This is a genomic window from Paenibacillus sp. FSL W8-0426, assembly GCF_037969725.1.
Taxonomy (GTDB): Bacteria; Bacillota; Bacilli; order Paenibacillales; family Paenibacillaceae; genus Paenibacillus; species Paenibacillus hubeiensis.
In genome coordinates, this window is the sequence record NZ_CP150203.1 from 2,907,305 (window position 1) to 3,022,647 (window position 115,343).

Consider the following 115,343-nt stretch of genomic DNA (forward strand, 5'->3'; position numbering starts at 1 on the left):
GACAACAACAACGATCCCCAGTTGGTTGCGGAACGTTTGCAGGCGAAAGAACTGTGTTATGACTATAATCATCTCCGTCCAGGCATGTTGGAGGAGCGGGAAAGCATAATTCGCCGGCTTTTTGCCAAGACCGGGGACAAATTTTTGATCGAGCAGCCCTTCGTATGCGATCAAGGATACAACATCGAAATCGGCGAAAACTTCTATTGCAACCATAATGCCGTCATGCTTGACGCAGGTAAAATCACATTTGGCGACAATGTGTTCGTTGCACCGAACTGCGGTTTTTACACGGCAGGACACCCGATTGACGTCGAGCAGCGCAATCGAGGACTTGAAATCGCTTTGCCCATTGCCATAGGAAACAACGTGTGGATCGGCGGTGGCGTTTCCATTCTGCCTGGCGTCACCATCGGCGACAACACCGTGATCGGAGCGGGAAGCGTGGTCACCAAAAATATTCCTTCAGGGGTTATCGCCGCAGGTAATCCGTGCCGGGTCATCCGGGAAATTACGGAAGAGGACAAACATAAATACCCGAAAAGGTAAAGCAACGAAAATCGCATCGTTCATACGACTGCATATCGCAGGAAGCCGCCGCCGCCGTAAGGCGGCTTTCTTTTTTTCTGCGTTCCTTAGACCCAAAAAGGTGGGCGATATTCCGTCATTGGAATTGGCGAGCGAATGTTTAGAAAATGTTTATTCCCCATCGTTATACTTAAAGAATCATCGTGATCTCGGGATGGGCAACATGCTCCATGCTGTACACGATTCACAGAAGTATGGACGTTTTGGAGGTACTTACGGATGAAGACAGCAATCATATAGGATGAGAAAGGGGAAATACTCTTTTCGATTGGAAGACAGATCATATCAGGCAATAGTTTACTTCACTTAGTACAACTCAAATTATAAATGCGGCATGAGCAGATAATGGGGGCATCGGAAAAATGGATATGGAAGAATACATGAGTCGTCGACTGAAAAAACAAAAACAATTGTTTGAGCAGCTGGGCATAAGCATGGACGCCCAACAAGTTCACGAAATAAAATTCAAATACACGGTCCGCGGATATGATCCGAAAACCGTCGACCAATTCCTTGATCAGGTTGTCAAAGATTACGAGCGTTTTTATGCGCATATCGTGGACATGATGGAACAGCAGCACGACTACGAACATCAGATTCGTCGCTTGAAGGAACACGCAGAACCGGAATGGAACCGGAATTTCACCCAGCGCAAACATCTGGAAGGCGTCATTAAACAACTCGAATACAGCGTTCGCGAATTGAACAGGATACATCATTCGTGATTTCGGGGCACCCTTGAAAGGGTGTTTTTTTAATTTCTGTCTACGCGCTTCGCTTCTCGAGATTGCTGCTGCCTCTCCGTTAACGTGTGCATCTTTTTTCCGGTTTATATAGTTCAACTTAAATAAGGGGTTCTCGGGTTATTGTAAACCTGATATTAAATTAATGGTTTACAAATATAATCGACCAAACTATAATTCAATGCATTAGACGTCGACGCTAAAATTTGGTTCATATGGTGGAGGTACTGCATTTGAAAACGAAAGAACTGGTATACGCCGCATTATTCGCTGCGTTCATTGCCGTATTGGGCTTGATCCCGCCCATCCCGCTTGGATTCATCCCCGTGCCGATTACCGCCCAGACGCTTGGCGTCATGTTGGCAGGCTGCTTTTTGGGGAAACGTATGGCAGCCATCAGCCTGATGTTGTTTATTCTGCTGATTGCGATCGGCCTGCCGGTGCTCCCGAGCGGACGCGGCGGAATGGCGATGCTGGTCGGCCCTTCCGCAGGATTCATTTTCAGTTGGCCCATTGCTGCGTTCTGCATTGGCTGGGCATCCGAGAAGGTCTGGCCGAAACTGAAAACATGGAAACTCGTGGTCATCAATATTATATTCGGCGTCATCCTGGTCAGCCTGATCGGTGCGCCTGTCATGGCTCTTATTACCAATACGCCCGTTTGGGCTGGAATCGTGAGTTCGGCTTCGTATCTTCCGGGGGATCTGATCAAGGCGGTCATTGCTTCTGTCATCGTCGTGCAGCTTAAAGCGATCAGCCCGATCGAAGAGAAGATCCACCATTCCTGACATGGAGCCATACTGCGGTTCTAGGATCGAGCGACCAGTATGAATGAAAGGGGATACGAAATGAATCTGGCGGAGCCCATTCTGAATCGCGCAACCCGGTATCCCGATCGTATAGCCATTCGCCACGGAAGCGGACAACTTACCTATTCGCAACTTGCCGAGCGAGTCGGAAGAATTGCTGCCGGATTGGGGCAACACTGCACCCCGCAAGACATGATTGCCATCCTGTCCGCCAATCGGGTAGAATTTGCGGAAGTGTTCCTCGGCGCAGTGCAGGCAGGATGTGTGCCGGTTCTGCTGGATACCGGTTGGACGACGAATCAACTGGAGGGCGTCATTGCAAGCTGCAAGCCCAAGGTCATTTTTGGCGAGGGAGCGAGGTTGGAAGAATTCCGGGCTCGGCATGACGGCATTCTCTGCTTGACGTTCGAAGACAAGGAACAAACAGGCACTTATGAACCGTGGCTAGCTTCGCATCCTCCTACGTCATGTGTGGACGCGTCCAACGAGTTGTTGTTCGTGGGCTTCACCTCAGGCACAACGGGAGTGCCTAAAGGGTACATGCGTACGCACCTTTCTTGGCTGCGCAGTTTCGATGCCACGGAAGAAGCCTTTCGGCTTGAGTCGATGGAGCATGTGCTGGCCCCGGGACCGTTCGTGCATTCCTTGTCCCTGTTTGCATTGGTGCAGTCTTTGTACAGCGGTGCGACCTTTTATGTCATGGAGAGATTTGTCGCGCAAAACGTCATGGAGCTCTGTTCCGACGTACGTGGCATGGTCTTGTTTGTCGTGCCTGCCATGATCGATGCTTTGTTGCAGCATGCTTCCGCAGTTGAGCATTCCGGCTCGATTCAGGCGCTGATCAGTTCGGGCGGTCAATGGCTGGAAGGGTCGAAGGAGCGGTGCCGGGAAGTGTTTGCCGGTACGGCTTTATACGAGTATTACGGTTCTTCGGAAGCGAGTTATATCAGTTACATGGATGTCCTTCGGGAGATGCGCCCCGGATCGCTGGGGAGACCGTTCAAGGGCGTAGAAATCTCGATCCGGAACGATCGTTTTCTGGAAGTGCCCGCGGGCACCGCGGGCGAACTTTTCCTCCGAAGCCCGATGACGTTCAAAGCCTATCATCAGCTGCCGGAAGAAACGGCAGGGGCGTTCAGGGAAGGCTGGCTCAGAACGGGGGATTACATGTATGTCGATCAGGACGGTTATCTTTATTTGGCAGGACGGGTGCAGAACATGATCAAAACCGGCGGATTGAAGGTGTTTCCGGAGGAAGTGGAGGCCGTCCTGCAGCGGATTCCTTCCATTCGGGAGGTGATGGTCTTCGGCAAACCGGACGAGCGTTGGGGAGAGCGGGTTACGGCGATGATCCAGTGGCATGCAGAGGTGCCGGAATGGAGTTTGGACGAAATAAAGCAGGTTTGCAAGCAATACGGCCTGGCAGCATACAAAATCCCGAAAGCGCTGGTGACGGTGAGAAGGTTTGCCTATACGAGCAGTGGCAAGATTGCCCGCCAGCTTATGAAAGAACAAGCGTGTTCGAATAAGGGATAGACTCAGATTAAGGATGAAAGAAAGGAGACGATGCCGTTTATGCTGACCTTGGATCAGGTTCATTTTTATTATCGCAAAGGACAGGACGTTCTGCACGATATCAGCCTGTCTGTCCCCAAAGGCGAATTCGCCGCCATCATCGGTGGAAACGGTTCGGGCAAGTCAACCCTCGCCAAGTTGATGAAGGGGCTGCTGCAGCCGAAGAAAGGCGAGATCCGATTTGATGATTGGTGTACTTCCAAGCCGGAAGAGGCGGCAAAGATCCATCAACATATCGGCATGGTCTTCCAGAATCCGGATGATCAATTCGTTACGACGACGGTAACGGACGAGATTGTGTTCGGCATGGAAAACATTCGCCTGTCCCGGGCTGAGATGCATGTCCGCTTACATCAGGTGTTGAAAGAGGTCGGACTCGAGCGGGAAGCGGAGATGAGCCCGCATCAATTGTCGGGCGGGCAGAAGCAGCGCGTGGCCATTGCGGCCATACTGGCTATGCAGCCGGACGTCATCGTTCTGGATGAAGCGACATCGATGCTTGATCCGGAAGGAAGACGGCAGATTATGTGCATTTTGCAAGAGCTGCATCTTCGCGGCGTCACCGTCATTCATATCACGCATCATATGGATGAAGTGCTCTATGCGGAGCGCGTGATATGGTTGAATGCCGGACGGATGGCATTCGATGGAACGCCTGCGGCGTTCTTTGAAACGCAGCCGTTGAACGAATACGGATTGGAGCAGCCGTTCGCAGCCAGACTGCGAATGGCGTTGGCAGGTTCCGTCGGGGACAAGCCGCTTACGCCGGACTGGAAGGAGTGGATTCGGGAACGATGGCATACGAGCTAAACCGGGTTAGCGTCCATTTTGCGGAGCGGACGGCATTGCGCAACGTGACGTGCACTTTGCGGGAAGGACGCTGGATCTCGATCGTCGGCCGCAGCGGCGCGGGTAAATCGACGTTTGCCCATGTATTGAAAGGACTCGTCATCCCCGATGAAGGAGAGTATCGCATCGATGAGCGGCAGATTTTCGGAGACGGCAAAGGAAGGGATGGCGTGATTCATGATGTGGGCATCGTTTTTCAGGTGCCTGAACATCAGTTGTTCGAAACTACCGTCGCCAGAGAGCTGGCTTTTGCGCCGCGAATGCAAGGATGGGGCTCACAGCGGATCGCGGAGGCCATCGACCGCGTTTTGCCGCAAGTCGGACTGTCTAAAGAACTGTTGGATCTTGCGCCATTCCAGCTAAGCGGCGGCCAGAGAAGGCGTGTGGCACTGGCTTCCGTGCTGCTGATGGACCCGGCACTGCTTATTCTCGACGAACCGACGTCGGGACTGGATCCGGCAGCGCGTATGGAAGTGCTGCATATGCTGCGTGAATGGCAGCGGGCGGGGCAGCGCACGGTCGTATTTATTTCGCATCGGATGGAAGACGTTGCGGAGTATTCGGATGAGGTCATGGTATTTCATGACGGCCAAATGTTGGAGCATTGCGACGTACATACGTTGTTTTTGCAAAAAGGCGCTGTGATGGATCAGGCTGGCCTGCCGCTGCCGGAAGCCGTGCAGCTGCTGCATCTCGTCGAGGAGTTGTCCGGCCGGTCCGTAGATACGGGCAGCTGCAGGGAAACCGACATTCTGGAACAAGTGTCGGCGGTATGGCAAGCGAGGAGCCTGTGATGCAAAATAATATTCTGTTCGGACAGTTCATGGCCAAAGAATCGCTGTTGCACAGGCTTGATCCGCGCACGAAGCTGGTTAGTCTTATGATGATCATGTTCGGTTTGCTTAGGCTCGCGACATTATTGGGATTTGCTCTCGCTACCGTTTTGGTGCTGGTTTGCGTCCTCTTGTCGCGCATTCCGCTGTCGGTATATGTGAAGACGTTGAAGCCGGTCTGGTTTATATTAACATTTACGCTTTTATATAATGCCTTCTTCACCCAAGGAGATCATGTCATCTGGTCCTGGTCGGTCATTACGTTAACCGTGGATGGCATCGAAGCGGGAATAACCGTTGTGTGGCGCATTGCGTTGATGATTATGCTGGCATCCGTCTTAACGTTAACGACCAAACCGCTATCCCTTGCCCAAGGCTTGGAAAAGCTGATGTCGCCGCTTTCGCGTTTGCGCGTGCCCGTGGAGCAGGTTTCGCTGATGATTACCATCGCGATTCGTTTTATCCCGACGATTCTGGAGGAGATGGACCGCATCTTGCTTGCCCAGAAGGCCAGGGGTTACGATATCGCCGCCATGCCCCTGCCGAGACGGTTGTTTGCTTATATTCCAGTCGTGGTCCCGCTGTTCATGACGACGATTCAACGGGCGGAACAACTCACGTTGGCCATTGAGGCCAGAGCTTATGGGGATGGCAGGGGGAGAAGTTCTTATCGGCAATTAAAGCTGGCCAAGGCCGATTATTGGATCGGCGGAAGCGCAATGGCCATTGCGTTATGGATGATATGGGGAGGTTAGCGACGGATGGATTGGAATACGCGTATCACGGACATGCTTCGCATCCGGTATCCGATCATTCAAGGCGGGCTTGCCTACTTGGGGTACTCCGAGCTTGCCGCGGCCGTATCAAACGCGGGCGGGTTGGGGCAAATTACAGCCATGAGCCTGCCGGATGCCGAGACGCTTCGCCGCGAAATTCGCCGGGCGCGGACGTTGACGGAACCCTTGTGCTGGTGTCCTCCCGCAGACAAGCGCAAAAGGCGGAACAGCTCGGCGCATCGGCGGTCATGGCGGTTGGTCACGAAGGCGGCGGCCATCTTGGGCGCGACGGCGTGGGAACGATGGTCTTGGTTCCCAGCATCGCGGATACGATACGGATTCCCGTCATTGCCGCAGGCGGAATCGGTGATGGGCGCGGCTGGATGGCTGCGCTGGCTCTTGGTGCCGAAGGGATCGTCATGGGCACGAGGTTTGTGGCGACGAAGGAATGCGCGGCTGCATCGGCCTCTTACAAGCAGGCTTTAGTGAACCGTTCGGAGGCGGACACGACCGTGATCAAAGCATCCATCGGTCAGCCGGGAAGGGTGCTGCGAAACGCTGCCGCCGAGAGAATCCTTGCCGCAGAACAGAGAGGGGACGGCATCGAGCAGCTTATGCCGCTCATTAGCGGTGACGTTAACAGGCGCTGGATTCATGACGGATCGGAAGGAGAGGGCTTCGGCTGGTCCGGCCAAGTGGCAGGTCTCATTCAGGATGTGCCTTCCGTATCCGAACTGATGGAGCGTATGGTTCACGAAGCGGAGTGCATTCGGAATAAGTGGGGCGGTAGGCGCGAACATTGACATTCAAGGACATCCATTATACTGTATGGGAGCCAGCTTTCTTTTCTCTATGAAGGTGAATATTGATTTTTGGAGGCATAACCATGAACCAGCGTTTTCGGATCACGCGCACGATGCAGGAAAACCATAATGACCCGGCGATTTCGCTTGAAGAATGCAAAGGATATTTTGAATCCAAAGCCGATTTTGCCTATTCTTCGACTCTTGTCGTCAAAGGGCCTGAAAGCACGATGACCATTGAAGGGGACTTCTTCATGTGGAACCTAGGGGAGGCGGAAATTCCATTCCGTCTTTATGATGGAGACCTGTATGTTGCGGTCAGCAGCGAAGCCGTCGTTCCCAAAATGATCGAAATTGCAACCGATTTGCAAGCAGACATCGTTGAAGGATAAGTACGTATAACGTAGGAAGTCGCCAGATGTGGCGGCTTTTTTTGTTGTTTTTTTCGAGTTCGCTTCTGAACGAGTTGTGGAATACGTCGCTCTTGAAATTAGCAAACCGTGGTCATTTATGGGCACCGTTCCAGAAATGGGTCGGCCGGTAATTACCGGTTGGCCTTTTTTGCGTGGTGAGACGAGGAGGGGGACGTGAGAGCGTCTTTCATCAAATATTAGTTGACAACGTCCACAAAACGATCTACATTATTTGTTGACATAGTCCACAAAAAAGGGGATTGACGATGTATCCGACTGATCCGATCGTTGCGGATATCCGCAAATTCAACCGTTTCTATACAAGCATTCTTGGGCTGCTGGACAAACATATATTGACTTCCAAGTACTCTTTTACTGAAGCGCGAGTCATTCTGGAGATCGGTTTTATGGGACAAAGCATTGCGAACAGTCTGGTCGAGAAGCTGGATATTGATCGCAGCTATATGAGCAGAATTATTGCCAAACTGGGCAAGGAAGGACTCATCAGGAAAGAAAATTCGGAGTCGGACAGCAGAACAAGCCTGATTTCGTTGACAGATAAGGGTCTTGAGGTGTTTTCCCAATTGGATCAAAAATCGGATGAGCAAATCCACCGTTTATTCAAAAACTTGTCGGAAAAGGATATTCGAGAGATCCATGCGTCCATGGTGTTGATTCAACAAAAATTAGAAACTTCGGAAGGTGCAGGCAATGATACGTTTTGACAATGATTATGCGGAGGGTGCGCATGGGCGGATTCTGGAGCGCATCGTTCAAACCAATGAAGAGCAGACTCCGGGATACAGCACGGATATCTATTGCGAAAGGGCAAGAGGCCTGATCCGAAAAGCATGTCATGCAGAGCAGGCAGACGTGCACTTTTTGGTTGGCGGAACGCAGACGAACACGACGGTGATTTCTTCGATATTGCGCCCCCATCAAGGGGCAGTGGCCGCTGTGTCCGGGCATATCGCAACATTGGAAACCGGGGCAATCGAGGCGACAGGCCATAAGGTGCTTACCCTTCCCAGCGACGATGGAAAACTGAGAGCCGAGCAAATCCGGGAATTACATATGACCCACTGGAACAGCGGCAACCGGGAGCACATGGTTCAACCTGGTTTGGTTTATATATCGCACCCGACCGAGTATGGCACAACGTACAGCCTGAGCGAATTGGAAGCACTGAGCCGTGCGTGCAGGGAATGCGGACTTCCCCTCTTTATGGATGGTGCCAGATTGGGGTATGGACTGGTTTCCGAAGGCAGTGATCTTGAGTTGGCGGATATTGCCCGACTGTGTGACGTCTTTTATATCGGAGGAACGAAACTAGGGGCGTTGTTCGGGGAAGCTGTCGTGATCGTCAACGATGGCCTCAAGCAGGGATTCAGATATCAGATCAAGCAGCGTGGAGGACTGCTGGCCAAAGGCAGACTGCTTGGCATTCAGTTCGAAACGATGTTTGAGGACGGGCTCTATTATGACGTATCCCGCCATGCGGTACGGATGGCAACGGACATTCGAAACGCATTTGTGTTGAACGGATTCGGGATGCGCTATAACTCCGGAACGAATCAACTATTTCCGATTTTGCCGAACGACGTATTTGAAACGTTAAGCCAAACCTATTCTTTCTCCGTCTGGGAAAAACTTGGCGACACGCACACGGTCGTCCGGATCTGTACAAGCTGGGCAACCAAAAAGGAACATGTGGACATGCTGACCGATGACATTCACAGAATACAGCTTGCATCCGCCCATCTTAGCTATACATCAGCGTGAGATTGCAGCTGTGAGTGAGTTGCGAATAGTTTGCTTCAGACTATATATGATTCTGCAAGAGCCGCCTTTGGGCGGCTTTTATCGTATTTATGGGAATGAAAAGCAGGTATACTCCATTTAATTCATACTAATTTGGTCAGAATGATTGATATTATAGAGGTTTACCGTTATACTTCATGTAATACGTTAATCATCAGTGAGTAACAATAAAAAAGAAAACCTACATACAAGGGGGGAAACATGTGGCTCCAGAGTTATACGAATTGGAATTGGAGTACGAGCTCTTGAAACAACTTCGGGATGCGATTGCTCCTGTCGGTGCAAGCACGCTCGTGCATACGTTGGGAAAAAGATACGGCCTGAGCCAGGCTACCATCGGAAGACGGCTTATGGAAATGGATGTCGAGGGGTACACGGTGCTTGAAGGGCGAAAAGGCCGTGTATTGACCGAAGCGGGCCTGGAACGACTGAAGACGACGGAACGGGAATTGCAGCAGAAAAACGTGAACTCGCGCCTGATTCAGACGCTGAACCATTCGGGCGAAAAAGCGCTGCTCGACATTCTCGTCGCCCGAAGGGCGCTGGAACGGGAGATTGCTTCGCTGGCTGCGGAACGTGCCACGAAAGAGTACATCCATCTGCTCGAACAATCCATCGAGGCACAGAACCGGCAATTGGCGCAGAACGTTATTCCTTATGAGGAAGATCGGGAATTCCACCGGCTGCTGGCTTATGCGGCCCAGAACCAGTTCTTGCTCCATGCCGTCGAATTGGTATGGGACACGAGCAGGGACTTTCTGGAGACCGCGTATATCCGGCGTACGGTCGGGAGCGAATTAGTGGTCGATCACCGTCAGATTCTGGATGCCATTATATCGCGTTCTCCGGAAGATGCCGAAGCCGCGATGGTCAATCACATCAACCAGATGATTGAGGACGTCAAACGTTATTTTTCCATGAAAAACCAGTCGCTTAGCATCGAGAAAGCGCGTTGAAAAGGAGATGAACTTGTGACCACAAACTATCGCTTGGGTATCGACATCGGGGGCACGTTCACGGACGCGCTGGTGACGGATCGGCAAGGCAGGATGATCGCTGCGCTGAAGACGCCATCCATCGCCGAAGCGCCTGAACGGGCCATCTTTAACGCATTGGATCAGCTTCAGGCACAAGGCGTGAACATTGGCGATATCGACCTGTTCGTCCACGGCACGACGCTTGGCGTCAACACATTGATCGAACGCAACGGAGCGGTTACAGGGCTGCTTGTTACAAAGGGTTTCCGCGACATTCTTGAAATCCGGAGACTTCGCTTGGAGGATACGACGAACCTGTACGGCGATAAGACGGAGGCGCTTGTACCGAGATATCTCGTCAAAGAAATCGACGAACGGGCGCTTGCAAGCGGGGACGTGCTGCAGCCGCTAAACAGTGATCAGCTTGTTCAAGCAGTTGACGAACTGGTGGAGGAAGGCATTACGGCGCTGGCGATCAGCTTTATGCACTCTTACGCCAACCCTGCTCATGAGAAGGAAGCGGAAGAAATCATCCGGGAACGTCATCCGCAATTGTTCATTTGCCGAAGCAGCGCCATTTGGCCGCAGCAGCGCGAATTCGAGCGTACGCTGGCCACCGCCATGAATGCATATGTGGGAGAACGCATGGGCTCTTACTTTGTACGGCTTCAGGAGGGTATTCATGAATATGGGTTAAAAGCAAACCTGCTCTCCACGATGTCCAATGGCGGCATCATGACAGCGGCAAGTGCGGCTAGCGAGCCTGTTCGCACCTTGCTTTCGGGACCTGCCTCAGGCGTCATTGCAGCGACGCATATTGCCCGGAAGGCAGGCATCGATCAAGTCATTACGTTCGACATGGGTGGCACAAGTGTGGATGTGGCTTTGATCGACAAAGAGCCGGCGTATTCCACCGAGAACAAAGTCGGTGATTTTCCGGTCATCTTGCCTGCCGTGGACGTTACGGCCATCGGGGCTGGAGGCGGATCGGTTGCATGGCTGGACACGGTCGGCGTCCTTAAGGTTGGCCCACGCAGCGCCGGGGCTTATCCAGGTCCTGCGTGTTACGGCCGGGGCGGTGAGGAGCCCACAACGACAGACGCATACTTGCAGCTCGGCATCCTGCAGGCGGATCGTTTTCTCGGCGGCCAGATGCATCTCTATCCTGAGCTTGCGGAACGTGCACTGAACGCTGTGGGCCATAGGCTGGGCCTTGATGCAACGCAAACGGCACAGGCGATTCTCGATGTCGCCACAGCCAACATGTATGCCCAATTTTCGCCGCTCATGGCTCGCAAGGGCATTGATCCGCGCGATTTCACACTGCTGGCTTATGGGGGAGCCGGCCCCATGCATGCATTTCTGATGGCGCGGGAAGTCGGCATCCGCCGAGTGCTTGTTCCGCCTGCTCCTGGAACGTTATGTGCGATGGGCTGCACGGTGGCCAATCTCCGAAACGACTTTGTCTTTTCGCTTCACAAGAGCAGCCAAGCTTTAGCAGGCGGAGAGTTGGCTTCCTTTTATGCGGATCTGGAACGGCAGGGACGAAGCTGGGTAGAGGTAGAGGCACGGGGCGGCGTGGAACTGGAGAGCGTCTACTGTCTCTATAGCGCCGATATGCGATATGAAGGGCAGGCCTTTGATTTGGAAATTGCATTGACGCAGGAAGAAATTGACCATCCCGAAAAGGCAAAATCAAAGTTCCATACATTCTATCAAAATGTGTTCGGAATCAGCCAGCCGGAATCGGAAGTGATGTTCATCAGCCTGCGGGCGACGATTGTCGGCATCGTGCCGAGCCATGGGAGCGTGGATTCGTTTGCCCAGGTCAACCACGCAAGTGGAGCAGAGGAACGAAACATAACGTTCGATCATGCGCCGAGAATTGCGAAAGTGTTGACAAGGGAACAGATTCCGCTGGATGCGGGCATCCCGGGTCCGGTTATCGTGGAGGAGTATGATACGACGATTTTTGTACCTCCAGGTTTTAACGTACGCAGGGACGCGCATGGCAATCTGATCGGGGAGGCGACGTAATGATCGCGGACAAGGTGTTTCTGGAAATTTTCAACAATCGGATCCAAGCAGCGGTCGAGGAAATGGCGAACGTCGTTCTGCGAACAGGGTTTACCGCTTTTGTCAAAGAGACCGGCGATTTCGGCACATATCTGTTGTCTCCTTCAGGGGAGACGTTTGGTTCACCGCTGGAAACAGGTTATAACCTCTCGCTCGGTATTCCTGCAGAAGCGACGATACGTAGTATCGAGGATTGGCAGGAAGGGGATTTGGTTATCTGCAATGATCCTTATGCCACGAAAGGCATGGTGACCCACCTTCCCGACATTCATCTGATCAAACCCTACTTCCACGAGGGGCGCGTCATTGCTTACGGCATGTGTTTCGTGCACTCATCCGATGTTGGCGGCAAGGTGCCGGGGAGCGTATCTCCCAGCGCGTACGATATTCACATGGAAGGCATTCGCATCGCTCCGGTCAAGTTATATGAAGCTGGCGTGTTGAACGAGCATGTCATGCGATTGTTTCTGGATAACAGCCGGATTCCGGAGCAAAACCTTGGCGACCTCAAAGCGCTGATGGCTGCCCTGAACCGGGGTGAACAGCGCCTTGCCGAACTGGTCGCTCGTTATGGCGTGGAACGGATTGAGCAAGGCATCGAGCAATTGCTCGAATATGCCGAAATGAAGGCACGTGCCATCGTTCGGGATATTCCGGACGGAGCTTACGATTTCTGGGATTATCTCGAGAAGGGACCCGGAGGATACCCCATCCGCTTGCGCTGCAAGATGACGATCGAGGATAGCGACATTCATCTCGATTTTAGCGGCACCGATCCTCAGGTTCGGGCTTCGTTCAATATCCCGACGCATAATCAGCAAGGGCATTACATGCTTGTACCGGCGTTGATTCGCTATTTCCGCACGCTGGACCCGACGATCCCATGGAACTCCGGCATGATTCGAATGGTGCGCAATTACGCGCCGCCGGCCTCGGTGCTCAATCCGGAACCGATGGCTGCCGTCGGGGCACGGGCGGCAACGTTCATCCGTCTGATGGACGTGATCACGGGCGCTCTTGGCAAAGCCGAGGCGAGCAAAGTACCCGCAGCCGGCGCGGGGCAAGCGTGCATCGTCATGATGGCGATGACGGACGCAGCGGACGGAAAGAAAAAGGTCGGGGTCATTCAACCGATTTGCGGCGGTTCAGGAGCAAGGCCGATGAAAGACGGTATTGACGGAATGGATTTTGCCGTTGGACACCTGCGCAACATTCCGGCCGAAACGGTCGAGTCCGAAATGCCGGTGCTGATCGAGCATTACGGGCTCCGTGAAGATTCGGCGGGCGCCGGCGAATATCGCGGTGGAAGCGGGATCGCATTGCGCGTCAGAATCGTAACACCGGATACGATCATGACAGCACGGAATATGGAACGCATGGAGTTTCAGCCATGGGGCAGGCTGGGCGGCGATGTCGGCACGCATGGAGAGGCCATCCTTAACGCGGGACTTCCGGAAGAGAAAAATCTTGGCCGGATTGACGAACTGCTGCTGCAACCCGGGGATACCGTAACCTTCCTGTCCCAAGGCGGGGGAGGATACGGCAACCCGTTAAACCGGCATGCACAGTCGGTGCTGGCAGACGTTCGAAGCGGTTTGCTTTCCCTGGAAAAAGCGCGGGAGCTTTACGGCGTCGTAGTGAAGGGCACGGATGTCGACGAGTCTGGGACACACGCACTGCGGTCTGCCAAGCAGCAGCATGCGCAAGAATTCAGCTATGGTCCGACCAGGGAACAATTTGAAGCAATCTGGAGCGATGAGATGCAGTTGACGCTGGGACAGGCACTAAAGGAATATCCACTCGCCCTCCGGGATTATTTGAAACGCCGGACGATGGATATCGTGGAACAAAGACATGCCGCTGGTTCATCCGTGACGCCACAGGAAATAGCCGCCATCGTGAACGGGTTGAGGAAAAACATCGGACTACAGGGAATCGGTCATCAGTAAGCCTGAACATGTAAACTTGTAATCGTATTAACCAACTAATCTTATGGGGGAATTCGTATGTTTAAATCAAACCGCAAACGTTTTTTCAGCCTGGCTTCGTTGACGCTGACCGCTTCGCTTGTACTTTCGGCCTGCGGCGGGGCAAGCAACTCGGGTACAGCTTCCGAGAGTGGGGGTGCTTCGGACAGCAGCGGCGAAAAAATCAAGCTGACCATGTTTATCTGGGCAGGCTCCAACCAGGATATCGTGCCTAAAGAAGTGGTTGCCGAATATGTCAAGGAACATCCGAACGTTGAAGTTACTTTCGAGGAATCCTCCAATGCAATCATGTATCCCAAAATGGTAGCAGGCAAACAGGCCGACCCGGATAACCCTGTCGTCAACTTCGGTTACTTTAACGCGGATGCCACGGCCAAAGGTGTGAACGATGACATGTGGGAGCCGCTGGATACCAGCATCGTGACGAACATCAAGGACATTCCCGAGCAGTTCCACCAGCCTGACAACAAAGGCGTCGTGTGGGGCGTATCGAGCTTTGCCCTCGTTTACAACAAGGATCTGGTAACCACGCCGCCGACGAGCTGGAACGACCTGTGGGAGAACGAGCAATTCAAAGGCAAGACGGCATTGTGGGATTACATGTTCTATTCCTATATTTCGCCGCTGATCGCGACCAAAGGACAGGAGATCGGCGCATCGTATGACAATCCCGAACCTGCATTCCAATATTGGGCTGACCATAGCGACCAAATCGGGACCCTCGTTACATCCAATGACCAGTTGAAAGCACTGCTCGAATCCGGCGATGCCCTGATTGCGCCATTCAGCGCACAGGTCGCCCAAACCTGGATCGACGGCGGTTCGCCGCTTGCCGTAGCCTACCCGAAAGAAGGAGCGATTTCGTTCCCGTATTCGCTCCAAGTCGTCAAAGGTTCGACGCCTGAACAAACACGCGTGGCCAATGAAATCATCAATGAGCTGCTGAGTGCCGACGCGCTGACACGTTACGCCGAAGCAACCGGCACGCCGGTGACCAGCACTGCCGCTGCCGTGCCGGATAAATACAAGGATGATCCTTCGTTCTCGGTAGAAACGCAAAGCAATGGCATCAATCCCGATTGGGACGTGCTCGCCCGGGACAGCTCTGCATGGAAGGAACTGTGGGATCGCCTCGTCAAAACCAATCTTCAATAATATAGTCGCCTGGAACATAGACGAATTTATCCCCAGGCAGGGATAGGAGGACCCGAGATGAGCAATGGGCAGGAATCCGTCTCGATCGAGGCAAAGCGCGTTACGAAAATTTATGGGGGACGGGCTGCCGTCGATCAAGTTACGCTTCAGGTCAACAAGGGAGAGTTTGTCTCCCTTCTGGGCCCGAGCGGCTGCGGCAAAACGACGCTGCTCCGAATGCTGGGCGGGCTCGAACAGCCCGATGACGGAATCATCATGCTCGGCGGGCAGGATGTCACGGGCGTTCCGGCATACGGCCGCAGCAGCAATATGATTTTCCAGCAGCTGGCGCTGTTTCCGCACATGGATGTATTCAACAACATCGCTTACGGACTCAAGGTGAAAAAGACGCCTAAAGCCGAGATCAAACGCCAGGTCCATGAGATGCTGGAACTTGTGCAGCTTGGGGATTACGGCAGACGGGCCGTATCGCAGCTGTCCGGCGGACAGGCACAGCGCGTAGCGATTGCGAGAGCGCTGATCAACAAACCCGAAGTGCTGCTGCTGGACGAACCGCTCTCCGCGCTCGATATGCAGCTGCGCCTCGACATGCAGCGGGAACTGAAGCGCATCCAGCGCGAATTCGGCGGCACCTTTATCTTCGTCACGCATGACCAAAGCGAGGCGATGAACATGTCCGACCGCATCGGCGTTATGCGTGCAGGCCAATTGCTTCAATACGCGACGCCGGACGAAATTTATGAGAAACCTGCCAACAGCTTTGTGGCCAAGTTTATTGGGGATACGAATCTACTGGACGTGTCCGTGGACGAGCCCGCTTCAAATGGGATCCGCGTGAGCATTCAGGGGCATTCGCTGCTTGCGGGAACAAACGAAGAACCTGACGCATTCCGGCAAGGTGCGAAGCATTCGTTATCGATTCGCTACGAGTATATTCGTCTTGGAGACGAGGCGGCCAACTGCACCAACCAATTGCAAGGCCGTGTTATCGAAAGTGTGTACGGCGGAGCAAGTATCCGTTATGTCATCGAAACGCTGGGTAACCTGCGCATCCAAGCAAGTGTTCCGCATCAGCGCGGAGGATTGCGCTATGCGCCGGGCGAAGCCGTGCAGCTCGGTTTTGATCCGGAAGATGCCTTGCTGCTCGCTGACTCCGGTGCGGGTGCGGCATCATGAGCCGGATTACCGAAAAGGTCGTAAACATGTATTCGTCCGGCAACCGCAAATGGACGACCCAATTGCTGCTCCTTTTGCCGGCATTGCTGCTAATGGGCATTGTGTATCTCGGCGGATTGCTGATTTTCGGAAGATACAGCTTCGACATGTACGACAACGGCAAGCTGGTTCGAGGTTGGGACTTAAGCACGTACCGCGCGTTTCTATCGGATCCATATTATTGGAAACTGATCGGAAACACGTTCCGCATCGCGTTTAAGGTTACAGCGTGGAGCCTGTTGCTTGCATATCCGCTCGCGTATTGCATCGCTGGTTTGAAGAAACCGGGATGGAAGCAGTTTTTGCTGCTGCTTACGTTTCTGCCGCTGCTCGTGAGTGCAGTGGTTCGTTCCTATGGCTGGCAGTTGCTTCTGTCCAAACAAGGTTTCATGAACTGGCTGTTCATTCATCTGGGCATGACCGAGGAAGGGTTCAATATGATGAATAACGAGACGGGCGTTGTCATTGCCCTTGTGCACATCTTTCTGCCGTTTATGGTCTTTCCAATCTTGAACGTGCTGTCGCAGAGCGATGCTTCGCTCAAAGCGGCGGCGCAGGATCTCGGAGCCGGCAGCTGGCGAACCTTTTTTACCATTACGCTGCCATTGTCGGCCAGAGGTATTGCAAGCGGCATCCAGATCGTGTTTACGCTGTGCCTGACTGCATTTACGACCCCTCAGCTGATCGGCGGGGGCAGGGTGATGACGCTGCCGGTCTTCATCTACCAGCGAACACTGGACACAAACTGGCCGATGGCGGCAGTGGCAAGCCTGTTCCTGCTGGTGTCATCCGTCGTGGTGTCGCTGCTGGTCAACAAAGGTGCGGAATGGCTTATGTTCCGTCGTTCCAGGGAAGGAGGACGTGCACATGGTTAAGTCGGGACGCGTAACCAAATGGCTTCTCGCGGTGTTCGTTGGGGCGGTCGCCGTATACTTGTTGCTCCCACTATTAATGATTGCATTCACGTCCGTAGGTTCCGGATCGGCAAGCAAATTTCCGCCCCAAGGCTTCACCTTGGAATGGTATGCCAATCTGCGGGAGCAAACCCAGTTTCTTGATGCTTTCAAAAACAGCCTGATCGCATCGGCGGGAGCCGTATTGCTGGCATTGGTAACGGGGACGCTCGCTGCAGTAGCCATCGTGCAGCATCCTTTCCCGGGTGCGGGATTGCTGCGGGCTTTCTTTGTATCGCCCATGGTCATGCCGAAAATTACGCTGGGAATCGCCTATCTGATTCTGTTCTCCAAAATGCACATCGCTGGCGGACTGTTCGGACTTGTATTGGGAGAAGCCGTCATCGTGCTGCCATTTATATTGACCATTGTGGGCAGTGCGTTGGCGAACCTGAAGCCGGTCCATCGGGAGGCTGCGGCCGATCTCGGGGCAAGCCCGTGGCGGATCTTTTTCACCATTACGCTGCCGCAGCTCAAATTCGCCATGTTGTTGTCCGGGTCGATCGCATTTGTATTTACGTTTGACCAGGTCGAAGCTGCGCTGCTGCTGCTGCGCCAGGACAGCTATACGCTGCCGATCCAGCTTTTCCTCTACATGGAGAAGTGGCAGGACCCCACGATCGCGGCCGTGTCGGTTGTACTGATCGTCGGTGCCTCGGCACTATTCATGGCGATCAAGCTGGTGCTTCGCTCCATTCCGGGACTCGAAGGATGGTTTGGCAGCAGAAAAAAATAAAAGGGAGGACTCGAAACTATGAATCCACAGCAACCATCCGAAGGTTCAAGCTTGAACAGGGACCGTGCGGATGAAGTCATGAAAGCGCAGGGACTCCAAGCGCTGGTTGCCACAACGCCGGAAAATATCCATTATGTCATTGGATCGCAATTGCGAGCCAGCAATTGGACGATGCAGATCTATGCCATACTGCCCGCCGACCGTTCGGCAAGGCCGTGCATCGTCATTCCGACGAATCGTCTGGGGGTCGTCGCCCAGTTCGGCATCACAAACGTTGACATTTTTGCTTATAGCGATTTCTTTGTTGAGGGAACAATCGAAGGCAAACCTTCCACCGCTGACATTGATCTGTTCTATTCCTTGCTGCAAACGACGGTGATTCACAAAGGAGCGGCAGATGCCTTGTTTGCTGCGTTGAAGCACCTTGGCATTGAAAATCAGCCTATCGGCATCGACGAAATGCGGATTGCGCCGGATGTTTGGGCCCAGGTCCAAGATGCCTTGCCGGATGGGGCTGTTGTTCCCGCGTATACATTGTTCCGGCATATCCGACTTGTGAAAACGCCGTTCGAGATCGAACGGCTGCGCCGCGCCGCTGAGGTCAATGAACGGATCGAGCGGGAGCTGATCGAGCTTATCGCGGCAGGCGTGCATGAAAAGGAACTGGCAGACCATTATCGGCTTGCCGTGATGCGCGCAGGCGGAACGCCGGCCATGACGGCCGTGGGAGCAGGACCGCGCAGCGCCTTGCCGCTGATCGAAAACTATTTCCATACGATCGAGCAAGGGGACCAAATCCGCTTCGATCTATGCATGCAGTTGGACGGCTACTGGGCTGATACGGGACGTACCGTCGTTGCCGGCGAACCGACGGCATGGATGAAAAAGCATTTCAACGCCGTAAAAAGCGGATGGGAGACGGCGCTTGAAGCCGTACGCCCTGGCGTAAAGGCCGCAGACATATTTCATGCGGCAGTGTCCCGCGTACAGCGCGAAGGCATCCCGCATTACCGTAGACAGCATGTCGGGCATGCCATCGGCCTGGAGCTGTATGATGACCTGACCGTTTCCCCGGGCGACCAGCACATTCTGGAGCCTGGCATGGTGCTGTGCGTAGAGGTGCCTTATTACGAACTCGGCGCAGGCGGCTTCCAGATCGAAGACACGGTGGTCGTGACGCCGGACGGATATGAGTTTCTGACTCGCATGGAGCGCAAATTGTTCACGAAATAACGAATCCCGGAAGGCTTCAAAGCAAGCGATCAGGCAGCTGCCGATCCAGGAGCTTTCCTGCCGAGAAAGTTGGAATTTCAATGATTCAGCAGGGAACCAAGACGTTTCGAAACATTAGCCTTGCGCTGTTTGCCGCAGGATTCGTTACGTTTGCGCTGTTATACAGCCTCCAACCGCTCATGCCGGAGATTAGCGATGCATTTGCCATTACTCCGGCACAATCCAGCCTGACGCTTTCCGTTTCAACGGTGGCGATGGCCATTACGATGTTGTTTATCGGCACGTTGTCCGACGCCCTTGGGCGGCGCTTGATCATGACGGCATCCTTGGTGCTGTCTTCCGTCATTGCCATTCTGAGCGCATTCAGCCACGGATATGCCGACCTGTTGTTGCTCCGCGTTCTGCAAGGCGTGGCGCTTGCAGGTCTGCCTGCCACGGCGATGACGTATTTGTCCGAAGAAATCGAACCCGCAAGCCTGGGGTACGCCATGGGATTGTACATCAGCGGCAATTCGATCGGGGGGCTCGCCGGGCGATTTATCAGCGGGGTCATTACCGACTGGTTCAGTTGGCGTACAGCGATCGGATTTATCGGCATGCTCGGCCTGTGCGCAGCCGTCGTCTTCTGGCTGCTGATTCCGCTGTCGCGGAATTTCGTCAAGACTTCTCCCGGCTTGCGCCAGGCGATATGCCTTCTATGGTCACAATGCCGGAATCCCCGGCTCCTGAGTTTGTACGGGCTTGGCTTTTTGCTGATGGGAGGCTTTGTTACGCTGTTCAATTACATCGGCTTTGAACTGACCGGTGCGCCGTATCACCTCAGCCAATCCCTGGTAGGCAGTCTTTTCGTCGTATATCTCATGGGCACCGTAAGCAGCACCTGGATGGGCAGGCTTGCGGACCGTTATGGGCGTTCCCATGTACTCGGCATTGCTATTGCGATCATTCTGGCGGGCGCGATCTGTACCATGCATTCGGCGCTGTGGGTCAAAATCGTGGGCCTCGCATTGTTTGCCTTTGGATTTTTTGGCGGACATTCCATTGCCAGCAGCTGGGTAGGTCTCGTTGCAGAAAATCACAAGTCACAGGCAAACGCCCTGTATTTATTCTTTTATTATGTGGGTTCAAGCGTTAGCGGAACCGGTGGAGGATACATATACAGTCATTTCGGATGGATCGGCATTGTGGGCATGATCGGGGTGTACGCCATGGCTGGCTTCGCGTTATGCCGTTTTCTCTTGAACGGGCGAGCCGGGCGGGAGAGCGGCAATCCGATCTGCTGACATTCGGCACGAACAAGTGAAAAAATGAATTGAAGCGCTGCTGACATAACGGTGTCAGCAGCGTTTTTGTATTCTGATGGGTGAGGCGATATAATCTGGACATGAAGGGAGCGGGGCGAATGAACAAAACCGAACGGCAGCTAGCCATCGTTCTGGAGCTTCAGCGTACCAGAGTGATCAAAGGCCAGGAACTGGCGGCCAAGCTGGAGACAAGCGTCAGAACGATTTACCGGGATATTCAGGCGCTTAGCGAAGCTGGCGTGCCTATTGTTGGTGCCCCCGGCACCGGATATTCGTTAATGGAGGGTTACTTTTTGCCTCCCGTCAGTTTTACGGCAGAGGAGGCCGTAACTTTGCTGATCGGAGCCGATTTCGTGGAGCGGCGTTTCGATGACCGATACGGGAAGAATGCGCAATCGTCGCGCCGGAAAATCGAAGCGATTTTGCCTGAACCGATTCAAAACGAAGCGAAGCGAATTCTCGGCAGCATACGCATGCTGCCCGATTTGAAGCAGCATGAGCACAAACGATCCGAGAAGTCACACCTGGATCTGATACGTTCCGCGATGCTGTCAGGCAACAAATTGCGTTTCAACTATGTCAAAAGGGTACCCGAACCAAGCGGAAACCGGGCTAGCGAACGGACTGTGGCCCCGCTCGGGCTTGTGTTGGTGCAAGCCGGTTGGATGCTGCTCGCGCATTGCGACCTTCGGGGAGACACCCGTCATTTCAAGGTATCCCGAATCAGTAATCCCGTTATGACGGAAGAAAGGTTCGAAGTGCCCACCGGCTTTAATTTACATGAATACATGCCGCGAGACGATCGGGATGTCCGTATTTCTGCCCGTTTCAATCCAGCTGTAGCGGATCGGGTGAAAGAAACGAACATTCACTACATGGAAACGGAAGAATGGCAGCCGGAGGGATACGTGGTTCATTTCCGGGTTCGACAGGAGGAAGAACTGCTGCAATGGATTCTCGGCTGGGGAGCGGACGTTGAAGTATTGGAGCCGGAATCATTCCGCTTGAGGGTTAGACAGGAAATCATGCACATGATGGCGCGCTACTGAACAGAATCCCAAACGTCAATTGAACTTCGAGGGAACGACGTTATAGTATTTTATAAATTGCCTTAGAAAAGGTAAAAGGATCGGCATCCCCCAGCCGTTCGGCAATTTTTGCTGCGGATTTACGCCCTTGTGCATATAAAAAGAAGATGCCGAAGACCGCTCCCGTCTAATGTCGGGGAGCGGTCTTTGGCATTCGGACATAGCAGCCGCCTTATTTTGCGGGAAAGCTGTATTTCCGGGCAAGGGATATGAGCAGTGCGATGCCAGCAAAGCAACGCCTGCAAGAATCGGGCAGCGAGAATCAGGGCATAGCTGGAAGAAAGGGCGGTAACCGTGTTAAAGGCGGCAAAACCAATGATGGATGCAGATGAATCCGGTCATGGCCAGTGCGAGTTCTATACATTAATTTCAATGCAGTATACTTGTCAAGCACTTCTGGATCGATTAGTATAATGAGCATATTCAACGCTTGCTGGCCGCCGAACGCGACGCTTCAAAACGGTGGCTGATTCGCAGTTCTTTTGCGAATTTATAATAACGTTCGGATTTGTTTGGGCAAAACCGGGCAACCCGGCGTATAATGATATATACATGTATTGAAGACAAGGTGGTAGAAATCATGAATTCTTATCAGGCATTATGCCAAACCCTGTTTGGCGATTTCCCCGAGGAACATATCAAATATTCCGAATTGATCCGGAATTATACGTATACAAGATTGGGCGGCGCCGCCGATGTGCTGATGTTCCCGACAACGGTCGACGAAGTGGCAGCCATCGTGAAACGATCAGCCGGGAATGACATCCCGTTGACGATTCTGGGCTATGGTTCGAACATGATCGTGCGGGACGGCGGCATTCGCGGCATTACGATGTCCCTCCAAAACCTGAACAAGATTGAAGTGTACGGAAACACGATCATCGCCCAGAGCGGGGCGGCGATCATAGACGTTTCCAGACAGGCGCTGGCATCCAGCCTCACGGGTCTTGAATTTGCCTGCGGCATTCCGGGCTCGGTCGGTGGAGCGCTCTACATGAACGCCGGAGCTTATGGCGGCCAAATGTCCGATGTGATGGAGTCGGCGACGATTGTCACTGAGGCGGGAGAAATAATGACGCTGCAGAGCGAAGATATGCTGCTTGGCTATCGCAAGAGCGTATTTATGGGCAAGAAGGACATCATCATCGATATCAAGCTCAACCTGGCGCCTGGAGATCCGGTGCAGATTAAGGCCAAAATGGATGAACTGACCTATGCGCGGGAGTCCAAACAGCCGCTTGAATATGCTTCCTGCGGAAGCGTGTTTAAACGTCCGGAGGGATATTTCGCGGGCAAGCTGATTCAAGATAGCGGGCTGCAGGGAACCCGGATCGGCGGCGCGGAAGTGTCCCGTAAACATTCGGGTTTCATCGTTAACGTGGACAATGCGACGGCGCAGGATTACATCGAAATGATCGCGCTCATTCAGGAAACGGTGAGCCGCAAATTCAACGTGGACCTGGAGACGGAAGTCATCATCATTGGTGATGAGGCGCCGGCAGGCAGCTAAGCACGCATCTATAACCATAACCGAAGATTTTGGTAAAAGGACCTGCAGCTCAAGCCGAGCGGCAGGTCCTCTTCATTTTCATGTCTGGTGCTGATCTTCTAATGATAACGTCGCGAAGTACTCGACAACGACCTCGCGAAAATCATGGGCGGCACGAGAGATATATCGGTTTTTGTGCGATAACAGGGCGATTTCCCGCACCAACTGAACGTCTTCTACTCGCAAATAAGATATCCGCTCTCTCGGATTTTTTGCTGTGCCCGGGATGAATCCAATGCCGATCCCGGCTTCCACCAGCGAGCTCAGCCTGGCGGGTTCATCTCCTTCGTACACGTAGTTGGGTACGAATCCGACCGATCGGCATCTGGCATCGACGAGGTCGCGCGTAGCGTAGCCTTTTTTTACGCCAATAAACCATTCGTCCTTTAATTCCGACAAAGGCACGCTGTGCCGATTGGCCAGTCGATGACCATGGGGGACGGCCACGAGAATCGGGTCGGCATATACCGTTTCGCAGTGAATTTCATCCGATTTAACCGGGGGCGAAGACAGGCAGAAGTCGACCTCTCCGCGATGAAGGCGAACCAGCATCTCATCCGTGGTCAGCATTTGCACATGAAAATGAAGATGAGGGTGCTTTTGCCGAAAAATGCTCAAAATTTGCGGCAGCCGGCTTGCAGTGGTTACGGCCAGCTCCAACGTACCGTGTTCCGGACCGGACAAGTCCTTGAGCTCCTGCTGTCCCTGTTCCAATTCAAATAATGCTCTCTCCGCACGCTGAAGGAAACGGTTACCGAATTCATTCAGCCGCAATTTCCTTCCCGTACGGTCGAAGAGGGGCACCCCCAAATCCTCTTCAAGCCGCTGAATCGTTTTGCTTAACGAAGACTGGGTAACGTGCAAGCTCCGTGCTGCCTCGGTGACATGCTCCAGCCTGGCGACGGCCAAGAAATAGTGCAATTGTAACAGTTCCATCCCCATTCTCCTTTGCTTATTCCCTTAAGTACATGAAATCATAACATAAAATGCGTTGGAATAAATGAACAACCTCCGGTAAGATGACATCATCAACAACAGGAGGGTACCACAATGAATGTAAATCGCAGATGGTTAATCATTTCGGTAGGGCTCGGCATTTTATTGAACCCCTTGAATTCATCCATGATCTCCGTGGCCGTGGCCAGGCTGAAAGAAGTGTATGCGCTGGATTTTGCGACGGTATCGTGGATCGTGTTTTCGTTTTATGTTGCAAGCGCAATCGCCCAACCCATTATGGGCAAAGCCAGTGACCTATTCGGGCGCAAAAAAATATTTTTGACCGGCCTTGCCGTGGCTTTTATCTCCTCCTTGCTGGCGCCGTTGTCCCCAACCTTTGGCTGGTTAATCGTTTTCCGGATCATACAGTCCATTGGCACAAGCATGATGATTGCCGTTGGCATGGCACTCGTTCGCGTGCATGTGACGACCAAACAAGGGGCGGCCTTGTCGGTATTGTCCATTTTTTTATCCGGCGCGGCTGCGATCGGACCTTTTGTCGGGGGAATGCTCATCCATTGGCAGGACTGGCCAGCCATTTTTCTCGTCAACGTTCCGTTCGTGGTGGCAGGGTTCCTGTTATCGTGGAGGTTCATTCCGGCTGAAAACACGCGACAGTCCGGAGCGAGAGCAAGATCTTTTCGCGAATGGTTGCAGTTCATCGACTTCTACGGCATATTGCTGTTCTCCTTGGCGTTGATCGGCACTTTGGTAAGCTTGCTCTCCTGGAGCTCTGTCGGAAAATGGTCCTTGTGGCCGGTAATCACCGGGGTTGTCGGGTTAATCGCATTCGTTTTGTTCATTAGGCGCGAACTGGCTATAGATAAACCATTTATTCCTTTGCGGGCGTTTGTCCGGTATCCGGGCATGGCTTGGGTCAACGTACAATACATCCTGATCAATGTGTTATACTATGCGCTGTTTTTCGGCGTGCCTTCGTACTTGCAGATGGTTCGGGCCGTTGAAGAATTTAATACGGGTTTGATCATGCTGACGCTGGGACTATGCTCGCTTGTGGCATCGCCGTTTGCAGGCCGTTGGGTGGATCGTGCGGGAGCCCGGCCAGCATTGCTGGCTTCCAGCGCACTTATGGTGTTTGGTTCCATATGGATGGTGAGTTTGAATGCGTACTCGTCCGTTTTCGGGGTGATCGTGGCTTTGGCTGCATTCGGGATCGCCAATGGCTTGAACGGAGTGGGAATACAGGCAGCGCTGTTCCATAGTTCACCCCATGAAATGATCGGCGTCGCATCCGGACTGTTCAATACGTCGCGATATTTGGGTACGATCGGCTCGTCATTGTTAACAGGCGTTATTATGGGTAAACAGTTCAGCGCCTCGGGATTTCGTGTGCTTGGTCTGGTTCTTGCCGTCATTGCCGTGTCTCTGGTTATCATTAACCTGAAAAAGTCCGAATCAGCCGTAGTGGACAAGACGTTTTCATGAAAACTATAATATCTGTGCCAGCATATATAAATTGAACGATATAATTAACGAGAACGGAGAGGGCAGAAAGAATCTGAAGAAGCGAAGCGGTCGCCTAAAAGCTTTCTGAAGGAAAGCTGCATCGGAAGCATAAGCTATCACCGGATTTCCCCTTGAGAAAGGGATAAGAAAAATCTGGGGATAACAGCGATCGGAAGATGGTTCTGACCACGTAGTGGCTCTGTGTAAATAGTGATTCTGAATTCCGATGGGAGCGTGGGCAATGATCACCAAAACGATCGATGGCGTTTCGTTTGATTTGCATGAAGACTTCGATTTTGAGTTTCTGTCGGACTATGGACGCGTGTTTAAAGTTTATGACCAGCAGGATTCGGGCAATTTGTGTTTCGGAGTTCAGAGTGCAGAACGGAAACGGTTTGTAAAACTAGCGGGAGCGTCGACCGTGCGGTCCAATACAAGCCCGGATGAAGCCGTGAGTCGCATGAAAGGCACGATTTCCATTTACGAAGACTTGTCTCACCCCGCGCTAATCCAGTTGATCGGGCATAAGGAAGTTAACGGAGGATATATTACCGTGTTCGATTGGTTTGAGGGCGATTGTATGGGTAGGCAGTATGCGTCACATGCACGGTTTGAAACGTTGCCGCTGACAGAAAAATTAAACATCTTTCATGAAATTGTGTTATTCCATATCCATGTTCACTCACGAGGGTACATCGCCATCGATTTTTATGACGGTTGCATCTTGTACGATTTCGAGCGAAAGCAAATGATGCTGTGCGACATCGAGTTCTATAGCAAAAACAAACCGATCATAAACACGATGGGGCGGATATGGGGGTCAAGCCGTTACATGTCGCCGGAAGAGTTTCAACAAGGGGCCGTGATTGACGAAAGATCAAATGTGTATCTGATGGGTGCTGCCGCTTTCCAGCTGTTCGGCGGCGGAACGGATCGTTCGCGGGAAGCGTGGAGAGCAGGGGATGAATTGTACCCTATTGCCTTGAAGGCCGTGCAGGCGGAAAAGGCAGAGCGGTACTCAAGCATTAACGAGTTTCATTCGGCTTGGACGGAAGCTTTAGCCCGATAAGCCGGATGAGGGGAATCGGTTAATCATCGTTGCGGAAATTTCATGGGATTAATCAAAATATACGGATGCACGCAACCATGAGCATAATCAAAAGGGCGGACCTGTTAACAGGCCGCCCTTCCATTTTAGCTATACGACTTACAGCGTAGCGACGTCAATGACGAAGCGATAACGAACATCGCTGCGCAGCACGCGTCCGTACGCTTCGTCTACCTGATCGGCGGAAATGACTTCGATCTGCGGCACGACGCCATGTTCTGCGGAAAAATCAAGCATTTCCTGGGTTTCGGCGATGCCGCCGACGAGGGAACCGGCAATGCTGCGTCTGCCCATAATCAGCGAAAATACGCTGAATTGATTCGGCTCGGCCGGCGCACCCACATTAACCATCGTGCCGTCGATGCGCAGCAGTGACAGATAAGCATCCACATTGAGGTTGGCCGATACGGTGTTCAGGATCAGGTCAAAGCGGCCCGCGAGCGTCTTGAACGTTTCCGCATCGCCGGTAGCATAATAGTGGTCTGCGCCAAAGCGGAGTGCTTCGTCTTTCTTGTCCATGGAGCGGCTCAGCACAGTAACCTCGGCCCCAAGCGCGTGCGCGTATTGGATCGCCATGTGGCCCAATCCGCCCATGCCGACGATGGCTACTTTTTTGCCAGGGCCTGCATTCCAATGTTTCAATGGGGAATAGGTCGTGATGCCTGCGCACAACAAGGGACTTGCCACATCGAGGCCGAGGCTGTCCGGAATGCGAACGACAAATCCTTCTTTGACGACGATTTTTTGGCTGTAACCGCCGTATGTCGGGTTTCCGTCATAATCCAGGTTGTTATAGGTTTGTACCACGCCTTTGGTGCAGTATTGCTCGTCTCCATTCAAGCAGTATTCGCACTCACCGCAAGAATCCACGAAGCAGCCAACGCCAACGCGGTCGCCGACTTTGAACTTGGATACTTCCGATCCTACAGCTTCGACGATACCGGCAATTTCGTGGCCAGGGACCATCGGGAAGATGCCGCCGCCCCATTCGTCGTAGGCGCTATGGATGTCCGAATGGCAGATGCCGCTGTATTTGATATCGATCAGAATATCTTGCGGACGCAGGTCTCTGCGCTCGATCGTCGTTCTTTCGAATTTGGCTTTTGCGCTTGGTGCGCTCAATACTTTGGTTTGGCACATGATTCAAAACTCCTTTGTGTATTTATTTTTAGTGAGAATTTTAAAAAATAGAGAGTGTTGCTGCAGATGCTCATTAGGCATTGCGATCCGCGTTCTCTTGCTCCGTGTTAAAAATTTCCTGGGCAATGTTGAACGAAGACCAGGCTTTCGGCCAGCCGACATAGAAGGAAAGATGCGTGATGATTTCACTGATTTCCTCTTTCGTCACGCCGTTTGTCTTTGCTCTATGAAGATGAGGCGTCAATTGTTCGAAGCTGCCTCCGGCAATCAATGCAGCAATCGTAATCATGCTGCGGTCGCGAGGGGAGAGTTCTTGTTCCCTGGACCATACTTGACCAAACAGGACGTCGTCGTTCAGTTCGGCGAATTTGGGTGCGAAGCCGCCCAGCAGATCCCGTCCGGCTGTTTGCTTTTCCGCCATATCGATCAGCCTCCTATCGTTTTTTCAGGCGCAAGATGCAGTATAGACCTTCAAGTCCACTTGAAGGCAAGAGGGGATTTAATTTTTTTTAGTTGGATGCATATCTCTTGACTTCAAGTTAACTTTAAGTGATAAGTTAAAACGATGAAGATTAATGGGGTGAATCAATGAATATAACGAAAGTGGCAGAGCAATTCGATTTGACGTCGGCAACGCTTCGATATTACGAGCAGGTCGGGTTGATTCCGCCGGTACGTCGGAAAGAGAACGGGGTCCGCGATTATACGGAAGAGGATATCAAGTGGGTGGAATTCATCAAATGCATGCGGAGCGCAGGGTTGACCATCGAAGCGCTGATCGAATATACCTCATTGTTCATGAAAGGGGACCATACCCTTGAGGATCGCAAAAAAATCCTTATCGACGAACGCACGAAACTGGCAGCCAAGCAGCGGGAAATCGAGGAGACCATTCGCAGACTGGATCTGAAAATCGAAGATTATGATGGAATATTGTCCGCTTGCGAAGCAGAACTCGATACAGATCGAATCGCCGAATCCAAGGAAACAAGAACGGGCAATTGAATATCTGCATTACCGCTTGAACATCAAAGAAGAGCGAATCACACCGTAAAGGGTACGGGATGATTTCGCTTTTTTTTCATTTCAAATATTGTTTGCGGAATTGCAGCGGTGAAAGTCCGAATTCACGTTTGAAACAGGAGGAGAAATAGGGGGAGTAACGAAACCCGACTTCCTCGGCGACCCGGTCAATGGACCAGTCGGTCGTGACCAGGAGACGTTTGGCCCGTTCCAGCCGATACTGCTGCAGATAGTCCGACGGCGTGCAGCCGTATCTCGCTTTCATGCAGCGTACGATATAGTTCGGATGAAAATGCAGGGCCGACGCGATCGCTTCATTGGTGATTTTCTCGCGATAATGGGCCTGAAGGTATGCCGCAGTCCGTTCCGCCAGTCGGGAAGCCACCGAATCCGTTCGACCAAAGCTCCCTTCTTCGAGCAAGCCGAGCAATTCGCCAAGCAGCTGCTGCTCCTGCCAAAAGGAGAGGGAGGGCGGTTGGGCCAGCAATTGCTCCACCATCCCCAACACCGTCCGCGGGTCAGGCAAATGCATGTATTTCGGCAGCCGCAGCGTGTAAGGGTTAATGAATGGCCTGGTTGAATAGGGGGATGGACTGCTCTCCGTTTGCTCTGCCGGAAATGCATCCCGTTTGGGTGCATGCTCAAAGTGAACCCAATAAAAAACGGTATCCCGCTCACAGGGCCTGACAGGATAGTGTTCTGCATCTGGCAGCAGCAGGAGCATGTCTCCCTCCGTGAGCGTCCATTGCGATCCATTCTCGCCGATGTACATCTCTCCACGGACAATAATCAATAAATCATACGCTCCAATATGACTGCGGTGGGGATGTTGATCCCCGATGGTGTACTCTGTCCGGCCTGATCCCAAATAATAGGGGAGCGGGGGCATCCGAAGCTCAATCATGGTGTTTTCGTCCAGAACGTTCACACCCCTTTGCCTGTGTTATATTTTATAGAAATTGGTTCATTCCATTGCTATTAAGTGAGTAATACCAAGCATATAATGGAGTTCGTAAAGAGTCAATTTATATAGGAGGTACGTTTGATGCAGACAACACAGGTTCACATCCGGGACCAATTTTGGGAGGGCTATTCCGCGCTGGTACGTCAAACGGTCATTCCATATCAATGGGAAGCGCTGAATGACCGCATTGAAGGGGCGGAGCCGAGCTACGCCATCCGAAACTTCCGAATCGCTGCCGGTCTGGAACAGGGCGAATTCGGGGGATGGGTGTTTCAGGACAGCGACTTATATAAATGGTTGGAAGCGGTTGCTTATTCGCTGCGGAGCCATCCTGATCCTGATTTGGAGAACATCGCGGACGAAGCCATTGATCTGATCGGTCAGGCGCAGCGCGATAATGGGTACATCAATACTTATTTTACGATCAAGGAGCCGGGCAAAGAGTGGACCAACCTGTACGAGGCCCATGAGCTGTACTGCGCGGGACATCTGATCGAAGCCGCAGTGGCTTACGCCGAAGCGACGGGCAAAAGGAAGCTGCTTGACATTGCATGCCGTTTCGCCGACTTGATCGATACGCTTTTCGGCACAGGGGAGAATCAGATGCGAGCGTATTGCGGACACCAGGAGATCGAACTGGCACTGGTCAAGCTGTACCATGCGACCGGAGAGCAGCGTTATTTGAAATTGAGTCAATATTTCATCGATGAGCGGGGCAGCAGCCCGAGTTATTTCGTCCAGGAATGGGAACGGCGCGGCAGAACGGGGCTCTGGTCGCAAGGTTCGCCCCATCTGGAGATGTACCAATCGCACCTGCCGGTGCGCGAGCAAACGGCTGCGGTCGGACACTCTGTGCGTGCCGTTTATATGTATACGGCCATGGCCGATTTGGCTCGTTTAACGAGGGATGACAGTTTGCGAGCGGCATGCGAACGGCTGTGGGCCAATACCACCCGTAAACAGATGTACATTACGGGCGGCGTCGGTGCGACGCATCTGGGCGAGGCGTTCACCTTCGATTATGATCTGCCCAATGACGCGGTGTACGCGGAGACTTGCGCATCCATCGGACTGATTTTCTGGGCGCGCCGGATGCTTCGCCTGGAAGCGAAAAGCGAATATGCGGACGTGATGGAACGTGCGCTGTACAACAACGTGCTTGGCAGCATGTCCAAGGACGGCAAACATTTTTTCTACGTCAACCCGCTTGAGGTATGGCCGGAGGCCAGCAAACGCAATCCGGACAAGCATCATGTGAAACCGGTCCGCCAAAAATGGTTCGGCTGCTCCTGCTGCCCGCCGAACGTGGCTCGTTTGCTCAGCTCGCTGAACGATTATATTTATGATGTGTCTGCGGAGGAGAACGCGGTTCACGTTCATTTGTACATTGGCAGCACGGTGCAATTTACGTCGGCCGAAGGCAGGGAAGTCACGCTTCGTCAGCATTCCGAGCTCCCATGGAACGGCAAAGTTGACTTCAACGTCTCGCTTGCTCCAGGAAGCGCAGACGGCACGGACTTTACGCTGGCGCTGCGGATTCCGAACTGGTTCCAGAGCGGGCAGCCTGTTCTGCGAGTAAATGGCGAAGTGCAGGCATATATGGTGAACAACGGTTATGCTCATATCCGCCGTCTCTGGTCAGAAGGAGATGCGCTGGAGTGGCTGCTGCCGATGGAAACGCAGTTGATCGAAGCTCATCCGCAAATTCGGGCTGACGCCGGTAAAGCTGCCATTCAGCGCGGACCGCTCGTATACTGCGTGGAAGAAGCGGATAACGGAGCGCCGCTTGCCTCGTTGTCCATTGCCGAGGCAGCCAACTTGACCGAGCGCGAAGCCCCGCATCTGCTCGGCGGATGTGTTGTGGTAGAGGGTGACGGATTCACCGCAGACGCATCCGCATGGCCGGAGGACCAGCCGTACCAGCCGATTCGCAAACCCCGCACGCCGGTACGCTTTACGGCAATTCCTTATTACTTATGGGGGAACCGTGAACCTGGTGAAATGAGCGTCTGGCTGCGCCATTGATGCAGAGATGGAGGTATCAGCGCAAGCCCCGGTTTCAAGGCGTTGTACTGTTGCCCGACCATAACGTGCGGTTTCAAGACTTGCAGGACAGAAGGTCCCTCTGTACTACCGGGGGCCTTCCGTCATGCCCTGCATGTTGAAACGCGGAAGCGGAGTTGAATGCATGGATAGAGAACATGTACAAAAGTCCCGTATCGAACGAATTACGCTAAAAAATCGGATTCTTCTGCTTTTTGCCGCCGTGGCCCTCATCCCCTTCCTCTTATCCTGCTACCTATCCTACAATACGATCAATTCCATTCTTACGACCAAATTGCAATCCGGCATCCAGAGCAATCTGAAACAGGTGACCCTTTCTTTGGAAAACACGCTCAGCAACCTGAACCATGTTTCCCAGCAGCTCGCCTTCGAAGGAAGCATCGGCAAACAGCTGGAGCAGCTTATGATTGCAGATCAACCCTATGACCGCAGTTATTTAACCGACCAGATCAAATACCAGCTGAACCTGATTGCGTTCACCAATCCCAATATCGGGTTAAGCATGTACTATTTTCGCGAAGACGGGAACGTTCTCTTTGAAACGATGGGGGTAAAGGATTCATTTGATCCGGATCAGCTGCCAATTATGGCCGAATATTACGGAATCACGTATTTTGGGCCTCATATCAGCAATGACCGATTTAACGATCAATATGTTCTTTCCGCGCTGCGAAAGGTGGATTTGCCCGAACGGGGCGATGCCTATGTATACATTGAAAGCGGGTTTAACCTGACGCAAAGCATTCTTGACCTGGACGATGTCAGCAAAAACACAGCTCATCTTATTTTGGATAATCATGGACGTGTCTCGTACAGCGAGTTAAGGGATGTATTTCCCGAAAACGCGGCGTTTCCGGCTTCGGACAATCCTTCGCTTACTGCGGCAGCTTCAGGGATCACTTCGGGCTATTATTGGTACAGGCAATTCAGCAACCAGGGATGGAGCGTGGTTTCCCTTATCTCCAAAGCGGATTACGACCAGGAGAAAAACCGCTGGGTGATGCAGATGGTCCTGTTAACCGTGCTGTTTGCAGCAGTCAGCTTGGCCATCGGCTGGTTGTTGTGGAAAATGGTATATCGGCCATTGTCCCAATTCCACCGGGAGATGAAGCAGATGCTGAACAGCAACTTCAACGTGGTGGACGCCAACTCGCGCATACCGGAATTTGAAATGCTGCTGACACAGTTCGGGCGGATGAAGTCCCACATTGCAAGATTGTATTCCGAGGTCGAACTCAAAGAGAAGCGCAGGGCGGATCTGGAAATCGAGAAGCTGCTGTACCAGATCAATCCGCATTTCCTGATGAATACGCTGGATACTGCCCATTGGCTGGCTGTCATGAATGGTCAAGAGGAGATTGACCGACTCGTCACTTCGCTGAACAAGCTGCTCTATTACAATTTGCGCAAAGGCGGCCAGAGCTCTACCATCCGGGAGGAGATCGATTCGCTCAGGCAGTATTTGATCTTGCAGCAGATTCGCTATAATTTTCAATTTGATGTTTGCATACACATCGATGACGAACTGCTTAACGTATCGGTACCGAGGTTCATTTTGCAGCCGCTCGTTGAAAATTCGCTGTACCATGGGCTGGATGACAAGGGAAGGATCGAAGTGGAAGTAAGCAGGCACAACGGCTGGCTTGAAATCTCGATTAGGGACAACGGCAGAGGCATTTCCGAAGAAAAGATCAAAGTACTGCTGGAACAGGAGCAGGCCGAACGACATCGGGTTGGCATGGGCATCGGCATGAATTATGTCAAACGTATGCTGGAGTCTTATTATGAAGGCCATGCCAGCCTGATCGTCACCAGTGAGCCGGGGAAGGGAACCCGGATCGTCATTGGGCTGCCGATTCAATGCAAAGGGGAGGAACCATCATGATCAACGTGCTGATCGTCGATGACGATCAATTGGTGCGCAAAGGGCTCATGCTCGCGATGCCTTGGGATGCTTTTGAAATGAAGGTGGTTGGCGAAGCAGGGAACGGGGAGAAGGCACTTGAATTTTTATCGGAGAACCGCGTGGATTTGTTGATTACCGATCTGGCCATGCCCGTCATGTCAGGGATCGAGTTAATCCGTGCCGCGCGCAAGCAATACCCGGATTTGCCAATTGCGGTTCTGACGCTGCATCAGGATTTCGAATACATTCAGGAAGCGCTGCGTTTGGGCGCCATTGATTACATTGCCAAAGTGCAGTTGGAGAAGGAACGGTTCGAAGAAGTGCTTGGACGCATTCATGACCGTATTCAGGCTGACAGGCGTAAACGCTCCAACGACGATATTGCATCGGAATCCGGTAAGGATGCACTGTTTTACGGAGAGCTTGAAAGAGGCGGTGCACAATCACTGAACGAATCGAATGGCGAACGGGAGCAGACCGGAGCAACTTTGGTTGAGGCGGAGGATGGAGGCATAAAGGACAAGCTGCACTCGTTTCGCTGGGTTCATGATGAGCGATATATGAATGAAATGCTGCAAGAATTGAGGCTTATGCAATTGCCCGTGCCCCGGTTGATGCAGTTGCTTTACGGCGTCACGGTAGACTGGAACCGCATATTCAAAAGCATTGTACAAACAGAAATGATCACGCCCGTTCATTTTGCCTCCTGGCAAGACGTGGTGGAATGGATGGCGGAATTTCGCGCAGCAGCACTTGGTTTATCGGGGGGCCAGTATCTCCGCAAAGAGGTAAGCAGCAGCATCTTGACTGCCGTCAAAATCATACATGACGAGTTACACAAGCCTTTGTTCGCCAGCGATGTCTCGAAGCGCGTCAATCTCAGCCGCAGTTATTTCAATCAATGCTTCAAGGAAATGGTCGGTTATTCTTTTAATGAATATCTGCGCAAAATCCGGATCGATAAAGCACGGGATTACTTGACTCAAACCGCCAAACCGATTGTCTGGATTGCGGAGCATACGGGTTATGCCGACGAGAAGTACTTCAGCCGGATCTTCCGTGAGCAGGTGGGTATGCTGCCGAGCGAATACCGGAATGCGCCAAGACGAGGGTAGACGGATGGAGCTTGGGTGGGATAAATGAATTGTAAGCGTTAACAAAATCGGACGTTTCACCTCCTGTTTCTCGTTCGGTTCTCTATCTATCGATGTTTCAGGCTCGTGTTATATTGTTGGTGCTGGACGCGAATGACATTCCAATAAAGGGGGAGCATCCATTTGGGCAAAAAAATGGTCATGGTGGCGATGATGCTGCTGCTCGCATTCACGAGCGCCTGCAGCAGCGCGGGCAGCCAGGAGAACGAAGCGGCGGGGAACAGTACCACGCCAGGCGTTACGGAAGAAGGGCCGGCAGATCCGTTCGGCAAGTATGATCAGACGATTACCCTGACGTATGGCAAAGAGGTCGATCCAACGGACAAAAGCTTGCCTGCCGGGGATACCCCGGAGAATAACCAGTATTCGCGTTATGTGAAGGATAACCTGAACATTGATACGAAGGTCACCTGGCAGGCGGCCACCGGCACGAACTACGAGCAGAAAGTGAACCTGGCGATTTCAAGCAACGATTTGCCCGACGCGCTCGTGGTCAAGGATACTCAGCTGCGGGCGATGGTGAAGGCGGGGCAGCTGGAAGACCTGACAGATGCATTTAATCGATTCGCTTCGCCGGCCATGAAGAGTTATATGGAAAAAACGAACGGCGTATCGGCCGAGGCGGTCACATTTGACGGAAAAATGTATGCCATTCCTAGTATACAAGTACACTCCGACGGCGTTCACCAAATGTGGATCCGCAAGGACTGGCTCGACAAGCTGGGGCTTGAGCCGCCCAAAACGATGGAGGAACTGGAGCTGGTCGCGAAAGCATTCGTGGAACAGGATCCGGACGGCAACGGTAAGCATGATACGATCGGAGTTGCCGGACAGCAGAACGGCGGGCGGTTATACGCCAATTTCCTGGAGTCGACGAACAACACGTATGGACTTGATCCGATTTTCGGGGCCTACAAGGCGTATCCCGGTTACTGGTTAAAAGACGATGCGGGCAACCCGGTCTATGGTTCCATTTTGCCGGAAACGAAGGAAGCGCTCGCCAAACTGCGCGATATGTACGCTGACGGGTTAATCGACAAGGAACTCGGCATTCGCAAAAGCGCGTCCGAGCCTGTGGTCAACGGTAATGCGGGTATCTTTTTCGCGCCGTGGTGGATGGGGTATGGACCTCTGCCCGATGCCATCAAAAACGATCCGAATGCCAACTGGCAGGCCTACTTGTTGCCGCTGGATGCCGACGGGCAATTCAACGCCCACATGGGCGCTCCTTCTACCGTATTCGTCGTCGTTCGCAAAGGATACGAGCATCCCGAAGCTGTCATCAAAATGCTGAACCTGCTCATTCGCGACGAGTCGACGTTCGATATCTCCGTGCCAGTGGGGCACTACCCGCTGCGTGTTCCGATGTCTTACATGGATGAGAGCGAATATTCGGCGAAAGCGTTGCAAGAGGTACTCGCCGGTACGAAGAAACCCGAAGACTTTACCGATCCGGGTTACAAACTGCTTGCGGCAGATATCCAGAATGTCAAAAAGGTGAAGAAAGAGCCGTATGACAATATGGACATCCAGTATTGGGACCCTCAGGCAGACCTTGGCGTATGGAGCCGCATCTATTCCCTGTTGGTCGGATCATCGTCCTTGCAGCAGGACTACAACAAGGTATATAGCCTGCTGTATTCCCAGACCCGCACGATGGAGAGCCGCTGGTCCAACCTGAAGAAGCTGGAGGACGAAACTTTCCTGAAGATCATTATGGGAGCGGCCCCTCTCGATACGTTCGATACGTTCGTCAGCGACTGGAAGAAGCAGGGCGGGGACAAAATCACCGAGGAAGTCAAAGAGTACGTGAAGTAGTACGTCATTTTAAGGGGGCAGCTGTCCAGGGCGCCGGGTTCATCCGGCGCTTCTTCTTGAGTAGAACGTGATGGAGATTGCGGAGGAGGAACACCGGATGCGGAACCGAAGTTTCATCAAACATTATTACGTCATGTTGCTGCCCGGAATGGTGTGGCTGCTGTTCATCAGCATCATACCGATGTTCGGGATTGCCATTGCTTTTCAGGACTTCAACCCGGGTCAAGGCATCTGGAAATCGACCTGGATCGGGCTGGAGAACTTCGAATATATGTTCAGCCTGAACGATACCAAGACCATTTTCTTCAATACGGTGTATATAGCCGTCATGAAAATTGCCGGCAATCTGATCGTGCCGTTGATTTTTGCGATCATGCTCAATGAACTGCGTCTCTTGGTGGTCAAACGCTGGGTGCAAACGATCGTGTATCTTCCTCACTTTTTGTCCTGGGTCATTCTGTCCGGCATATTGCTCGACGTGTTTTCGTACACGGGTCCTGTCAACGGACTGCTGAGCATCCTTGGATTTGAACCGGTGTTATTCTTTGCCCGAGCAGACTTATTCCCATTTATTGTCGTGGGTAGTGACGTATGGAAGGAATTCGGTTTCAACACGATCATCTACCTGGCCGCGCTGACCGGCATCAGTCCAGCCTTGTACGAAGCAGCTTCGATGGACGGAGCCAGCCGGATGCGCAGAATCTGGCATGTGACTTTGCCTGGATTGCGCACGACGATTGTACTCTTGGCGGTGTTAAGTTTGGGAAACGTGCTGAATGCAGGCTTTGATCAAATTTTCAATCTGTACAATCCGCTGCTGTACTCGACGGGCGATATTATCGATACATGGGTATACCGCGAAGGGTTGCTGAACATGCAGTACGGACTCGCAACCGCGGTTGGCCTGCTAAAATCGGTAGTCAGCTTTGTGCTCATCATCGTCTCGTATCTGCTGGCTTCGAAGTTCGCCAATTACCGCATATTCTGATAAGGAGAAGGAGTCGAGCGAGATGATAAGAGAAACGACGCTGCGATCCCGGGTGTTCGATGTCACGCTGCTGGTCGTGCTGCTGTTGATCGCATTCCTGTGTATATTGCCCCTCTGGTACACGCTGGCGGTATCTTTAAGCGAGAAATCGGCGGCTGCTGCCGGGAAAGTATGGCTGTGGCCCGTTGGTTTCAATTTCAATTCATACCAGCAAATTATCGGAGACCGTTCCTTTTTCAATTCCTTCTGGATTTCCATTCAGCGGGTGGTGCTTGGGGCAGCCATCACGTTTGTTGTAACAACGATGATGGCTTATCCGCTCTCCAGGAGCCCGCGCGAATTCCGGATGCGCAACGTATTCATGTGGATTCTCGTGTTCACGCTGCTGTTCAACGGCGGCTTGATTCCCTGGTACATGACCGTGAAAGCGATTGGGCTGTATGATACCATTTGGGCGCTTGTTCTAGGCGGGGGAGTGCCGGTATTTAACGTTATTCTGATCGTGAACTATTTTCGGAATCTGCCCAAGGAACTGGACGAGGCTGCACTTGTGGACGGGGCCGGACCGTGGCGCATGTTGATCACCATTTATGTTCCGCTGGCCGTGCCGGTACTGGCTACAGTCACGTTGTTCACCATCGTGTATCATTGGAACGAGTTCTTTCACGGGCTGGTGCTGACTTCCGGACAGGATCATTATCCGCTGCAAACGTTAATCCAGCAATTCGTCGTCGTCATCGACGCGTCCAACATGACGGAAGACCAATACAAGCGGATGAACGAGTTATCCAATCAAACGCTGAATGCCGCAAAAATATTCATTGCCATGCTTCCCGTGCTTATTGTGTATCCGTTCCTGCAGCGTTTTTTCATCCATGGCATTACGCTTGGGTCAGTAAAGGAGTAGCGCTTCATTCATATGAATTCGGGCGGATATGGCATGGGCCCCTGGTCGGTGCATTTTATGCAAATCGAAAAAGCCTTCATGAAGATGGACCGATCCGTTCCTTGTTCATGAAGGCTTTTTTGGCTTACATTTTGACCAAATGGAGGAAGCTTGATAAAATTAGTTATTCGCATAATGGATGCAGGATGGGCGAATGGGTTTCGTTTTATATTACTGAATAGATCAGGTGATTGAATGAACGCAGCGAATAACTCGAACGAACTTTTAAATACGTGGATTTCCCTTACGAATATTCAAACGAACATCAATGATGAGCTGGAGCGTGTATTAGAAGCTGAATACGGTTTGTCGTTGAAAGAATTTTTCGTGCTTTATTTTTTGATGCAGACCGATGAGAAAAAATTAAGGCTGCAGCAGCTGCAGGACCTGGTTGGCTTGAGCCAGAGTGCCATATCCCGGCTTGTCGGCCGGATGGAAGCTGAGAACTGCGGTGCCTTGAACCGGCATATTTGCGAGGATGACCGCAGAGGGATCTACACGTGCATTACCGGTCTGGGGCAAGAGAAATTCCGCAAAGCGCTTGTTACGTTTAACGAGATGCTGGAAACCTCTCTGCAGCAAGGAGATCTCAAACAGCAGATCCAGTCGCTGATTCAAAAACTGTAAGCGAACGTCACGACAAAGAGCCAATCTCCTTTCCGGGATCCCGGGGGTGAATGGCTCTTTGTTTAAACACACTCCAAAATCACCATTGACATGAAACGCGTTCCAGCCGATATGATCAAATTGTAGTTTGAAATGGAATGCACAAATTTCGAGCAGATCGTTCATGTTCGGGTGAAATTGGATATGTTCATTCGGGTTGTACCCCTTAAAATAAAAACTTGAGCTATTTAAGAAAACGTTTTATATTTGGAACAGATTCGAGGTGAGTTCTTATGAAGGTTGTAAATCCGCTTTCGGCCAACATCGTGCAATTGCTGGAACATTACGAAAGCAACGGTCACTTGAACATGCAGGCTTCATTGATGGGGGACCGCTCAGCGCTGTACGAATTGGAAAATTACAGTCTGAAAGTATATACCGCTCGAGGGAAGTTAGACGGAGAGATGGAATGTGATGCCATGTTATCCATGCAGAATCTTCGCCATGTCCCTAAAATGTATGCTTATGCCCCAGGCAAGTTCGTGCTCACGGAGCGCGTGCATGGTCTTAATTTAAAAGATTATTACAGTGTGCATGGGAGTGTGCCGCAGCATTTGCTGTACGATATGCTGCAGACGGAGTATGAGCAAATTCAGGCCGGGTATCATGATTGGGAAGTGATCCAGTATGAGCAGCTGCGCTGGACGGCCACCGGAGAAGTAAAGCGCGTTGACTTTTGGTTGTGCGAACCGATGGGCAGTATACAGTCGCAAACCGTACAAGCTTTTATGAACAAAGTGGAGAGAATCCATGCGGGCGATCCTACCGATTTGGAAACGATCATGTATTACTTCAAAAGACATGGCCTGAGCGAGGCTGACATTCAATGCGTGTTTGAACAATTCAGAATGCGGCATTCGCAGCCTTTTCAGCCGCAAAGAACATTGAACGGTTAAACGATGAAGTCGCAGAACATGCGACTTTTTTAGTGTGCACAAAAAAGCCCTTATCCTTCGGAAGGGGATAAGAACCATGCCGCCGCCTTTGTTTGGCCTTGTGAATAGCTCCATAACTATTTTTGGCACATTGGTAGACTATCAGACGGTCGTAACAGGCATTTCCAGTGGAATCATGGCAGGGCTTTATGTACATCCGTTAAGGTGTAGTTCTTCAAAATCGTATACAGGATGCCCCACATAATGGGGCATCCTGCATACCAAGCTAGATGAAATTAGTAGTATCTTCTTTTTTTACAAGGAACGATTTCAATCTTCACGTGAGAGTGCTTTTTCTTTGCGATCGGAACAAATTTGACTTTAGTAACGACGGTTTTGGTGATTTTTTTGACAAAGCATTTCGGCTTATGGCCGTGATGGTGATGATGATGAGAATAATATTTTTTCTTCACTGTGAATCCCCCCTAACTTGTTGATAATGCAATATATGGGGATCTCCTTGGATTGTTAAGTGCTATTGTCCCTGGCATGTAGAAATGAGTAGATTGCCGGGGGTGGAAAATGGAATTAAATGTTTACTGGATACGAAATGTATCTTATAATATCTTTGCGATACATAATGTATTGCCAAGGTTGCATCATGAGCATTGAATCTTTCAAAGAAGGAGGTGCTAAGATGGAAGCGAAAAAAGAAATGTGGCAAGCTCCCGTATTGGAAGTACTGGACGTTGCTCAAACGTTGGCTGGTGCAGGCTACAGACAAATCGACTGGGTTACGGAACATGATGCGGACATTTATGATCCACTGTCCTAATCCTTTTCCACAAGCCATATGGGTTCAGGTATTCCGTGCTGAGCTGTACTTATGAACATAATCTCTCTCTCAAGGTCGCCCATGGGCGACTTTTTTTCATTGGTTGGCGAAAAAAAGAACCAACCTCTCCATAGGGAGCAGATTGGTTCCACTGCAGATTATGATTCCGTTTCTTTGATGGCCGATGCATGGACGGCACTTTCCATTCCGCTGTTATACGCGCGGAACAAGCCGAGTCGCCAGAATGCTGCCCCTTTTAGGTCGTATCGCTTGGCAAGCCCCAGCTTGTCATCGACGGAATCAGGTTTCTCGCTGCCCAGACTGATGCCTAGCAGCAGCTTCTGTTTAGGTACGCCAGCTTCCAGCGCAAGTTTGATCGCTTGCTCCACAAGGGAGTTCGGCTCGGGTACCTGCGCTTTGGTGCCGACGGGATTATACTGATACGCCATGATGATCAGATCGTCGGCAACCGAAGCGAGCGTTTTGTAGTCGTAGCCTTTGTAAGCCCCGTTCAAGGGAGGCACGGCGATCGACAGGGAGATGTCGGAAGCAACGGCATTCTTCAACTCTTTGACGTATTGGTTAAACAACTTTTGCTGTTCAACGGCATCCAGTTTGAAGCCGAGGCCTTCGAAATCCAGCACGATTCCTCCAAATCCGTTCTCCATGACGGCAGCAGCAATTCCATCGATCGATTTTTGACGCATGCTGCTATCGCTCAGCATCCGGGTTAACTCCCCGCTGCCATCCAACGCATAAACCATCAGATACGGGCGAACCCCCTGATTGGCTGCATCTTGAACAAGGGACTGCGGCGTTACTTCTCCGGCAGCGGCAGGCATGCGGTATTCATCGCCCTCCAGCGTGAATTGGCCATCGCGGTCGATGCGGCTCCAGCCGTAGGCGACCGAATTCATGGAGGACACCAAATCCCTTTCCTGGAAGGACTGCACGGCATAGAAAGCTCTAAGGTGCATTTCCTTTTGCGGAGATACGAGAGAAACGGTACGTGACGATTGGTTCCAACTTACGCCAACGCCGAATTGGGCGCTGAATGAACTAAGCGGAATCAGCACGCGTCCTTCTCTCTGGATTGGAGCAGCTGCCAGTTTAACCTGTTTACCGTTCACCGTGGCTGTCGTACTGCCAACGTGAAGCAGAACTTCAACGGTTTCACCTTTTACGCTGCCTGCAGCCTGAACGGTTTGGGTTTTGCCGTTCCAGGCAATTTCGATGCCTAAAGCTTGGCCCACCGTGCGGAACGGAACATACGTAACGCCTTTCTCGATCCGGGGAGCGGCATCGAATTGCAGGCCAACGTCATCAAGCAAGACCGAAATGCCGGGAACTGCCTGTACATGGCTGACACCCGGAGCAGCCCCGAACAGGGATAATGCAACAATCGCAGCAAGGGCGTTTCTTCCGACACGATGTGCGAACATAACTGATTACCTCCAATGCATGTACGAAGATCGTATTCATAACTACGAATCTAGCATGGTATAGTATAGCAAAATTTTCATAGAGTTCCAATTTTCAAAGGGTAGGTAAAGAAGATTCGTTTACATAAAATGGTGGGTGTTGGAGATACTGTGGTCAAAATCTCCTGAGTGGAGTGATACCTATTTATGCGTGAAGCAGGCACCAAATTGAACACATCCGAGGCCGTTATCGTCGTTTTAAACAGTGTGCTCGGTGCGGGCATTTTGACGCTTCCCCGTACCATCAGCAAGGCGGTAGGGACCCCGGATGTATGGATCTCCGTGCTGATGTCAGGGCTGTTAGTTACAGCGATCGGCCTAATGATGGTGGCATTGTGCCGGCGGTTTCCTGGAAAAACGGTGTTTGAATTCCTTCCGCAACTTACGGGGCAATGGGGAGCATATGTCTTGGGGATGTTAATCGTTTCCTATTTTGTTGTGTTGTGTTCGTTTGAAATCAGGGTTATGGCGGAAATTACAAGCATGTACCTGCTAAAAGGCACCCCAAGCTGGGTTTCCATCATGGTAATCATGTGGATCGGAATATATATGATGAATGGCGGACTGAAGGTGATGATACGGGTTTTCGAAATCATGCTGCCGATCACGCTGGCGCTGTTTCTGCTGGTATTCCTTTTGAGCGGGCGGTTATTTGATCTCAACAACCTGCGGCCGATGCTGGGCGAAGGGTTCATGCCTGTGTTGAAAGGCATCAAACCTTCATTTCTGTCCTATTCGGGTTATGAGGTAGTATTAATAACAACGGCTTTTATGGCCAACGCCAAAGCAGGAAGCCGAGCGGTCATTTACAGCGTACTGGTGACGACTCTCATATATCTGGTTACGATTGTGATGGTCATTGGCAATTTGTCTTTGGAGGGGGTTCACACAAGAACGTGGCCGACATTAGACATGGTTAGAAGCTTTGAAATCAGAGGATTTTTTTTCGAACGTTTCGAGTCCTTTTTCCTCGTTTTTTGGTTGACGCAAATTTTTGCCACATATGTTTTTAAGCACTATTTTGCGTCGATCGGATTGCGGGAATTATTTCGGCTCAAAAACGTGCAGGTTATACAGTATGCGCTGCTTCCGGTTCTGTACGTGCTATCCTATTTGCCACGGAATTTGGATGAAACCTTGTCTTTGGGAGACAAACTGGGTGATATATCCATATTTTTGTTCGGATTGATGCCCTTGATGCTCCTGATCCTCAGCTTTGCGAGAAAAGGGGCGGCAGGCAGGTTATAGAAACTCTCGCAATGCAGAAAAAATGTTGACCCGGTTCGAGAAAGAGCGATTACAACCAAGAAATCGAATGCAGCCTCATTGGATCATAAGCAACATTGAATTGAAAAAACATCCCCGGAGGTGAAGGAAGTGAATCCATCCCCATCGCAAATCAGCACAACGGATACGATTGTGGTCATGATCAATGCCATGCTCGGCGCGGCCATTTTTATGGTTCCCCGTTCAACGGCCCTGGCCGGCGGAACTCCGGATGTTTGGATTTCCATCATAGTGTCAGGAGCCGTCGTTGTGGGCATGGGGTACATTATGGTTGGACTGTGCAGGAAATATCCGGGGAAAACACTGTTCGAATTCATGCCGGAGATTACGGGCAAATGGATCGCGATCCCGATCGGGTTCTGCATGATCGTATATTTTCTCGTAAGGGCTGCTTATGAGATAAGAATCATGGCAGAGGTGACGGGCATGTATTTGCTCGAGGGTACGCCGCTATGGGCCATTATCATGATCTTTATGTGGATCGGGATGTACATGCTGCTGGGTGGGTTAAAGGTCATCGTACGTGTGCTGGGGATTATTCTGCCGATTACGCTGGTGCTGTTTGTGCTAGAGGTCCTGCTCAGCATTCAGCTGTTCCATCTGAATTATTTAAGACCATTGCTTGGAGAGGGCATTTTGCCTGTCGTGAAGGGAGTCAAGCCCGGCTTGCTGTCTTTTATCGGATTTGAGGTGTTGTTCATTTTGGCAGCAAACATGAAAAAGCCGAACGAAGGACGCAAGGCCGTTTTATGGAGCACCGGAATAACGACGGCGTTTTATCTGATCACCGTGGTGATGGTTATCGGCAGTCTTTCCCTTGACGGCATGTGGAACCGGACCTGGCCCACACTGGATCTGATCCGCAGTTTTGAGATTGAGGGGCTCGTTTTTGAGCGCTTCGAATCTTTTTTGCTCATCATTTGGATCATACAAATTTATGCCGTGTTCGCGATTTCCCACTATTCTGCTTCGATTGGAGTGAGCGTGGTATTCCGAATCCAACATGTTAAGGGCATTATCTATACGTTGTTCCCCTTCGTTTATCTTGTTGCGATGATTCCTGAAAATGTGGAAGAAACCATTGAATTAGGAAACAAGCTGGACAACGTCTTTCTGGTTTTGTTCGGGATTGTTCCGGTATTACTGTTGTCGGTAAGCCTGATTCGCAAAAAAAGGGGGAAGGGGGACAAGGCAGGTGCAGGGAATGTTCAAACAGAAGGAGAGACTCCATGAGCATAAAAGAGCGCTTGGTCTTAATTCGGAGTACGTTCATAAGTCGAAATGAATGAGGGACTGCGCCGAGAGTGAGAAGTGAAGCCGGTTGACTGGAGTAACCATCAACGGCTTCAAATTACCCCTATAAGCATTTCGTGTTGGGCAGCATGAATTTTCGCTTGACAGCAGAAAACAGATCCTTTAAATTGAATGCATGCGCATGCTTTTTGTAATCGATGGAGGTGCGCCACAAACGTGTACATCGGAAGCGAGGATGTGAGGGAAATGTTTTGGTTCATGATGATCTCCGTGTTGACCGGATTGGTTGTTCTTATTCACCGATTATGGCCTGCCCCATATCTTACGCCAATCCATTATCGGAGCTTGATCAATCAGAAGGAGAGCTTGCACCATTTCAAAATTGTCGATATCCGGGACGCTTCTGAGTATGAACACCAACCGACTCCGGATTCCATCAATATTTCATTGGGCCGCCTTCCGTATGTATGGCATAAACACCTGTTGAGAGAAGAACGCATTTTTATTTTGTCCAACGAAATGTACAGGGCCAAAAAGGCCGCGCGGATCTTGCGCAAAAAGGGGTTTCAATCCTTGTACGTTGTAGAAATGGATCGTAAGCCGGTTGTGTCAACGCCAAAATAGAATGGATGTGTACGCATTGAGAACAACAGACGAACGTTTGGACACCTGGTTTTCATTGACGCATATCCAATCCGAGATCAATGAACAACTGGAACAGGTGCTTCAACAGAAATACGGTTTGTCTTTAAAAGAATTTTATGTGCTGTATTTTATTTCGCAAACCGATGATAAAGAGCTCCGCTTGCAACAGCTGCAAGAGAAGATCGGTTTGAGCCAAAGCGCAACATCCCGGCTTGTAGCACGGATGGAGGCCGAAACCTGCGGTGCGTTGGAAAGACATATGTGCGAGAATGACCGCAGAGGGATCTACACCGGCATAACCGAACGGGGCGAAATGAAACTGCGCGGCGCGCTTGAAACGTTTGACGAAGTATTGCAGGAAAAGCTGCTGAACAAGGGGTTGAAAACGGTAATGGAATCGTTGGTTGCCGAGCTCGGTTGAGGCGAAGAAGGAGATAGTGGATCGTAAAGCGTGTTCCTTCCTGGTACGGAATGAATGAGAAGAAATGTCTCATCCCCATTCACATGCGTGTACATGCATGTTTTATATAGATAACAGAGATGTGAGAGGAGATTTACGATGAAAGATCTATTTAGTTCGTATACATTGAAAGGGTTGGATTTGAAAAACCGGATCGTGATGCCTCCCATGTGCCAATATTCTGTTGAAAACAAAGATGGCATTGCTACGGATTGGCACTATTTGCACTATGTAAGCCGTGCTGTGGGCGGTACCGGGTTCATTATTATTGAAATGACCGATGTGGAACCCGATGGCCGCATTTCCGATTTCGATCTTGGGCTGTGGTCGGACGATCAGATCCCGGCGTTGAAACGAATCGTGGATGCTTGCCACAGTTACGGCGCCAAAGTCGGCATTCAGATTGCCCATGCGGGACGCAAAGCCGAAGATGCCGAGGTACCCGTGGCGCCGTCTGCAATCGCGTTTGACGAAAATTACAAACAACCGCGCGCACTGACGACGGCCGAAGTAAAGGACATGGTCGAAAAATTCCGCAGTGCGGCGGCCAGAGCAATGAAAGCCGGATTCGATGCCATTGAAATCCACGGTGCCCACGGCTACCTGATTCATCAATTCCATTCTCCGCTGACCAACAAACGCGACGACGAGTACGGTCAGGACCTTACCCTGTTCGGCCGCGAAGTCATTCAGGCTGTTAAAGGCGAAATGCCTGAAGACATGCCGCTGATCATGCGGATTTCCGCCAAAGAGTACGTTGAAGGCGGATATGGCATCGAGGAAAGCATCGCTTTTGCCAAAGCTTACCAGGAAGCCGGCATCGACATGTTTGACGTTTCCTCCGGCGGCGAAGGCCCGATTGCGGCTTTTGGCAGACCCGGCACGCATGCGGGCTATCAGGTGCCGCTCGCCCGTGACATCAAGCAAGCGCTCGATGTTCCCGTCATCGCCGTCGGCAGATTGGATGACGCAAAGCTCGCCAATGCGGTGATCGGCAATGAAGACGCAGACCTGGTAGCCGTAGGCAGAGGGCTGCTGAGAAACCCGCATTGGGCACTTGAAGCGGCATCGAATCTGAGAAAAGAAACTTCGATTCCGAAGCAATACTCGGCAGGATTCTAAACGATCGTTGCGAATAAACTAACCAAACATTCCAAAATATCCGAGGAGGGTTAACATGCTTTATTCCAATTCCGTGCAATCTCTTTTTGAGCCTATTACTTTAGGAAATCTGGTCCTGCCCAATCGCACCGTCATGGCGCCGATGACCCGCGGCATGTCGCCGAACGGGGTTCCCGGCCCGGACGTTGCAGGCTATTACCGCCGCAGAGCCGAGAATGGCGTCGGTCTGATCGTGACGGAAGGCACGGTGGTGGATCATGCAGATGCATCCGACCAGCAAAACGTTCCCCATTTCTATGGAGAAGAGGCTCTCAAAGGCTGGGCCCACGTGGTGTCCGAAGTGCATGCGGCCGGCGGCAAAATCATGCCGCAGATTTGGCACATGGGCGTAAAAGGCCAAGTCAATGATTATTCCGAATCGGACATTGCGGGCATCGTGTCGGCATTTGCCCAAGCTGCTGCCGAGGCCAAACGCATCGGTTTTGACGGCATTGAAATCCACGGCGCGCATGGGTACCTGATCGACCAGTTTTTCTGGGAGAAAACGAATCAGCGCACAGACCGTTACGGCGGAAGCATGCTTGCGCGCACTCGTTTTGCGGAAGAAGTGGTTCGTGCATGCCGGAAGGCGGTAGGTCCGGATTTCCCGATCATCCTGCGCATTTCGCAATGGAAGAGCTCGGATTATACAGCCAAACTGGCAAAAACGCCGGAGGAGCTGGAGCATTTCTTGGCACCGCTGCTTGAAGCGGGCGTAGACCTTTTCCACTGCTCGACTCGGCGCTTCTGGGAGCCTGAATTCGAAGGTTCTGATTTGAATTTTGCCGGTTGGGTGAAAAAAATAACGGGCAAGCCAACCATCACTGTCGGTTCTGTAGGCCTCGACGACGACTTCATGGCACTGTTCACCCGTGGACAGGGTGCAGGCAACGCAGGCATCGAAGGTTTGGCGCAGAAGCTCGCCAACGGAGAGTTCGATTTGGTAGCGATCGGCAGAGCGCTTCTGGTCGACCCGGCTTGGGTCAGCAAAATCCGGGACGGCCGCACGGAGGAATGGATTCCATTCACCCCCGAAGCACTGCAAACTTTATCTTAATCCATATCAGGCAGGGACGAAAGCTGGCCAACGCCAGCTTTCGTGGTATCCCCGGGATCACGCGTGGCAGGCATGGAGCAGGGATTATTCATCGTCGACGCCGGCAGCTGGAAGCGGAAGCAAGGCTTCGTAAAAAAGGGGTTGCAAACGCTTATACTTATGGTATACTGAGTTTACATAACAGGATTGTGACCGGTAAGGCGGGCAATGCCTAAATTGATTAGAGTACCATCAGCGCATGGTATTGTAATTAATTTAGGCATTTTTTGTTGATACTGTTCCTGTGGGGAGGTGTAACCGAGATGATGTTTGTTGAGAAGGTGCTAAATAACAATGTATTGTTAACCAAAAACCATAAAGGCAAAGAAGTCATCGTTATGGGAAGAGGCATTTCTTTTAACAAGGCTGCCGGAGACCGGGTTGAGGATGAAAAAATCGATAAAATTTTTGTGCTGAACGAAAATGAATTCACAGCCAAGTTGATGGAGCTCTTGAATGACATTCCCGTTACTCATCTGGAAGTGGTCAATGAGATCGTTACCCGTGCCAATGAAGTGTTAGGCACCACGCTGAGCGACAATATTTATTTGACCCTGACCGACCACATCCATTTTGCGATCCAGCGACACGAGAATGGCGTGCAGCTGAAAAATGCGATGCTGTTCGAAATCAAAAGCTTTTACAAGAAAGAATTCGAGATTGGCCTGGAGTCGCTCCAATACATCGAGAACTCCCTGGGGGTGAAGCTTGGCGAGGATGAAGCAGGATTTATCGCACTACATATCGTGAATGCGCGCATGGACAGCAGTGAAATGAAGCTGACGATGAAAATGACGGAAATGGTTCATTCCATTCTGAACATCGTGACCTATCATTACAACACGATTATGGACGAGTCTTCCGTAAATTATTCCAGATTTTTAAGACACTTGCAGTATTTCTCGATGCGTGTTCTTCGAAATGAAGTACAGCAGACAGGCGAAGACTTTTTGTATAACCAAGTGAAGAAGACGTATGCCAATGCCTTTGAATGCACGCGCAAAATCAATGACTTTCTGGAAAAAACGTATCAGCAATCATTAAGCAAGGATGAATACGTATATTTGACCATTCATATTCATCGGGTCACGGAACGCAATCATCTGGAAACAACCGAATAACAAACCATCCGGCTGAGGGGTGTAACTGGTAATGCAGGCAAAACCTAAACTGATGGTGAAATGAGCAGCGATTCCGCAAGCTGTTATTTCACCACGAGTTTAGGTTTTTCTTGCTTGTGGCGGTAGGATGCTGTGATTGGGCATACTACCAGGCATACCTGGACCATAAACCTAAGCCGATCATCCACGTAAAAAGAGGAGAGCTGTATATGAACGACAAAGAGTTATCTTCCAAAATTCTTGAGCTTGTCGGCGGCGAATCGAATGTCAATTCGGTCTTCCATTGTGCGACAAGATTAAGATTTCAATTGAAAGACCGGGACAAGGCCGATAAAGAAGCGCTGCAAAAAACGCCGGGCATCATTACCGTCGTAGAGAGCAGCGGCCAGTTTCAGGTTGTTGTCGGCAACAACGTTGGGCCGGTTTACGAGAAAATGATCGAAGGTACAAGCATCGGAAACGCGGATGCATCCAAGAAGGATGAGTCCTCCGAGAAGAGCACGATTCTGGGCAAAGCCGTCGATATCATTTCAAGCATCTTTTCGCCTACGCTTGGCGCGCTTGCCGGGGCCGGGCTGCTGAAAGGACTGGTTGCGCTCTTCCTGTTCCTGAAATGGCTTGATGCTTCGAGCGGAACGTATCTCGTGCTGAACGCGGCTTCGGACAGCGTGTTTTACTTCCTGCCGGTCTTCCTGGCCGTGACCGCATCGCGCAAATTCAAAACAAACATGTTTGTATCCGTGGCCATCGCCGGAGCGCTCGTCTATCCGGCCGTCATCGCCGCGGTCAGCGCGCCCGACAAATTAACGTTCCTCGGCATTCCGATGGTGCTGATGAATTATTCCTCCAGCGTCATTCCGATCATCCTTGCCGTCTGGGTACAGTCTTATGTCGAAAAATGGTTTAATTCGTTCGTGCATTCGTCCGTCAAAAACATTTTGGTGCCGATGCTCTCGCTGGTCATCGTCATTCCGCTGACGTTTCTGGTGTTTGGTCCAATCGGCTCCATGATCAGCAGCGGACTGGCTACCGGTTATGGCTGGATCTACAGCCTGAGTCCGCTGCTTGCCGGCGCGGTAGCTGGCGCGTTCTGGCAAGTCTTCGTCATTTTCGGCGTGCATTGGGGATTCGTGCCGGTCATTCTCAGCAACATCGCGGAAGTTGGTTACGACACGATGCTGCCAATGCTGACTGCGGCCATCCTGGCTCAAGCAGGGGCGGTATTCGGTGTATTCCTGAAAACCAAAGATACACAGCTTAAAGCGCTGGCCGGTTCTTCCGTAGTCGCATCCGTCTTCGGGATCACAGAGCCTGCCATTTACGGGGTTACGCTGAAGCTGAAAAAACCGTTCATTTATGCCTGCATCGCCGGTGCTGTGGGCGGCGCGATCATCGGCTCGGGCGGTGCGCAAGCGGTGGCCTTTGCTTTACCGGGATTGCTGGCGTTGCCAACGTATATCGGTACGGGTTTCCTGTCCGTGATCATCGGCTTGGTTGTGGCGTTTGTGCTGGCTTTGGTGATCGTTATGGTCCTTGGATTCAAAGATAGCGTTCAGGAGCAGGCTGCGCCGAAAGAAGAAGCGCCTGCATCCACGCCTGTGCAAGAAAGCACGGTACTGAAAAAAGAAATCATCGAAAGCCCGCTGCAAGGTGCGGTCAAACCGCTGGAGTCGCTGCCGGATGAAGCTTTTGCGTCCGGTGCGATGGGACAAGGAATCGTCATTGAACCGTCCGAAGGCCGATTGACTTCTCCGGTGAACGGAACGATCACAACCGTGTTCCCGACAGGGCATGCGATCGGGATAACTTCGGACGAGGGCGCCGAGCTTTTGATTCACGTCGGCGTGAACACGGTTCGCCTGAAAGGCAAACATTTTGAGAAACAAGTGCAGGAAGGCGACCGCGTTGAAAAGGGACAATTGATCCTGCTGTTCGACATCGAACAGATCCAGGCAGCAGGTTACGTCACTTCGACGCCGGTCATTGTGACGAATTCCGCCAATTACCTGGACGTACTGAAAACGTCCGAATCGGAAGTGCGCCGTCAGGACTACCTGATGACCGTGGTCGTATAATAGAATAACTTGTGTCACGAAGCCTTCGATCGATACGATCGAAGGCTTTTTTGCATGCACATTCAGCCACTCGTGTACGAACAATATGACAATAATGTAAGGCAGGCGTAAGGTTGATACATAGGAGATCAAGGGGCTATGCGGTAAACTCGTTTATATTGAAGAGAGCGACTCAAGAGTTCGTCAAAGAAAGAGGAGAATTGCAGGATGACAATGAACCGACGCAGGGTACTATGGATCACCACCATCGTCTACACCCTGATTACGTTGTATTTTTTGTTTTTGGCTTTTGGCAGACTGGACGCCGCAAAACACATCGTGGATAATCCGTTTCAATGGATTCCCGATTCTTTTTTCAAATTTCCAACATTATCGTTCCATTCAGGCATTACGTTAATGGACCTGGTTACCTTGTGGAATTATGCGGCATTCATTCCGTTCGGCATTCTGATCCCCATGCTGTACAACATTCGGTTCATCCGGTTTATGTTATGGTTTGTGCTCATCATTTTCGGAATCGAATTTTTGCAGAAATTGACGATGCTGGGCAGCGGGGATATCAACGATGTTCTTCAAAATTCCATCGGAGCATGCATCGGTTATGCCGCCTATCGTGCAGGAGAAAGGGGAGAGCAAGGAAGGAAACGTTGGCTGATTGCAGCTATGGCGTGTATCGTGTTATTCCTGATGACGTGGGGAACGGGAAACGTGATCAACCAACTGGCCACCAAAGTCGAAGGCCCCTTTGTGGCCATGAAGCTGGAAACGCAGCGTGAAGCAGGAACGGATGCTCAAGGTGCTGCGCTGGGGAGGTTTAGTATTAAAAAGGAACAAATTATACCTGAACACAACATGTATGATAGCCAAGGAGGCCAACAAACCTATACGTTTACGTTGAAAGACGATGAACTTGTGTTGACCGGAAATTACGGCATCCCCGATCACGCGCCGCCTGAAGGGAAAATATCCATTATTGTCGATGGGAAAGAGGTATTAGTAATAGAAGCGAATGATTATCAAGGGAGTGCAGAACAATTCGAAGTCTATATTGAACATGCTCGGCAGATGACCATCAAGATTGAAGGAAGCGAGCGATTGTGGGATATCGGATATCGGCCGCTGCAGTATAGATGGGAAAGGTAGATTGGGCGGCCCCCTCGCCAGGGATCGCTTTACACCTTAAAGTAGGAGGGATAGAGTAAAACCGATTGTTGAGCGGCCATCGATGAGTATTTTTCCAAGGTCTATACGCGTGAGGATGCCAAAGAGATCAAGCCGAATCCGGAAATCTATCTCACGATGATGAAAGAACTGGAGGCATCCCCGGAGGAATGCCTTATTTTTGAAGATTCCCTTATCGGAGTGGAGGCTGCCAACAACGCCGGCATCGAGGTCGTAGCGATCGTTGACCGGTATTCGGATCACGACAGAGAACGGATCAACTCATGTTCGGACGTTCAGTTTCACGACTATGAGGAAGTGCTCAGCTTCATCGAAGCCGACAACAATTCCAGCCCTCTTTCCAATTCCTCCAACGTCAATGTCGAAGATAGCGCTACTCTCAAGTAGTTCTCTCCCGTATTGGTTCCGCTCAGAAAGCGGTCGGAATGGAATACGCGAATGCCCTTTTCCAGGAAATACGACTCGGTACGTCTTCCTCCGGCAAGACCGGGAGCGGGCAGCCAGCGGTAGAAGCTGAGCGGATGGCCCTGACTGAAAGCTTGGGGAAAATACGTATCAAACAACTGGTTGGCCTGCCGGGCCAGCCTTTTTTTGTGCTGAACGATGGCGCTCGCTTTCCCCGACAGAATCAGCTCGGTAATAATTTCGGCGTCCAGTGAGGACGTTTTGACGTTGACGTTGAAAATCGCTTTCATGATGCGGTCCTTGTACATCTCGTGAAACACAAGATAGGCGACGCGCAGCCCCGAACAGATGGATTTGGTCGTACTGCATACATAGATCGTGCGTTCCGGAAGAAGCTGATACATCGGCTGACCGTAGTGTTCAATCACACCTGCGGACAGAAAAGCATGGATGTCATCTTCGATCAGGATCAATTGATGTTTGCGGATGACGCGGGCCAGTTCCTTTTTGCGTTCCTCCGGCATCATGATGGTCGTTGGGTTTGCACAAGAGGGCATCAGAAAAACGCCATGCACGTCGGCCTGACGGCAGTGCTCGTCCAGTGCTTCCGGTCGCATGCCGTGCAGGTCGCCCGGAATGGGGACAAGCCTGATGCGAAGCATGTTGGAAAATTCGATGAAATTCGAAAAGGTATACTGGTCCACGGCAATGCGATGCCCGGGTTCAAATAGAGCCAGCAGCGTGATGGCGAGCGCGTTTTGTGCGCCTGAAACGATGGCAACCTGCTCCGGATCGGCATGGATGCCCAGCGTGCTCATCCAATTCAGTGCAGCAAGCTTTTGATGGGGGATACCGGCAGGATCATTGTAATTCAACAGCTGTTCGAGATAGGTTTTTTGCATCACGTTTTTGGCGGCTTCGGCAACGAGGTCGTTGGTCTGCTCAAAGGATGCCACCAAACCCAATTCGATATAGGTGTTCATCCCCGGTTCCTTCGCGATGGCAATCGAGCGTGCTGCGTTGGCCGACACAAACGTGCCGCTGCCCGTTACGCCATAGATCAAACCTTTAAGCTCGCATTGTTTGTAAGCACGTGTAATCGTGGTGAAATTAACGTCCAGAAAATCGGCCAACTCACGCTGAGGTGGGAGCTTGGTTCCTGGCGCAAGCAATCCATGCGTGATGTCATGCTCCAGCATTTTGGCGAGCGACTGGTACAGCGGGCGTGACAATTTGTTTTTGTCCGGCTTCCATGACATGGGATATTCGTCGAACGAATTGAATGGCATACACTCACCTCACAACATTGTAATCCATACAATTATAACATTGATTGTATGGAAATGTGTTGCTACACTAACGTAGAACCGTATTATAGCAAGGAGATGCAGCAAACGATGACAGACAGAATGAAGCTTCGAACGGCTTTTCGGGCCGCCTTTCCGACCACGCTTCCGATTTTGGCCGGATTTTTATTTTTGGGGATTGCGTACGGCATTTTGATGAATGCCTCGGGTTTTGGAGCGAGTTATGCCATCCTGATGGCGCTGCTCGTTTTTGCCGGATCGATGGAGTTTGTGGCGGTAAACCTGCTGCTTGGCGCATTTAACCCGATCGGTGCGCTAATGATGACCTTAATGGTGAATGCGCGGCATTTATTTTACGGCATTTCAATGCTGGATAAGTATAGAGGAACCGGATGGAAGAAGCCGTACCTGATCTTCGGATTATGCGATGAATCGTTTTCCATCAATTATACGGCCGACATTCCCGAAGAAGTGGATCGGGGATGGTACATGTTTTTCGTCACCTTGCTCAACCATAGCTATTGGGTCATTGGCGCTGCCATCGGAGGCTTCTTCGGATCACTCGTCAGCTTCAATCTGGAAGGGCTGGAATTCGTCATGACAGCGTTGTTCGTCGTCATTTTCATGGAGCAATGGAGCAAGGAACGGTCGCATCACAGCGCCTTGCTTGGCTTGGGCATTTCGATCCTGTGCCTCATCATCTTCAAAGGCGGCAGCTTTATCATTCCCTCCATGGCCGGACTGCTGATCGTGCTTACGCTGATCAGACCCAAACTGGATCAGAGAGCGGGGGAAACGACATGTCCATGACGGTAACCGAACAACTCATTACGATCGGCATGGTTGTGCTTGGCACGATGATGACGCGCTTTCTTCCATTTCTGTTGTTCCCGCCTGGTCGTACTACGCCTAAGTACGTGCAATATTTAGGGAGGGTTCTGCCGGCAGCGGCGATCGGCATGCTGGTGATCTATAGCGTCAAAGACATTCATCTGTTGTCCGGGAACCACGGCGTGCCTGAACTGGTGTCGATCCTGGCTGTTGTGCTGCTTCATTATTGGAAGAAAAACATGTTATTGTCCATTGCTGGCGGAACGCTGCTTTACATGGCCTTGGTGCAGTTCGTCTTTTAGCACCACGTTGGTGTGCGGCTGATGAATCTGGCCTATTTTAAACATCTCTCGGACGGAAGGCAAGCCTACCTTTGCTAACCGGTTGGGGGATTTTTTTCTGCCAGCATCAAGTGATTTGAAGGAGTGTTATGAATATGAACCCATATTTTGAAGATGACGGAAACTTCATGCATAATATGGATAGGAAAAGGATTCTTAATCGGGAACTGAGAAAGGGTGGATCAGATGGGAGCACCTACATTTCTGGAAACAGGTCACATGAAGGAAGGCTTTCCGATTCGGGTCATTCATACCGGTCCGCAGTTTAATTTTGCCGCACATTGGCATGAAGAAGTAGAGATGGTCGTTGTCAGGGGAACGCGGGCGCGAATTGGCCTCAACAGCCGGGTCGTAGAGTTGGGGCAGGGCGACATCATGGTGATCAAACCGGGGGACGTGCACTGTTTTCTGCCCGGTACCGAGCATCTGACGATCATTCTTTTCCGCTTGGAGCTGTTCACAGAGAGCTTGGTCGTCGACAAAGCCACCCAGCCGCTGCGGGAGTTATTCGGCAAATCGACGCATTTACCCGCGATGACGCTCAAAGAAATCGACATCAACCGCTATCTTGACGTCATTTCCAATGAAAACAGAAACGAGCAGATCGGTTATCAGTGGGTCATGATTGCCAGGTTTTACGATCTTGTCGTTCATCTGCTGCGCACGCAAAAGCCTGCGGAGGAGGAATGCAGCGGCGAATGGCCGTGTACCTTATCCAAAAAGTTCGAATTCGTCGAGTCGGTCTGCGAATACCTTGAAGCGCACTACGAAGAACCGATCAAGCTGGATCAGGTCGCGGAGCATATCAAATTCAGCAAATTTTACGTGTGCAAGCTGTTTAAGGAAATCAAAGGAATTACGCTCATGGAGTATTTGAATCACTTCAGGATCGTGAAGTCAGAGTGGGCGCTGCTGTTCAGCCAAGCGACCATTTTGGATATCGCGATCCATCATGGATTCAATAACCTGACTTCCTACAATCGGCTGTTCAAAAAATATAATGACTGCACGCCTTCCGAATTTCGGAAGCGGCATCGCACAAAGATCACAACATATGAAGGTTGATGAACAATATTTGTGGAGAAAGCCCTCCTCCAAAATCACTATACTCAAGTAAATTGAAAGCGTTTACTTTTCTCTGGAGGAGGGCCCTCATGAAGAGCTTTAAACGATATGCCGTTTCAATGATCGCATTATTAAGCGCAACGCTAATGTTGTCCGGCTGTCAACCCGGCATGGGAAACGCGTCCAAACAGCAGGAAATTACCGTCTGGAGCTTTACGGATGAAGCGGGTTATGCCATCGAGAAATTCGAGGAAACGTATCCGGACATCAAAGTGAATTTCGTCAACATTCCAGGGAACTTTTATATGACCAAATTGAAGTCGGCTTTGCAGACCACGTCCAAGGCTCCCGACGTGTTCATGATCGAAAACGGCGGCATTCGGGAACTGATCGATGTTCCGTATCTCGAAAATCTGTCGGCCCCGCCGTATAACGCCGATGATTTGCTGCAAGAGCAGTATGCTTTTGTGCAGGCCAATGAGAAGGATAGCGAGGGCAACGTCAAAGCGATTGGATACCAGGGTACGCCGGGTGGCATTTATTATCGGAGGGATCTGGCCAAAACGTATTTGGGGACGGACGACCCGGTGAAAGTCGGTGCGCAGATCGATACCTGGGACAAAATTTTCGAGATCGGGGAGCGGGTGCAGCGGGAGAGCGGCAATCAGGTTCATGCCCTGGCCAACTGGAATGCGATTTCCAACTCGTATGACGGCATTCCTTGGGTAGAGGACGGTAAGCTTGTGATCAACCCCGTCTACATGCAGATTCTGGACCTTGTCCGCGAAGCGCGCCAGCGTCATGTGCTGGCAGAGTTCGAAGAAGGCAGCGCCGGTTATGCCGCATCCATGCAAAAGGGGCAGGTCATGTTCTATCCCGGGGCAACTTGGGCGCTCCAATATACGTTCAAGGCGAATGCGCCGGACACCTCCGGTTTGTGGGGACTGGCGGCAGGCCCGACCGATTTCAGTGCCGGCGGGACGTATATTGCGATGTACAGCAAAAGCGACAAAAAGGATCTCGCCTGGAAATTCATCGAGTTTTATAACTTTAACCATGATTTCTTGAAAGAGCTGGCGACCGAGCAGGATTATTTTACGAGCAATATGGTCGTGAACGACAAGCTTGCGCAAACGGCCACATCAGACTATCTCGGCGGACAGAAGCATTTCGAATTTTTTTCCGAGGCGGCCAAACGCGTTCCCGTGTATGAGAGAACCCGTTATGACACCACGATCAACAACGACATTTTCAAAAACGTGCTCCAGCTGTATCTCAACAACGACATTAACACCAAAGAGGAAGCCGTGGAGAGGATCAAGCGCGATGTTCGGTTAAGGTTCCCGGAACTATATGTACCGCACTAATCAACCACACAAGGCCACTGCGAGTGCAGTACCATCTTCCGATCGCCGTTATCCCCAGATTTTTTGATTCCCCTTCTACAAGGGGGAAATCCGGTGATAAATGCCTAGCGTATGCTTCCGATGGAGCTTTCTTGCAGAAAGCTTTTAGCTTCGCTTCTCCAGATTGGTTCTGCCTCTCCGTTAACGTGTGTATGTAATTTGCGGTTTATATAGAAGTTGATTAGGCATAGGCCTGAAAGACTCACGAATCCGATGACTGGAGGTTGGAACGATGTTTGCCAAGTCGCTGCGCAAAGACCATTACGGCTACTATTTCATTGCTCCTTTTTTCATCATTTTCACCATTTTTGGGTTGTATCCGATTCTTTACTCCCTATATATCAGCTTCACCAATTACGATGGCATCACTACGCCGGACTTCGTCGGAATCGGCAATTACGTGGCTGTTCTGCAGGACCCCCTGTTCTACAAAACGTTGTTCAACACGCTGTTCATTTGGGGCGTCTCCGTCATTCCGCAGCTTACGGTGTCGCTTGTGCTCGCCTTTATCCTTAATGACAAGCTGCTCAAAGGAAGAGATTTCTTCCGGGCCGTCTATTTTTTCCCGAACATCGTTACGGCAGCCTCGCTGGGTCTGTTGGTGAGTCTCATTTTCGACTGGCAGTCGGGAGGGTTAAACCATTTCCTCGTGCAGACCGGAATCATTAGTGACCCTATTAACTGGAAGAATGATCCTTGGTTCATGCGGCTTATTGTCTCATCGATTCTGTTCTTTCAATATTTCGGGTATTCCATGGTCATTTATTTGGCCGGTTTACAAGGGATCGACCCTTCGCTGCAGGAAGCGGCCCAGATTGACGGCGCGGAGAAAAGGCATATCTTCATGCATATTATCGTACCGATGCTGCGCCCGATTATCCTGTTCCAGGTGATTACGTCCATCATCGGCGGAATCCAGATTTTTGATCAGCCGTTTACGTTGACCAATGGTAACGGCGGGCCTGACCGGGCTGCGATGACCAGCATCATGTACTTGTACAATGTCGCTTTCCAGAGTACGCGCTTTGGATACGGTGCAGCCATTGCGTTCTGTTTGTTCATCATCATCATTTTGTTGTCCGTCGTTTCGTTCATCATGACGACCCGCAGAAGCCGTTCATAGGGAAGGAGGAGATTTCATGCAAACCGCGAAAACGCTGGAGCATTCCAGTGCTGCCGTCCAATCCTATGCCAGAGCCAGAAGGCTGACGGTAGGCAAGGTGTTGGTTTATCTGTTTCTCGTCATTCTTGCTTGCATCTGCATTATCCCGTTTTATTTGATGCTCATCTATTCCACGCATAACAATGCGACGATTGCATCGACGTTTACTTTCCTTCCCGGACCGTTTCTGCTCGACAATTATGTAAACATGGCGTCCAAAATCAATATTTGGCGCGGGTTCGCCAACAGCTTCTTCATTGCGGGAACATCGACCGTACTATCCTTGTACGTGGGTGCGCTTACGGCATACGGTTTTGCCAAGTTCAAATTCAAGGGCCGAACCTGGCTGTTCCTGTTTTTGCTGGCGACGATGATGGTGCCCGGGCAGCTCGCCCTGATCGGGATGTACCGGTTGTTCAGTACGCTGGGCATGCTGGACAGTTATGCAGCAATTATTTTGCCTGCGGCGGCGAATGCCTTCAACGTGTTCTTTATCAAACAGTTCATCGAGGCCAGCATTCCGGACGAAATTGTCGAATCTTCGCGCGTGGATGGCGCTGGCGAATTCCGCACATTCAACCAGATCGTGCTGCCCATCTTGGGACCGGCGGTCTCCGCACTCGGCATTTTTACCTTCATCGGCTCGTGGAACAACTTTTTGACGCCGCTGGTGCTGTTCTTCTCCCTGGATAAATATCCGCTTCCGGTGCTCGTTGCATTAGTACAGGGATATTATGGCATGGATTATGGGTTGCTCTACTTGGGCGTGGCCATTTCCATCGTTCCCATTATTATCGTGTTCGCTGTATTCTCCCGGCAGATCATTGGCAGCGTGGCATTGGGTGCCGTCAAAGGATAATCACTGAGGATGAGCATCTCAAATTCCATAATATCATTCGCTGAGCAGCTGTCCGCAATGGATGGCTGCTTTTTTTAGGATGGGGGTGCTTTGGTACGACGCAAACTGGTTCGAAATCTTAATTGTACCGGTACAATTGTGTTTTTCCGAGATACAATCATCCGCAGTTCACACCTATAATGAAGCGAGGGCCCGAATCCATGGCAGATCTGATCCTGGCCAACACGACATTGAGGTGATTTAACAAGAAGTTGTCAGAAGTCCTCCATTTCTAAAGTGGCGGGATAAATGACAATGGTGTTCCAACCAGCCTTAATCATGGTCATGACAAGTTGGGTCAACATTATTGCGCTCGGGGTCTAGGCCCACGGGGAGGTACGTTTACTCGGAATACCCTTCATCCTTGAAGTTAACTTGCAAAAAGGATCAACCAGAAAGAATTGGTTATTCTCACAATACGAACGGGCAGATAAGTGGAGCCGCCCCCCTTAAGGTAAGATAAAACAAGTCATCTTTTTTGAGCATCATAGGCTAAAATGTGCTGGCTGTCTAGGATAATGGGTTCGATGATTTTATCATCGTTATATTATACCAGGTATTAAAGAAAGAACTTGGCTCTTCCGAGTTGTTAGAAGAAGACAGTCATTTGAGATCGATCCAGTAATACATATTTAGAGAAATCAGCGTTTTCTTCTGACAATATGGAGAAATATATTATATATAATTGAAACATTTCCCTGTGAATTGTTGTTATTATTAGTATATATTTATAGATTTAACGAATCAGGAGGTGGACAAGGCGTTAATGCAAATTAAAGTACGATGTCTTAAAGGTGTCGTTTGAAAGGTTCTATCATTCATTAAAATTTGGAGGAGAAACTAATGAACAAAAAACTTTTTTCATTCATTATTGCAGTTATTCTTACATCCACCTTTTTAACAGGAGTAGTTTCCGCTAATTCTAGCAATATTCAGCAGTCATCGGTTAATGAAGATATTTTAATCCCTCAGAGTGTTTCGGCATTTGACAAAGCTCTAATAGATCAACGTAAAGTTTTTGGTTTTACAACAGAAAACTCTGTAGTGAGTCCCTTAATAACTAGTCGTAAAATATCAGAGAAATATGGTTTTTATTTATCAGCTAATGAAGAAAAAGCATTGGATGAAAGATTCAATAAACAAGATAAGTTCATTCCAATTCTCAAAGAAACAATACGCTCTCATCAAGAGTTAAAGGAGAACTTCCTTGGAATATATATTGATCAAAACCAGGGTGGGATCATAAACGTTGGATTTAAGAAAGATATTCCCTCAAAACAGCTAAATTTTATATCTAAGAGCCTAGACAACGAGTTACCAATAAGAATTTATACAGCAGAGTATACAGAAGAGGAGCTTGATAAAGCTACCAATCGCATTTCTGAAAGTGTCACAAAAATTAGAGAGAACGGAATTAATATAGAATATGTTAATTTGGATTTTATTAACCAGAAAATTACTGTAGGCATTCGCGACCATATTAGTGAGTCTGCCTTGGATATAATTAGTTCCGTTACAGATGTTGATGCAAGCATCATTAATTTAGAAGTAGTTGATCCAACCTATAAGACCTCCGAAGATGCCCGAACGGATACTCATACGTACATGCTAGGTGGATTAGTTATTGATGGTAAAGCTGGTGGTGGTGGGAATTGTTCAATCGGATTCTCCGCAATTGATCCCTCATCTAATCCGTACATTGTTACTGCAGAACATTGTTGGCCGAAGGCTTCGGGAACAGGTGTGTATCAAGGGAATAACTATATTGGATACACAAGCAGTAAAGTTAATTATGGAAACGAAGCTGATGCTGCAGCGATTAGACTAAATTCAAGCAACTCAATGAGTAGTAAAGTTTATTCTGAATCGATTAAATTTTCAAGTGTTCAAGTCGCTGGTAACGATGTGTTGGGCGAGAGGGTCTGTAAATCTGGAATGTGGGGGAACAGTTGCGGTACACTTCTTAGTAAAAATAGCAGCCGATATTGGACTAATCCGGTGTATGGAACAGTTTGGTTTAGTTCGATGCGGGTAGCGAATTATATATCAGATGGTGGAGACAGTGGTGGTACGATTTGGAACAACAACAATGGTGAATTAAAAGGTGTGCACAAAGGCGTCTACACAGAGAATGGAACAACCTACCGGGTATATAGCCATGTAACTCATATACAAAATCGACTTGGTATAACTCCTGTTACTTGGTAAAATAATTAAATTAATCCTATCCTGCTGTTTGTAAAGGAATATTTTGAAATACTCACTAAAATTTGAATCAAAAACAACCTTGTTTACGTCTTATGGTTAGTCAATTATCAAATAACAAGGTGGGATTGTTGTGAAAACATATATTTCAATATTATTGATTCTGATCATTGTTGTCTTTACTGGTTGCAGTAGCAGTAACAATCACTTAACAAAAACATCCGCGCTAGAAAAATATCAGTATCAAGCAGGTGAAAGAATGGACTTTCAGGGGATTATTGTTGAAAAAAATAATTCAGGAGTTACTGTTATAGTTGGTTTATCCGAAAAAGAAGTAAAAGGTAAAACAACGAATGAAATCATCACTCAGTATGAACCAAAAGCTTATGATGTTTCAACACGTGATATAAAAGCAAATCTTGAAGTTGGCGACCATGTCAAAGTGTGGACAAATGGCATGTATGAAGATAGTAGAATTAGACGAACAACTGCTACAAAAATAGAAATTGTAAGGTAATCCATATACTAACTGTACACATCTGATTTGTTAAGACGACACGAACATACATGCTTAATAGCCGCGTAGCTGCGGCTTTTTTGGTGTTGACTTCAAGTGAGCTTGAAGTAATAGAATCGAAATGTCCATAAACGAAAAGACGATGATCATCAATCTATTTCCATCGTTGGTTTCGTAGCCGTATTCGCAACAAGTGCGAGGCGTGGTTCGAGTGAGCCAACATAGGAGAAATAGGCAACGATTCAGCACGAATGAGATAGAGCCCGAAACGCCAGTTGTAGGATAATCAATATATGGTTTTTCGGTATAGTTTCTTTGTTGCCGAACATTTGCTGTTGAATGGGAGAGAATGTATTATCATGTCTAAATTCATCCGATGGTTTGAAGGATGTATGATCCGTAGGCTGGGCGTGCTGATCGAATACGAGCATCATGCGGTTTTCAGAAGGATGTATGAGGATTATTTGCTGCATCTGTATCACAACCAGTGGAAGGTCGATCTGCGACAAAACATTGTGCATCGTTTCAACGCGACTGCAAAGAAGGCGGATGGAGCTGAGCGCAGCTCATAACGATGCCTTATCTTACCCTTCATCCTAGACAGGAACAATGCTCAAGCCGGAAACGTGGCTTCACATCCTTCCAGGTGAGGTCCCAAGGTAATGCCGCCAATCATCAGCAGGGCAAGGGAGCAATAGCAGCAGCGATTAGAAAAAGGAGTTCGCCAGCAGCGACCTCCTTTTTTCTTGAGCTTAGATAAAGCAGATGCTATTTAATATAATTCCAGACTCCTACAACAAATTCATAAACGAAATAGATCGAGAATCCGATTAACATGATCCCTGCTATGATCGAAACCCATTGAATCATTCGGCGGCTCATAACCTTTCTGGTCACGGAAACGACCGATAGCAGGCCGATGTCATGAATCAGGATTCCGCTAAGTACGCCGCATGCCGCAAGTGCGAAACTTCCTGCATTGCTGGAACTGTAGGAATCGGACAGGACGGCGCCGAATACAGAGACCAAAAAATAAGATTGCCCGGCGATATCGCTACAAGCAATCCGTTTCTGTAGGTGCTCCAAAACGATTTTTGTGTTTTTTCGTCCGCAGGGGTAATGTCCTTGTCCGCATTTTTGATGGAATCATAACCCAAATAGGCCAGAAAAGCCGCACCCACAAGCCAAAGCGGCAGTTGAATATATGGCAATGACAAGAGGGAGGAAAATCCTAAATACATCGCTATAATCAAGGTCAGATCAATGGTCATGCCCCCAAGGCCGACCGCCCAGCCATGAGTAAATCCGTTTTTCAAGCCTTGCTTCGTCATTTCTACGGTAATTGATCCTAAACAAGAACTTATTCTCTGTTAGAGCGTTTTCCGATGCTTGGTGGATCGTATTGCACCCGATGGGCGACGATGGATTCAATTTGGGGGTTCAGCTCTTTGTCAGCCGAAGTCAGGTCTCGATCATATCTGTGCGAATATGGCATTTCATGCAAGGGAATGACGTCAGAAGTTAGGGTTGTTTAAATTGTGTCGTAATTTTATATATGAATTGTCGCAAGATTCGATTTAAATAAGATGAACTCTGTGATAATTTATAGTGGAATGTCAGAATATTATATATCGGAGGTACAACGTCGTGACCATTCGAATTGGCAAAATCAGCTTATGGCATGTGCATGCCTGGGACTACATCCGCCAAACCGAGCAGCATGAAGAGACCGTGCTGGCTGCCGTGTGGGATGAAAACGCCGAGCGCGGCAAAGAGGCGGCTGAGCGCCTGGATGTACCTTTCTTCCCGGAGCTCGGGACCATGCTCGCACAGGATGATCTGCAAGCGGTAATCGTGGATGCGCCAACCCGCCTTCACCGTGAAGTCATCGTGGCCGCCGCCAAGGCGGGCAAACATATTTTTACCGAGAAGGTTCTTGCTCCAACGCTGGCGGAAACGAACGAAATTTTGGCGGCCGTTCGGGAACACGGTGTTAAACTGACGGTTTCGCTGCCTCGCTTGAACGAGGGATATACGTTGAAGACGCTTGGAATCCTCCAGCAAGGTTTGTTGGGCAAGATCACGCATGTCAGGGTCAGGTTATCGCATAATGGAGCGATTGGAGAATGGCTGCCAGAGCACTTCTACAGCCTTGAAGATTGCCTGGGAGGCGCGCTGATTGACCTCGGGTGTCATCCGATGTACCTGGCCAAACTTTTCATTGGGGAGGAAGTTACCGGAGTTCAAGCGAATTTCGGATACGTGACCGGCAAAGAAGTCGAAGATAACGCCGTCGTGACCTTGTTTACGGAATCAGGCGCCATCGGGGTGGTCGAGGCTGGATTCGTGAACAGCCATTCCCCATTCACGTTAGAGATTCATGGCACGGAAGGATCGCTGTTATACGGTACACCTGAAGCCAAGCTGCTTATTCGCACCAACAATGGCCCTGAAGCTTATAGGGAGTGGACGGAAATCCCACTGCCTGAACGAAAAGAAAGCGCATTCAATCAATGGATTTCCCATATACTTAACGATACCCAGGCGGTGGATAATGTTGACATGGCCGTGGAGCTGACCCGTTTGATGGAGGCATCCAATATTTCAGCTAAAGAAGGGCGAAAAATTTCGCTTCACGAGCTGCAGGCGTAACTAGGGAAGGCGGGTGGAGCTTGTGAGCCGATATCCCTATGGAAAAATGCTTGAACGGCAGGATTTGCTGGAGAGACTGGATGTTTCGATCCTATGGGGGCATTACGAAATTCGGGTCCTCCGATTTCATTTGACTTCGTTTCCCGCAGGAAGGGTCATCGATTTCCACAATCATGCCGAATACGAGTTTCACTTTATCCCCCGCGGCAAAGGAATCGTAATTCTTGGGGAGCAGCCGCATTCCTTGTCCGAAGGCATGCTGTATTTGACAGGCCCTGGCGTGGTCCATTATCAGGAAGCGGATGCCGAACAGGACATGGACGAATTATGCCTGCATGTGGACATCGTCCCGCGCCGGAGGGAAGATGTTGATCCTTGGGAAGCGGCCGAAGCGGAAGAAACGGTGCAAAAGCTCGGCGCGCTGCCGCTTGTTCCTGTCCAGGATTACCATCGGGCCATGAGCTGTTTTTTGGAAGCATACGAAGCATGTGATCATAAACGCGTCGGGTATTACACAACGATTAAACAGCTGGTCGTCAGCATTTTGCTGCGGACGGTTCAGGCTTACGACAACGGACCGTACCAAGCGGAAGCGCCCATACGGGACATGACCATGTACAGGTATGAATACGCGCTCCAATACATGGAGGCCAACCATCCCGCAGCCGTGACGCTGGAACATGTGGCAGAAAAGCTTCATATCAGCACAAGGCAATTGCAGCGGATATTTTACCAGGTTCAGCCGAACATGCCGTTTAGCCGCGTGCTGGAAGATATTCGCCTGCGCAACGTATGTCGCAATCTTGAGGAAAACAGCCTTTCCATTGAAGAGATCGCCGGTGCTTCCGGGTTTGCCAATGCCAATTATTTGCATGCCGTCTTTCGCAAGCGCATGGGTCTGACTCCGGCGGTTTATCGCAAAATGAAACAAAGTTCAAAATAAACATAAACTATTTCGGTGTGAGGAGAATGGATATGGAAAAAGTATACCGCGTAGGAATCATTGGATGTGGCGGCATTGCCAAAGGGAAGCATTTGCCCAGCTTGAGCAAGCTGGATCGGGTTGAGCTTGCAGCTTTCTGCGATATCGTCGAAGAACGTGCCGAAGAAGCGAAACAAAAGTATGGCAGTTCAGATGCCAAGGTATATGCGGATTACCGCGAGCTGCTTCAGGACGAAACGTTGGATATCGTGCATGTGCTCACCCCCAACAATTCGCATGCGGAGATTTCCATTGCGGCCCTGGAGGCAGGCAAACACGTCATGTGCGAAAAACCGATGGCCAAAACGGCTGCCGAGGCCAAACTCATGCTTGAAGCTGCGGAGCGTACCGGCAAAAAGCTGACGATCGGATACAACAACCGTTTCCGGGAAGACAGCCTTTACCTGAAACAGCTGTGCGATGCCGGGGAACTGGGTTCGATCTATTTTGCCAAAGCCCATGCCATTCGCCGGAGAGCCGTTCCGACTTGGGGCGTATTTCTCGATGAGGAAAAGCAAGGCGGCGGTCCGTTGATCGATATCGGCACTCATGCCCTGGACTTGACGCTTTGGATGATGAACAACTATAAGCCGAAAGTGGTCCTGGGTACGACCCATCACCAGCTTTCGCAAAGGGAAAATGCCGCAAACGCATGGGGACCGTGGGATCCCAAACAGTTTTCCGTCGAAGATTCCGCCTTTGGCATGATTGTCATGGAAAATGGCGCAACCATTATGCTGGAATCCAGCTGGGCGCTCAACTCGATGGATATCGATGAGGCCAAATGCAGCTTGAGCGGTACCGAGGCAGGCGCGGACATGAAGAACGGACTGCGGATCAACGGGGAAAAACTGGGCCGCCTCTATACCCAGGACGTGGAGTTAAGCGCCAATGGCGTCGCGTTCTATGAAGGAAAAAGCGAAAGCGCTCCGGACGTCGAGATGCGCAAATGGATCGAAGCGATCGACAAAGACGAAGATCCGGTCGTTACGCCAAGGCAGGCATTGGTCGTGTCGCAAATTTTGGAAGCGATCTATGAATCGGCACGTACCGGCAAGGCCGTGTATTTGAACGAATCCAACTAATCAAGCCATGTGAATTGCAGCTTAGCGGAATCGAAAATGACCCCCGTTCTAAACGAATGCGGCAGTTGAGAGAGGTGTGTACACTCTTGGCTGTCGTATTTTTGATGAGAAGTCCAATGTGACTTCATATAAAATGTAAAGCTTTACATATTGTTTACGTTCGGATAACGATCACATGATCTCTCCCTGATATGCTTTATCTGTTTGAGGTTACATAAAAAAACAAATGTTGACGCAAAAGGAGAGAATCATGAAATTTCAAATGTTCCGAAAATTAGCACTCATGTTGTTGTGCATTCCCCTCATGTTTGGATGGTCTGCGGGCTTTAATGGGGCACATGCCGCTGAAGATGCGTCGGATTCACTGCCGAATTTCCTGCTGGATCGCAACGCACAGTGGAAGTTCAACGATCGCGGCGACGATCTATCGTCCGTTTGGCGAGTTACATATGATGACACTTCCTGGAGTTCAGGGAACGCACCGTTTGGTTTCAAGGATGATGGAAGCGGCATAAGCACGAGCTACTTTGGCCCACTCAAAACCGAGGTAAGCTACGGCGAAGATCCTGAAATGAAGCACCCCACGACCTATTTCCGCACAAATCTGACGATTTCCGAAGGTGAATTGGAGGGATATGGTCAGATTCTGGGCACTTTCGGCATTGATGACGGTGCGGTACTCTACGTCAACGGAGAGGAAATCCGCAGATTTGGCATGCCTGAAGGTGAAATTGAGTACTCCACGAAGGCGATCTCCGGCAATGATTTGCCTGTCATGTATGAGGATGTGGACCTGACAGAATCGTTGAAAGCCCAACTGCACGAAGGCAACAATGAAATTGCCGTCGAGGTGCATCAGCAGAGCGATCGCAGTTCCGATCTCTATTTTGATATGGAGCTTAAGGCATTCAAGGATGCTCCCCCGATCGATATCAGCAAAGTCACGGTCACTTTTTATGGTGATGCGACAAGTACAAAAGGATTTACCTGGTATACGCCGCTGGCTTCCGCACAAAGCGATGTTCAAGTTGTCGAGAACACAGGCAGCGGCCCCGACTTTGAACAGGCAGCGCATTATGTTGGACAAGCCTCAACAGCTGCCAACTCGCCTGGTGAAATGGTGCATAAGGCCGTAGCGAGCAATTTGAAGCCGAACACTTCTTATTATTTCCGGGTTGGGGACGCAAGTCTTGGCATTTGGAGCAAAGTGGGCTCGTTCAAGACCGCTCCCGTAGATGGAGCATTTACCTTTATCGACTTGTCGGATACGCAAGCCAAAGATGAGGAAGAGGCGCTGCTCTCCGCTTCAACGTTATCCAAAGCACTGCAAACGGTTCCGAATGCGGAATTCGTAGTGCATAACGGTGATGTCGTCGAGCATGGAACGACGGAACAAGAGTGGAACTGGCTGCTTGGACATTCTCAGGAAAGTTTGCTGCACACAACTATCGTGCCTTCCGCCGGCAATCATGAAAACAAAAATTACGCCTTCTACGAGCATTTCAACGTAAATACGCCCGAAACTGCGGATACGCAAACAGGTGCGTATTATTCCTACGACTATAGCAATGCACATTTTATCGTACTCAATTCCAATGAAAACTCTGCAGAGTATGCCGATTTCTCGAATGAACAGGTGGAATGGATGAAGCAGGATGCCGCTCAGGCCCGGGCAAACGGGGCGGACTGGTTGATCGTGAACATTCATAAAGGTCCTTACACTACCGCCAATCATGCTACCGATAGCGATATCATCGGTGCGAACGGGGTAAGAAACAAAATCGCTCCGCTCATGAACGAGCTGGGCATTGATTTGGTACTGCAAGGACATGATCATATTTATGCACGCACCAAGCCGATCAAGCAGGATGGAACGGCGGAAGAAGCGTCCAAAATTACGGAAAGCTTCAATGGCGAGACCATTGAATATACGGTTGAACCGGATGGCACGATCTATTTGATTCCAGCCACGGCAGGTGCCAAAGTATATTTCAAAAATCAAAAACCTGCTCTGGGGGAAGCGTACTTCAGCTTGTTCGAGCGGGCCGAAGAGAACCATGCCCGTGAAGAGGGCGACACAACGAGTACCGCGAGAGGAAAGGTTCAAAACTTTGTGTCGTTTACGGTGGACGGGAACAAGCTTTCCGCATTGACGTATGAAATTAATCAAAATAGCAATAACGCTCTGCCAACGATCATCGATCGATTCGGAATCATCAAAGAGGCGGAGCCAGCTCCTGCGGAGCAGGTCAGCAAAGTCACGGTTACGTTCCATGGCGACCCTACTGCGAGCAAAGGGTTTGCATGGTATACTTCCGATGCCGTGACGGGAACGGATCTTCAAGTGGTGGAGAAAACGTCCGCTGCACCTGATTTTTCAAAAGGAACATCTTACCAAGGGAATCATGACAAGGCTGTCAATTCTCCTTCGGAGCTGGTCCATAAAGCGGTGGCGACAGGTCTGAAACCGGACACCAGCTACTATTTCCGTGTCGGAGATGCCGCGCAAGGAGTTTGGAGCGAGACAGGCACGTTTGTGACGGCGCCGAAACAGGGCGCGTTTACGTTCATTGATTTGGCGGATACACAGGCGAAAGATGAAGAAGAAGCCATCCTGTCCTCGGAAACGCTTCGTAAGGCACTTGCGACTGTTCCTCATGCAAAGTTCGTTGTACACAATGGCGACATCGTTGACAAAGGCGTGAAAGAAGAACAATGGAACTGGCTGCTCGGCCATTCGCAAGAAAGCTTGCTGAACACAACGCTGGTTCCTTCCGCAGGAAATCACGAAGACGAAAATTATGCATTTATCGATCATTTCAATCTGGATGTACCGGACAATGCTGCCACCGAAACGGGAGCGTATTATTCTTATGATTACAGCAATGCACATTTCGTGGTGCTCAATTCCAATGAAGATTCCGAACAATATGACAATTTCACGCCTGAACAGGTGGAGTGGATGAAGAAAGACGTTGAGGCAGCTCGCAAAAACGGAGCCGAATGGATTATCGTCAATATTCACAAAGGTCCATATACGACCTCGAATCATGCTACGGATTCCGACATCATGGGTCCAAACGGTGTGCGGACGAAGATCGCGCCGCTGATGGCAGAACTGGACATCGACTTGGTACTGCAGGGTCACGATCACATTTATGCAAGAACCAAACCGATCCGTGCAGACGGGAAAGCAGGGAAAGCCGAAATCATTTCCGAAATCCGGAATGGCGAAAAGACAGAATACGCCTTGAATCCGGACGGGACGATTTACCTGATTCCGGCCACCGCGGGACCGAAGGTGTATTACAAAAATCCGAGCCCTGACTTGGGTGAAGCTTACTACAGTCTCTTTGATCGCGCGGAAGAGAACCATGCGGCCAAGTATGGTCCGGATCCTAAAGACAACCGTCGACCAATGCGCAGCCAGGTTCAGAATTTCGTTGGCATTACGATTGAAGGAAACAAACTGACGGCAGTGACCTATGAGATCGACCAAAATCTGCATGACGCTGCGCCGTTTGTCATTGACCAATTTGGTATCGTAAAGAAATCCGCTGTAACGAATCCTAGCAATCCGGGGAATTCGGGTTCGAATCCGGGAACGGGTTCCGGATCGGGCGGAAACGGTGCAACTACCGGATCTGGTGGAAACGGTACAACCACTCAACCAGGCAGCAGCACGGACAAAGATCAAGATAAAACGAGCACTACGCCGGGCAGTGGAACGAACCAAGGGTCCCAACCTGGGACAACAGGTTCGAGTTCCGGCGGAAGTTCGGCAAATGCGCCGGCGCTTAAGGATATTTCGAGCCATTGGGCAAAAGCAGCCATCGATAAAGCGGTCAGTGCAGGGTTCGTAAACGGGTACGGCGACGGTACATTCCGTCCGGATCAGAAGGTCACCCGCGCCGAATTTATGGCGATGCTCAGCCGCGCTCTGGGACTCAAAGAGGCAAGCGCAAGCGGCAGCTACGCGGATGCGTCACGGATTCCTGCATGGGCCAAAGCTTATATCGACAGTGCCATGGAGGCCGGAATCATCCAAGGTTACCCGGATGGGTCCTTTGGTCCGCACAAACCGCTGAGCCGTGCGGAACTCGTGACAATCATCGCGCGCGCAGCGAACTTAAAAGCGGATGGTTCGAAGCAGCTTGCATTCAGGGATGCAAACGAAATTCCGGCATGGGCGCTGCCGTATGTGGCGGCCGCCGTTGAATCCGGATTGGTGAACGGTGTAGGCAATAACCGGTTTGCTCCCGGGAAAATCGCGACCCGTGCCGAAGCGGTAACGATTTTGATCCATTTACTTGATCTTCAAAAATAAAAGATCGCGAGCAATAAAATTAGTAAGGGAAGACACCATACGTGGTGTCTTTCTTTGTGTAATAGAGCTAATATTCCGTTTTCTGGCGATTTGGACACACAAACGACAAACGGAATCAATAAAATAGGTTCATCTACCGTGAAAGTTGAAAGGCGGTCCTGGGGATACTGAAAGGAAAGCGCGTTTATACAGGTTGAACTGCACATTTTATATATTCTAACAGAACGAACATTCAGTATACGACGAAACCTTCAACACCAGCACGATAACTCGATCATGAAATGCACCATGAAGAGGGGGATCACATGAACTGGGTCATGGAAACGGTTAGCCAATACGGATACGCCGCCATATACATATTGCTCGCTGTAGGTATCGTGGGACTGCCCATTCCTGATGAAATTTTGATGACAACGGTAGGTTACCTGGCTTCGATTCAAACGCTGGATTACATGCCTTCTATTGCGATCAGCTTTTTGGGAGCCATGACCGGCATGATGCTGAGCTACTGGCTGGGCAGAACGTTTGGACATCCATTGTTGATTCGATACGGAAAATATGTCTTTCTGACACCTGACAAGCTGGATAAGGTTGCCCATTGGTTCAAACGTTACGGGGGATGGACGATTCTGATCGGCTACTTCATTCCGGGATTACGCCACCTGACTTGTTATTTTTCGGGCATTAGCGGCATGCGGTTCAGAAATTACTTCTTCATCGCCAGTCTTGGCGCTTTGCTCTGGTGTTCCATCTTTATAACCATGGGCCACGCGCTTGGCCGAATGACTTAAAATATCATCATCGTTCCATTTGGGAGAGAAATGGGGTTTGACACAATGAGCCGTTTGTTGACATGGCATGCGGGAACCGACGAAGACTTGTTCACCACGCTCATGGAGCGCTACCGGAACATGGTTTTTCGATTGGCTTCCAAATACTTCAAAGAACGTCAGGATTGCGATGACATCGTACAGGAAACGTTTTTGCGGGTTTATAAAAATATGGACAGCATGGACGAGAAAAAAAATATCACGGCATGGATTTATCGAATCGGCAAGAACGTCTGCCTGGACACATTGAAATACCGAAAGGTTCGAAAAACGGTCAGTTCACTTGGCTCGGACCAGCCGGATGTTCTCGAATGGATTCACATCATCCCCTCCGATGAGCAAACGCCGGAAGAGAAATTGGTGCACAAGGAAGAAGCAGGCAAGATCCGTGCGATGATTCAGAAAATTCCCTCGAAATGGAGACCCTACATTTATCAGCGTTATGTGCTCGGCATGTCATTGAAAGAAATCAGCGCTGTAAACCAAGTTCCGGAAAATACGGCCAAAACCTATTTGTTCCGGGCACGCAATGATTTGAAGAAACGTTTGGTCATGGAGGCGCCCGTCAACGGCATTCATACCTTTTCATAACTGATTGCAAAGCATCGTAAAGTAAGGAGAATGCATGAAAAATTGGGGAATCACGCGCAAATTATTTTTGGTGACGGCATTGTTTTTTGTTTGCTTTTACGGGATCGTTATTTTTTCCCAGCTGTTTTTCTTTGAACGCTTTTATGAAAATCACAAGCTCGGCAAGGTTGAACAAAATCTGGCTAGACTGGCCGAATATTATAAGGATACGCCGGGTGACAACAAGAGGTTTTCCAACCTGATGCTGCAGTTCATGAATCGAAACAAAAGCCAGGTCACGGTTGTGGATATGAAGGGAAACTTGGTATGGGAGGACCCCTACCACATGATTATAACGGAGGATGACGGTCAAAAAACAAACGTGTCTCTTTCGCTGTTCATGAATCTGTACGGGGAAGAGTTCAAACGTTTGGACATTAAGGTGGGGGATCGTCTAACCGTTTGGAGCGATGAAGACATCGAAGCGATGGAGCGCGCGAATCCCGATCACGTGATGTATCCCGGCCAAATATCCAAGAAAGGCCTGCCGCTCATCGGCGAACAAGGGGATTCGTCCAAAACGGTCACGGGCACCGTAACTGAGCTTACCCTGCCCAAAGTCTGGAACAACCGGCACGGGCTTCTGATGGAGGCGATCTATGAGCAATTCCCGTTGCCTGATACCCTGATCGAAGACCTCCGCAGCATGAAAAGCGTTGAACAGGAATGGGAGGAACCGTGGAGCGGTACCCGCAACATCATTACGATTCAACCTGTACAGCGACCCGATCAGGAGCTGGTGTTGCTGTTTTCGCTCACATCGCTGCAGGAAGTAAGCGACACGAACGAGGCATTCCAATGGTTTTCGATCTATTGGGGAATCGGAGGAGGTGTGCTCATTTTGTTTTTGTCGCTCTTTTTCTCCAAAGTCGTTACCCGCCCGCTCATTACGTTAAATCAGATGGCCAAACGAATGGTCAAGCTTGATTTCAGCATGGAACCGCCGCCTTTGCCGCAGCGTGATGAAATGGGAAGCCTGGCTCAAAGCATGTATACGATGTCCGTCAATCTCGACGCGGCATTGCATGAGGTGACCAAGGCGAACGAGAAGCTGCAAAGGGACATGGAGCAGAAGCAAAAGCTCGAAAAGATGCAGCAACGTTTTTTCTCAGGAGCATCGCATGAGCTGAAGACACCGTTAAGCATCATTAAAAGCTTTGCCGAAGGATTGCATGACGCCGTGAGCGTGCAAAAGCAGGACCACTATGTATCCGTCATTATCGAAGAGACGGAAAAGATGGAGAAGTTGATCAAAGACATGCTTGACTTGGCCCGGTTTGATTCGGGATCGATTGCGCTTCGAAAGACGACCTTTTTGCTCAGCGAACTGACGGAGCGGGTGGCCGGCAAGCTCATTCATGCCTTGGACGGCAAACGGTTGGCCATCGACGTCGTTCCGGTAAACGAGCTTCCCATCGTGGCCGATCCGGACTGGATCGAGCAAGTGATCCGGAATTTGCTCGTAAACGCGGTTCGGCATGCGGATGAACATAGCATCATTACCGTGGAGATTCGAAGCAGCGCCCTTTCGACGAGGTTGACGGTAGAAAATAAGGGCCAGCCCATACCTCAATCCCAATTGGACCTGATCTGGGAAAGATTTCACCGGATCGAGGCATCGCGAAGTGGTTATAACAGCGGCAACGGGTTAGGGTTGTCCATCGTCAAACAAATTTTGGACATGCATGACAGCGCATTTGGCGTAACGAATTTGGCCGATGGGGTTCGATTTTTCGTTGAATTTCCCACGGGCGAGGGAGAAGAGAGCTAATCCCCTAATCCAGCTTTCTCTTCCTGGGCATTTTGGGTCTCGTCAGTTCGAAACTGTGCCGGACCAACTCTTGTATATCGTCATCCGGCAATTCGCCGTCCAGATAGACCGTGTTCCAATGCGCCTTGTTCATGTGATATCCCGGCGTAACGTCCTTGAACATGCCGCGCAGGAAATCCGCGCGTTCAGGTTCGCATTTCAGATTGACGCATGGACGACCGCCCAGCTCCATAATGAGCGCAAACATTTTTTTGTTCCCGGCGTGGCGCATCGTAGTGGATTCAGGGCCAAAAGGATGGTCTTCGTAAGAGCCGAGAAAGGTCAGGCAATATTCGACGAGTTCGTCTTTTGTCATGGGTGATCGCCTCCATATGTATAAGGATGATTGATCATCATTATATCAGAATGCGTGTTCGGTTTGCAGTGAATCAATGACGTTGGAATAAGAAAAGGGAGGGTTTGCGTCGTTCGCAAGCCTCCCTTTTTACATATCACGCTCTAATAGACATCTTTGGCGTATCGTTTGGAACGAAGCATGTCTTTGACGTAGGATTCTGCCTCGTCCCTGCTCATTCCACCATGCTTCTGAATAATATTATGCAGCGTGGCATCGACTTCCTTGGCCATTCTGGAAGCATCCCCGCAAACGTAGAAGTGGGCGCCTTCCTCAAGCCATTTCCATAATTCCGCTCCATGCTCCAGCATGCGGTCCTGAACGTAGATTTTTTCCTCCTGATCCCGGGAAAACGCCGTATCCAAACGGTGGAGGTACCCGCTGCGCTTCATCGATTCCAGCTCATCCTCGTAGTAGAAATCGGCCGCTGCCCGCTGCTCGCCAAAGATCAGCCAGTTCCTGCCCGTGGCTTCCTGGGCTTGCCGTTCCTGCAAAAATCCGCGGAACGGACCGATGCCGGTGCCTGGACCGACCATGATCATCGGAGCTTCCGGATTTGCCGGCGGCCTGAAGTGGGTGGATTTTTGCACGAATATGCGAACCTCGCCGCCTTGCTCGGCCCGATCGGCCAAATATGCCGAACATACGCCGTGCCTTCGTGCTTCGTTGCATTCGTAACGAACCGTGGATACCGTAATATGCACCGTATCAGGATCGGCGAGATAACTCGACGAAATAGAGTAGAAACGGGGCTGGAGAGGCTTCAGAATGGATAACAGCTCTTCCGTCGTTAGCCGGATCGGAAATTGCTGTAAGACATCGGCAATCTGGCGGCCCCATAGCCACTGCCTCAATGGTTCCTTGTCATCATCCTGGATAAGGCGCTTCAAGGTCTCATCTCCGGAGCGCTCTTGCACGAATTGCAAAAATCCGGGGGTGATGCGCGCAATTTCAAGATGTTTAAGCAGCGCCTCCGATAGCGGGATTTTCCGATCTTTAATATTCACCAGAGTTGTGGAATCAAGCCCGGTCGCCTGCAAAATTTCTTCGACCAGCGAAGGGCAGTTGACGGGCCAGACGCCGAGCGCATCGCCTGCTTCATAATGAAAGCCCGTGTCGGAAATATCGAATGCATAATGGCGGGTTTCTTTCTCGGAGCCTTCGCCGCTTAACAACCGGTTCGAAACAATGCGTGTATGCAAAGGGTGATTGCGATCGTACGTTTTCAAGGTGCCTTCGTGCAAAGGAGCTTCCTTCACCTTGATTTCGATCTGTCCAATCCATGGTGCGATCTGCTGTTCGAAATCGGTATCGCAATCGACCCGGTCCGTCAGCCTTGAAGCGCCGAGCTGTTCCAGCCTCGCATCCAGGTTCCGGGCGAACCCGCAGAATTCATCGTAGCTGGAGTCGCCCAAGCCCAGGACGGCATAGCGTAAGCCGTGTAAACGCGGAGCGTTATCCGACTTCAGCGCATGCCAGAAGGCTTCGCCGTTATCCGGCGGGTCGCCGGCTCCAAAGGTGCTTGAAATGAACACCGCGTTTTGTTCGGAGGCCAAGTCTGCAATCGCGTATTCGTTCATGCATACAAGCCGGGTATCCAGCCCTGCTGCTCGGAATTTGCGGCTGCACTCGTTCGCCACGTCCTCCGCATTGCCGGTTTGGGAGGCCCATAACAGGGTCAATTTGGGTTTAGCGGAATCCGTCTCGCCCGTTTGCTCGGGCATTGTGGCAGTTGCGGAGGCTTCGGCATAAGGACTCATTAAAGGAAGCAGGTTCGTTTCCGGAAGCTGGGTGCGCGAGAACATGCCGGCCAGCAGTCCGTCCAGCCATAACTTTTTGGAAGGCTCGACAGGGGCGGTATGGGGCAATACCGGCACGCCGGAGGGAGCTATGGCTTCATCCGCGCGCAAACTGGCAATGAAACCGGCGAGATAGATTTTCTCATGACCATCCAATGTCATGTCCGGCGAGGCGGGGATGCCCAATAGATCGGCAAGCGTATCGACCTTAGCCATATACTTTTCCTCCTTTTGCAAATGGTTCATGGTGTCGGCGGCATCGCGAGAGAATTCCCTGCCTCGGGGCGAAGCAGGATGACTCGTTGTTTGATCCGCAACAACCGTAAGGGAAACCGCGCTGTATTTGAACTCGGGTTGGAGAGACACCGGATCGATGGCATCGCTCGTCACCGCATTAATGGCGAGATGTTCGCCGAATGCATCATTCCAATGAAACGGTGCGAAACAGCTGCCGGGCATGACGCGATCGGTAATGACGGCAGGCAGGATCGCATGCCCGCGGCGCGATTGGATGTGGACGCGATCCGATTCGCGGACGCCTAACGCTGCTGCATCTTCGGGATGGATTTCGATGAAAGGGCCGGGATTCAGCTTGTTCAGCTTGGCGATCTTCCCGGTTTTGGTCATGGTGTGCCATTGGTGCTGCAATCGTCCCGTATTTAAGACAAAAGGGAATTCGCTGTCCGGCAGCTCTGTGGGCGGGGCATACGGCCGGGCCCAAAACACGGCTTTGCCGCTGTCGGTGGCGAACGAAAGGGAGGGGAGGCTCCCGTCCTCGTTTTCCCGCAGCTTCTGGCTGATTCCATCGTTCAGATACCGTATCGGGTTACGCGTCTGATCCGATTGGGGGGCGCTGGGCCACTGTACGGGCGCCTCGCGCAATCGCTCGTATGAAGCGCCGCGGATATCGTAACCGGTTTTAGGGTTCCAGGCTTGCTGGATTTCGCGGTAGACATCGGCCGAACTTGCATAGGTGAACGCATCCGAAAATCCCATCTCGCACGCGACCTCGGCAATGATCTTCCAATCGGGAAGCGCCTCGCCGGGAGGATCGACCGCTTTCCTCATCAGCGTCACATTGCGCTCGGAATTGATCATCACGCCTTCGGCTTCGGCCCACAGCGCGCCGGGAAGCATAATATCCGCGTACGCGTTGGTTTCGTTGTTCAGGAACGCATCCTGCGTAATAACCAATTCGGCTGCCTGAAGGGCTGCAATGACGTTGCTGCGGTTTGCGACCGTGGCGACCGGGTTCGTGCAAATGATCCAGCATGCTTTGATATCGCCGGCTTGCATGCTCTGGAACATGGATATCGTGCCTGTACCCACTTCCGTACGGATCGTGCCGCGGGGGATGTTCCACAGGTCTTCCATGAAATGGCGTTCTGCTTCAACAAGCACGGATCGCTGGCCTGGAAGACCCGGACCCATGTATCCCATTTCGCGGCCTCCCATGGCATTCGGTTGCCCGGTGAGGGAGAAGGGGCCGCTTCCGGGACGGCATATTTTGCCTGTAGCCAGATGTAAGTTGCATATCGCATTGGTATGCCACGTACCGTGCGTGCTCTGGTTAAGGCCCATCGTCCAACAGCTCATCCATTCGGGGGATTCGCCGATCCATTGGGCTGCCAGGCGAATATCCGCTTCGGGAATGCCGGTGATTGCGGCCACTTTGTCCGGCGTGTAATCGTCAAGGAAATCGGGCATGCTCTCCCAGCCCGCCGTGAATCGGGAGATGAAATCCTGATCGGTGTGCCCGTTGTGCACGAGCAGATACAAGATTCCGTTAAGCAGGGCGAGATCCGTTCCCGGCTTAATTTGCATGTAGAGGTCTGCCTTGTCGGCGGTCGCGTTGCGGCGTGGATCGACGACGATCAGTTTGGCGCCGGCTTTGACGCGATCCATGACTCTCAGAAACAAGATGGGATGGCAGTCGGCCATGTTGGCTCCGATGACGAAAAACAGATTCGTGCGGTCCATATCTTCATAAGAACCCGGAGGACCGTCCGCGCCGAGCGAAAGCTTGTATCCGCTGCCGGCGCTGGCCATGCAAAGACGGGAATTGGACTCGATGTGGTTGGTGCGAATGAAACCTTTGGAAAGTTTGTTGACCAGGTACTGGGCTTCCAGCGACATTTGGCCCGACACGTAGAACGAAATGGCGTCAGGACCATGTTCGTCAAGAATAGCGCGCAACCGTCGCGCCGTTTCTTTAATGGTTTCTTTCACGTCGGCCTGAACGGGAGCTTGCCCGCGGGCAGGGCGTTGGTACGCAAACTCCATTCTGCCCGATTCAACCAAGGCCTCGGCACATGAGTTCCCTTTGGTGCACAAGCGGCCGTAATTGGCGGGATGCTCCTTGTCGCCGGTAACTTTAATGACGCGATTGCCGGATACTTCCATAACGATTCCACAACCTACGCCGCAATAAGGGCAGACGCTTTTTATTTTTTCAGTCATCATCGAAATCACCATACTTGACGTGTATATGACACGGATTTTTTTGTGGCTTGAATGTTGTTTATTAAAAATCCAATTTATTCGGAACTGTTTAGCTAAAATATATATCGCTTCACGATATAAGTCAATAAATTAATGTTATGTTACATGACATGGTAATTGTGATTTTTAAAAATGAATGTTTAGAGAGGGTGGATAGGCGGTTGTGTAGGTGGAATAACATATCATTATATGTTATGTATAAGTTATGTTTGAGTTGTGTCACTGAAGAAAATGAAATAAACTCTATATAGGTTGAACTAGACATTTACACGATAACGGAGATGGCAGAAAGAATCTGAAGAAGCGAAGTGGTCTAAAAGCTTTCTGAAAGAAAGCTGCATCGGAAGCATAAGCTTCACCGGATTTTGCCTTTGAAAAAAGGGGATCAAAAAAAATCTGGGGATAACAGGGATCGGAAGATGGTTCTGACCACGTAGTGACTCCGTGTAAAAATCATCGGTTCAACTTATATAGATAATGATCTCGGTTGAAGGAGTTTTTCGATGTCCATGAATCCATTGCCCAAACATATTTATGAGCAGCTTGCCATGTTCCGCTATCGCATTCGCAAGTTCATTCGGTTCAGCGAGGAGGCCGCACGAAGCAAAGGACTTACCCCGCAGTATCATCAATTAATGCTCTCGATTATGGGATTTCCTGATCGCGAGCATGCTACGCCGACAGAACTGGCCGAACGGCTTCAAATTACGCCGCACGCTTGCGTCGAGTTGGTCAAACGATGCGAGGAACTTGGCCTGGTAAGCCGATTCCCCAACGAACAGGACAAACGCAGCACGTTCATTCGGCTGACGGAACACGGAATGGAATTGTTGGCCGAATTGTCGGAGATTCATATGGAAGAGCTGAAACGGGCTGGTTTGCTGGAATTTCAAGGGCTTTAGGCGGTTTCGGTCGCGCGGCTTGAGGCTGGACGGAGAACGAAGAAAAGATGAGGGAGGGACAAGTCGCGGCGCGAATGCCGACCGTTCATGTGTCAGGAGATAAAAAGGGAGCCACTGAATGCTAACGTTCAGTGGCTTTTTCGGCATGCTGCACGGATGGAAGCCGGCCCGATAACAGCGCTCCGCCGCTCGGGTCGTTGCCTGCCGCAAGCTCGCCTCCGTGCCGCCGGATGATGCGCTCGGAAATGGTCATGCCCAGGCCGCTGCCTCCGGTAGCCCGGTTCCGGGACATTTCGCCCCGAAACAAAGGCTCGAAGAGCCGACCTAGTTCCTCCGGGGCAAACCCCGGTCCGGTATCCCGGATCGTAAACCAGACCTGATCGTTCGCGGAGCCGCACTCCACGCTGACCTTTCCATGATCAGGCGTGTATCTCACGGCATTATCCAGCAAATTGCTTATCGCACGTTCCAGCAGATGAGCGTCGCCGCGAACGATGCACGCTTCCGCGGAACGTACCGCGAGCGTTACGTTCTTTTGCCGGGCGAACGGCTCCACGCTATCCGCCGATTGCTGCAGGACCGTGCGCAGGTTGACGATTTCCTTGACAATCGCGCCTTCGCCGTAATCCATTTTGGCAAACGTAAACAAATCCTCGACCAAACGGTGCAGCTGGGACGCTTTTTCCTTGCAGACGGCTATGTACTTCGCCGTTTTCTCGGGCGACTGGGCAATGCCGAGCTGCAGTCCGTCAAGGTACCCGCGCAGCGCGAAGAGGGGGGTTCTAAGATCATGCGCCACGGCGGCAATGACGAACCTACGCTCTTCTTCGAGCTTCGTTTGCTGGAGATTGGACTTTTTCAGTCCTTGCACCATCTCATCGAAGGCATCCCTGACATCGGCGATTTCTTTAATGCGGGAAGCAGGCATCGGCACGTCCCATTCTCCGCTGGCGAGCAGCCGCACGGATGCGCTAAGCTTCTCAAGAGGTTTGATCAAATAACGCCGCATTTCCATGCCGATCACGAACAATGCCAGCAAAAACCCCGTGAAGATGGACCACACTTGAAGCTGGTTTGTTTTGGGGAGATACAGTTCGACCCTCCCCTTCAATCGGCCGTCTTCCATCAGCGTATACCGTTCAACGGAAGCATATCTTTTGGTTTGGTTGGCATCGGAACGATAGATCTCCTGGCCGGATGCCGAGAACAGGGAAACATTCATGTTTGCGTGATCCAACAGGCCTTTCAGCTGGGCTTGCCAATCGGATGCACTCCACCGTTCCGTATTCCTTTCGATCTGTTCAACGATTTCGTTCTGCTGCCTTTGCTGCTCTTCATTCGGCAGCGGGGCGACGGAAAATCTGAACGTCCCGGATTCGATGTAATGGGCGGTCACAAACAGGAGCCAGGGCAGCAGCAGGATGAACAACAGAAAAAGCAGCATGAGTTTACGAATCCGAAGCGTTCTCACGAGATCCTCCTTCAAAGCGATATCCCACGCCCCATACGTTGACCAGAAGCTGCGGATTCGCGGGATCTGCCTCGATTTTCTCGCGCAAACGGCTTAAATGCACCCGTACCGTGTGCCTGTCGCCGATGCCGCCCCAAAACTTGTCCAGCAATTGATCATACGTAAATACTTGCTTCGGATGCTGAGCGAACAGGAGCAGCAAATCATATTCCTTTGGCGTGAACATGACTTTGCTGCCCTCCACGAATACTTCTCTGGATGCAAGATTCAATTGCAAACGATCATATTCCAGCATAGGTTCGGCCGCGGATGGAGGAGGGGAGAAGGTACGCCTTAATACGGCCTTCACTCTGGCGACGATTTCGCCAGGCGAAGCCGTCTTCACGATATAGTCGTCGCCGCCCAGCGTGAGTCCCCTAATTTTATCGACGTCATCGCTTCTGGCACTAAGGAACAAAATCGGCACACTGCTTTCTTTGCGGATGCGGCGGCACAGATCGAAGCCGTTCTGCCCAGGCATCATGATGTCCAGAACGATGCATTGGATCGCATGCTGCCGGAGCGCGTCCCAGGCTTCGGCAGCGTTGCAAGCGGTGATGACGCGGAATTGTTCGTTTTCCAAAAAGTCCTTTAACAATTCGACAATGCTAAGGTCATCGTCGACAACAAGCACGGTGCTTGAATCAGTCATGAATATCCCACCTTCAAAACCTAGTGTAGCATGATCGCAGCGAAAACCGGTGGAAGTTTATCATTTTGTGATGATTCGTTGATGGTTTTGAGGCGGGTTTGCGTCTTCTTTCGAGAGATATCGCTGGTATGATCTTCAAAGGCACAGGGGGATCTTGCCCTGCATGACAAATCGAGATATAACAGGGAGGACGTTACTGATGTTACATGTTCAAATCGTGCTGTTCGATGGCTTTGATCTCTTGGATGCCATTGCGCCTTATGAAGTTTTTGCAGCGGCATCCATGTATGCCGAAGATGCGCTGCAAGTCGAGTTGGTTACTGCCGAAGGGCCCAGGCACGTCGCGAGCGGCACACAAGGGTTAAAGATCGAGGCGACCGCGAAACTGGAGCCTGAACGCGGCGGCATCATCCTCGTGCCGGGTGCGTCCGGCAAAGTTTCCGGGGATGGGCCGGATTCCATTCCCGTCATTCTGCATCATGCTGCGAACACGGATATTTCTGTCCGAATCAGACAAGCATTGGAACGAGAAGACGTCTTGGTTGCCACCGTATGCGGCGGTTCGCTTTTGCTTGCCATGGCAGGTTTGCTTGAAGGCAGACATGCAGTGACACATCATATGGGCATGAAGGTTCTCGAAGCTGCCGGAGCGGTTCCTGTTCAGGCGCGCATCGTGGATGACGGCAACCTGGTGAGTGCGGGCGGTGTGACTTCCGGGCTTGACGTTGCTTTATATTTGGTGGAACGTGCGCTCGGTCCGCGCATCGCGCATGCCGTGGAACAGTTATTTGAATTCGAACGGCGGGGAACGGTATGGAGGATGGAAGGCATGGCGCCAATGGAGGACGCAGACGCGACAGGGGAAGATGAGGGAACAGCGTTCGCGCCAGTTTCTGAAGAGAGCGTACCAGACTCCGCGTCCGTCTATGAAGGAAATTGGGATGTAATCATCGCGACCCCGATCGGGAAACTGGAATCCAGGCTTGCGATTCATACGGACAACGGCCGCATTCGGGGGACGGCTGCGCAGGACGGCGAGACTGTGGAGCTCATCGATCCTCGCGCTCGGGAGGGCAAATTGGTATGGGGCCTTCGGGTAAACAAACCGATGAAGCTGCAGCTTCATTTCGAGGTAACTGTGCAAGGGGATGTTATGAGCGGAACCGCCAAGGCCGGTTTTTTGCCAGCATCCAAACTGACAGGCCATCGCTTGGTTTGAGTTGAGCTTCAATAGGGCCATTAGACGATAACTAGAAACGGAAAGGTTCATATATGAAAAAAACAAACATGGCTTACCGCCTTTTGGCCGGTGTCAGCATCACTTTCATTTTGTATTCGTTGGCTAGGCATTATGTGTTCGATCCGGAAGCCACCGCGTTTCTCAGTCACAAAATGGGGCTGGGGCGCGAGTTGAACCTCCCGGCATGGCTAAAAGTCATGTACATTCACGTCGCCTTTGCCTGTTTGGCGATGGCGGCAGGGCTGATCAATTTTTCTCGCCGCATGCTGGAGAAACAGCGGAAGTTTCACCGGATCAACGGGTACATCTATGTCGTTTCCGTGCTGATGGTCGTGCTGACGTCCGGGTACATGGCGCCGTATTCCACTGGAGGCAGAATCAACAGCATCGCATTTAATATCATTAATCTGATTTGGCCCATCATGACGGTTACGGCCGTCGTGCAGATCAAAAAGAAACGAATCATAAAGCACCGGAATTGGATGATCCGCAGTTATGCCTTCTGTTTTACGAACATGCTGATTCACCTGATCACGTTGCTGTTCAATGAAGGCCTCGGCATGGCTTATGCGAGCAGTTATACATACGGTGTGTATGGCAGCCTCGTTCTGTTATTGATCATTCCGGAAACGATCATCCGGATTCTGGATAAGACCGGCAGCGAAAAAACCATCGGAACCTACGAATCGTAGGCTTCGATGGTTTTTGTTGTTGAACTCTAGCTGCATCACTTGTCATTGCGATATTGCAGCGGTGATGCCCCCGTCCAGCGCTTGAATTGGCGGCTGAAGTGGGACGCGTTTTTGTAGCCCAGCCGCTTGCTGATCATCTGGATCGACATTTGCGTATCTTTGATGAGCGCCTTGGCTTCTTTCAGCTTTAATTGGGATAAATACTCGCGCGGCGAAATGCCATATACATTTTTGAACACCTCATATCCATAACCGGAACTAAGTCCAATGGAGTGCATCACCTTTTCAATGCGCAGTGTTTCGCTAAGCTCGTAGTATTCGGGTTGAAGGCTCTGTTTTTTGAACGCGGATTTGATCCGTTCGGCAATTTCCTTGGCGTAGAGCGATGCGTTTACATTGGCGCCCGATGCTGCTTCATTGGTTCGGTTCGTGATCGAGTGAAGCATGAGCAGCAGCTCCGAAAGCACGATCTGGATTTGCATTTTGGTGTAAAATCCAGTCTTGCTGCTGCCGGCATCAATGATGCCGATCCACTTCAGCACAATGTCCTGCAACCCTCGATTTTCCGGGGAACCGTTCTTGTAATGGATTTCGCAGTGCTGAATCATGTCCCTGACGAATTCGGGATCGTCAATTTTGAAGTGGGCGCAAAAGTATGTCATGCCATTCTCGTCAACACACGAAATTTCGTGGACGAAGCCTGGAGGAATGATGAGCACGTCACCGGTCTGCACATGGTACATATCATGATCGAAGGTCGTATATTGACTGCCTGCCAAAACGTAAATGATCTCGAAAGCGGCATGGGAGTCGGGGGGCACGTGCCATCCGGGATCGACCTGTTGGGAGTGGGCGCCAAAAAAATTGAGGTTCCAGTCGAGCACCGGAAGCCGATGGGCCTGCGCCAAAAAATGCTTCGTATTTGACATGTCATCACCTTTGATTGGGGTAAATGTTCCTTTTGGCACTCATAACTTGAAAACATTATACCGTTGATAATGCACAATGTCAGCAGAGCGCTTACATGCGCATGCAGCAAAGCAGCCTCCCAGGAGGCTGCTTTGTGGCCGATGGATGCCGGAATGTTTCCCGCGCAATCGGTTATTTCGTTTTCCTGGTTTCTGTAATGACGAGCAGAGCACCGAACAGGATCAGGACAGCTCCGATCCAGAACATAACACCGATCGTTTCTCCCAATAGAAGCCACCCGAGCAGCGTTCCGACAAGAGGCTGGAAGAAGAAAAACAGGCCTCCGCCCGAAACGTTCAACAACTGTAATCCCCGATTCCAAAGCAGGAATCCGCCTGCGGTCGAAACAATCCCCAAGTACAATATGCCGCCCCATATGGTCGGATGGGCCATTTGGGATACATCCAGCTCATGCAATCGTGGAATGACAAACGGAGTCAGAATAATAATGGCCACCAGTATGGCGTAGGTAATCACCACGATCTGGGAATAATCCGTCGGAACACGTTTCACCAATACGGACATAAGCGCCCAAGTCACAGCCGCAGCGAGCAGGAAAATTCCGCCGAGTTGGCTGGAATACTCCAATGCGCCTACCCCGATAATCAGTATGACTCCAACGGTCGCAAGCAAAATGGACAACCCTTGTCGCAAAGACATGCGTTCTTTCAGGATGAGCCAAGCGAAAATAACCATAAATGCCGGCGTTGATGAGGTGATGATGGCGCCCATTTGGGCCGATGACAGCATTGTGCCGGCTTCTTGAGCCACAATCGAAATGGCATGTCCAATGACTCCAATGGCCATAATGAGCAGGAAATCACGCGGACGAATCCGCCAGTTCTGTTTGGTGGCCACGCCGGCAATGATAAGCGCAACGATTGCTACCAAGTACCGCAGCCAAACCAGTTCAAGCGGTGGCACAACGGATACGACCACTTTGACCACTACGTACATGCCGCCCCAGATGCTGGCAGCCGAAGCCAAATAAATAGAACCCCATAAGGTTTTGTTCATTTCAATTTTCCCTCCGTATGATTAAGGTCTATGAAGGCCTTAACGGAGAGGAGGATCACCTTCGCTCCATTAAGGACGGAAGGATCCTGCAGGCACGTCATTCTCGAGCAAAGGAGCTAGAAACATTCGCTTTCACCTCTGGATATAAAATAGTGTGACATCTATAGTAGCAAAGATCACTGCTAATGAACAGCAGCGACGTTAGCATTGCGCGACAAGATCTCTCTCGTACCTTATGCCGTGGGCACACCGAGGTACTCCGTTTCGTAGATTTCCTGCACCCGGTCCAAAACGCTCTGTGCTTGATCTTCGAATTTTAAGTCGGCAATGCGTCCTTTAAGCAAAAATACGCCGCTCTCACCGCGATGTTGGCCCATCGCGCCGTCATAGAGCAAGCCGGCCCCATGGCTTGGCGGCGAGAAAAAGAGCTTCATCAGCGGTTTAACCAATAAAGGCAATCCGGAATCTTTATCTTTTCGGAGCGTGTTGTTGCTTCCGGGATCGACGCTGCGAATGGAAATGCCTTCTTTCGCCAGCTGCGGCGCAATATTCTTGGTCCAAAGGGAAAGAGCCAACTTGGATGCTGCGTATGGACCGAGCAATTTTTTGAACGTTTGCGGCCGCTCCAGAATGTCGACATGGATCGCCTTCACGTATTTTAAGGCGGAAGACGACGTATTGATCACCGTTTTTAAATCCCCGTTCGCCAAAAGCGCTTTGAGCTCCATCATGATGATATACGGAACGACGGTCATTAGCTCATAGTGTTTTTCCCGTCCTTGCGGAGAATATGCCAGTTCGGGGAAGGAGCCGCCTGCATTGTTGAACAGTACATCGATTCGTTCTTCTTTGGTCTTGATCTCGTTCAACGTCGTTCTTAAGCTGCGATAATCGGACAGATCGGCGGTTTTGTAGATGCGCAGCGATCCGTTTGCGATGGCCTTGTGAAGCCCAGTTTCTTCTTGAGGGATGTTTGAACGGTTTATGGCAATGACTTGCCATTGGTCGGAAATCAGTTTGCGTGCCAACTCCAATCCAATTCCGGCACTTGCGCCGGTAATCAAGGCAATATGTTGTCGGTCTTTAGCGTTTGTCGTTTGTTTCATGTATGTTTCCTCCTAGTGTAGGGATTGCTCCCTCTGATAGCGCCGATTGTATAAGTTGGTGTCGACTCCAAGTCAAGCGTGTGGCAAATTATTTTTTAAAAGGGTTCAAAACTTGACTTGGAGTCAGCTCCAAGATATATAATGCACTCAGGCAAGGATTGGGAGGTAACGGAATGATAACGAGAGAGACCTATACGATCAAACAAACGGCGGAGCTAACGGGTATCACGCAAGACACGATCCGATATTATGAAAAAATCGGGCTGCTGCCCCGCGCGGAACGCAAAGAAAACGGGCACCGCGAATACCGGCAGGAGGCCATAAGCACCATCCAGCTTATTTCCTGCCTCAAAAAAACAGGCATGCCGCTCGAAGAAATGAAGCCGTTTTTGACGGTGAACGCCGACGCCGATCCGGCGGACTATCCTGAACTCGTGGAGCGGCTGGTCCAGCACAGGGAAAATATCGTCAGCCAAATGGCGGCGCTGCAGCAGGTCGTCGATTTTATCGACATGAAGCTTGACCAGGGAAAGATGCGGAAGGACTGCACCGCGGTTCAAGGGGATGGCTTTACCGGGGAGTCGGGGGGAGAGAGCGCCGGACCCAAGGTCTCGACCGCGGAGATGCGTTATTTTACGGGAACGGCCGGGATACCCAAGGTTTAAGCGGATGATATGATGTTTTGGATACGAGATAATTTTGCTGCAAAAAACATTCAATATCCGGGGAGGTTTTTCCGTGGACGAGCTCTACCAAAAAACAAGAAAGTTTAACGTTTCCGACTATCGTTCTCTGTTGCATCGACTGGTGGATGAGGCGCAGCAGCATATGGAACAAGGCAGTACGGAACATAAAGTATTCGGTGAGAAACTATATCGATGCATCGAAGCACAAGTGAATGCGATTGAACAAGAACGACTTCAAGCCGAACAGCTGCAAACGACGGTTCACATCATTTTCAGCCTCTCGGATGCCGGTTCTTTGAAAGTGACGCTGAGCAAGCTGGGAAAACGGCAGGAATGTCGTGTGCTCGCATTCAATGACATGTTTTCCGTGGGCCCCATCAAGGATTTGCATACCCTAAGAGGGCAGCAGGCTCGGCAAGCCTGGATCACGAAGAATGATCCGGAGCATCTTTTCTCGGTCCGACATAATGCCGCTAACGAAATCGGGGCGATGATGAATACGTTGCGAAGCATCCCTGAAAGCAAAAAGGTGGTCATTTGGTGCGCGGATAACGCCCATGATCAGACCGGACTCCGTTTTGCATTGTATGTGCTTAGGGAGCGCAAAAACGTAATCCATATCGCGAATGTGACACATGCTTGCAAGGAAATGGGAACGAATTGGGGTGAGGAAGCAGTTCCCTATGCGGCGGCACATATCGAACGTGATACATATGTTGAAATGGTGAAAAACTATGGGGAGGGGTACGCTCTGAACCGTGCCGAAAGGATCGCATTGGAAGCGGAGTGGGAAGAATTGGCCGGTCAGGATCATATCCTGCGTTTATGGAAAAATGGGTCGATCATAGGTTGCGAGGAAGAAGACCTTGATGATGTTATTGTATCTTCCATGCTTGAACTGCAGCGCCACCAGGAAAATTCGGGCGCATTTGTTGAGGCTGCTGATCTGGTCATTCATGTTTTGAATTCGATCCGGCAAAGGGTAACCCTTACGTTCATAACCCATCGAATTTGGAAATTAGTCAGCGAGGGCGTGTTTGTTTTCCGGGGAATACCAGGACAGCTGCATCAATTTTCATTACGTTTAATGGGAGAGAAGTGAGGAGGGGACACAATAGACACAATATAAGAGGAGGTGTTGACAGAAGTTGCTCTTAATTCTATAATTCAATTAATTAATTGAATATATAATGATGATCAAGGGGGATTTATTTATGGGAGCAACAGCGCTGAATAAAGATACGTTTGAACCAACGATCCAGAGCGGGGTAACCCTGGTCGATTTTTGGGCACCTTGGTGCGGACCATGCCAGGTTCAACTGCCGATCGTGCATGAGCTGGCTGACGAATTGGCCGAGCAAGCGACGATGGCTACGGTGAACATTGACGAGGAATTGGATCTGGCCTCCAAATACGGCGTTCGAAGCATTCCCACCTTGCTGTTGTTCAAGGATGGCAAGCTGATGAAAACGATGGTAGGCATTACTTCCAAACAGGTGCTCAAAGACCGAATTAAAGAATTGGGAGCATAATTCAGTATGGGCCATGTTCTGGAACTGGGCTCCATTGGTGAAGTGCATGAATTCGTTCAAAACCACCGTTTGAGCATATTATATGTGACCCAGGAAGATTGCTCGGTGTGCCATGCCATTTACCCGAAACTGTTGAAATTGACCGATGAATTTCCCGAAGCCAAGCTGGGGCGGGTCGATGCTGGCAAAGTAAAGGAGGTTGCGGGGGAATTTTTGATTTTCTCGGCGCCTGCCATATCGGTATTTCTTGATGGGAAAGAGTATATTCGTGAAGGACGTTTTGTTCAATTCGATGGTTTGGCAAGCCGGCTGGAGCTGCTATCCCGCACCGAATAACACGCTTTAGCCGGATGATACACAAAAAGACTTCAAGCTATTCACTGGGATAGTCTTGAAGTCTTTTTATGCTGCGATCGATGAAATTCCCCGGTTTGTTCGTCTGCGCCGCTTGGTTGTAATCCGTTCCCGGGTTAACGTTTCATTTTCAATGTACTTCAAAATGCTCCTGCCATTCATTGAATCCTTCTTCCATACGAAAAGCTCTGAAGCCTTCGGATTGCAATTTTTGCGCCGCTAACGCAGAATACACGCACAAAGGTCCGCGGCAATAGGCAACGATCTCCGTATGTTTGGGCAATTCGCTCATCAGAACGTCCAAATTCTCCATAGGCATGGAGATGGCCCCTTGAATATGTCCCATGTCGTACTCTTCTTGAGGACGCAGGTCAACCAGTACAATGTCCTCGGAACGCAGTTTCTCCATGACTTCGTCCATCGTCAGCGTGCGAATGTCGTCGAGATTGTTCAGGAAATCCTCTTTCATCTTTCCGATATCAGGCAGCTGTTTTTCGCTGATTTTCCATAATGAACCGAGAAAATCGATAATTTCGGGATCGGCCAAAGAATAAATGGCGTAGGTTCCTTTTTTCGTGAACTTAACCAGCTTGGCATCAAGCAATATCTGAAGGTGACGGGAAACGTTCGCCATGTTCATGTCCGTGCAGCCAGCCAATTTTTCGACGGTTTTGGGTCCTTGGGACAATACGTTTAACATCTCCAGCCGCTTGTCGCTGGATAAAGCTTTTCCGATTCTGGCCAATTGTTTATAGAGGTCTTCTTTGAAAAGTCGCGCGCATTTCAGCATGTCTTCCATATGATCAGCCTCGATTCTTATCGTATCGTGAACTATGGGGGATGTCCCATAAGTTGATCAATCCATTGATTATTAGAATTTTAAACATGAAACGGAAGAGAGTCAAGCAAAGCGGGGGAGATGCGGATTGACAAATGGTCATTCACATGGTAATATTCAATTATATAATTGAATATTTGATAGATGACGATCATACGAAAACAGGGAGGTATTCCTATGAAAAAAATAAGTTCGAAATCCGAATTCGATACAGCGATCCAGTCGTCCAAACTTACGGTTGCGGTTTTTAAAGCAGACTGGTGCAGTGATTGCAAATTTATCGATCCGTTTATGCCGGAAGTGGAGCAAAAATTCGCCGATGCGCTGAATTTGATCGAGGTGGATGTGGATCAGGTTGGTTCGGTGAGCGAAGAGCAGCGCATTATGGGCATTCCCAGCTTTGTTGCCTATGCAGACGGTGTCGAGTTGAACCGGTTCGTCAACAAGTTGCGCAAATCGCGGGAGGAAATCGAGACGTTTTTGCAAAGTGCGGTGGAGGCAGGGCAAGCTCGTTCCTGAGACAAAGGGGACGGCTCGGCTCGCGGCCTAATTTAATATATCTTGACATGCTTAAACGACCGTTTCTTCGATGAAGGAAACGGTCGTTTCTATATGATGCATTCCATGTAATCCACAAAAAACATCCACACGTTAACGGAGAGATAGAGCCAATCTGGGGATAACGGCGATCGGAAGATGGTACTGCGCTCGCAGTGCCCTGATGGGATTTATTATTACGGTTTATATATGTACTAATTTGTATCGATATGAAAAATGCCAATCTCATTGTAATGCTCCAGCTTATAATCGATTGTGCCAAGACTGCAGTTCAGCATGTCCATTTGCTTCAAAATGTGCAGCCGATGCTGCTCCAGCATCTCCTTTCGCTGTTCGCTGGTGGAGGAACCCTCCAGGCATAACAGCATAAATGCTTTGATGTCCTCCAGAGACATGCCGCTGTCCTTCAGGCAGCGGACCAATTCCAGCCAGCATATATCCATCTCGGAATATTTGCGGGTGCCGTATTCCGTCTTTTTCAATAAAGGCATCAATCCTGCCCGGTCGTAGAAGCGCAATGTGGAAGGCGGCAGTTGGGTGCGTTCCGCGGCTTGTTTGATCGTATATTCCACGCAAATCTTCCTTTCGAAATAAATCGGTTGAATGGGCTTGACTTAAACATAAGTTTAACCACTATCCTAAGATTGTTCAATAGAGCGTTTTCACCAGAAAGAGGCTCTGGACTAACCAAACCATTCAATAGAGGAGTGATTCTGTTGAAATACAGAAGACTGGGCAGAAGCGGACTGAAAGTGAGCGAAATCGGATTGGGGAGCTGGCTGACCTATGGTTCGGCCACATCAGAGGAAGCGGCGCGCGCCTGTATGCATAAGGCATATGAGCTGGGCATCAACTTTTTCGACACATCCAATTCCTATCCGGGAGCCGAGGCGGTTATGGGCAGCACCCTTAAGGAGTATCCGCGCAGCAGTTACGTGTTGGCGACGAAGTTGTTTTTTCCGCAAGGTCCGGGGCCGAACGATCGCGGGTTATCCCGCAAACACATCATGGAGCAGTGCGAGGCGAGCTTAAAGCGACTGGGCACGGATTACATCGATTTGTATCAATGCCATCGTTTTGATGCGGAGACTCCCGTTGACGAGACGCTTCGGGCACTGGATGACCTGCAGGCGCAAGGCAAAATTTTGTATGCAGGCGTCAGCGAATGGACGGCAGCACAGATCGCGGAAGCTTCCGGCATCGGCAGACGCCTGAATCTGCGGCCGCTTATTTCCAATCAGCCCATTTACAACATGTTTGAGCGGTACATCGAAAGAGAGGGTGTTGTTGAACGATGCGAGCAGGAAGGGCTGGGGCTGATCGTGTTTTCTCCGCTGGCGCAAGGCGTGTTGACCGGCAAATACAAACCTGGACAGCAGATTCCCGAGGGCACGCGGGCCGCGAATGATCAAACGAATGGCGTCATCAACAGCTATTTGCGCGACGACGTGCTCCAGTGCACCGCACAGCTTTCCGAACTGGCTGAAGAAATCGGGGCGTCGTTGTCCCAATTCGCTTTGGCATGGATTCTGCGTCAGCCTGCCGTGAGTTCGGCCATCATTGGCTCCAGCAGACCCGCGCAAATCGAAGAGAACATCAAAGCGACGGAGCTGGAGCTAACGCCGGATATCATTTCGCGTACGGAGGAAATTTTGTCCCAAGTCAGTCATTTCGCACCAATGAGATAAGAGAAGTCGATCACAGGTGCCAGCGAGCTTAAGGCTGAAATGTTTCCCCTCAGAAAATTGATAATTTTGAATTTTTCCACAAGAACCGAAGGGTTGGGCTACCAGCACTTCGGTTTTTGGCATGTAAAGAGAATATTGTTGGCAACAACATTCCCTTCCTATAACTTATAGAGGACAACATAGTGGATTAGTCGTCTTCCTTCTAATTACGGATTCAATCGTATATTTTGAAATAAGTTTTGGATATTTTCAAACAAATGGAAAGAATGAGGTATACTGAATTAAAGGGAATATCAGTAAAATGATATGGACATATCAAATTTATATTTAAGGATGTTAATTCTATGATAATGATACTAAGTGATTAAATGAATAATGGAGGAGAATGATGAAAAATAATAAGGTGTTGTGGGCGTCTATATCTATAATTATTTTAGTAGTCACCATGTCTCTTACTGGTTGTTTGAAAGTTCAAACAAGGATTATTCTCATGGGAGAGAGCGAACATTGGAGAGGCGAGTTCGATACTGCAGTAACAAGTGGAAGAGAAGAAAATGGAGAGTATACTATATTATACACAAAGGATAATTGGGGAGATATTAGAGGATATAAAATTGATATAAATGAAGGGAGAAATAAAAGACAGGAAGAAGGCGGTTTAGCTTCAAATGTTATAAAGTTCCCTATAACGCGAACAAAAGGTTCCCAAGTCAGTAGTAATGAAGACCAAACTATTGTCATCGAGTGGAAAGATCTCAATGGTAACAACTTTGAAGAAAAACTGACTTTAAAAGAAAAATAACTTATTAACTCAACTTTCGCAGCTCAAATCTCCAAACAAACCCTTGATATAGCTGGGTAAACCAGAGATCCATTCTTGTCGTTGACAAAAAAAGTCCGTTTTGTTCTGTTTTGTTTTTGCTTGAGACATGTCGAGAAATAAACTCATCAGTTGCAGAAGCGCCGTCTGGAAGTCCAGATCACGAACCTCATCGGCAAAGAGAAAAAAGAGTCCTCCCAGTGTGCGGTCATCACTGGTTTCGCGCCGTTCATATTCCATCGCCAACTAACGGCTGAATACCACCGTCGTGTGGCTAATCAGTTGGTCAAAGGAGCGTCCTTGAAATTCGGTTCCCAGTTTCAAATAGCTCTTCGTAACTTTAAAAAGGTCTCAATACTCCAACGCATCCCATAGATTCGTACAATTTCAGCGGCGTCCAGCGTAACATCTGTACTCAAAATGGTGAGCCATTCTCGTCTCTTATTTCGGTTGCGCACAAATACAAGCTTCACGGGCAGACCACACGAAGTATGCACAACCACAGAACCTTTGATGTCGTTTGTACTCGATTTGGGCAGGCTTTGAAACACGGCACTCAGTGTCATTCGCTGTCCCTGTACGAGATATCGCTGCTTCATTTCTTTGATCATTCCAATCACAGGCAGACCTCGGTCTGTGAGCTGGCGAAGAAGTGGAGCTTGCGTAAACCAACTGTCCGTGAGCACGTAATCCGCAGTGAAGCCGGCTTTTAAAGCTCGGTCTAACAAGCCTACAACCGCATCAGGCTTACGGAAAAAAGACTCCATTCGGCGTTTGTATCCATGGCTACGCCTCGAGAGATGGGAGGCCATTTCGCAAAAGCGATTGGCTAGTTTGGCGGAAGACAGCATGACAAAATCGAGCGGGGCAAAGCTAAAACCGTCCGACCAACCGAGGGTGAGCATGGTGTAGCCTTTGATGTATTTGCCTGTGGAGTGGTCAAATACACGTGCCAGCAGCTCTGCTTTTTTACTCCGGTTCCGGCTAAGTACTGAATCGTCAACGATAAATACACGCACGCGTTTGGAGGAAATGAGCGATTCAAAATAGCGTACGACCTGAAGACTTAATGTCTGCAAAAATCGCCGCCAGGCAAAGGAAGATTGATTCAAGAATCGATAGACAACATCTTTTCCTGGCAGGTCGGCTCCGCGGTCACTTTCCAGAAGGCGAAACCAATTTTTTCCTTCAAAAACCAACGAGAACACGATTCGAAAAATGGCTAAACTGGAAAGACCAAATGATTTGGAAATGCCTGCATGCCGCAAGGCTTTCCCGATGTGAAGTGTAGCAAAAAGTTTAGAAAAACGAGACTGTTCAGACAGGGAATGTTGTTGTAACATAGGGTTACACACCTTTCTTGTTGGCATGGTTGGTCGCACTTCCATGATACCAAACAAGCGAGGTGTTTTTTTGTCAATGCGAGTAAATCTACTGAATTATCCTTACGCACTCAATGGTTTAAGCCATTTTTCTAGGTGCGAAAGTTGAGTTATTAATAAACATCGAAAGCAAGGAAGGAATTCGGCTGTAAAACATGGCATACAATTGAACAGACGTTTTGCATGATGGGGTTAGCCAGTTATTGCTGGCTGGCCTTTTTTGCATGTTTTTGTTTGAAATTTCGATTTCTAATGGGATCCTTATAAAATCCTTAGAATTGTTTTATAACATTCTTTTCAAGGACACATACGAAAAGGATGAAGACGAGAATGGAACCATTTATTTTGCAAACCGAGCATTTATGCAAGACGTTTAAATCACAAATCGCGGTCAACGAAGTATCGCTTGCAATCCGGCGCAATACCGTTTACGGGCTGCTCGGACCGAACGGCGCCGGGAAGTCGACGATGCTCAAAATGTTGACCGGCATGCTGAAACCGACCTCCGGGGAGATCCGTTTCGAAGGCCGGCCCTGGACGCGGGCAGACCTCCATCAGATCGGCGCGTTGATCGAAACGCCGCCCCTGTACGACAATTTGACGGCACGCGAAAACTTGAAGGTCCGGTGCACGCTCTACGGATTGCCTGATTCCCGGATTGACGAAGTGCTTCAACAGGTCGATCTGACAGGAACGGGACGCAAACGTGCAGGCCAATTCTCCCTCGGCATGAAGCAGCGCCTCGGCATTGCGATTGCGTTGTTGAATCATCCCAAGCTGCTTATTCTCGATGAGCCGACCAATGGCCTCGATCCGATCGGCATTCAGGAGCAGCGCGCATTGATCCGCTCTTTTGCCGAACAAGGCATTACCGTCATCGTTTCCAGCCACATCCTCTCGGAAGTGGAGCAGGTTGCCGACGATATCGGCATTATGGCCGGAGGGGTTCTCGCTTATCAAGAAGCCGTGAAACCCGGTCAACAACTGGAGCCGTTGTTCATGCAGATCGCCAGCAAACATCGCAAGGAGGGAGCGTGAGCATGAGCCAATATATTCGTATTCTTCGAGCCGAACATCTCAAGCTCAAACGAACGTTTACGCGCAAATTGATATTGACGGCCCCGCTGCTTACGTTATTTCTATGTTTCATGTTAATGGGAGGGCGTTTCTTTCAAAGCGGAAGCTTGAACTGGTGGTATACCATGATCTTGCCCGGTGCGCTGACGCTGATGTGCAGCGGCGTGCTTCGCAAGGATGGAGGAAAGCTCCGATATCGTCCGATCCTTTCGCTGCCGATACCTGCATCGCTGAGTTGGCTGGGCAAAATCGGCGAAGTGGTCATTCTGTTTTTCGGAGCGTCGATGTTTTTGTGGGTCGCTTTACTCGCTGTAGGATTGCTCTTGCCTGGTACCATCTCAGCCATGGACAGTCTGCTGGGTACGCTGGCCATTTTCGCCACGTTCCTCTGGCAAATTCCGTTTTGCCTCTTTCTGGCAGACCGTGTCGGCACCTTCGTTACGCTGATCATAAGCATGATCGGCAACTTCGGAGCAGGCGTTATTTTTCTCCCGACGTCGGATCTATGGTGGATTCCTTACGGCATTCCCAGCCGGTTGATGTGCGCCATCATTCAAGTGCTGCCGAACGGGCTTCCGGTGCCTGCCGGCGATCCGCTTCTGGATCAATCGGTCATTCTGCCGGGATTGCTTATCAACATCGGATGGTTCGTGCTGCTGTCCTTCATAACGGCCAAAGCATTCCAGGGCAAGGAGTCGAAGTAAAATGAGCATGTTCATTCGTTATATGCGTGCCGATGTGATCAAGCTGCGCAGACAATCGCTGCCATGGATTCACCTGGCGATCCCGTTCATCGGCATCGTGCTGTTTCTTTCGTATTATGCATTCACACCGTATTCCGATGCCTCCAAAATCGATGGATACCTGCAGGCCGTTGCCATTGCACTGCCTGCAATCATCGGCATCGTATGTGCAATTGCCGCGGAACAGGAGTATAATGCAGGAGGCTTTCAACATTTGCTGACATCACCGGTCAAGGTGATTCCTTTTCTTAGCAAGCTCAGCCTTCTCCTGGTGTTTGGTTTGGCAAGCATCCTAACGGCGGCCGTAGGATTCGGCGTTGGAAATGTATTCATTTTGCAAAATGAAATGCAGGATATATCTTTTTACATACTGGCGGGACTGATCTTGTTCGGCAGCAGCATATTCCTTTACGTATTTCATTTTATCGTTAGTTTGAGATGGGGAAGAGGTGCTTCCATGGGACTGGGCATCGCGGGGAGTCTGGTGTCTGCGCTGCTGTTGACCGGACTGGGGGACGCCAATTGGGTTTACGTTCCGTTTGCCTGGCCATCCCGATTGATCACCTTGTGGTCAAGGTTTGCAGGCGAGGCTGCAAGCTCCGTACCTGCGCATTCGATGTTGGGCATGGGAATCGCCTGTCTGGCGGCGGGGACCCTCTTGATGATTGCAATATCAGTTGCATGGGTATGGCGTTGGGAAGGAAAGCATGCGCTTGAATAGGATCAGCGGGTTGGATTGCCCATGGATATCATGAAGTGAAAAAGAAGGAGGGTGGTCCGAACATGGCACGACTATTGGCCGTTGACGACGAACCTGCCGTGCTCGCGCTGCTATCGAACATTCTGCAAAAGGACGGTCATCTGGTGACGGCCGTTTCCGACCCGTCCACCGTGCAGGATCAACAGCTTGGAACCTTCGATTTGATCATGCTTGATGTGATGATGCCCGGGATTGACGGTTTCCAATTATGCCGGCAAATTCGGGACAAGGTCGATTGTCCCATTCTGTTCCTTACCGCCAAATCGATGGAAGGGGATATCATGTCCGGCCTTGCCGAAGGAGCGGACGATTACATCGTCAAGCCGTTTGGCGCCGGAGAGCTGAGAGCAAGAATCCAGGCCCATTTAAGGCGCGAAAATCGCGAAAAGCGTAACGTGCTGTGCATCGGCGACATGCATTTCAATTTGTCCGGAAAGGAAATACGGGTTCGGGGTCAGGACGTTCCTTTAACCAAAAGCGAATACGCCATCTGTGAATTTCTCGCGATGAAGCGGGGACAGGTGTTTTCCCGGGAACAAATCTATGAATCGGTGTTTGGGTATGAAGGAGAGAGCGATTCTTCCACGATCGTGGAGCACGTCAAAAACATTCGCGCCAAGCTGAACCGGGTTGGCGAAGCGCCGATCGAGACCGTGTGGGGGATCGGTTACCGATGGAAATGACGACACGACCGAAGAATCGGAAACCGACCAGGCTGCGTTCCTTGTTTATGAAATACCTCATGTTTTTCTGCGCAGGGATCATCGTGCTCGGATTGCTGTTGGGAGGCCTCTTCATTGCCATGCTGTCCTGGGGAGCCATTCTTCCTGCCAATTACGCGGAAAAGCAAGCGGCGGCTGCCGCCGCTTCATTCGAGCAGGAAGGAACCGTCCCTTCTTCTGATGACGCGTTGTTCCGATATGCTTTGTTGTCATCCGATGGGGAATGGGCAGCGGGAACGTTATCCCCAAGGGATGCTTTACAAGCTTGGACCGAGCTTAAGGAACGGATGGTCAACACAAGCCTTACCCATGTTTACGTGAAAGCCGTTCATCAGGATCAGGTGATGCTGTTCCGTTACTCCGTCTCTGCGCAATTCGAGCCTTTATGGCTGCGAAACGTTATACCGAGCGCAGAGATTGCTTTCTTTGCTGCCTTTCTCGGCTTGCTGATCGGCGGAGTTCTGTGGCTTGCATCGGCTTTTGGGCGGACGTTGTCGCTCAAGCTGAGGGGGCTCAGGCAGGCGGCAGAGCATGTGCAGAACCAGGACTTGGACTTTGAGATTCGAATGAGCGGCGTCAGCGAGATCGATCAGATCCTGGACTCGATGCATCAGATGAAAGAAGCGCTTCGCAGCTCGCTTCAGCAGCAGTGGAAGTTGGAGCAGAGCCGCCGCGAGCAAATTTCCGCCTTGGCCCATGACGTCAAAACGCCGCTGACCATTGTACGGGGAAACGTCGAACTGTTGTCCGAAACCGGGCAAACGGCAGAGCAGCAGGAATATACCGCTTATATCACCGATAGCGTCCGCCAGATGGAGCAATACATTCGAACCTTGATCGATATAGCGAATACCGAAACATCCATGTCTTTGAACAGGAGAGAGGTAGATGCGCATCAATTCGTCGAACGGGTAAAAGGACAGATCCACGCCTTGGTTGCAGTCAAAAAACAGCATGCGGTTTGGGCGGCTTCTTCGTTCCCTCCAAGGTTTTATGCCGATGAAGACTTGCTGGAGCGAGCGTTGATGAACGTGGTCCATAACGCTTCAGACCATATGGCAGAACATCAACAAATGACGATTCGAATGGAGGGGGCGGGACAAGGCGTGCGATGGACGATCATCGACGAAGGCCCTGGTTTTTCGGCCGAGGCGCTCAAATATGCCACCGATCAATTCTATATGGGAGATGCCTCCAGAAGCTCCACCGGCCACTATGGAATGGGGCTTTACATCTCGCAGCACATCATGCAAATGCACGGGGGAATGCTTCGTCTCGGCAATTCGGATGAAACCGGAGGGGCCCAAGTGACGCTGGAAATTCCCGTCGGTGCCAAACGATAACTGAATAGCGGCAGCTCTTGGTTTGGCCCTGAACCATGGCTGCCGCTATTTGGTATGCATGGATTGGATTTATGACGATTTTCGCGTCAGAGAAATGAAGGATTTTTTAGGGTAGACAATCCGTTTAAATTCATATATGTTAATACTTATTAAAAGTATAATATGAAGTGAAGGCGGGTAAGCGGAATGAAGACAGAGAAACAAAAAATGCTGGACGGAGAACTTTATAAGGCCTGGGACCCGGAATTGACGCGTGATCGGACCCATGCCAGAAGACTGACCCGAATGTACAATCAGACCACCGAAGCGGATGAGGAGAAGCGTGTACAGATTCTGAAAGAACTGTTTGGCTCGACTGGCGAGAACCTGAGCATGGAACCGAATGTGCGGGTGGATTATGGATACAATGTGCACGTCGGCGATCATTTTTACGCGAATTTCGATTGCACTATTCTGGATGTATGTGAAGTACGGATCGGGCATCACTGCTTGTTCGGACCGGGCGTTCACGTGTACACTGCGACTCATCCCGTTGACCCGTACGAAAGAAGCCAAGGACCGGAATACGGCAAACCGGTAACGATCGGTAACCATGTCTGGGTCGGCGGGCGCTCTGTTATCAATCCGGGCGTGACCATTGGCAACAATGTCGTCATCGCTTCAGGATCGGTGGTCACCAAGGATGTACCCGACAACGTGATCGTCGGTGGAAATCCTGCAAGAGTGATTCGAAAGATCGAGGAAACCTCGATGAATCGGAATGACAACGAAATGGATAAAGGCTAAGCTGGACGTTAACCCGAATTCATTTTGATGGGGCACGATCCCATACAAGACACTTTATGATGTACAAGCTTTTGCGTGTGCCGTCCTTCGCTGCGGACATTCAGTTTATGGAAACGGCGAACCGATGCCGTCTTATCCCGAGGTCGTGCTGACGCAAACATTTCAGCAGGATTTCGAGACGGGACTCCGTTTGCTGGCAATGGACGCATTACACCCTTCAATGCAAGATAGTATACACATTAAATAAACGAGCGCCTCCGCCAGGAGACGCTCGTTTTGATCGTTAAAAGAACAACTTATGCATAAGAAACGATGGTATTCATGAGGTTTTGCTTGAGCTGATCCGATGCGGGCATGAGCGGCAGCCGCAATTGTCCGGTCGCGATGATCTCTTGCTGGGACAGCCACCATTTGATGGCTGCGGGAGCAGGTTCCGAGAAGACCTGGCGAATCAACGACTCCACCTCTTTGAAGCTGTCTCGGGCGCCTGTAACGTCGCCGCTTGCAAAGCGCTGGTAGATGTCCACGTATTTCGGCAAGTTCAGGTGCGCGGATGCAAGCATGCCGCCGGCAGCCCCTTGGCAGAGCATTGCGTGGAAATAGGAATCCTCCCCGCACAGAATCGGTTTCGTATCATGCTTCGTCAACTGGAGGAGCAGGTCCAGTCCGCCGGAGCTGTCTTTCAGGCCGATTACGCCATCCAGGTCAAGCACGGTGCGAATCGTGTCGAGCGTCATCCGACTGCCGGTACGTGCCGGAATTTCGTATACCAGAACAGGCAAGCCGGTGCCGGATGCGGCGCGAAAATGCTCCACAATGCCTTCTTGCGTAGGACGGTTGTAATATGGAGTGACCACCATGGCCGCGTCTGCACCGATTTTGGCAGCCATTTCCGTGCGTCGTACCGTAGAGTACGTATCATTGGTTCCCGTGCCGACGACGATTGGAATGGTTTTGTTCAGCTCTTTGAGCACATCCTGCGTCGTTTGTACCAGTTGCGCAACTTCGTCCCAGGATACGGTCGGCGATTCGCCCGTCGTGCCGTTTACGACAAGGCCTTGAATGTCGTGCTCTGCCAAATAAGTGACGTAATTCCGGTAAGACTCGATGTCCAGCTTATGATCGCTCGTAAAAGGTGTAATCACCGGTATGAAAATCCCATGAATATGTTTTTCGTTCATCATGATCAGTTATCCCTTCCCGTTGGATTGATTCTAATGTAACATAGGAGTGGATATCAGAGTTATCTATAATAAACGATGATTCTAATCAATTTTTTCGATGAGGTGACCCGGATTGGATTTCATCTACCTTCAAACGTTTCGCGAGGTGGCCATACGCGAAAGCTTTACAAGAGCCGCAGAAGTGCTCGGCTACGCGCAATCCAGCGTGACGACCCAAATTCAGAAGCTCGAAAAGGCTTATGACGTCAAGCTGTTCGAACGATACAGCAACAATAAAATTCGCTTGACCTCCGCAGGGGAGGAACTGTTCAAGCTCGCAGGGCAAATGCTGGAATTATTTGAGCAGTCCAAAGAGAAAATGGCCAAGCAAGGCGGAGGTTCCATGACGATCGGCACGATGGATTCGATTGCTTCCTATTACCTGCCAACCTATATGCAGGCAACCCGAAAAGAGTATCCCGAACTGAACATTCGTTTGCATACGGATTCGGAAGAATTGATCTTGCATCAGGTGAAGGAAGGGGAAGCCGACGTTGGGCTGATTCTTGCGGACGATTCCAGCGATCCTGCTTTGCAGTGGATAAGGATCAGGGAGGAACCCCTAGTGCTCATCGTTCACCCCGGCCATCCTCTGCTCAGCAAGGAAGAAATTGTTCTGGACGACCTGAACGATGCGGAATGGATCATGCCCGAGCATACGTGCAACTACCGGCAGCTGCTGGAACGCGTGCTTCGCGCGAACGGCATTCCGTATCGGGTAGGGTTGGAACTGGGCAATCCCGAGGCAATCAAGCGCAGCATCAAAACCGGGGAAGGCATATCCATCTTGCCGCAGATGGCAGCCATGGAGGAGATCGAACGCGGGGAACTGATGACACTGCCTTTCGATCATCCCGAGCTGAAGCTGGAGATTCAGCTGGTTCTGCATCCCAAGAAGTGGGTGTCCAACGCCTTGCGGCATTTTATGGATATACTGAAAGTATAACTAGTGGCACATGTGTAACAGCCGTTTTCCGATTGATGATCGGGGAGCGGTTGTTTTTTTTCATAAAAGTGATCCAACAACTTTATCGTATATTTACTATACGAGTAACCTATGTTACAGTTAACACAAGTTTCAAATAACATAAGAATGGGGAGAAGAGGATACGATGTCCATCCAATATGCCATACTCGGGCTGCTGAGCTGGAAACCGGCTTCGGGCTATGAGCTGAAAAAAGTCATCGAGCAGTCCCCGACCATGCATTGGTCCGGCAACAACAATCAAATTTACCGCTCCCTTGTCCAATTGCTGGACAAAGGCTACGTGACCAATGAAGTTCAGCACCAGGAGAGCTCCCCATCCAAAAAAGTGTACAGCATCACGGATGCAGGATGGTCCAGATTGAAAGAATGGGTCCTTACCGAACCGGAGCTTCCCGAGTTCAAAAACACGTTCCTGATTCAATTGGCATGGTCTGAAGCGTTGAGTGACGAGGAATTGCTTGAGTTGTTGTCGCAGTATGAGAGCAGAATCCAGGCAGAGCTTCTGTACCAACAGGAAAAACTGAACCGGGGCGTCCCGGCACCTCATCGGAGCGAACGCGAAACGTTCATATGGAACAAAATCTCCGAAAATCTGTTGTCGTCCTATCACCATGAATTGGAATGGCTCCAAAGCGTCCGCGAAGAACTTCACCAAACCAAAACAAGCAAGGAGATGACCCGAATGAATCATACCATTGTTGAACAAGACGGACGAAAGTATATCGAAGTATTATCCGCCGAAACGCCCCTTGGCACGGAACAGGATGCGCTTGACCTGATCGGGTTGTGCATGGAAAAAGAGATTAGCTTGCTTATGCTGCATGGCGAGGCTCTTTCCGACGATTTCTTCAAGCTGAGAACAGGGGTGGCCGGCAAAATGATTCAAAAATGGATCAACTACCGCGTCAAAACGGCTGCTGTCATCCCGGCGGAATTGGCCCAGCAGGGACGTTTTAAAGAAATGGCCGCTGAATCCAGCGGCAGCAGCGCATTTCGCATATTTGAACATAAACACGACGCGCAGCAGTGGCTGTTGAAAGATTAAACACTAAAGACACGCAATCTTGATCGATTGTCATTCCAAAGTTCAATGCCATCGCCTAAAAAAGCCGCATAAGATGCGGTTTTTTTAGGCGATGGCATGTTCGTTCTCTCCCATTTTCTACATGTGCAGGCTCAACAGGCAATTGGAAGTCGGCGCGATTAGCAAGCATGCTGTCGTGCTTTGCTAGTTACATGGCATTACGGAAAGGATATGATAAGTACCGTAGGCTCATAAGCAAGCTGCTTTACATCCGAATGTGTCAGTCCGCAGAAGGAGGCGCAAACAAATGACAACCGATTCCTTTGATCGCATCAAAATGCCGCCGGGTTTCTGGGAAGGGCTGCGTCAATTGGGGATTGCTCCGCAGGACGTAGCTCGTAAAGCCGGATTGCCGCTCACGATCATTTCCGAACCAGCCGTAAACACCGCCCAATATTACGCAATTTGGCAGGCGTATTCCGACCTGGCAGGCGATATTGCCCAAGGCATGATCAAACTTGCCACGATTTATGAAACAGCGAAATATCCGCCAACCGTGCTAGCGACATACCATGCCCGGGATTATCGGGATGCCTTGCAGCGGATGGTCCGATATAAACAGCTCTGTCCTCCCGAAAGCTTGCGCATGAGCGAGAACGGCGAGGAATGTGCCATTACATTGGAGTGGCTCGTTGCCGACCAATCTTGCCCGCCATTGCTTGTAGGCATCACACTGGCATTCCTGCTTGAATTGGGACGGCGGGGCACAGGCCAGCCTTTGACGGCGCGCGCCGTGGAATTCACGCAGCCGATGGGGGATATGCATGCGCTCGAAGCATACTTTGGATGCCAAGTCCGGACAGATGCCGATCACAATCGGTTGACGCTGCACCGGAACGATCTGGATCGTCCTTTTTTGACCTACAATGAACAACTTTTGGAGATTCTGACCCCTGCATTGGACCGCACGCTGGATGAACACCAGGGAAGTCGCTCCGTGTCGGACATGGCCAAATGGATCATGAAGCGCAGCCTATCCGGGGGGCGTCCCGATATCCGGACGGTTGCCAAGGAATTAGGCATGAGCGATCGTACGCTGCAGCGCCGGCTAACCGATGAAAACACAAGTTTCAATCATTTGCTTACGCAAGCAAGACATGAACAGGCACGGATGTATTTGGCAGACGCATCGCTCGATATCAAGGAAGTAGCCTTTTTAATCGGATATGAAGACCAGAACTCGTTTTACCGCGCATTTCGCGCCTGGGAAGGCGATACCCCCGCTCATTGGCGCAGCGCGCATGCAGAGACGCATGACGAAGCCGCATCCACGCCTGCAGATCGACCGGATTTCCATTAAACGACGAGAACAGAAAAGGGAGAAATGCACTATGGATATGGGATTGAACCACAAAACCGCGTTAGTAACAGGATCGACGAAAGGAATCGGCAAAGCTATTGCCATTGAATTGGCCAAAGAAGGCGTTAACGTACTCATCAATGGACGAAATTCTGAAGAGGTAGAACGCGTAGTCGGCGAAATCAAGTCTGCCTATCCGAATACGTCCCCACAAAATGCGGCAGCCGATATCGTGAATGCCGCCGGGCGCGAAGCCTTGTTCGAAAAGTTCCCTCAGATAGATATTTTAGTGAACAACGCCGGCATTTATGAGATCATGTCATACGATGATGCGGACGAGGCCGTGTGGGAAAAATATATTCAGACCAACGTGCTTGCCGCAAACGCGCTGACCAAATTGTATATGCCCCGCATGCTGAACAACGGCTTTGGGCGGGTCATCTTTATTGCGAGCGAAGAAGCGGTGATGCCGTCCGGACAGATGCCGCAATATGCGATAACCAAATCCATGCTGCTCTCCTTGTCGAAGAGCTTGTCCAAATTGACGGCAGGCACGGAGGTAACGGTCAACACGATCATGCCTGGACCGACGCTCTCCGAGAACGTGCAGCAGATCATCGAGAGCATCATTCAGGACGAGAACATGACGTTCGAAGAAAAAGAAAAAACCTTCATGGCCGCCAATCTTCCGCAATCCGAATTGCAGCGGTTCATCAGACCGAACGAGATCGGCAGGCTTGCGGCATTTGTATGCAGTCCCTACGCGACCCCGTTCAAGGGTTCCCCGATCCGCATGGATGGAGGAATGGTGCCGACGATTTTCTAATCGTTCGCGTTATTCCCGACATGAAACGATTGACACTGTTCCAACATTTGGATAACATGAACTCATGAATTTCATGCATGTCCATTTGATCCATACGCCCAACCGGCAGACAGGGAAATTGGTGTCTGTGGTTTGGGCTGTTTTGTTATACAGGCCTTCATCTCATGCAAAAATCCAATCATACGGAGGTCGTTGATATGAACAACAAACAGCAAGAGAATCAGGCGATGGTGGAACAAGCATTGCGACGGTATACGACGGGGAGTTTGCCTCAGTTTACATTTTTGGGGGGATCGCAGAATCAGGCCTATGAGTACAAACAGGACGATAGAAATCTCATCTTGAGATTGACGCCAATCGCCAATCGTTCGGAGTTGATGGTACAAGGTGAGTTGGATTGGCTCCTTTTTTTAGCGGACAAAGGCATTTCGTTGTCCAAACCCATACCTTCGATTCAGGGGAAACGAACGGAAGTGGTTTACTCCATGGAAGGTGGGGCGATCTGTGTTGTATTTGAAAAAGCACAGGGAAGAAAAGTGGAGTATCCGGAATGCCTGGGGGATAACGCTTTATATGAACGGTTGGGCCGGTTAACGGGAAAAATGCATGCGTTGTCGAGGGAATATGTGCCGGCCAAACACCAGCTCAAAAGGCATGAGTGGCATCAAAACTGGTACCTGCAGCATCTCGATTTGCTGCCGCAATCACATGTTAAGGCGCGTCGCCAATGCAGCACATTGATCCGCGAAATCGGTTCATTACCGAAAGATGCCCAATCCTATGGGCTGATCCACGGCGATATCAATGTCGGCAACTTCAGGGTAAGCGGGCAAGGGAAGATCACGCTGTTCGATTTTGATGAAGCGCAGTACAGCTGGTATGTGGAGGACATCGCGGTACAACTGTATTATTTGGTGTATGTCTATGGCGGGGAACAAGGGGCGGAACTACGTGCACAGCAGGCACGGCGATTCATGGATCCTTTTATGAAGGGCTATCGGGAGGAACATCATCTGGACGAATACTGGCTGCGGAAGCTTCCGCTGTTTCTGAAATTACGGGAGATCATCGTATATATCGGTTCATTTCGAAACTGGGACGGGGACGAAACCTTCAGCAGTTCGAATAACCAGTGGTTCAAGGACTGGATAACAGAAAGCAGGGCTAGGATCGAAAACGGCATTTCGATCGTCGACATATGGAGTTAGGAGAACCACATGGATATCTAACAGATAGCAGCTCCGGCTCAATTATCGTGCTATAACACGATGGAGCGATATTTGTTGTATGATTTATCGTAGTTGAACGATTCATGCACTGGAATTTTACAGCAGGGGAAGAGGGATGGCATGGCTGCGACACTTGTTGCCGACGACGACGCGAACATTCGCGAGCTCGTTTGTTTGTTTTTTTGCAACAACGGATTCGAAACGCTTGAAGCTGCCTTGAGGAGCAAGCCGAACAATTCCGCACAGGGTAAATACATCCCGATGGAAGGCTAGCAGCATTACCTGCGCCATACGAAATACAAAGAAATTGCCCGGGAATTTAAGGCGTACATGCAGCAAATTCAATAATATGCGTTCAACGGAATGGAACTGCGGCGCCGTACTCGGTGCCGTGGTTTTTCGCTATGAGCATTGGCTCTTGCATGCAACTTTTCAGATGTTGGGAACGTTGGTTAATGAAGAGAGAGGTTTACCATTATAAGATTTCAATACGGAGGTCTGATCATGCCCAATACCGAAACCAAACGGGACTTTAAAGGGTCCAATAGAAGAATAGTTCGGCGTACAGCGTCAGGCATCATTGCGGCAGTGCTTATGGCCGGCGGGATTGCCGCCATGGGGCCGTCCCATGCATACGCCGAAAAAGCCGATGTGTCCATAAGCCATTGGTACGGATATCCTCAATTGCAGGTACCTGAACTGAAACCTGTCTGGGAAGCGAAAGTCGACAACTATTTGAAAAATGAAGCTTATTACGGACAGCAGGCGATTGCGGAGGACGGAAAGGTATTTGTTTTCTCCGGCAAAAAACTCATTGCGCTCGATGCAAAAACAGGCAAACGCTTGTGGGCCTATGGCAAAGAATTGACTCCGATTGTTGCTTATGGGAACGGCGTCGTATACGGCTTGACGGCTGACCATAAACCGTATGCGGTGGATGCCAAAACGGGCAAAGCCAAATGGGTATCCGGCTCGTCCACGTGGATTGAAGCTCGTTTGCGGACCGAGAAGCTGGTCCCGACTGCGGATACGCTGTATATGATCAACGGCAGCACGACGTTTGCCTTCGACAATCAAACAGGAAAACTGCGCTGGAAGGCCGATGAAGCGCTCGCGGAAGGAAACGGCACCGAATATTTGGAGATCGCGGACGGCGTCGTGCTTCGGACATTCATGGTTCAGGGGGCGCTCACATCGGTTCAGCTGAACGCTTACGACCAAAAAACGGGCAAAAAATTATGGGACGAGTTCGGGCAGGGGGAAGCGCTGCATATCAAAAACGGCCTTGTCTATACTGCCGATTATTATTCTTCGAGATTAACCGATTACGAATCATCGCCTGATCGCGCGATGAAGATCAATGCGTACAACCTGAAGACAGGAGCTTTAAAAGGCACTCGTGAATATCGCTGGAAAATGGAAGGCGAACCACCGTACACGTACGGGTACGGAGCCGTGCTGGCCAGCGGGGACAAATTGTACATGGAGCAGGGCAACAAGGTGGCTGAGTATCCGCTGGATGCGTTCAAAGAAGGGGAGAAACCTTTGCGGACATTCCAACGCCCCTATGGGGAGGGCTGGGAACTGCTCACCGTTGCGCAGGACCGGCTAATTTACAAATCGGGAGACGGGGAGTTGGCAGGCATCAAGTTGGCGAACGGGCAGGCAGTGCAATGGAACGGGGATGCACCGATATCTAACGTTAACGTGTACGGCAAGGGCATGTACCGGGCAGAACGGAACGGGACGCTGCTGGCGATCAACATGCTGACGAATCAGCCTGTGTTCCGCGTCAAAACCGGGGCGGACCTGCATGAATCCACTTTGAAAACAAACGGAATGATCATCATTCAGGCGGAAGGCCGACTGCTCGGCGTGAAACTTCCGGCATCATTGAAATAACGCACATACTTACAGTTTGACGAACAATTGGCCGCTGCACTTCTTTAAAGAAGTGCAGCGGTTTTTCTTTTGTAATGACAAAATTGTCATAATAATATTGACAAAAGTCACTGACAAACTTATAACTAAAATATTATGTAAACATGATTCTCGGAGGGCAGTGAATGAATTACAACGATGAAGCAGGCTTTTTTGCCAAAATGAAAGCACCGGGGAGGAGTACGCTGAAAGTACATCCGCGAAGCGCAATTCTAGCAGGCATCGGAGGTTTTGTGACGATCGGCATCTTGTCTTTCCTGACAAGCTGGACCTCCAGCGAGTGGCTCATGGCTCCGTTCGGTGCGAGCTGCGTATTGGCTTTTGGCTTGTGGGATGCGCCATTATCCCAACCGAGAAACATTATCGGCGGACATTTTATTTCCACGTTAACAGGACTGATCATGTATCACTTGTTCGGCAACAGCAACTGGGTCATCGCCGCAAGTGTGGGCTTATCGATTCTTGTCATGATGCTCACCAAAACGACCCATCCGCCTGCAGGCGCCAATCCGCTGGCCATCATGCTGGGCGGAACCGGCTGGTCGTTCCTGTTCATGCCGGTGCTGACGGGTTCGATTCTGATCGTGCTGGTCGCGCTGGTGATCAACAACCTTGATAAATCGCGCAGATATCCAACCTTTTGGTATTGATGCTCGGAGCATCTGGAATTTAACTTGAACCGATACAGAACGGGCAAAGAAAGAGGACTTCCATCCGTGAAGTTCTCTTTTTGCTTTACTGCACTCGCAGTGCCCTAGTGTGATTGATCCGTATAGTTTCTAGGGTGAGGACGGATATACATACTTGAGCGTTCATCTTTGTACACATATCAAAATAGTGATAATATACGTCAAAATATAGAGAGATTGCAACAGAAAATATCAATATCATTACATTTGTAGTTATAACAATAGAATCACGCCCGGGTGACAGGATTGTTAACAGCGATCACGATACAGATGGAGGAAAGAATTGAAATGGCTACATTATTGCTCATCTTGATTTACCTTGCATTCATCGGACTCGGACTTCCGGATGCGCTGCTTGGCAGCGCATGGTCCGTCATGAAGCAGGATATCGGCGCCACGACGGAAATGGCGGGTTACATCTCATTAACCGTTTCCTTCTGTACCGTCATCTCCAGTTTGTTTGCAAGCAGATTGTTGCACAGGCTGGGCACGGGAAAAGTTACGCTCATCAGCATTTTGTTCACAACGATGGCGCTGCTTGGCTTTGCGGCATCCAGCGAATTTGTGTTTTTGATCCTCTTGGCCATTCCGTTGGGACTTGGCGCTGGGTGCGTAGATGCGGCATTGAGCAATTACGTCGCATTGCATTTCAAAGCAAAGCATATGAGCTGGCTGCATTGTTTTTGGGGGATCGGGGCCATGACGGGTCCGTTTGTCATGTCCTATTGGCTGACCCATGGAAACAACTGGCGTGTAGGATATTTCACAGTCGGAATGCTTCTGCTGGTCATCGTCATCGCACTGCTGGCATCGTTGCCGTTATGGCGGATTTACGAAAAAGGCAACATCGAAGAGGGTAGTGCGCAAAAGCTGGTCAGCAACAGGGAAGCCGTGCGCATTCGCGGCGTGAAATCGTCCATGCTGGCCATGCTTTGTTACAACGGGTCAGAGACCGCTGCCGGATTGTGGATCGCCTCCTTTTTGATCGCGGGCAAAGGGCTTGATCCCGCTAAGGCTGCTGCCTATACGTCCCTTTTCTATATCGGGATCATTATCGGTCGTGTCTTTTCGGGATTTCTTTCGACGAGCGTTTCGAGCAAAAACCTGATACGATATGGCGGGCTTATCGGTTGCTTCGGCCTCCTTGTCCTTGTTTTGCCTGTCCCGCATTGGGGTGCGGCAGGCGCTTTGTTCATTGTCGGCATGGGCGGTGCGCCGATCTATCCAAGCATCGTCCATGCTACGCCGGAGCGGTTTGGAGAAAAGGCTTCATCCAGCGTGATTGGACTGCAGATGGCCAGCGCATACACGGGTTCCACGCTTATTCCGTTAATGACGGGCATGGTGGCCGGCCGATTCGGGATGTCCTGGGTACCCGTCATTCTGCTCGCGCTCTTCGGCATCATGTTTGTTGCTACTGAAACGGCGAACAGAGCTCTTAAGATGGGGATCCGCTGACGGCTGTTCATTCGGAAACACGGGTTATCCACGATTTAATGTGTTCCATCTCTGGCAGACCATGCAAAAGATAAAAAGCAGTTGAACGGCCTTGGTCCTGAAATCATTCGGACGGAGGCCGTTTATTTTTTTCATCGCTCCAACGTTGATGGGGTAGCAACGGCGCACATGCGTACGCCTCAGCCAGTCAAGACGAACCGTGCATTTACAAACCCCAAGATAGCGATTCGTAGCCTTCCGGCGGGCGGTTTTTTCGAGTTTTCTCGTAAAAATCGGTATAATGGAGGGATTACATATAACTATATGTTGCAGGCAAGGAGTTGAGGAAACGAATGGAATGGATCCAATGTTTATTGCTCTTATTGGGCATGGCTGCGGACATGGGAACGGAATCGGGAAATAAACCTGCTGCACCGGCAGCCTCGGCCGATTCGACGTATTATGTTTCCAAAGAAGGCAGCGATGCCAACCCGGGAACGAGCAGCAAGCCGTGGAAAACGCTGCAGCACGCAGCGGATACGGTTCCCGCAGGCGGTACGGTGCATGTACGGGGAGGAGTGTATAACGAAAAACTGAAAATGACGCGCTCCGGTTCGGCATCGAAAGGACCCATTGCTTTTGTGAGCGACGGATCGGACAAGGCGATCATTGACGGATCAGGGCTTTCGGTCACAGGCAGCGAAGGTCTTGTCGAACTGAGCGATGTAGAGTATGTGTCCATCCAGGGATTCGAAATTCGAAATTATTCGACGGCATCGAGGGATGTGGTGCCGATGGGGATATACGTACATGGTTCCGGCAGTTTCATCCAGTTAGTGAACAACGACATTCACGACATTCATAACACGGCCAGTCCTGCGGGTGACGATCTGCATGGGCGGGATGCGCATGGAATCGCCGTTTACGGCACAAAAGCACCGGAATCAATTCATGATATTACCGTTGCGGACAACGAACTGCATCATCTCGTGCTTGGTTCCAGCGAATCGCTGGTGTTGAACGGCAACGTGGACCATTTTGTCGTATCAGGCAACCGAATCCACGATAACGACAATATCGGCATCGACCTGATCGGTTTTGAAGGCATAGCACCAGATGCTGAGTATGACCAGGTACGGAACGGCGTGGTGAAGGAGAATTATGTGTACAACATTTCAGCGAACAACAATCCTTCCTACGGAAAGGAGCTGCCCAACGGCAGTTTTTCTGCGGGAGGCATCTACGTCGATGGAGGCAAAGAAAGCGTGATCGAACGAAATTACAGCTATGATAACGATATCGGGATCGAGATTGCCTCAGAACATGCTGGACGAACGACAGACCATATTACGGTTCGCAGCAATCTGGTTTATAACAACCGTCTTGCCGGGATCGCCATCGGCGGATATGACGACGAGCGGGGCTCGACGTCCCATGCGAAGATCGTGAACAACACGTTGTACAACAACGATACGTTGGAAGAGGGAAGTGGACAGCTTTTCGTCCAGTATGATACCCGGAACAATGTCATCCAAAATAATATTTTCGTGGCAAGCGCCTCCGGTGTGCTGATTTCTAACGATTACACCGAAAATGCCGGGAATGTGGTGGATCATAATTTGTATTTTGCCAAGGGAGGCCCGGAGGACGCAGAGTGGACATGGATGACCAAAGGGTACAACGGATTCGCGGCGTACCAAGCTGGAAGCGGGAACGATGCACACTCCCGGTTCATGGATCCCCAATTCATGCATGCAGGCAAGGGCGATTTCCGTCTGCGGGCTGCGTCCCCGGCGATGGATACGGGAAAAGCGCTTGGGGACATGCTGGGGACCTTCGATCTGGATGGCAATCCAAGAGTCAGCGGGTTCGGCGTGAACATGGGGGCTTACGAATAGCCCCTGTATTCAGGGAGCAAGCTTTGTGGCTGAATTGACTTGTCCAATAATTCAAGATAGAATAATTTGATTTAGTAAATTAGTGGATTAGTAAAGGAGAAGTGGGGAGAAGCATGAAAATTCCAACTACTTTGAAACATAAACCGGTCGTTGTAGCCGAAAACTATGAGCGCGTAGATGGCCGGCTTGGTCCAGACAGCGATGCCAAAGGCCTTTCCCTTGGACTGGCCCAATGGAATGATCGCGGGAAGGTGGATATTTCCGCCAAAGTATGGAGATACACGGGAGAGAAATGGTCGCGGCAATCCGAGGAGCTGCCGCTTCATCGTGTGCTGGATTTGTCCATTTTGATCTGCCGTTCATTGGAGCATTTCCGGGAAGCTTACCAGTATGAACACCTGTATGACGAGAACAACCCGGTTATTGATCGCGTCGGGCTGCAAGGCGACGCCTTGAATGTAGCCGTCTGCACGGATAACGAGAAAATCAACGACGATATCAAGCTGTTTAGCCAAGCACTGAGCGACAACGACGAGATGATCGGGGAACGCCTGCGCACCTTGTCCAAAATTCTTCGCGACATGGGGTACTAAGCCCATTTTTGCGTGTTCACGGAGTACCATTTCATGATAAAAAAAGAAGCCGAAATTCCTTTTAGATAAAGGGGATTTCGGCTTCTTTTCGTTTTGGGCTGCTCTGGAAAAACGAGAAATGAGGTTGACTTGCATGGTAAAGCAGGATAAACTGATGCAGTAATTTAGTAAATTACTAAGTTAGTAAATTAGTAAATCTGAAAGAAGGGGAGAACTATGAAATCACCCACGCAGCTCCATCACCAACCCGTCATTGCTTCGGATCGTTATGAGCAGGTGGATGGTGTAAGGGCAGGCAATAAAGCAAGCAAACGTCTCACATTGGGCGTCAGTCGGGAAGCCGGCACGGGCAGGGAAGAAATTTCCGCGATATTATGGAGCCAGCTTGGTGGAGATGCTGCAGAGTCATCCGAGCCGATGCTGATGCATCGGGTGCTTGACCTGTCGATCCTG

General features: G+C 50.5%; 101 protein-coding genes and 4 pseudogenes (2 of these 105 running past the window's edge). 87 read left to right on the plus strand and 18 right to left on the minus strand.

Annotated features, from left to right (window positions below; all coding sequences use genetic code 11):
- The 22 genes and pseudogenes from MKY59_RS13255 to murB all read left to right on the plus strand — a co-directional run.
- Window positions 1–549, plus strand: partial view of a sugar O-acetyltransferase gene (locus MKY59_RS13255; protein ID WP_339278385.1) — the 3' portion only. The gene continues 39 nt to the left of window position 1, outside the view; the window shows 549 of its 588 coding nt (coding positions 40–588); the start codon falls outside the window, past its left edge; it ends in the stop codon at window positions 547–549.
- Window positions 550–950: 401 nt separating this feature from the next.
- Window positions 951–1,313: a DivIVA domain-containing protein gene (locus MKY59_RS13260; RefSeq protein WP_236416913.1), complete on the plus strand. Its 363-nt coding sequence runs from the start codon at window positions 951–953 to the stop codon at window positions 1,311–1,313.
- A 251-nt stretch (window positions 1,314–1,564) separates the two neighbouring features.
- Entirely contained in the window at window positions 1,565–2,119 is a 555-nt protein-coding gene (locus tag MKY59_RS13265; protein WP_339277969.1) for a biotin transporter BioY, read from the plus strand.
- Between the two features lie 60 nt (window positions 2,120–2,179).
- A complete protein-coding gene (locus MKY59_RS13270; RefSeq protein WP_339277970.1) occupies window positions 2,180–3,676 on the plus strand; it encodes an AMP-binding protein in 1,497 nt (498 codons plus the stop codon).
- 39 nt (window positions 3,677–3,715) lie between these two features.
- Window positions 3,716–4,525 (plus strand): energy-coupling factor transporter ATPase, encoded by an 810-nt coding sequence (locus tag MKY59_RS13275; RefSeq protein ID WP_339277971.1) that lies wholly within the window; start codon window positions 3,716–3,718, stop codon window positions 4,523–4,525.
- The gene (locus MKY59_RS13280; protein WP_339277972.1) at window positions 4,510–5,358 is read left to right on the plus strand and encodes an ATP-binding cassette domain-containing protein; all 849 of its coding nucleotides are present in this window, start codon (window positions 4,510–4,512) and stop codon (window positions 5,356–5,358) included. Before MKY59_RS13275 ends, MKY59_RS13280 begins: the two co-directional genes overlap by 16 nt.
- Complete coding sequence (locus MKY59_RS13285) at window positions 5,358–6,152, plus strand: energy-coupling factor transporter transmembrane component T (protein ID WP_339277973.1); 795 nt, start codon at window positions 5,358–5,360, stop codon at window positions 6,150–6,152. The genes MKY59_RS13280 and MKY59_RS13285 overlap by 1 nt, the downstream gene beginning before the upstream one ends.
- A 6-nt stretch (window positions 6,153–6,158) precedes the next feature.
- Window positions 6,159–6,976 (plus strand): annotated as a pseudogene (locus MKY59_RS13290) (nitronate monooxygenase family protein).
- Between the two features lie 83 nt (window positions 6,977–7,059).
- Window positions 7,060–7,368, plus strand: a complete 309-nt coding sequence (locus MKY59_RS13295) for a hypothetical protein (protein ID WP_236416920.1) — start codon at window positions 7,060–7,062, stop codon at window positions 7,366–7,368.
- A gap of 287 nt (window positions 7,369–7,655) precedes the next feature.
- Window positions 7,656–8,114 carry a MarR family transcriptional regulator gene (locus tag MKY59_RS13300; protein ID WP_339277974.1) on the plus strand — a complete coding sequence of 153 codons (459 nt, stop codon included), beginning with the start codon at window positions 7,656–7,658 and terminating at the stop codon, window positions 8,112–8,114.
- On the plus strand, window positions 8,101–9,171 hold the full coding sequence (locus tag MKY59_RS13305; RefSeq protein WP_339277975.1) for an aminotransferase class V-fold PLP-dependent enzyme: 1,071 nt from the start codon (window positions 8,101–8,103) through the stop codon (window positions 9,169–9,171). Before MKY59_RS13300 ends, MKY59_RS13305 begins: the two co-directional genes overlap by 14 nt.
- A 242-nt stretch (window positions 9,172–9,413) precedes the next feature.
- Window positions 9,414–10,166 (plus strand): FCD domain-containing protein, encoded by a 753-nt coding sequence (locus MKY59_RS13310; RefSeq protein WP_236416923.1) that lies wholly within the window; start codon window positions 9,414–9,416, stop codon window positions 10,164–10,166.
- A 15-nt stretch (window positions 10,167–10,181) separates the two neighbouring features.
- The gene (locus MKY59_RS13315; RefSeq protein WP_339277976.1) at window positions 10,182–12,224 is read left to right on the plus strand and encodes a hydantoinase/oxoprolinase family protein; all 2,043 of its coding nucleotides are present in this window, start codon (window positions 10,182–10,184) and stop codon (window positions 12,222–12,224) included.
- Window positions 12,224–14,212, plus strand: coding sequence for a hydantoinase B/oxoprolinase family protein (locus MKY59_RS13320; RefSeq protein WP_339277977.1), 1,989 nt, complete (start codon window positions 12,224–12,226; stop codon window positions 14,210–14,212). The genes MKY59_RS13315 and MKY59_RS13320 overlap by 1 nt, the downstream gene beginning before the upstream one ends.
- A gap of 57 nt (window positions 14,213–14,269) precedes the next feature.
- Window positions 14,270–15,406, plus strand: coding sequence for an extracellular solute-binding protein (locus MKY59_RS13325; RefSeq protein ID WP_339277978.1), 1,137 nt, complete (start codon window positions 14,270–14,272; stop codon window positions 15,404–15,406).
- A gap of 57 nt (window positions 15,407–15,463) precedes the next feature.
- Window positions 15,464–16,582: an ABC transporter ATP-binding protein gene (locus MKY59_RS13330; protein WP_339277979.1), complete on the plus strand. Its 1,119-nt coding sequence runs from the start codon at window positions 15,464–15,466 to the stop codon at window positions 16,580–16,582.
- Complete coding sequence (locus MKY59_RS13335) at window positions 16,579–17,496, plus strand: ABC transporter permease (protein ID WP_339277980.1); 918 nt, start codon at window positions 16,579–16,581, stop codon at window positions 17,494–17,496. The genes MKY59_RS13330 and MKY59_RS13335 overlap by 4 nt, the downstream gene beginning before the upstream one ends.
- The gene (locus tag MKY59_RS13340) at window positions 17,489–18,310 is read left to right on the plus strand and encodes an ABC transporter permease (RefSeq protein ID WP_339277981.1); all 822 of its coding nucleotides are present in this window, start codon (window positions 17,489–17,491) and stop codon (window positions 18,308–18,310) included. Before MKY59_RS13335 ends, MKY59_RS13340 begins: the two co-directional genes overlap by 8 nt.
- Before the next feature lie 18 nt (window positions 18,311–18,328).
- Entirely contained in the window at window positions 18,329–19,543 is a 1,215-nt protein-coding gene (locus tag MKY59_RS13345; protein ID WP_339277982.1) for a Xaa-Pro peptidase family protein, read from the plus strand.
- A gap of 80 nt (window positions 19,544–19,623) precedes the next feature.
- Window positions 19,624–20,826, plus strand: coding sequence for an MFS transporter (locus tag MKY59_RS13350; RefSeq protein ID WP_236416935.1), 1,203 nt, complete (start codon window positions 19,624–19,626; stop codon window positions 20,824–20,826).
- A gap of 119 nt (window positions 20,827–20,945) precedes the next feature.
- On the plus strand, window positions 20,946–21,896 hold the full coding sequence (locus MKY59_RS13355; RefSeq protein ID WP_339277983.1) for a YafY family protein: 951 nt from the start codon (window positions 20,946–20,948) through the stop codon (window positions 21,894–21,896).
- A 619-nt stretch (window positions 21,897–22,515) separates the two neighbouring features.
- Window positions 22,516–23,445: a UDP-N-acetylmuramate dehydrogenase gene (gene murB, locus MKY59_RS13360; RefSeq protein ID WP_339277984.1), complete on the plus strand. Its 930-nt coding sequence runs from the start codon at window positions 22,516–22,518 to the stop codon at window positions 23,443–23,445.
- 78 nt (window positions 23,446–23,523) lie between these two features.
- Here the strand turns inward: murB and MKY59_RS13365 are convergent, their stop codons facing one another.
- The gene (locus MKY59_RS13365) at window positions 23,524–24,420 is read right to left on the minus strand and encodes a LysR family transcriptional regulator (protein ID WP_339277985.1); all 897 of its coding nucleotides are present in this window, start codon (window positions 24,418–24,420) and stop codon (window positions 23,524–23,526) included.
- Between the two features lie 114 nt (window positions 24,421–24,534).
- Here MKY59_RS13365 and MKY59_RS13370 point away from each other — a divergent pair, with 114 nt between their 5' ends.
- On the plus strand, window positions 24,535–25,926 hold the full coding sequence (locus tag MKY59_RS13370) for an MFS transporter (protein WP_339277986.1): 1,392 nt from the start codon (window positions 24,535–24,537) through the stop codon (window positions 25,924–25,926).
- Between the two features lie 262 nt (window positions 25,927–26,188).
- Window positions 26,189–27,016, plus strand: coding sequence for a serine/threonine protein kinase (locus MKY59_RS13375; RefSeq protein WP_339277987.1), 828 nt, complete (start codon window positions 26,189–26,191; stop codon window positions 27,014–27,016).
- A 138-nt stretch (window positions 27,017–27,154) separates the two neighbouring features.
- Here MKY59_RS13375 and MKY59_RS13380 read toward each other — a convergent pair whose 3' ends face one another.
- Window positions 27,155–28,195, minus strand: a complete 1,041-nt coding sequence (locus MKY59_RS13380) for an NAD(P)-dependent alcohol dehydrogenase (RefSeq protein WP_339277988.1) — start codon at window positions 28,193–28,195, stop codon at window positions 27,155–27,157.
- A 73-nt stretch (window positions 28,196–28,268) separates the two neighbouring features.
- Window positions 28,269–28,616: a carboxymuconolactone decarboxylase family protein gene (locus MKY59_RS13385; protein WP_236416945.1), complete on the minus strand. Its 348-nt coding sequence runs from the start codon at window positions 28,614–28,616 to the stop codon at window positions 28,269–28,271.
- Window positions 28,617–28,783: 167 nt separating this feature from the next.
- Between MKY59_RS13385 and MKY59_RS13390 the strand changes: the two genes are divergently transcribed.
- Window positions 28,784–29,200, plus strand: a complete 417-nt coding sequence (locus MKY59_RS13390; protein WP_339277989.1) for a MerR family transcriptional regulator — start codon at window positions 28,784–28,786, stop codon at window positions 29,198–29,200.
- A 76-nt stretch (window positions 29,201–29,276) separates the two neighbouring features.
- Here MKY59_RS13390 and MKY59_RS13395 read toward each other — a convergent pair whose 3' ends face one another.
- Window positions 29,277–30,122: an AraC family transcriptional regulator gene (locus tag MKY59_RS13395; protein ID WP_236416950.1), complete on the minus strand. Its 846-nt coding sequence runs from the start codon at window positions 30,120–30,122 to the stop codon at window positions 29,277–29,279.
- Window positions 30,123–30,263: 141 nt separating this feature from the next.
- Between MKY59_RS13395 and MKY59_RS13400 the strand changes: the two genes are divergently transcribed.
- The 9 genes from MKY59_RS13400 (at window position 30,264) to MKY59_RS13440 (ending at window position 41,434) form a co-directional block, all read left to right on the plus strand.
- Window positions 30,264–32,207 carry a beta-L-arabinofuranosidase domain-containing protein gene (locus MKY59_RS13400; RefSeq protein ID WP_339277990.1) on the plus strand — a complete coding sequence of 648 codons (1,944 nt, stop codon included), beginning with the start codon at window positions 30,264–30,266 and terminating at the stop codon, window positions 32,205–32,207.
- 163 nt (window positions 32,208–32,370) lie between these two features.
- Window positions 32,371–34,131 (plus strand): sensor histidine kinase, encoded by a 1,761-nt coding sequence (locus MKY59_RS13405; RefSeq protein WP_339277991.1) that lies wholly within the window; start codon window positions 32,371–32,373, stop codon window positions 34,129–34,131.
- Window positions 34,128–35,267 (plus strand): response regulator, encoded by a 1,140-nt coding sequence (locus tag MKY59_RS13410; RefSeq protein ID WP_339277992.1) that lies wholly within the window; start codon window positions 34,128–34,130, stop codon window positions 35,265–35,267. Before MKY59_RS13405 ends, MKY59_RS13410 begins: the two co-directional genes overlap by 4 nt.
- Window positions 35,268–35,429: 162 nt before the next feature.
- Window positions 35,430–37,124: an extracellular solute-binding protein gene (locus tag MKY59_RS13415; protein ID WP_339277993.1), complete on the plus strand. Its 1,695-nt coding sequence runs from the start codon at window positions 35,430–35,432 to the stop codon at window positions 37,122–37,124.
- A 97-nt stretch (window positions 37,125–37,221) separates the two neighbouring features.
- Window positions 37,222–38,112, plus strand: coding sequence for an ABC transporter permease subunit (locus MKY59_RS13420; RefSeq protein WP_236416960.1), 891 nt, complete (start codon window positions 37,222–37,224; stop codon window positions 38,110–38,112).
- A gap of 22 nt (window positions 38,113–38,134) precedes the next feature.
- Window positions 38,135–39,019 (plus strand): carbohydrate ABC transporter permease, encoded by an 885-nt coding sequence (locus tag MKY59_RS13425; RefSeq protein ID WP_236416961.1) that lies wholly within the window; start codon window positions 38,135–38,137, stop codon window positions 39,017–39,019.
- 234 nt (window positions 39,020–39,253) lie between these two features.
- Entirely contained in the window at window positions 39,254–39,685 is a 432-nt protein-coding gene (locus MKY59_RS13430) for a MarR family transcriptional regulator (RefSeq protein ID WP_236416962.1), read from the plus strand.
- Window positions 39,686–39,957: 272 nt separating this feature from the next.
- The gene (locus tag MKY59_RS13435) at window positions 39,958–40,620 is read left to right on the plus strand and encodes a hypothetical protein (RefSeq protein WP_339277994.1); all 663 of its coding nucleotides are present in this window, start codon (window positions 39,958–39,960) and stop codon (window positions 40,618–40,620) included.
- A gap of 676 nt (window positions 40,621–41,296) precedes the next feature.
- Entirely contained in the window at window positions 41,297–41,434 is a 138-nt protein-coding gene (locus tag MKY59_RS13440; protein ID WP_236416965.1) for a paeninodin family lasso peptide, read from the plus strand.
- A 158-nt stretch (window positions 41,435–41,592) separates the two neighbouring features.
- Here MKY59_RS13440 and MKY59_RS13445 read toward each other — a convergent pair whose 3' ends face one another.
- Window positions 41,593–42,876 carry a stalk domain-containing protein gene (locus tag MKY59_RS13445; RefSeq protein WP_339277995.1) on the minus strand — a complete coding sequence of 428 codons (1,284 nt, stop codon included), beginning with the start codon at window positions 42,874–42,876 and terminating at the stop codon, window positions 41,593–41,595.
- Between the two features lie 186 nt (window positions 42,877–43,062).
- Here MKY59_RS13445 and MKY59_RS13450 point away from each other — a divergent pair, with 186 nt between their 5' ends.
- The 9 genes from MKY59_RS13450 (at window position 43,063) to MKY59_RS13490 (ending at window position 53,157) form a co-directional block, all read left to right on the plus strand.
- Entirely contained in the window at window positions 43,063–44,163 is a 1,101-nt protein-coding gene (locus MKY59_RS13450; protein WP_339277996.1) for a GerAB/ArcD/ProY family transporter, read from the plus strand.
- Window positions 44,164–44,292: 129 nt separating this feature from the next.
- Entirely contained in the window at window positions 44,293–45,435 is a 1,143-nt protein-coding gene (locus MKY59_RS13455; protein ID WP_339277997.1) for a GerAB/ArcD/ProY family transporter, read from the plus strand.
- A gap of 267 nt (window positions 45,436–45,702) precedes the next feature.
- On the plus strand, window positions 45,703–46,080 hold the full coding sequence (locus MKY59_RS13460) for a rhodanese-like domain-containing protein (protein ID WP_339277998.1): 378 nt from the start codon (window positions 45,703–45,705) through the stop codon (window positions 46,078–46,080).
- Window positions 46,081–46,096: 16 nt separating this feature from the next.
- A complete protein-coding gene (locus MKY59_RS13465; protein WP_339277999.1) occupies window positions 46,097–46,522 on the plus strand; it encodes a MarR family transcriptional regulator in 426 nt (141 codons plus the stop codon).
- 138 nt (window positions 46,523–46,660) lie between these two features.
- A complete protein-coding gene (locus MKY59_RS13470) occupies window positions 46,661–47,683 on the plus strand; it encodes an NADH:flavin oxidoreductase/NADH oxidase (protein ID WP_339278000.1) in 1,023 nt (340 codons plus the stop codon).
- A gap of 55 nt (window positions 47,684–47,738) precedes the next feature.
- Window positions 47,739–48,779, plus strand: coding sequence for an NADH:flavin oxidoreductase (locus tag MKY59_RS13475; protein ID WP_339278001.1), 1,041 nt, complete (start codon window positions 47,739–47,741; stop codon window positions 48,777–48,779).
- 305 nt (window positions 48,780–49,084) lie between these two features.
- On the plus strand, window positions 49,085–49,939 hold the full coding sequence (locus MKY59_RS13480) for a PRD domain-containing protein (RefSeq protein WP_236417051.1): 855 nt from the start codon (window positions 49,085–49,087) through the stop codon (window positions 49,937–49,939).
- A 209-nt stretch (window positions 49,940–50,148) separates the two neighbouring features.
- Window positions 50,149–52,014 (plus strand): beta-glucoside-specific PTS transporter subunit IIABC, encoded by a 1,866-nt coding sequence (locus tag MKY59_RS13485; RefSeq protein ID WP_339278002.1) that lies wholly within the window; start codon window positions 50,149–50,151, stop codon window positions 52,012–52,014.
- A gap of 207 nt (window positions 52,015–52,221) precedes the next feature.
- Window positions 52,222–53,157, plus strand: a complete 936-nt coding sequence (locus MKY59_RS13490) for a VanZ family protein (protein WP_339278003.1) — start codon at window positions 52,222–52,224, stop codon at window positions 53,155–53,157.
- Between the two features lie 326 nt (window positions 53,158–53,483).
- Here MKY59_RS13490 and MKY59_RS13495 read toward each other — a convergent pair whose 3' ends face one another.
- Window positions 53,484–54,890, minus strand: coding sequence for a PLP-dependent aminotransferase family protein (locus MKY59_RS13495; protein ID WP_339278004.1), 1,407 nt, complete (start codon window positions 54,888–54,890; stop codon window positions 53,484–53,486).
- Window positions 54,891–54,998: 108 nt separating this feature from the next.
- Between MKY59_RS13495 and azlC the strand changes: the two genes are divergently transcribed.
- The 9 genes from azlC (at window position 54,999) to MKY59_RS13540 (ending at window position 63,905) form a co-directional block, all read left to right on the plus strand.
- On the plus strand, window positions 54,999–55,718 hold the full coding sequence (azlC, locus tag MKY59_RS13500) for an azaleucine resistance protein AzlC (protein ID WP_339278005.1): 720 nt from the start codon (window positions 54,999–55,001) through the stop codon (window positions 55,716–55,718).
- Window positions 55,709–56,041, plus strand: a complete 333-nt coding sequence (locus MKY59_RS13505) for a branched-chain amino acid transporter permease (RefSeq protein WP_236416990.1) — start codon at window positions 55,709–55,711, stop codon at window positions 56,039–56,041. The genes azlC and MKY59_RS13505 overlap by 10 nt, the downstream gene beginning before the upstream one ends.
- 225 nt (window positions 56,042–56,266) lie before the next feature.
- Complete coding sequence (locus tag MKY59_RS13510; RefSeq protein ID WP_339278006.1) at window positions 56,267–57,145, plus strand: AraC family transcriptional regulator; 879 nt, start codon at window positions 56,267–56,269, stop codon at window positions 57,143–57,145.
- An 89-nt stretch (window positions 57,146–57,234) separates the two neighbouring features.
- Window positions 57,235–58,512 carry an extracellular solute-binding protein gene (locus MKY59_RS13515; RefSeq protein ID WP_339278007.1) on the plus strand — a complete coding sequence of 426 codons (1,278 nt, stop codon included), beginning with the start codon at window positions 57,235–57,237 and terminating at the stop codon, window positions 58,510–58,512.
- Window positions 58,513–58,783: 271 nt separating this feature from the next.
- Entirely contained in the window at window positions 58,784–59,674 is an 891-nt protein-coding gene (locus MKY59_RS13520; RefSeq protein WP_236416994.1) for a sugar ABC transporter permease, read from the plus strand.
- A 16-nt stretch (window positions 59,675–59,690) separates the two neighbouring features.
- Complete coding sequence (locus MKY59_RS13525) at window positions 59,691–60,572, plus strand: carbohydrate ABC transporter permease (protein WP_236416995.1); 882 nt, start codon at window positions 59,691–59,693, stop codon at window positions 60,570–60,572.
- Window positions 60,573–61,454: 882 nt separating this feature from the next.
- Window positions 61,455–62,819 carry a S1 family peptidase gene (locus MKY59_RS13530; protein ID WP_339278008.1) on the plus strand — a complete coding sequence of 455 codons (1,365 nt, stop codon included), beginning with the start codon at window positions 61,455–61,457 and terminating at the stop codon, window positions 62,817–62,819.
- A 130-nt stretch (window positions 62,820–62,949) separates the two neighbouring features.
- Window positions 62,950–63,333 (plus strand): DUF3221 domain-containing protein, encoded by a 384-nt coding sequence (locus tag MKY59_RS13535; protein ID WP_236416997.1) that lies wholly within the window; start codon window positions 62,950–62,952, stop codon window positions 63,331–63,333.
- A 359-nt stretch (window positions 63,334–63,692) separates the two neighbouring features.
- Window positions 63,693–63,905 (plus strand): hypothetical protein, encoded by a 213-nt coding sequence (locus MKY59_RS13540; protein ID WP_236416998.1) that lies wholly within the window; start codon window positions 63,693–63,695, stop codon window positions 63,903–63,905.
- 196 nt (window positions 63,906–64,101) lie between these two features.
- On the opposite strand, the pseudogene MKY59_RS13545 reads toward MKY59_RS13540, so the two are convergent.
- A pseudogene (locus tag MKY59_RS13545) lies at window positions 64,102–64,664 on the minus strand (LysE family transporter).
- 316 nt (window positions 64,665–64,980) lie between these two features.
- Between MKY59_RS13545 and MKY59_RS13550 the strand changes: the two are divergent.
- From MKY59_RS13550 to MKY59_RS13580, 7 genes are all read left to right on the plus strand, one after another.
- Entirely contained in the window at window positions 64,981–65,985 is a 1,005-nt protein-coding gene (locus MKY59_RS13550; protein WP_339278009.1) for a Gfo/Idh/MocA family oxidoreductase, read from the plus strand.
- A gap of 22 nt (window positions 65,986–66,007) precedes the next feature.
- A complete protein-coding gene (locus tag MKY59_RS13555) occupies window positions 66,008–66,928 on the plus strand; it encodes an AraC family transcriptional regulator (protein ID WP_339278010.1) in 921 nt (306 codons plus the stop codon).
- Between the two features lie 32 nt (window positions 66,929–66,960).
- Complete coding sequence (locus MKY59_RS13560) at window positions 66,961–68,052, plus strand: Gfo/Idh/MocA family oxidoreductase (protein WP_236417002.1); 1,092 nt, start codon at window positions 66,961–66,963, stop codon at window positions 68,050–68,052.
- Between the two features lie 250 nt (window positions 68,053–68,302).
- Complete coding sequence (locus tag MKY59_RS13565; protein WP_339278011.1) at window positions 68,303–72,379, plus strand: S-layer homology domain-containing protein; 4,077 nt, start codon at window positions 68,303–68,305, stop codon at window positions 72,377–72,379.
- A 305-nt stretch (window positions 72,380–72,684) separates the two neighbouring features.
- Window positions 72,685–73,170 carry a DedA family protein gene (locus tag MKY59_RS13570; RefSeq protein ID WP_339278012.1) on the plus strand — a complete coding sequence of 162 codons (486 nt, stop codon included), beginning with the start codon at window positions 72,685–72,687 and terminating at the stop codon, window positions 73,168–73,170.
- A gap of 45 nt (window positions 73,171–73,215) precedes the next feature.
- Window positions 73,216–73,800 carry a sigma-70 family RNA polymerase sigma factor gene (locus MKY59_RS13575; RefSeq protein WP_339278013.1) on the plus strand — a complete coding sequence of 195 codons (585 nt, stop codon included), beginning with the start codon at window positions 73,216–73,218 and terminating at the stop codon, window positions 73,798–73,800.
- Window positions 73,801–73,834: 34 nt separating this feature from the next.
- A complete protein-coding gene (locus MKY59_RS13580) occupies window positions 73,835–75,610 on the plus strand; it encodes a HAMP domain-containing sensor histidine kinase (protein WP_339278014.1) in 1,776 nt (591 codons plus the stop codon).
- A 4-nt stretch (window positions 75,611–75,614) separates the two neighbouring features.
- On the opposite strand, the gene MKY59_RS13585 is transcribed toward MKY59_RS13580, so the two are convergent.
- Both MKY59_RS13585 and MKY59_RS13590 read right to left on the minus strand, forming a co-directional pair.
- Window positions 75,615–75,965 (minus strand): MmcQ/YjbR family DNA-binding protein, encoded by a 351-nt coding sequence (locus tag MKY59_RS13585; protein WP_236417012.1) that lies wholly within the window; start codon window positions 75,963–75,965, stop codon window positions 75,615–75,617.
- 143 nt (window positions 75,966–76,108) lie between these two features.
- Entirely contained in the window at window positions 76,109–80,263 is a 4,155-nt protein-coding gene (locus tag MKY59_RS13590; RefSeq protein WP_339278015.1) for a sulfite reductase subunit alpha, read from the minus strand.
- Between the two features lie 545 nt (window positions 80,264–80,808).
- Between MKY59_RS13590 and MKY59_RS13595 the strand changes: the two genes are divergently transcribed.
- Complete coding sequence (locus MKY59_RS13595) at window positions 80,809–81,207, plus strand: MarR family transcriptional regulator (RefSeq protein WP_236417017.1); 399 nt, start codon at window positions 80,809–80,811, stop codon at window positions 81,205–81,207.
- 121 nt (window positions 81,208–81,328) lie between these two features.
- Here MKY59_RS13595 and MKY59_RS13600 read toward each other — a convergent pair whose 3' ends face one another.
- Window positions 81,329–82,678, minus strand: coding sequence for a HAMP domain-containing sensor histidine kinase (locus MKY59_RS13600; protein WP_339278016.1), 1,350 nt, complete (start codon window positions 82,676–82,678; stop codon window positions 81,329–81,331).
- Window positions 82,656–83,369: a response regulator transcription factor gene (locus MKY59_RS13605; protein ID WP_236417021.1), complete on the minus strand. Its 714-nt coding sequence runs from the start codon at window positions 83,367–83,369 to the stop codon at window positions 82,656–82,658. The genes MKY59_RS13600 and MKY59_RS13605 overlap by 23 nt, the downstream gene beginning before the upstream one ends.
- Window positions 83,370–83,568: 199 nt before the next feature.
- On the opposite strand from MKY59_RS13605, the gene MKY59_RS13610 reads away from it, so the two are divergent.
- Both MKY59_RS13610 and MKY59_RS13615 read left to right on the plus strand, forming a co-directional pair.
- Window positions 83,569–84,588: a DJ-1/PfpI family protein gene (locus tag MKY59_RS13610; protein WP_339278017.1), complete on the plus strand. Its 1,020-nt coding sequence runs from the start codon at window positions 83,569–83,571 to the stop codon at window positions 84,586–84,588.
- 53 nt (window positions 84,589–84,641) lie between these two features.
- Window positions 84,642–85,301, plus strand: coding sequence for a DUF2306 domain-containing protein (locus MKY59_RS13615; RefSeq protein ID WP_339278018.1), 660 nt, complete (start codon window positions 84,642–84,644; stop codon window positions 85,299–85,301).
- Between the two features lie 35 nt (window positions 85,302–85,336).
- Here the strand turns inward: MKY59_RS13615 and MKY59_RS13620 are convergent, their stop codons facing one another.
- The 3 genes from MKY59_RS13620 to MKY59_RS13630 form a co-directional block, all read right to left on the minus strand.
- Window positions 85,337–86,230 carry an AraC family transcriptional regulator gene (locus tag MKY59_RS13620; protein ID WP_339278019.1) on the minus strand — a complete coding sequence of 298 codons (894 nt, stop codon included), beginning with the start codon at window positions 86,228–86,230 and terminating at the stop codon, window positions 85,337–85,339.
- A 172-nt stretch (window positions 86,231–86,402) separates the two neighbouring features.
- Window positions 86,403–87,287 (minus strand): DMT family transporter, encoded by an 885-nt coding sequence (locus MKY59_RS13625; protein WP_339278020.1) that lies wholly within the window; start codon window positions 87,285–87,287, stop codon window positions 86,403–86,405.
- 233 nt (window positions 87,288–87,520) lie between these two features.
- Window positions 87,521–88,393, minus strand: a complete 873-nt coding sequence (locus tag MKY59_RS13630; protein ID WP_339278021.1) for an SDR family NAD(P)-dependent oxidoreductase — start codon at window positions 88,391–88,393, stop codon at window positions 87,521–87,523.
- A 173-nt stretch (window positions 88,394–88,566) separates the two neighbouring features.
- Here MKY59_RS13630 and MKY59_RS13635 point away from each other — a divergent pair, with 173 nt between their 5' ends.
- The 4 genes from MKY59_RS13635 (at window position 88,567) to MKY59_RS13650 (ending at window position 90,947) form a co-directional block, all read left to right on the plus strand.
- Window positions 88,567–89,058 (plus strand): MerR family transcriptional regulator, encoded by a 492-nt coding sequence (locus tag MKY59_RS13635; protein ID WP_339278022.1) that lies wholly within the window; start codon window positions 88,567–88,569, stop codon window positions 89,056–89,058.
- 73 nt (window positions 89,059–89,131) lie between these two features.
- On the plus strand, window positions 89,132–90,181 hold the full coding sequence (locus MKY59_RS13640; RefSeq protein ID WP_339278023.1) for a DUF1835 domain-containing protein: 1,050 nt from the start codon (window positions 89,132–89,134) through the stop codon (window positions 90,179–90,181).
- A gap of 112 nt (window positions 90,182–90,293) precedes the next feature.
- Window positions 90,294–90,611 (plus strand): thioredoxin, encoded by a 318-nt coding sequence (gene trxA / locus MKY59_RS13645; RefSeq protein ID WP_236417031.1) that lies wholly within the window; start codon window positions 90,294–90,296, stop codon window positions 90,609–90,611.
- 6 nt (window positions 90,612–90,617) lie between these two features.
- On the plus strand, window positions 90,618–90,947 hold the full coding sequence (locus tag MKY59_RS13650) for a thioredoxin family protein (protein ID WP_339278024.1): 330 nt from the start codon (window positions 90,618–90,620) through the stop codon (window positions 90,945–90,947).
- Window positions 90,948–91,095: 148 nt separating this feature from the next.
- Here the strand turns inward: MKY59_RS13650 and MKY59_RS13655 are convergent, their stop codons facing one another.
- Window positions 91,096–91,764 carry a metalloregulator ArsR/SmtB family transcription factor gene (locus MKY59_RS13655; protein WP_339278025.1) on the minus strand — a complete coding sequence of 223 codons (669 nt, stop codon included), beginning with the start codon at window positions 91,762–91,764 and terminating at the stop codon, window positions 91,096–91,098.
- Between the two features lie 216 nt (window positions 91,765–91,980).
- On the opposite strand from MKY59_RS13655, the gene MKY59_RS13660 reads away from it, so the two are divergent.
- On the plus strand, window positions 91,981–92,322 hold the full coding sequence (locus MKY59_RS13660; RefSeq protein ID WP_339278026.1) for a thioredoxin family protein: 342 nt from the start codon (window positions 91,981–91,983) through the stop codon (window positions 92,320–92,322).
- A 233-nt stretch (window positions 92,323–92,555) separates the two neighbouring features.
- Here the strand turns inward: MKY59_RS13660 and MKY59_RS13665 are convergent, their stop codons facing one another.
- Window positions 92,556–92,933 (minus strand): MerR family transcriptional regulator, encoded by a 378-nt coding sequence (locus tag MKY59_RS13665; protein ID WP_339278027.1) that lies wholly within the window; start codon window positions 92,931–92,933, stop codon window positions 92,556–92,558.
- A 144-nt stretch (window positions 92,934–93,077) separates the two neighbouring features.
- Between MKY59_RS13665 and MKY59_RS13670 the strand changes: the two genes are divergently transcribed.
- Together MKY59_RS13670 and MKY59_RS13675 are read left to right on the plus strand one after the other, a co-directional pair.
- Window positions 93,078–94,049, plus strand: a complete 972-nt coding sequence (locus tag MKY59_RS13670; protein WP_236417038.1) for an aldo/keto reductase family protein — start codon at window positions 93,078–93,080, stop codon at window positions 94,047–94,049.
- A 388-nt stretch (window positions 94,050–94,437) separates the two neighbouring features.
- Window positions 94,438–94,851 (plus strand): hypothetical protein, encoded by a 414-nt coding sequence (locus MKY59_RS13675; protein WP_339278028.1) that lies wholly within the window; start codon window positions 94,438–94,440, stop codon window positions 94,849–94,851.
- A 9-nt stretch (window positions 94,852–94,860) separates the two neighbouring features.
- Here MKY59_RS13675 and MKY59_RS13680 read toward each other — a convergent pair.
- Window positions 94,861–96,212, minus strand: a pseudogene (locus MKY59_RS13680) (transposase).
- Between the two features lie 369 nt (window positions 96,213–96,581).
- Here MKY59_RS13680 and MKY59_RS13685 point away from each other — a divergent pair.
- The 6 genes from MKY59_RS13685 to MKY59_RS13710 all read left to right on the plus strand — a co-directional run bounded on the left by MKY59_RS13685 (window position 96,582) and on the right by MKY59_RS13710 (window position 101,682).
- Window positions 96,582–97,289, plus strand: coding sequence for a lantibiotic protection ABC transporter ATP-binding protein (locus MKY59_RS13685; protein ID WP_339278029.1), 708 nt, complete (start codon window positions 96,582–96,584; stop codon window positions 97,287–97,289).
- Between the two features lie 2 nt (window positions 97,290–97,291).
- Window positions 97,292–98,032, plus strand: a complete 741-nt coding sequence (locus MKY59_RS13690) for a lantibiotic immunity ABC transporter MutE/EpiE family permease subunit (protein WP_339278030.1) — start codon at window positions 97,292–97,294, stop codon at window positions 98,030–98,032.
- Window position 98,033: 1 nt separating this feature from the next.
- A complete protein-coding gene (locus MKY59_RS13695; protein ID WP_339278031.1) occupies window positions 98,034–98,792 on the plus strand; it encodes a lantibiotic immunity ABC transporter MutG family permease subunit in 759 nt (252 codons plus the stop codon).
- Window positions 98,793–98,854: 62 nt separating this feature from the next.
- The gene (locus MKY59_RS13700) at window positions 98,855–99,514 is read left to right on the plus strand and encodes a response regulator transcription factor (RefSeq protein WP_339278032.1); all 660 of its coding nucleotides are present in this window, start codon (window positions 98,855–98,857) and stop codon (window positions 99,512–99,514) included.
- Window positions 99,505–100,896: a HAMP domain-containing sensor histidine kinase gene (locus MKY59_RS13705; protein WP_339278033.1), complete on the plus strand. Its 1,392-nt coding sequence runs from the start codon at window positions 99,505–99,507 to the stop codon at window positions 100,894–100,896. The genes MKY59_RS13700 and MKY59_RS13705 overlap by 10 nt, the downstream gene beginning before the upstream one ends.
- A gap of 186 nt (window positions 100,897–101,082) precedes the next feature.
- Window positions 101,083–101,682, plus strand: coding sequence for a sugar O-acetyltransferase (locus MKY59_RS13710; protein ID WP_339278034.1), 600 nt, complete (start codon window positions 101,083–101,085; stop codon window positions 101,680–101,682).
- A gap of 296 nt (window positions 101,683–101,978) precedes the next feature.
- Here MKY59_RS13710 and dapA read toward each other — a convergent pair whose 3' ends face one another.
- Window positions 101,979–102,866, minus strand: coding sequence for a 4-hydroxy-tetrahydrodipicolinate synthase (gene dapA, locus MKY59_RS13715; protein ID WP_339278035.1), 888 nt, complete (start codon window positions 102,864–102,866; stop codon window positions 101,979–101,981).
- Between the two features lie 112 nt (window positions 102,867–102,978).
- Here dapA and MKY59_RS13720 point away from each other — a divergent pair, with 112 nt between their 5' ends.
- The 12 genes and pseudogenes from MKY59_RS13720 to MKY59_RS13775 all read left to right on the plus strand — a co-directional run.
- A complete protein-coding gene (locus tag MKY59_RS13720; protein WP_236413779.1) occupies window positions 102,979–103,851 on the plus strand; it encodes a LysR family transcriptional regulator in 873 nt (290 codons plus the stop codon).
- Between the two features lie 166 nt (window positions 103,852–104,017).
- Window positions 104,018–104,938 (plus strand): DUF4180 domain-containing protein, encoded by a 921-nt coding sequence (locus MKY59_RS13725; protein ID WP_339278036.1) that lies wholly within the window; start codon window positions 104,018–104,020, stop codon window positions 104,936–104,938.
- Window positions 104,939–105,224: 286 nt separating this feature from the next.
- On the plus strand, window positions 105,225–106,277 hold the full coding sequence (locus MKY59_RS13730) for an AraC family transcriptional regulator ligand-binding domain-containing protein (protein ID WP_339278037.1): 1,053 nt from the start codon (window positions 105,225–105,227) through the stop codon (window positions 106,275–106,277).
- A 31-nt stretch (window positions 106,278–106,308) separates the two neighbouring features.
- Complete coding sequence (locus tag MKY59_RS13735) at window positions 106,309–107,103, plus strand: SDR family NAD(P)-dependent oxidoreductase (RefSeq protein WP_339278038.1); 795 nt, start codon at window positions 106,309–106,311, stop codon at window positions 107,101–107,103.
- 197 nt (window positions 107,104–107,300) lie between these two features.
- Window positions 107,301–108,311 (plus strand): phosphotransferase, encoded by a 1,011-nt coding sequence (locus MKY59_RS13740; RefSeq protein WP_339278039.1) that lies wholly within the window; start codon window positions 107,301–107,303, stop codon window positions 108,309–108,311.
- A 141-nt stretch (window positions 108,312–108,452) separates the two neighbouring features.
- Window positions 108,453–108,545: pseudogene (locus MKY59_RS13745) on the plus strand (DNA-binding response regulator); the annotation flags it as partial.
- Window positions 108,546–108,836: 291 nt separating this feature from the next.
- The gene (locus tag MKY59_RS13750) at window positions 108,837–110,234 is read left to right on the plus strand and encodes a PQQ-binding-like beta-propeller repeat protein (protein WP_339278040.1); all 1,398 of its coding nucleotides are present in this window, start codon (window positions 108,837–108,839) and stop codon (window positions 110,232–110,234) included.
- A 164-nt stretch (window positions 110,235–110,398) separates the two neighbouring features.
- Window positions 110,399–110,923, plus strand: coding sequence for an HPP family protein (locus tag MKY59_RS13755; protein WP_339278041.1), 525 nt, complete (start codon window positions 110,399–110,401; stop codon window positions 110,921–110,923).
- A gap of 327 nt (window positions 110,924–111,250) precedes the next feature.
- The gene (locus MKY59_RS13760) at window positions 111,251–112,420 is read left to right on the plus strand and encodes an MFS transporter (protein WP_339278042.1); all 1,170 of its coding nucleotides are present in this window, start codon (window positions 111,251–111,253) and stop codon (window positions 112,418–112,420) included.
- Between the two features lie 380 nt (window positions 112,421–112,800).
- Window positions 112,801–114,297, plus strand: coding sequence for a right-handed parallel beta-helix repeat-containing protein (locus tag MKY59_RS13765; RefSeq protein WP_339278386.1), 1,497 nt, complete (start codon window positions 112,801–112,803; stop codon window positions 114,295–114,297).
- A gap of 113 nt (window positions 114,298–114,410) precedes the next feature.
- On the plus strand, window positions 114,411–114,890 hold the full coding sequence (locus MKY59_RS13770; protein WP_236413792.1) for a DUF6530 family protein: 480 nt from the start codon (window positions 114,411–114,413) through the stop codon (window positions 114,888–114,890).
- 216 nt (window positions 114,891–115,106) lie between these two features.
- Window positions 115,107–115,343: the 5' portion of a DUF6530 family protein gene (locus tag MKY59_RS13775; RefSeq protein WP_236413793.1), read on the plus strand. It continues 243 nt past the right edge of the window; 237 of the gene's 480 nt are visible here — the first part of the coding sequence; it begins with the start codon at window positions 115,107–115,109; the stop codon falls past the right edge of the window.

What these genes read in the sequence shown, in the direction of transcription:
- MKY59_RS13260 (WP_236416913.1), top strand. Translation starts at nt 951, where the DNA reads ATGGATATGGAAGAATACATGAGTCGTCGACTGAAAAAACAAAAACAA.
- MKY59_RS13270 (WP_339277970.1), top strand. Translation starts at nt 2,180, where the DNA reads ATGAATCTGGCGGAGCCCATTCTGAATCGCGCAACCCGGTATCCCGAT.
- MKY59_RS13275 (WP_339277971.1), top strand. Translation starts at nt 3,716, where the DNA reads ATGCTGACCTTGGATCAGGTTCATTTTTATTATCGCAAAGGACAGGAC.
- MKY59_RS13280 (WP_339277972.1), top strand. Translation starts at nt 4,510, where the DNA reads ATGGCATACGAGCTAAACCGGGTTAGCGTCCATTTTGCGGAGCGGACG.
- MKY59_RS13285 (WP_339277973.1), top strand. Translation starts at nt 5,358, where the DNA reads ATGCAAAATAATATTCTGTTCGGACAGTTCATGGCCAAAGAATCGCTG.
- MKY59_RS13295 (WP_236416920.1), top strand. Translation starts at nt 7,060, where the DNA reads ATGAACCAGCGTTTTCGGATCACGCGCACGATGCAGGAAAACCATAAT.
- MKY59_RS13300 (WP_339277974.1), top strand. Translation starts at nt 7,656, where the DNA reads ATGTATCCGACTGATCCGATCGTTGCGGATATCCGCAAATTCAACCGT.
- MKY59_RS13305 (WP_339277975.1), top strand. Translation starts at nt 8,101, where the DNA reads ATGATACGTTTTGACAATGATTATGCGGAGGGTGCGCATGGGCGGATT.
- MKY59_RS13320 (WP_339277977.1), top strand. Translation starts at nt 12,224, where the DNA reads ATGATCGCGGACAAGGTGTTTCTGGAAATTTTCAACAATCGGATCCAA.
- MKY59_RS13325 (WP_339277978.1), top strand. Translation starts at nt 14,270, where the DNA reads ATGTTTAAATCAAACCGCAAACGTTTTTTCAGCCTGGCTTCGTTGACG.
- MKY59_RS13330 (WP_339277979.1), top strand. Translation starts at nt 15,464, where the DNA reads ATGAGCAATGGGCAGGAATCCGTCTCGATCGAGGCAAAGCGCGTTACG.
- MKY59_RS13335 (WP_339277980.1), top strand. Translation starts at nt 16,579, where the DNA reads ATGAGCCGGATTACCGAAAAGGTCGTAAACATGTATTCGTCCGGCAAC.
- MKY59_RS13340 (WP_339277981.1), top strand. Translation starts at nt 17,489, where the DNA reads ATGGTTAAGTCGGGACGCGTAACCAAATGGCTTCTCGCGGTGTTCGTT.
- MKY59_RS13345 (WP_339277982.1), top strand. Translation starts at nt 18,329, where the DNA reads ATGAATCCACAGCAACCATCCGAAGGTTCAAGCTTGAACAGGGACCGT.
- MKY59_RS13350 (WP_236416935.1), top strand. Translation starts at nt 19,624, where the DNA reads ATGATTCAGCAGGGAACCAAGACGTTTCGAAACATTAGCCTTGCGCTG.
- MKY59_RS13355 (WP_339277983.1), top strand. Translation starts at nt 20,946, where the DNA reads ATGAACAAAACCGAACGGCAGCTAGCCATCGTTCTGGAGCTTCAGCGT.
- murB (WP_339277984.1), top strand. Translation starts at nt 22,516, where the DNA reads ATGAATTCTTATCAGGCATTATGCCAAACCCTGTTTGGCGATTTCCCC.
- MKY59_RS13365 (WP_339277985.1), bottom strand. Translation starts at nt 24,420, where the DNA reads ATGGAACTGTTACAATTGCACTATTTCTTGGCCGTCGCCAGGCTGGAG.
- MKY59_RS13370 (WP_339277986.1), top strand. Translation starts at nt 24,535, where the DNA reads ATGAATGTAAATCGCAGATGGTTAATCATTTCGGTAGGGCTCGGCATT.
- MKY59_RS13375 (WP_339277987.1), top strand. Translation starts at nt 26,189, where the DNA reads ATGATCACCAAAACGATCGATGGCGTTTCGTTTGATTTGCATGAAGAC.
- MKY59_RS13380 (WP_339277988.1), bottom strand. Translation starts at nt 28,195, where the DNA reads ATGTGCCAAACCAAAGTATTGAGCGCACCAAGCGCAAAAGCCAAATTC.
- MKY59_RS13385 (WP_236416945.1), bottom strand. Translation starts at nt 28,616, where the DNA reads ATGGCGGAAAAGCAAACAGCCGGACGGGATCTGCTGGGCGGCTTCGCA.
- MKY59_RS13390 (WP_339277989.1), top strand. Translation starts at nt 28,784, where the DNA reads ATGAATATAACGAAAGTGGCAGAGCAATTCGATTTGACGTCGGCAACG.
- MKY59_RS13395 (WP_236416950.1), bottom strand. Translation starts at nt 30,122, where the DNA reads ATGATTGAGCTTCGGATGCCCCCGCTCCCCTATTATTTGGGATCAGGC.
- MKY59_RS13400 (WP_339277990.1), top strand. Translation starts at nt 30,264, where the DNA reads ATGCAGACAACACAGGTTCACATCCGGGACCAATTTTGGGAGGGCTAT.
- MKY59_RS13405 (WP_339277991.1), top strand. Translation starts at nt 32,371, where the DNA reads ATGGATAGAGAACATGTACAAAAGTCCCGTATCGAACGAATTACGCTA.
- MKY59_RS13410 (WP_339277992.1), top strand. Translation starts at nt 34,128, where the DNA reads ATGATCAACGTGCTGATCGTCGATGACGATCAATTGGTGCGCAAAGGG.
- MKY59_RS13420 (WP_236416960.1), top strand. Translation starts at nt 37,222, where the DNA reads ATGCGGAACCGAAGTTTCATCAAACATTATTACGTCATGTTGCTGCCC.
- MKY59_RS13425 (WP_236416961.1), top strand. Translation starts at nt 38,135, where the DNA reads ATGATAAGAGAAACGACGCTGCGATCCCGGGTGTTCGATGTCACGCTG.
- MKY59_RS13430 (WP_236416962.1), top strand. Translation starts at nt 39,254, where the DNA reads ATGAACGCAGCGAATAACTCGAACGAACTTTTAAATACGTGGATTTCC.
- MKY59_RS13435 (WP_339277994.1), top strand. Translation starts at nt 39,958, where the DNA reads ATGAAGGTTGTAAATCCGCTTTCGGCCAACATCGTGCAATTGCTGGAA.
- MKY59_RS13440 (WP_236416965.1), top strand. Translation starts at nt 41,297, where the DNA reads ATGGAAGCGAAAAAAGAAATGTGGCAAGCTCCCGTATTGGAAGTACTG.
- MKY59_RS13445 (WP_339277995.1), bottom strand. Translation starts at nt 42,876, where the DNA reads ATGTTCGCACATCGTGTCGGAAGAAACGCCCTTGCTGCGATTGTTGCA.
- MKY59_RS13450 (WP_339277996.1), top strand. Translation starts at nt 43,063, where the DNA reads ATGCGTGAAGCAGGCACCAAATTGAACACATCCGAGGCCGTTATCGTC.
- MKY59_RS13460 (WP_339277998.1), top strand. Translation starts at nt 45,703, where the DNA reads ATGTTTTGGTTCATGATGATCTCCGTGTTGACCGGATTGGTTGTTCTT.
- MKY59_RS13470 (WP_339278000.1), top strand. Translation starts at nt 46,661, where the DNA reads ATGAAAGATCTATTTAGTTCGTATACATTGAAAGGGTTGGATTTGAAA.
- MKY59_RS13475 (WP_339278001.1), top strand. Translation starts at nt 47,739, where the DNA reads ATGCTTTATTCCAATTCCGTGCAATCTCTTTTTGAGCCTATTACTTTA.
- MKY59_RS13480 (WP_236417051.1), top strand. Translation starts at nt 49,085, where the DNA reads ATGTTTGTTGAGAAGGTGCTAAATAACAATGTATTGTTAACCAAAAAC.
- MKY59_RS13485 (WP_339278002.1), top strand. Translation starts at nt 50,149, where the DNA reads ATGAACGACAAAGAGTTATCTTCCAAAATTCTTGAGCTTGTCGGCGGC.
- MKY59_RS13490 (WP_339278003.1), top strand. Translation starts at nt 52,222, where the DNA reads ATGACAATGAACCGACGCAGGGTACTATGGATCACCACCATCGTCTAC.
- MKY59_RS13495 (WP_339278004.1), bottom strand. Translation starts at nt 54,890, where the DNA reads ATGCCATTCAATTCGTTCGACGAATATCCCATGTCATGGAAGCCGGAC.
- azlC (WP_339278005.1), top strand. Translation starts at nt 54,999, where the DNA reads ATGACAGACAGAATGAAGCTTCGAACGGCTTTTCGGGCCGCCTTTCCG.
- MKY59_RS13505 (WP_236416990.1), top strand. Translation starts at nt 55,709, where the DNA reads ATGTCCATGACGGTAACCGAACAACTCATTACGATCGGCATGGTTGTG.
- MKY59_RS13510 (WP_339278006.1), top strand. Translation starts at nt 56,267, where the DNA reads ATGGGAGCACCTACATTTCTGGAAACAGGTCACATGAAGGAAGGCTTT.
- MKY59_RS13515 (WP_339278007.1), top strand. Translation starts at nt 57,235, where the DNA reads ATGAAGAGCTTTAAACGATATGCCGTTTCAATGATCGCATTATTAAGC.
- MKY59_RS13520 (WP_236416994.1), top strand. Translation starts at nt 58,784, where the DNA reads ATGTTTGCCAAGTCGCTGCGCAAAGACCATTACGGCTACTATTTCATT.
- MKY59_RS13525 (WP_236416995.1), top strand. Translation starts at nt 59,691, where the DNA reads ATGCAAACCGCGAAAACGCTGGAGCATTCCAGTGCTGCCGTCCAATCC.
- MKY59_RS13530 (WP_339278008.1), top strand. Translation starts at nt 61,455, where the DNA reads ATGAACAAAAAACTTTTTTCATTCATTATTGCAGTTATTCTTACATCC.
- MKY59_RS13540 (WP_236416998.1), top strand. Translation starts at nt 63,693, where the DNA reads ATGTCTAAATTCATCCGATGGTTTGAAGGATGTATGATCCGTAGGCTG.
- MKY59_RS13560 (WP_236417002.1), top strand. Translation starts at nt 66,961, where the DNA reads ATGGAAAAAGTATACCGCGTAGGAATCATTGGATGTGGCGGCATTGCC.
- MKY59_RS13565 (WP_339278011.1), top strand. Translation starts at nt 68,303, where the DNA reads ATGAAATTTCAAATGTTCCGAAAATTAGCACTCATGTTGTTGTGCATT.
- MKY59_RS13570 (WP_339278012.1), top strand. Translation starts at nt 72,685, where the DNA reads ATGAACTGGGTCATGGAAACGGTTAGCCAATACGGATACGCCGCCATA.
- MKY59_RS13575 (WP_339278013.1), top strand. Translation starts at nt 73,216, where the DNA reads ATGAGCCGTTTGTTGACATGGCATGCGGGAACCGACGAAGACTTGTTC.
- MKY59_RS13580 (WP_339278014.1), top strand. Translation starts at nt 73,835, where the DNA reads ATGAAAAATTGGGGAATCACGCGCAAATTATTTTTGGTGACGGCATTG.
- MKY59_RS13585 (WP_236417012.1), bottom strand. Translation starts at nt 75,965, where the DNA reads ATGACAAAAGACGAACTCGTCGAATATTGCCTGACCTTTCTCGGCTCT.
- MKY59_RS13590 (WP_339278015.1), bottom strand. Translation starts at nt 80,263, where the DNA reads ATGACTGAAAAAATAAAAAGCGTCTGCCCTTATTGCGGCGTAGGTTGT.
- MKY59_RS13595 (WP_236417017.1), top strand. Translation starts at nt 80,809, where the DNA reads ATGTCCATGAATCCATTGCCCAAACATATTTATGAGCAGCTTGCCATG.
- MKY59_RS13605 (WP_236417021.1), bottom strand. Translation starts at nt 83,369, where the DNA reads ATGACTGATTCAAGCACCGTGCTTGTTGTCGACGATGACCTTAGCATT.
- MKY59_RS13610 (WP_339278017.1), top strand. Translation starts at nt 83,569, where the DNA reads ATGTTACATGTTCAAATCGTGCTGTTCGATGGCTTTGATCTCTTGGAT.
- MKY59_RS13615 (WP_339278018.1), top strand. Translation starts at nt 84,642, where the DNA reads ATGAAAAAAACAAACATGGCTTACCGCCTTTTGGCCGGTGTCAGCATC.
- MKY59_RS13620 (WP_339278019.1), bottom strand. Translation starts at nt 86,230, where the DNA reads ATGTCAAATACGAAGCATTTTTTGGCGCAGGCCCATCGGCTTCCGGTG.
- MKY59_RS13625 (WP_339278020.1), bottom strand. Translation starts at nt 87,287, where the DNA reads ATGAACAAAACCTTATGGGGTTCTATTTATTTGGCTTCGGCTGCCAGC.
- MKY59_RS13630 (WP_339278021.1), bottom strand. Translation starts at nt 88,393, where the DNA reads ATGAAACAAACGACAAACGCTAAAGACCGACAACATATTGCCTTGATT.
- MKY59_RS13635 (WP_339278022.1), top strand. Translation starts at nt 88,567, where the DNA reads ATGATAACGAGAGAGACCTATACGATCAAACAAACGGCGGAGCTAACG.
- trxA (WP_236417031.1), top strand. Translation starts at nt 90,294, where the DNA reads ATGGGAGCAACAGCGCTGAATAAAGATACGTTTGAACCAACGATCCAG.
- MKY59_RS13650 (WP_339278024.1), top strand. Translation starts at nt 90,618, where the DNA reads ATGGGCCATGTTCTGGAACTGGGCTCCATTGGTGAAGTGCATGAATTC.
- MKY59_RS13655 (WP_339278025.1), bottom strand. Translation starts at nt 91,764, where the DNA reads ATGGAAGACATGCTGAAATGCGCGCGACTTTTCAAAGAAGACCTCTAT.
- MKY59_RS13660 (WP_339278026.1), top strand. Translation starts at nt 91,981, where the DNA reads ATGAAAAAAATAAGTTCGAAATCCGAATTCGATACAGCGATCCAGTCG.
- MKY59_RS13675 (WP_339278028.1), top strand. Translation starts at nt 94,438, where the DNA reads ATGAAAAATAATAAGGTGTTGTGGGCGTCTATATCTATAATTATTTTA.
- MKY59_RS13685 (WP_339278029.1), top strand. Translation starts at nt 96,582, where the DNA reads ATGGAACCATTTATTTTGCAAACCGAGCATTTATGCAAGACGTTTAAA.
- MKY59_RS13690 (WP_339278030.1), top strand. Translation starts at nt 97,292, where the DNA reads ATGAGCCAATATATTCGTATTCTTCGAGCCGAACATCTCAAGCTCAAA.
- MKY59_RS13695 (WP_339278031.1), top strand. Translation starts at nt 98,034, where the DNA reads ATGAGCATGTTCATTCGTTATATGCGTGCCGATGTGATCAAGCTGCGC.
- MKY59_RS13700 (WP_339278032.1), top strand. Translation starts at nt 98,855, where the DNA reads ATGGCACGACTATTGGCCGTTGACGACGAACCTGCCGTGCTCGCGCTG.
- MKY59_RS13705 (WP_339278033.1), top strand. Translation starts at nt 99,505, where the DNA reads ATGGAAATGACGACACGACCGAAGAATCGGAAACCGACCAGGCTGCGT.
- MKY59_RS13710 (WP_339278034.1), top strand. Translation starts at nt 101,083, where the DNA reads ATGAAGACAGAGAAACAAAAAATGCTGGACGGAGAACTTTATAAGGCC.
- dapA (WP_339278035.1), bottom strand. Translation starts at nt 102,866, where the DNA reads ATGATGAACGAAAAACATATTCATGGGATTTTCATACCGGTGATTACA.
- MKY59_RS13725 (WP_339278036.1), top strand. Translation starts at nt 104,018, where the DNA reads ATGTCCATCCAATATGCCATACTCGGGCTGCTGAGCTGGAAACCGGCT.
- MKY59_RS13730 (WP_339278037.1), top strand. Translation starts at nt 105,225, where the DNA reads ATGACAACCGATTCCTTTGATCGCATCAAAATGCCGCCGGGTTTCTGG.
- MKY59_RS13735 (WP_339278038.1), top strand. Translation starts at nt 106,309, where the DNA reads ATGGATATGGGATTGAACCACAAAACCGCGTTAGTAACAGGATCGACG.
- MKY59_RS13740 (WP_339278039.1), top strand. Translation starts at nt 107,301, where the DNA reads ATGAACAACAAACAGCAAGAGAATCAGGCGATGGTGGAACAAGCATTG.
- MKY59_RS13750 (WP_339278040.1), top strand. Translation starts at nt 108,837, where the DNA reads ATGCCCAATACCGAAACCAAACGGGACTTTAAAGGGTCCAATAGAAGA.
- MKY59_RS13755 (WP_339278041.1), top strand. Translation starts at nt 110,399, where the DNA reads ATGAATTACAACGATGAAGCAGGCTTTTTTGCCAAAATGAAAGCACCG.
- MKY59_RS13760 (WP_339278042.1), top strand. Translation starts at nt 111,251, where the DNA reads ATGGCTACATTATTGCTCATCTTGATTTACCTTGCATTCATCGGACTC.
- MKY59_RS13765 (WP_339278386.1), top strand. Translation starts at nt 112,801, where the DNA reads ATGGGAACGGAATCGGGAAATAAACCTGCTGCACCGGCAGCCTCGGCC.
- MKY59_RS13770 (WP_236413792.1), top strand. Translation starts at nt 114,411, where the DNA reads ATGAAAATTCCAACTACTTTGAAACATAAACCGGTCGTTGTAGCCGAA.